Raw genomic sequence first — 115,343 nt, 5'->3', positions numbered from 1 at the left:
CGCAGGCCTTCGACGCCAGCCAGCTGGAGAAGCTCGAGGACGGCATCCTCACCGGCAACGACGACCGGCTCTTCTTCCGCAACACCCTGGACATGGTCACGGGCAAGAAGAAGCAGGGCGGCAATGTCGTCACCACGCTGAACGCCGCCGCGCAGAAGGCGGCCTTCGAGGGCCTCGGCGACAAGAAGGGCGCCGTCGCCGCGCTCGACCCGAAGACCGGCGCGATCCTGGCGCTGGCCTCCACGCCTTCGTACGACCCGTCGGCCTTCGCCGGCAACTCCGACGACGACGCCAAGGCCTGGAACAAGCTCCAGAAGAAGAACAACGCCGACGACCCGATGCTCAACCGGGCGCTGCGTGAGACGTACCCGCCGGGCTCCACCTTCAAGGTCGTCACCGCGGCCGCCGCCCTGGAGAACGGGCTGTACCCCGACGCGGACACCAAGACGGACTCGCCGGACCCGTGGACCATGCCGGACACCACGACCAAGCTGCCCAACGAGGGCAACCTGCCGTGCAAGGACGCCACGCTGCGGGTCGCGCTCCGGGTCTCCTGCAACACCGTCTTCGGCAAGATCGGCGCGGACCTCGGCAAGGACAAGATGCTGGAGGAGGCCAAGAAGTTCGGCTTCAACTCCGAGCAGTTCACGCCGGTGCGCTCCAACGCCTCCAACTTCCCCACGGAGATGGACAAGCCGCAGACCGCGCTGAGCTCGATCGGCCAGTTCGAGACCGCCGCGACCCCGCTGCAGATGGCCATGGTGGCGTCCGCCGTCGCCAATGACGGCACGCTCATGAAGCCGTACATGGTGAGCGAGCTGAGCACGCACAACCTGGACGTCATCTCGCAGACGGAGCCCGAGAAGCTGAGCGAGCCGCTGTCCGAGGACAACGCCCAGGTCCTCCAGTCGATGATGGAGACCGTGGTCAAGTCCGGCACCGGCACGAGGGCCCAGATCCCGAATGTCACGGTCGGTGGCAAGACGGGTACGGCGCAGCACGGCATCGGAAACAGTGAGAAGCCCTACGCGTGGTTCATCTCATACGCGAAGCTGAGCGACAACAGCTCGCCGGTCGCCGTGGCCGTGGTGATCGAGGACGGCAGCGCCAACCGTGACGACATCTCCGGTGGCGGTCTCGCCGCCCCCATCGCAAGGGACGTGATGAAGGCAGTCATCGACAGCAAGAAGTGACCCCGCTCACGTCCCCTTCACATCGGTGCACGTTGCGATACCGGTCCTGTATCGGGTGACGGGCTTGGCCAGGTCACAGACTTCGAGCCGGGTACGGTATGCCCGGACGGCACACCGCCGGACCGCACACCTGTGCGGTCGGGACCGACGGAGAGGGCTGGTAGGTAGCTATGGAAGAGCCGCGTCGCCTCGGCGGCCGGTACGAGCTGGGCCAGGTGCTCGGCCGTGGTGGCATGGCGGAGGTCTACCTCGCGCATGACACCCGGCTCGGCCGCACCGTGGCGGTGAAGACGCTGCGGGCGGATCTCGCGCGCGACCCGTCGTTCCAGGCCCGGTTCCGCCGGGAGGCCCAGTCGGCCGCCTCGCTCAACCATCCCGCGATCGTCGCCGTGTACGACACGGGTGAGGACTACATCGACGGCACCTCCATCCCATACATCGTGATGGAGTACGTCGACGGGTCCACGCTGCGCGAGCTGCTGCACTCCGGGCGCAAGCTGCTGCCCGAGCGGGCCATGGAGATGACCATCGGCATCCTCCAGGCCCTGGAGTACTCGCACCGCAACGGCATCGTCCACCGCGACATCAAGCCGGCGAACGTCATGCTGACGCGCAACGGCCAGGTCAAGGTGATGGACTTCGGCATCGCCCGTGCCATGGGCGACGCCGGCATGACGATGACGCAGACCGCCGCGGTCATCGGCACCGCCCAGTACCTCTCGCCGGAGCAGGCCAAGGGCGAGCAGGTCGACGCCCGTTCCGACCTGTACTCCACCGGCTGCCTGCTGTACGAGCTGCTGACCGTCCGGCCGCCCTTCGTCGGCGACTCCCCGGTCGCGGTCGCGTACCAGCACGTGCGGGAGGAGGCGCAGCCGCCGAGCGTCTTCGACCCCGAGATCACGCCCGAGATGGACGCGATCGTGCTGAAGGCACTCGTCAAGGACCCCGACTACCGCTACCAGTCCGCCGACGAGATGCGTGCCGACATCGAGGCCTGCCTCGACGGCCAGCCCGTCGGGGCCACCGCGGCCATGGGCTCGGTCGGCTACGGCGGCTACCCCGACGACCAGCCGACGACGGCGCTGCGCTCCACGGACGCCCAGGCCACGTCCATGCTGCCCCCGACGAACCCGGACGACGGCGGCTACGGCTACGACGACCGCCCGGACCGCCGCCGCCAGAAGAAGAACAACACCTCGACGATCCTTCTGGTCGTCGCGGGTGTCCTGGTCCTCATCGGCGCGATCCTGATCGGCAAGTGGGCGTTCGGCGGCGGCGGGACGGGCAACGACTCGTTCAAGGCCCCGAACTTCGTGAGCCAGACCCTGACCGACGCCCAGCGGATGGCCAAGAACCGGGACCTGACGCTCTCGCCCACCAGAAAGCCGTGCGAGAAGGAGCCCAAGGGCAATGTCTGCTCGCAGGATCCGGACCCGGGCACGACGGTGAAGAAGGGCGACACCATCAATGTGGTGGTGTCGACCGGAGCGCCCAAGGTCGCGGTCCCGAGCGTCGTCGGCGACAAGCTGAGCGAGGCCAAGGACACCCTTGAGGGCGATCAGTACCAGTTCGAGGTGAAGACGAAGTTCCAGGAGTCCGACGAGGAGCCGAACACCGTCCTGGAGCAGGACCCGAAGCTCGGCGAAGAGGTGCAGAAGGGATCGACGATCACCCTCACCGTCGCCAAGGAGAAGAAGCAGTCCGTCGTCCCGGACGTCACCGGCAAGAGCTGTGACGAGGCCACGGCGCAGATGACGGCCAACAACCTGGTCGGCGAGTGCACCGACGTCGAGACGGACGACCCGAACCAGGTCGGCAAGGTCATCCAGACCACGCCGGCGGCCAACTCCCAGGTCGACCCGGGCTCCAAGGTGTCGATCCAGATCGGCAAGGCCAAGGAGCAGCAGCAGGCCACGGTGCCCCCGCTGGCGGGCCAGCGGCTCAAGGACGCCAGGAAGGCGCTCCAGGACGCCGGGCTGAGCATCGGGAACATCAACGGCGCCTCGGACGACAACGCCCTCGTGGTGGCCTCCGACCCGCAGGCCGGCACACAGCTCGCTCAGGGCACCGCGGTCAACCTGACGACGGTGGGCCAGAACGGTGGCAACAACCAGGGCGGCGACAACGGCGGAATCTTCGGCGGCGTCACCGGCGAATGACCGGGACCGGGTTCCACGCCAGGAACTGACGTCCCACGATCGGTGAGAAGGGCTCCGGTACTCGAATCGAGTACCGGAGCCCTTCTCTATTTCCGCACCACCTGGAGCGATTTCCGCGCCACGTGTCGCGCGTCACTCGGAGAAGCGAAAGGCAAATGTTGATCAACTTCTCATGAATTGGTAATGTCCGGGGCGGGCGGGAAAGTGTCCGCCCGGACCGATTCGGGGGTAGAAAAATCAAGAAGCGTATTTTGGCGGTACTCGGTGCCGCCTGTTCTCTCACGTTCCTCGCGACGGGTACGGCCTCGGCCGGCACCAACAGCGGCTGGGTCTACACCACTGACTGGGACCCGGGTGGCCAGGGAGCGTTCGGCCACGACGGCGACTGTCTGACGGTGTACGACAACCAGAAGGACGGCTACAACGTCGAGATCCACCTTTTCCGTATGAGCACGTACGAGACCATCGCTGAGCTCCACACCACCCAGGGTGGCGGTTCTCACGCGTACAAGTGCTTCTCGGACAAGGTGCCCGAGAACATCAAGGTCGGCGTGCGCGTCTCCCTCATCAAGAGCGGCGACAAGTTCAGCGGGTTCAAGAACAACCTCACCAGCTGAACGGCACGGTTCAGTCGTTGAATGGCTGAACAAAATGAATTGCCTGCGGTAAAAGAACGGGCCCGGAGTCGCGTAGGGGAAATGCGACTCCGGGCCCGGTTCTTGTCGTGTGTCCCTCGGGCAGAGGGACGCGCATTCACGTCAGCGCAGTTCCTTCGGCGGCGTCCGGTCGCTGTCGACCTTCTCCACGCGCTCCAGCTCGCCCCAGACCACGTAGCGGTAGCGGGACGTGTAGACGGGGGTGCAGGTCGTCAGGGTGATGTACTGGCCGGGCTTCTTCTTGCCGGACTGCTCGGGCACCGACTGGAGGACCTTGACGTTGAACTTCGAGGTCTCCGGGAGGATGGCGTACGCCTTGTAGACGTACCACTTGTCCTTGGTCTCGAAGACGATCGCGTCGCCCTTCCTGACCTTGTCGATGTTGTGGAACTTGGCACCGTGGCCGTCCCGGTGGGCGGCGAGGGTGAAGTTGCCGTCCTTGCCCGTCATCGGCAGCGACGACTTGACCGGGTCCGTGTAGTAGCCGGCGACACCGTCGTTGAGGACCTTGGTCGAGGTGCCCTTCTCGACGAGCACCTCGCCGTTCTTCATGGACGGGACGTGCAGGAAGCCGATGCCGGCCTTGGTGTCCAGCGCACCCGGACCGCCCTTGTCCTGCGCCCAGCCGTCACGCACCTTGTCGCCCTGCTTGTGCGCCTCGCGGTCGGCGACGACGTTCGTCCACCACAGGGAGTAGACGACGAACAGTCCGAGCACCAGACCCGCGGTGATGAGGAGTTCGCCGAAGACGCTGACCGCCATCGCGATGCGGCCGCCGCGGCGCCTCGGCCCGCCCGTGTGGTCGTGGGCCGCCGAACCGCTCTGCGATCCGGCACGCTCGTCGTGGTCGGTCCTCGCTGCCACTGTGCATCTGCCCCGTCTGGTCTGTCTCAGGTTGTCTCGGGTGCTCGCGCACCCACGTGCCCGCATCGTCGAGCGCTCGTGCGCTCTCAGCCGACGAGCGCGTCCGGTTTGCCCTTGCTGCGCGGGCGGTCCTCGACCATCTTGCCCCAGACGATCATCCGGTACTTGCTGGTGAACTCCGGCGTGCAGGTGGTCAGTGTGATGTAGCGGCCCGGCTTGGTGAAAGTCGAACCCCTGGGGATCGGGTCGAGCACGCTCGTGTTGCTCGGCGGTGTCACCGGAAGGATCGACGTCATCTCGTAGACGTAGTAGTCGTCCTGCGTCTCGACCACGATCTCGTCCCCGGGCTTGAGCCGGTTGATGTAGCGGAACGGCTCGCCGTGCGTGTTGCGGTGTCCCGCCAGCCCGAAGTTCCCGCTCTTCGCGTCCGGCATCGCGGTCTTGGTGTCGCCCTCGCCGTAGTGGCCCACCATCCCGCGGTCGAGCACCTTCGTCTTGCTGATGCCCTCCGCGATCGGCGCGACCACGTCCAGCTCGGGGATGTGCAGGATGGCGAAGCCCTGGCCCGGCGAGAAGGTCCCCGGGTTCCGCTTGCCCTTCGCCCAGTCCTCCTGGAGGTGGTGCGCGGCGCTGCCCGCCTGCTGGTGCGCCCGCACGTTGGACCACCACAGCTGGTAGGTCACGAACAGCAGCATCAGCACACCGGTGGTGATGAACACCTCGCCGATCACCCGGCTCGCGACGACACCCGCGCTGGGCTTGCGTGCCCGTGCCGCGCGCCGGGCCTCCAACCGGCTCAGAGGGGCCTCAGTGCCCTTCTCCGCCGCTTCCAGGCCCTCCGAGGCCTCCTGGGCGCCTCCGTGCCGCCCATGGCGCCTGGCGGCCTTGCGCCGCGCCGCGCGGCCCCCTGGGACGGGTGTGGCGCTCCCGCCTATTCGAGGCTTCTCCGGCGCGTCCGGGATGCGCAGCGCCACCGTCTCGTCGTCCAACGGCAGCGCGGGGGTGACCGGTTGGCCGTACGGGGCCGTGCCGGGGTCCTCGTACGGGACGGCGGCCGGCTGTTCGTACGGGACGGCCGCGGGCTCCTCGTACAACGGGGCGTACGTCTCCTCGTACGACTGCTGCTGTGCCTGTGCCTGTGCCTGTGCCGCGTGCCGCGGCTGAGGCTGTGTCTGTGCCGGCGGCTGGGGCTGGGGCTGGTCCTGTCCCGGGTACCAGTCGCGCGCGTAGCCCTCGGGTTCGTACCAGTCTTCCTGGCGTCCCGCGGTCACGGGCTGCTCCGTGCGCGGCTGTCCCGGCAGGGGGTCCGTCAGCGGGTCCGCGAGCCGGTCGACGGCCGCCTCGAAGCCCCTCGCGCCCTCGAACGCGTCAGCGCCCCCGTACGCGGCCTCGCCGCCGTAGGGGGAGCTGTCGCGCTCGGGGCGCAGTGCGGTCACGCCGTGGCCCTGCCCACCACCGGGGCGAGCCCCGCCGACCTCGCCACGGCCACCTTGTCGCCGCACTCCTCCAGCCAGTTGGCGAGCATCCGGTGGCCGTGCTCGGTCAGCACCGACTCGGGGTGGAACTGCACGCCCTCGACGGGAAGTTCGCGGTGTCTGAGGCCCATGACGATGCCGTCGTGGGTGCGGGCGGTGACCTCCAGCTCGGCCGGGACGGTCTCCGGCTCGGCGGCCAGCGAGTGGTAACGCGTAGCCGTGAAGGGGGACGGCAGGCCCGCGAAGACCCCCTTGCCGTGGTGCTCGACGAGCGAGGTCTTGCCGTGCAGCAGCTCGGGCGCGCGGTCCACCACACCGCCGTACGCCACCTGCATCGACTGCATGCCGAGGCAGACGCCGAAGACGGGCACTCCGGTCGCGGCGCAGTGCCGGACCATCTCGATGCAGACGCCGGCCTGTTCGGGCGCGCCCGGTCCGGGTGACAGGAGCACGCCGTCGAAGCCGTCCTGGGCGTGTGCGGTCGACACCTCGTCGTTGCGGAGCACCTCGCACTCGGCGCCCAACTGGTACAGGTACTGGACCAGGTTGAAGACGAAGCTGTCGTAGTTGTCGACGACGAGAATCCGCGTGCTCACTGGTTGTCCACCGTCACATCGTTGAAGGGGAGCAGCGGCTCCGCCCACGGGAAGACGTACTGGAAGAGCACGTAGACCATCGCGAGGACGAGTACGAGCGAGATCAGTGCCCTCACCCATACGTTCCCCGGCAGATGCCGCCAGATCCAGCCGTACATGCCGTCCCTTCCGTCGCACCACGGCACCGGAGTCGCCACTCGCACCACCGGACTCCTGCCGTACTGCACCAGACTAACGGCGTAGAGCCTGCGGTTTCCCAGCCTCCACAGGCTGCGTGGAGTCGAGGTGCGCCCAGACGATCAGCCGGTGGCTGTGTCCCCACTCCGGGTCGCACGTGGTCAGCGTGAGATAGCGGCCCGGCCGCGTATACCCCGACTTACGTGGGACAGGGTCGATCACCTCAATGTCCGAGGGCAGAGTTTTGTAGGGGCCTTTGTCGATCCGATACGTGAACCACGTCGTCCCGTCGGTCAGCACCACCGCGTCACCGCGGCGCAGCTCGGGAAAGTCCTTGAAGGGGTCCCCGTAGGTGCGCCGGTGGCCGGCCACCGCGAAGTTGCCCGTCTGCCCGAGCTGGGCCGTGCCCCGGTAGTGGCCGAGCCCCTTCTTCAGGACGTCCGTGGCGGTGCCTTCGAGGAGGGGCTTGTTCCACGTGAAACCAAGCCGCGGGATGTACATCACCGCGAACGGCTTGCCGTACGCGTACGGGCCGGGCGGCTTCGGACTCGCGTTCGCCCGACCGCCCGACGGGGCCTGGGTCCCCTGCGCCACGGCCCCCTTCGACCACTGCTTCTGGAGCACGTCGATCTGGTGGTCCATGGCGTTGTCGGCCTTCACCCCGGTCCAGAACAGCACGTAGACCACGAAGAGCACGATCAGCGTGCCGACGGTGATGCACAGCTCACTGACCGTCCGGACGACCACCCGCACCGACACAAAGGCCCCCCAGCGGCAGCTGCTCCACAGGCTCGGCGTACTACTCCACAGGCTTCGCGTAGTGGAGATCCACTGTGCCCGAGTAGCCGGGAAGAGTCACCGTCCCGTCCTCGACCACTTTCCAGCCGAGCCCGTAGACGTTGACGTAGACCATGTAGTTCTGGATCGCCGGGGAGGCGGCGAGCGCGTTCTTGAGCTTCTCGGGATCGCCGACCGCGGTGATCTTGTACGGGGGCGAGTAGACCCGGCCCTGGAGGATCAGGGTGTTGCCGACGCAGCGCACGGCGCTCGTGGAGATCAGCCGCTGGTCCATGACCTTGATGCCCTCGGCGCCGCCCTGCCACAGTGCGTTCACGACGGCCTGGAGGTCCTGCTGGTGGATGACCAGGTAGTCGGGCTGCGGCTCGGGATAGCCCGGCAGCTTGGCCGTGGCGTTCGGCGGGGCGTCGTTGAGGGTGACCGTGACGGCCTTCCCCTTGAGCTTCTGGGTGCCGGCGTTCTCCTCCAGGGCGGCAAGCTTGGCGTCCTCCGCCTTGCTGCTGCCGTCCTCTCGTCCGGCGAGCCCGTCCACCTCGTCGCGCAGCGCACCGTTGGAGTCGTCGAGCGACGCGTTCTTGTGGCTGCGCTCCTGAATCAGGTCGGAGAGCTTCAGCAGGGAGGTGTCCGAGCGGATATTGGTGCCCTTGGCCGTGTTGAAGCTGGTGAAGAAGATCAGGCCGGCGAGCGCGAAGACGGCCGCCGTGAGCACGCGTACGGGCCGGAAACGGCGCGTACCGGCAGGACTGGTACCCGTCCCTGGGGAGTCGGCAGAATTGCTCAACGTACCCTTATCTCCTTAGGCGCCGCGGAAGCACTACGCTAACGGACGCCCGGGGGAGCGCTCAGTGTCCCCTTGTACGCTGCCCCGGAGCCCGCCCCAGTTCCCTGCGCGGCCACGCAGCGCATCGACAGGAGAGACCCTCGTGCCGAAGTCACGTATCCGCAAGAAGGCCGACTACACGCCGCCCCCGGCGAAGCAGGCGACCAACCTCAAGCTGACCAGCCGCGCCTGGGTCGCGCCCGTCATGCTGGCCATGTTCCTCATCGGCCTCGCCTGGATCGTCGTCTTCTATGTGACGGACGGCTCGCTGCCGGTGGACGCCCTGGACAACTGGAACATCGTGGTCGGCTTCGGCTTCATCGCGGCGGGGTTCGGCGTCTCCACGCAGTGGAAGTAGCTCTGCCCACGGCTATCCACTGAGTTATCCACAGCCGTTTTCCACAGGTGGAAAAAGAACGACGATCTGTGGATAACTCATCCGGGGTTGACGCCGGTGTGACTGACCTACCGCGATCCGCAAATCTGTTCGCCCCCTGCCTGACCTGCGAAAACTCTGGTCAGTGACAGGGGGCACAGTTGTTCCCGCACAGCGTGCACAAGATCCGCCACGATCTGTGGACAACATCGACTGCCGGTCGATCAGGACGCGCGCTCAGTGGGTCGGAAGGACCCTCAGGTGAGCTGAGCGGTCCTGACCAGCGTCAGGACCACGACCACGGCGAAAACGACGGCGCAGACGCCGTACTGGATGGCGTTCCGGTGCTCGCGCGGCGCGTGCACCATCGCGTACCCGACGACGACGCCTCCGATCAGACCCCCGACGTGCGCCTCCCAGGCGATGTTGAACGCCGGGCTGAAGGTGAAGACCATGTTGATCGCCAGCAGGGCGATGACCGGCCGCATGTCGTAGTTGAGCCGGCGCATCAGCACCGCCGTCGCTCCGAACAGGCCGAAGATCGCGCCGGAGGCACCGAGCGAGGGCGAGTTGGTGGCGGCGACGAGGTAGGTCAGCGCACTGCCCGCGAGGCCCGAGAGCAGATAGAGCGTGAGGTAGCGGGCGCGGCCGAGGAACGCTTCGAGCGGACCGCCGATCCACCACAGGCTGAGCATGTTGAACAGGATGTGGACGATGCTCCCGTGCAGGAACATCGACGTCAGCATCCGGTACCACTGGCCTTCGGCGACGCCCTGGATACGGCCGTCGAGCTGAGCCTGCCCGAAGAGGTACAAGCGGTCGGTGAAGCTGTCGCCCAGCACCTGCTGCGCCAGGAAGACGACCAGGTTCACCCCGATGAGGATCTTGGTGACGAGCCGGGGGTCGGAGGTGACTCTGCCGCCGGCGAGGGTGCGGGGCTGGTTGGCCGCCGGGGAGTGGCCGGTGCCGGAACCGGTGCGCACGCACTCGGGGCACTGGAAGCCGACCGAGGCGCTGACCATGCACTCGGGGCAGATGGCGCGCTCGCAGCGGGTGCAGCGGATACCCGTCTCACGGTCCGGGTGCCGGTAGCAGGTCGGCAGGCTCTGCGCGTTCTGCGGTCCCTGGTCCCGCGGGTCCTGCGGGCTGCCTGGCGCCTGGTCCATGGGTTCCCCTCAATCTCCGTACGGCGGGCTCACGCGCGGCGAACAGGGTCTGCGTGCGCAACGCACCGCCCCGTCCATCCTTACGGATGAACGGGGCGTTTGGTTCCCTGCGGGATCCTTCGGACCCGGCGGTGCGAACCCGTTCGGCTCAGCCTTCGCGGGTCTCGACGACGACCGACTCGATGACGACGTCGTTGACGGGGCGGTCGGTGCGCGGGTTGGTCTGGGTGCTCGCGATGGCGTCCACGACCTTCTGGCTCGCCGCGTCGGCGACCTCGCCGAAGATGGTGTGCTTGCGGGTCAGCCAGGCCGTCGGGGAGACGGTGATGAAGAACTGCGAGCCGTTCGTGCCCGGCCCGGCGTTGGCCATGGCCAGCAGGTACGGCTTGTCGAAGGCCAGGTCGGGGTGGAACTCGTCCTCGAACTGGTAGCCGGGACCGCCGGTGCCGTTGCCCAGGGGGTCACCGCCCTGGATCATGAATCCGCTGATCACCCGGTGGAAGACCGTGCCGTCGTAGAGCTTGTCCGTGGACTTCGCACCCGTCGCCGGGTTGACCCACTCACGCTCGCCCTTCGCGAGTTCCACGAAGTTCCGGACCGTCTTGGGGGCGTGGTTCGGCAGGAGCCGGACTTCGATGTCGCCTTGGTTGGTCTTCAGGGTGGCGTACAGCTGCTCAGCCACGATCTGCCTTCCGTTGCCGTCTCTTGACTCCCCGATCCTTGCACGGACAGCCCTGCCCGTCTCCCGTCACCACTCTTTCAAGGGGTTTCACGCTCCCGTTGCCGGTCACCCGTTCCTCACCTCCGAGCGAAGGTCCGCGTGTGGCACGAACAGAAAAACGGTCGAGTCCCCCCGGGACAGGCGCACGGCGCGTCGATCCGTGGCATTGTCGACGACAAGCTCCTGTTGCCCCATATTCATCCGCTATCTCACGTGATCGACACCCGACCGGATCTTGCTCCGAGTCACCCGGAGTCAGTACCCGTGACCCGGATGCCCGTCTTCACATGCCCCGGACGTCGCGGGCGGGCATGATCCCGATAAGGGTGGAAAGGTGAACTGTGTGTCATTGGGGGCACCTCAGACCCCCGACGTACGCCACCGAGGAGGAGGAAACCCGTGACCCGCATCGACAGCGTGCGCGCCGCGACCGGCTCGGCGAAAGACAGCGTGCTGCACGCCGCGGAAGTGGTGGCGCCCTACGCCGACACGGCCAAGGACAAGGCTTCGTACTATGCGCACGAGGCGCGCGTACGGCTCGCACCGAAGGTTTCGCAGGCCGCCGAACAGGCCCGTGTGCAGTACGACGCCCATCTCGCGCCGCGCCTGGAACAGGCCCGCACCCATGTGCCACCGAAGGTGGACCAGGCAGCGCATGAGGCCGCCGTCCGCACCCGTATCGCGGCCCGGCAGGCCGCCGACTATTCCAGGCCGCGGATCGAACAGGCGATCGCCGCGTCCCAGCCCGTCCGGGAAGAGGCCGCGGCACGGAGCATCGCGGCCATCGCCGCGCTGCGGGGCCAGGTCTCACCGAAGGAGATCGAGAAGCTGGTCCGCAAGCACGAGCGGCGGGCGAGGGTCGGCCGTCTCGCCAAGGGACTGGTGATCGCGGGAGTCCTCGCGGCCGGCGCGTTCGCCGCCTGGAAGTGGTGGGACAAGCAGGCCAACCCCGACTGGCTGGTCGAGCCGCCCGCCGCGACCGAAGTACCCGAGGGCGGACGCCTGACGGCGGTCGACGGCAGCGGCCGGTCCGATCTGGACCCCGAGGTTCAGGCCAAGGAGGCCGAGGAGCAGGCGGCGGATCGCGACGACCGCCGCTGACCGACCGCTCTCTCAACATCGCCGTGGGGCAGGAGACTTGTCAGTTCTCCTGCCCCACGGCGATGTTTCACGTGGAACGCAGGTACATCGGCCGCCACGGGGGGGCTCTCCTCAACCCCATTGCCGTCCGCTCCCCGTTTACTGAGTCGGCTCATGATGACGTTTGCAACGACCGGCATGTGCAATATCCGTGCAGATGTTGTTAACAGAATGCGTTGATACGACTACACGCATACCTTTACGCCAGCTCACGCATGGCACTCGCGCCGCCATGCCCCGGCGCCCGAACCGGAGCACCCACGCTCGCGGCAGACGTAGAGGCCGCGCAGCCCCCGCATTTGCGCAAAGAAGTAGCAACGACTGCAAAGTCCTGTTTGTGACGCACGTCACCACGACTGCCGTGCAGGGCGCGCCATCGGTCTCTCAGGCATCCGACGAAGGCCTCACCGCCGGCTCGCACCCGGACCAAAATGGGACATAGAAAAACCGGCCAGCCGCCTAAAAAGGCGTCTGGCCGGTCCGAGACGTGGAGCCTAGGGGAGTCGAACCCCTGACATCTGCCATGCAAAGACAGCGCTCTACCAACTGAGCTAAGGCCCCGGAAGAGGAACGTCCGACCACAGGAACCACCTGTCGACGGGCGCCGCAGACCAGAGTACCGGGTCACCCCCGGGATCTCGCAAAAAGATTGGGGGTCCCCGTGGACGACCACTCTCCGTAAGATGCTCGACGTGGTTCGCTACAGCGAACCGCGGTATTTGGGGAAGCGATGGGGAGACGCAATGGACGCCGCACAGCAGGAAGCAACCGCAAGAGCCCGGGAGCTGCAGCGGAACTGGTACGGGGAGCCGTTGGGGGCGCTCTTCCGTAGGCTCATCGAGGATCTTGGGCTGAACCAGGCGCGCCTGGCCGGGGTGCTGGGCCTGTCGGCGCCCATGCTGTCGCAGCTGATGAGCGGTCAGCGAGCCAAGATCGGCAATCCGGCGGTCGTCCAGCGCGTGCAGCTTCTGCAGGACCTGGCGGGGCAGGTCGCGGACGGCAGCGTCAGCGCCGCCGAGGCGACCGAGCGCATGGACGAGATCAAGAAGTCCCAGGGGGGATCGGTGCTCAGCAACACCACGCAGTCGACGAGCAGTTCGGGCGCCCCGACGGTGAAGCGCGTGGTGCGCGAGATCCAGTCGCTGCTGCGCTCGGTGGCCGCGGCCGGGGACATCATCGACGCGGCGGACACCCTCGCCCCGACCCACCCGGAACTGGCAGAGTTCCTCCGGGTGTACGGCGCCGGCCGTACCTCCGACGCGGTCGCGCACTACCAGTCGCACCAGAGCTGAGCCGACCGCCCGGCCGCCGAACACCCTGCCGCCGAACGCACGGCAGCTGGAGACCCTCATATCCTCCAGCTGCCCGACTCGGGTGGCCGGGCATCTCGGGAGAGGTCTCCTGACCGACCGCCGAAGGGGAGCGACACACGACCATGGGTGAGGTCTTCGCCGGCCGGTACGAACTGGTCGACCCGATCGGCCGCGGGGGAGTCGGTGCGGTCTGGCGCGCCTGGGACCACCGCCGCCGCCGGTACGTGGCCGCCAAGGTGTTGCAGCAGAGCGACGCGCACGCGTTGCTCCGCTTCGTGCGGGAGCAGGCGCTGCGGATCGACCATCCGCATGTGCTGGCTCCCGCCAGCTGGGCCGCCGACGACGACAAGGTCCTGTTCACCATGGACCTCGTCGCGGGTGGCTCCCTGGTCCACCTGGTCAATGACTACGGTCCCCTGCCGGCCCCCTTCGTCTGTGTCCTGCTCGACCAGCTGCTCGCGGGCCTCGCCGCCGTGCACGCGGAAGGCGTCATCCACCGGGACATCAAGCCCGCCAACGTGCTGCTCGAGGCGACCGGCATGGCCCGTCCGCGACTGCGGCTGTCGGACTTCGGCATCGCGATGCGCCTCGGCGAGCCACGGCTGACGGAGACCAACTACGTGGTGGGCACCCCGGGTTACTTCGCGCCCGAGCAGATGCTGGGCGCCGAACCGGACTTCCCCGCCGACCTGTTCGCCGTGGGTCTGGTCGCCCTGTATCTGCTGGAGGGCGCCAAGCCCGACGCCAAGGCGCTGATCGAGTACTTCGCCGCGCACGGCACGCCGTCCGCCCCACGGGGCATACCCGAGCCGCTGTGGCAGGTCGTGGCCACGCTGGTGCAACCCGACCCGCACGCGCGGTTCCGCACCGCGACGGGAGCGCGCAAGGCGCTCGCCTCGGCCGCCGAGCTGCTGCCCGAGCCCGGTCCCGACGACGAGTTGATCGAGGTGTTCGACCAACTCGGGCCGATTCCCGAAGGGTTCGGACCGAAGGGACCGCTCAAGACCGCGCCGGCCGCATCCCGGTCCCGCGCCCCCGGCCCACTGCTCGAGGACATCACGTCCGAGGACACCGCGTCCGACAGCACCGCTCACGGAGACAGCGGGTATGGGGACAGCTCGTACGAGGGCGGCGTTTCCGAGAGCGGGCGGACGGGATCTCGTACCGGGTACGCGAGTCCCGAGCCGCGCGCCGATCGCATACGGCCTGCCGTCCGTGCCGGTGACGCGGAAGACGAGTCCGCCCCCAGCGCCGTACAGGCGGACTCCCCACCGCGCGGCGCGCAGCCGAACTCCCTTCTCGGCGACACGAATCCGGTGTCCGCCCTTCGCAACGAACAGCGACTGTCCGCGTCCGGCACGGCCGAGCCGGGCCCCGCGCCCCACACCGCGGAGCAGAAGCCCGTGTCCGGCACGGTGGGCCCGGAGCTCGCGCCCGGCATCGCACGTCCGGAGTCCCAGGCCGGCACTTTGGCCCCGGAGTCCGCGCCCCGCACCGCAGGCCCGGGCCCGGAGTCCGTATCCCCATCCCACGGTGACCCGTCTCGGTCCGCGTCCGGCGCCGTCCCTCCGCTGCCGGCCTCGATGTCGGACACCGGCAGTTTCCATCTGCCTCCGCCGCAGCCGGACGTCGCCGAAGGAGAAGCGCGGCGGCAGCACGAGCGGGCCGCCCAGCAGGTCCCACAGCAGCCGCCCCGCCCGCAGGATCAGGCCCTGCCCCAGCCACAGGCCCAGGCACAGGCCGAACAGGCATGGCACAAGGCCCGGCCGCTCGCTCCTCCCGCCCCGGTCGTGCCGCCCGTGCCCGCTCCTCTGCATCCTCCGGCCTTCGAACCGACGCCGACCCCCACGCCCAGCGCCGCGCCCACTCCAACGCCCACGCACGTGCCCTCCCCCCAGCGGCCCGCGGCTCCTGCCGCCACGATGCACCAGCCCGCGTACGCCTCTACTGCTTCATACACCGCTCGGTCCCCGCAGGTTCCACCTCAGGCGCGACGGGTTCCGGTGCATCGTGCGAGGCGGGCCAGGCCACGTCCCGGACCGCCCGCGAAAGTGGCCGTCCCGATGTTCCTCATCGCGCTGGCCTGCTTCGCCGTGGGCTTCTGGGCGCTCACGCAGATCTGAACCAGGCCGATCCGAATCAGGCCGGTCCGAACCAGGACGGTCCGAACCAGGACGGCCCGAACCAGGACGGCCCGAACCAGGACGGCCCGAACCAGGACGATCCGAACCAGGACGATCTGAACCAGGAGGGCGCTACCAACTCCTCGGCGCCCCGCGCTCCCACGGCGCCGGGACCGCGGCCGAGGCCGTGTCCGCGTCCTCGGGTGCCGGAACAGGTCGCCGCCGGGCGAGCACCGTCCACACCCCGAGGATCAGCATCAACAGACTCCCCGTGCCGATCCCGCCCGCGGCGACCACCCTCATCGTGGCGCTGTCGCTGCCGGCGCCCGTGCCGTCGGCCCGGTCACGGCCGCCGCCCTCGGGACTCGCACCGCCCACCGCACCCTCGGCGTCGGCCCCGTCGTCGGCCTGGTCGTCGGCGTCGTCCGCCGGGACGTCGAACGCGTCGCGGGGTTCGGGTCGCCCCGCATACGACGGCCCGGCCCGCACGGCACCGTCCCTGCGCACGCTCAGCGTCAGCCCCAGCGGCCCGTCGCCGAACCGGTCGGCGACCTGAGCGGCGAGATGGACGACGAGGTAGTACGAGCCCGCGAACCGCATGCCGCTCACCCGGTCGCTGAGGGCGTACCGGTTCTCGTAGGCGACGGCGGGCAGCGGTTCGAGCACGGCGGACCGCTGCCCGCCGTCGTATCCGGAGCCGACGTCGTCGACGAAGCCGCGCACGGGGTTGTAGAGGGACATGACGAGAGCGGTGCCCACCGAGCCCTCGCCCCGGCCCGAACTGCCCAGCGCGGCGGTGACGTGCAGCTGTTGTCCCCAGTCGAGCGGCACCTTGTAGAAGAGCGTCTGCCCGGGGCTGATCCCGTCCTGCCAGATGCCCTGGCGCAGCGACGTCGCGGTGCTGAACCCGGCGCCACCTCGGCGGCGCTTCGGATCGCCGGTGAGGGGTTCCGGTGTGGCGGAGTTCCAGGTCTCCGGGGCGGTCGTCGAGCCGGTCTTCCGCAGGCCCGGCTCCGACACACAGTCGAGTTCCAGGTCCCAGACGCCGGACGAGGACCCGGCCGTGCCGCTGCGTTCGACGACCACGTAGTACGTCCCCGCCGTCTGGCACGCGTACGGATGGCCGCTCGTCTCCCGGGTCGCCCAGGCGGCGATCGGGTGGGAGCTCTGCGTGGCGCCGAAGTGCGCGGTCCCGGAGAAGGAGCAGTTGCGGCTGTTGCCGTCCTGCACGGACACCTTGATGCCGTCGGAGTAGGAGACGCTCGTACCCGGCCTGGGGACGGCGGTGGCGGAGACGTAGGCATTGGACACGTCGTCGAGCACCAGGCGGTAGTAGAGCTTGCCGTCCTTGCCGATGGAGCTCCGGTAGGCCTTGCCCGGCTCCAGCCGTACGGCGCCCGTGGTGCCGGTGGCGCCGTCGACGCTCGTGGCGTCCTCGGCGAAGGCGTACGGCGTCGGTTCCGCGTCGGCCACGGCATCCCCGGCGGTACGCGCGCCACCCCCATCCGCACTGACCGTGCGCGCGCCACCCCCGTCTGCGCCGACCGTGCGCATCGTGCCCGCATGGGCCGCGATCGGGCGCGTGCCACCCCGGTCGCCCCCGACCTGCTGCGCGCCGTCCGCGTCGGCCGCGCCTGCCTGCCAGGTCGGCACGAGCACCGCGACCAGCGCGGCTCCGGCAGCCGGCAGCGCCCGGCCGAGCCACCACACCGTGCGCCGCCCCATCACGCGCCACCCCTCGTCAAGGCCCCGGAATCGTGGGCCCATCCTGCCCCGCCCGCCACCGCACCACCCGCGCTATCCGCACAAGCGGCCGAAACGGCGCGTACCCCCGAGATGCGCACGGTCCTCGTCGCGGTGCGCCGAACGCACGCAGGCCGTCGGTCGTCACTGCGGGTGCCGTGGAGAACCGGCGGCACCGCAAACGCCCGCGGAGAACACAAAACCCCGACCGCGAGGGCGGCCGGGGTCTGCTCTGAGACTGTTGTCGATACTCACGAACCCGTGGGCACGGAGTCAGTCGCCTCCGTCCACAGATCCTGCTCGGCGCGATCCGCCTGGATCTGGCGGTACACGAGGAGCCCGCCGATGGCGGCCAGTGCGACCAGGAGAAGCTTCTTCACCGCGCGACCTCGTCTTTCGTTGACGTAGGGGACCTCTGGCGCCCGACTATACACACCGACCGATATCGATCGGTGACCTGCGTCGGCCCCCCAACTCGCGGCCGGAACAGCGCAGTAGAAGTCACCCGATCCGCTGCGACCAGAGGGTGAGCACACCTCCACGGAAGGTGACTTTGTCCCCTCTAAGCCCTTCTCCTCCACTTTGCAGCTCTCATGCACCCATCCGAGTGGGTGTTGATCAGAAGATCGACGCGCCGCGAGCGTGGGTCCACCACTTCGAGGGCCCCATACACATCATGAGGAAAGTACGCAAATCGCCCAACCCGAAAGTGAGGGAACATGGCCAGGAACCAGGTCATGAAACTGTGGACCGCCATCGTCACCGCCTTCCTCGCCCTGTGCACGACACTCGGCCTCGTCACCACGACCGCCGCCGCGGCGGTACCCCAGCCCGAGCCCGAGCGCAACACCAGCGTCCCGGCCGAGACACTCCCGGAGCTGCCGCTCTGGGGCTGGTCCCCGACCTGGTCCGCCGACAGAGGACTTCCGCCGACGATGAAGCAGCGCATCCGCGCCGAGGCACACGGCTCTTCCCCCGCATGCCGTCACCGCCCCTCCACGGACACGACTGCCTTCATGAACGCGCTGACCGACTCCACGGCCGCCACCGACCACGTCGACACGGCCGGCTCCACCTCCATGGTCGGCTGTCACACCGGTACACAGTGACGGGCATCGACCGCTCTGCGTGTCAGCGGGTGTCGGGAGCCTCGACCGCACCGAGAAGTGCGAGTTCGCCGGGCAGTTCCACTCGTGTGCCGCAGAAGCAGAGAAGTGCCGCGTCGGCAGTGGACGGCGCACCGAGGTCGATCGTGAGGATCTCCTGCACTTCCCGCAGCAGTTCGCCGGTCTCGATGCCTCTCGCCACGAGGATGCTGACCTCGTCAGGGTCCCAGACGGCGATTTTCGGCAGATCGTCCGCCACGCAGATCAGGATGCACACAACTACCTCCCCAGGGAATGACCCCAGGCATAAAGTGATCCCGCTCCGGGAGGCCAGCGGCCCCCCGTTCGTACTCACGCGTCCAAGCCATGAGAGACCCGTCGAAGTGTTCCGCCCGGATGTCCGCACCGCGGAGAACACGGTCGCACCACGATCGGAACGCCTCACCGGCAAGGCCGTGCCCCGGACAACCGCCAGGACTTCCCACGGATGCGTCCGGGCCCACCGGCCGGCGCAGGCCCTTCGGACGACGAAAGACCCGCAAGCGACGTACGACCCGCGGACGGCATACGGCCCGCGGACGGCATACGCCTTCAGGCGACGGACGGCCTGCGCACGACGAGCCGCCCTCAGACCTGAACGACCCGCAGACCGCGAACGGCCTTCAGACCTGAACGACCATCAGACGTGAACGACCTTCAGACGTGAGCCACTTTCAGACGTGAGCCACTTTCAGATGACGCGACTCAGCTGGAGCATCGCCTCGGCGTTCTTGACCAGGGCACGCTGCCTGGACTCGGGAAGTTGCCGGTAGAGCTTCAGCAGCTGGGCCTCCCGCTCGTCCCCGCTGGGGCCGGGAACCGGTCGGCCGACCGTCGCGAAGAATTCCCGCGGCGTGGTCTTCACGCCCCAACGACGGAACACTTCCACCATCGCGCGGAGCTTCTCGGGATCGATACGGGACGTTCCACGGGTCCGATTCATCCACGCGTTGAGCGTGGGATACGAGATGCCGGCCTGTTCGGCCAGATCCTTCTGCGTCCTGTCCGGCACCTGAGCAAGGAGACGTTCCAGCAGTGCGGCAAGGTCCTCACCCCCGTGGGCGACACCCTCGCCGGAGCCGGGTTCGCCGGGTTGATGAGGCTGCTTGGTCACGTTCCCGAGCATCGACCAACAACATCCACATGCGCAAGTAGATCGCAGATTGACATCCGGCTTTCTCGGAGCCCGGAGCACTCCACCCCGTTCACGCACGACCGCACGCCCCCACACCCCCGTCGCCGGTTCGCACGGGCCTCACACTCTTGACAGAATCTACATCTACACGCACACTGTAGATCACATCGATCACATGGGCCTCCGTCGCCCCAGCCGGCACTACGCGGCGACAGACGGATCAGACTCCTCGCACCACTCCTCACTCGCGCCACGTGAATCTACATCTACACGAAGATTGAGTACTTCGCGTTACGGCCCGCGAGGCCTTGCGCCGAATCCACGAACCTCTGTGACAAAGGAGCGCACAAGCCGTGTCCCCGCAGATCACATGTGAGACCGCGCCGCCGGGAGCGGCGGAGCCCGAATGCGTCGCACGGGCCCGTGCCGGCGACCGGGCGGCCTTCGCCGCGCTGTACGAGGAACACCGGAGATCCGTGTACCGCTACCTGCTCCTGCGGACACGGAACCGGCACCTCGCCGAGGACCTCACCCAGGAGGTCTTCGCACGGGCCCTGCGCCGCATCGGCACCTTCACCTGGCAGGGCGTCACGTTCGCCGCCTGGCTCCTCACCATCGCCAGGAACCTGCACCTCGACGAGGTGCGGACGAGCCGTACCCGGCTGGAGACCCTGGTCCCCGAACCCGCGGACGTCGACGGGTCCGACCGGAGCGCCGAGTCCACCGCCCTGCGCGTACTGGAGGCGGTCGAGGCGTGCGACGCCGTACGGAACGCGCTGAACACCCTCAGCCCTCATCAGCGGCAGTGTCTGGAGCTGCGCTTCCTCGGCGGCATGTCGCCCGCGGAGACGGCACGCACGATGGGCCGCAGCGTCGGCGCGGTCAGAGGGCTCACCTTCCGCGCGTTACGGAAGGTGCGGACGTCGACGGAGGCGAACGCGGCGTGAACCGGAACCTCCCCCATGCCGCGCGGGTGATCCGTGCGGCCCTGACGGCCGGTGGCGTGGATCCGGTCGCCGCGGCGGCCCACGCCCTCGACGGCGAGCGCCTGCTGGTCGATCCTGAACGCTCCTACGGCATCGTCCTGCACCGCACCCCGGCCGGCGGCTGGTCCTGCGGGCTCCGCGGCCCGACGGACCTGGAACGCCAGGCACAAGCCCGGGACGCGTCCCGCGCGCACGCCCGCCGCCTCGCGACCGCCATCGAGCGGCACATCGGCCGGCACCAGGACTTCCACAGCGTCCGGGCGGACGGCGATCGGGTGCGTGTCGTGCTGCACGTCGTCGACCGGGACCAATGGATGCGGTGGCGGGCGCACTTCGGCATCCCCCACACCACCGAGCGACTCCTGCCGCACGCGGTGACGGGCGAGTGCCGGTACGAAGGGGTACGGGTCTCGGTGCTGGCGTACGAGCCGCGCCGGACGCCGCACGACGCACAAGGCACGCCACCGGCCAGGCCGTTCGAGTTCGAGGGCCGGAGGTACGACCTGGCGGTGCCTCAGCGCGACGCGCACGGCAACGTCTGGTACTTCCAGGGCTGGAGCACCGACGACGGCATGCCGCTGCTGTCGGTGGACGGGCGTCCTGAGCGGTGCTCGCTCGCCAATGTGGCCACGTACATGGGCCCGTTGTCACCCTCCCGGGAGCCGGTGCGGAGCCCCGTCCCCGACGCGGCCGGCGGGCGCACCCGCACGGGACCGGCCGTGCGTGGCCCCGTCGCCGTGCCCATGACGCGGCGCGGGCGCGCGCGATGAGTGCGACGAGTGCGATGAGTGCCCACGGCGACAGCGCGCGGACCCCGGCCGCACGGCGTCTCCCGGTCCGTGAAAGGGCCGCCGTCCCCGGCGCAGGGGCACAGCGGAAGAAGTCGGCCGCACCGCGCCCGGACGAGGGCCATGGCGTTCCGGACTGGGAGCTGCGCGCCGCGTGCCGCGACGAGGACCCCGAACTGTGGTTCTCCGGCCGGACGCGTGAGACGGCCACGGCCATATGCAACGCGTGCCAGGTGCTTCCGGAGTGCCGAACCGCCGTGCTGCGCCGCGAGGCCGGCCTGTCCCGGTGCGACCGGGCGGGCATCGTCGCGGGCCTCACCGGCTCCCAGCGCTACGAACTGGAGAAGCGCCGTGCCCGGCAGCCCGCGCCTGCCGCCACGCGTCCCGTCGAGGCGGGCCGCTCGCGCGGGGAGCCCGCGCCCTGCGGAACACGCGCGGCGTACCAGCGGCACGTGCGCAGGGGCGAGCCGGCCGACGAGGCGTGCCGGGCCGCCAATGCCCGCGACGCCCGCCTCTACCGGCGTACCGGGTCGACGGTGCGATCCACCGACGGTCCGGCGCGCGACGGCCACGGCGGCCCGGCGGCGTCCCCGGCCGTGCCGGGCACCGCCCCGGCCGCCGTGCGGGCCTCTTTCCCCATGCCTCCCCCTGTTCCTTCCCCCGCGCCCGCCTCCGCCTGATCCGGACGGGCGGGGCCGGGGGCGTCTCGGACACCGCGGGAACCACCCGCCCGGGCCCGGCCGGCCCCCTCCGGGCGCCTCCCCGTCGGGCACCACCTGGTCCCGGCGTCCGTCCCGGGCCGCACTCTGGAGCACCTCATGTCCCCTTCCCTCACGCCCCCGCCCCCTTCGTGGGATCCCGAGTACGCACCGGAGGCGACCTGGGCCGCATCGGCAAGGCCCGGCCCACGGAGGTCCCATCGCGCCCCCGGTCGCGTCCGCGGTCTCCTCGACACCGTCCTGCGGCGCGGCCACCCCGACCCGCATCCCGACGCGGCCGGTACCCCCGTACGGCACCCGGCGGACGTCCTGGACGCGGCCGGCGCACAGGCCTCCCCCCACGAGGTGACCCGCTGGCAGCGGCACGCCGACGCGTACGAGCGGCTGAGCGACGGTCTGGACCGGGAGCGGGCGCATCTCCTCGCCTGGCTCGCGGCGTTGCACCCGGCGACCGCCGTCGTCACCCCCGTGACGGACGACGGCGACGGCGACGGCGACGGCTGGGAGGTCCTGCACCTGGCGGCCGGGGGCGAGGTGATGTCCTGGCCGATCTCCCCCAGGAACGCGCACCTGTTCCGTCACGCACCGCGGCGTACGCCCCGGCCGGGCGAGGCGTACCCCGGCGCGGGCGACCGCGAGACGGAGGCGAAGTACGCGCACATCCGCCGGCACATCCGCCTGCTGGCTCTGGAGGACGGTGTGGCGGCGCTCGTCTCGGAACTGCGGCACGGCGGCTGACGAACGCCCGGGCGCGGCGTACGGGGCGCGTGACCGAGACGACGAAGGCCCCCGACCGTGATCGGTCGGGGGCCTTCGGACCGGTGGACCCACCCGCAGGGCGTGGCCCCCGTGCCTGTCAGCCGATCCGCACGGTCACGGTCTCGATCGTGCTGGACGGCGAGTAGTTCCCGGCCGCGTCATAGGTACGGGCCCGGTAGTCGTAGCTGCGTCCGTCGGCGGGCAGCGGGTCGCAGACGGTGGCCGTGGCGGTGGCGAGGCGCGGGTCGAACCCCTTGTGCAGGACCACCGACCAGGTGTCCGTCCCCGCTTCGCGGCGCTCGACCTCCAAGCCGACGAAGTCGCGGATCGGGGCCGGCGTGCTGTCGCCGGCGGTCGCCTGGATGCCGCTCGCGCAGGTCCCCAGGGTCAGATCGGGGGCGTAGGCGGGGGCTATGCCGTCGGGGATGTCCAGCCAGAGCTCGTTGGTGGCGGTGGCGTCGAGCCAGAGCGGGTTGTAGGTGGTGGTGCCGCCGTCGTTGGTGACGAGGACGCGGTAGTGGCGGGTCTCGCCGTCGGCGGTGACGGGGCCGGTGGTCCAGGTGCTGCCCTTGGTGGTGCCGAGCGGGACCCACACGTAGGAGCCGTCCACCTTGTCGTTGCTCAGGACGGTGTAGTGGTCGAAGTGCGCCTCGGTGTTGAGGGGCCACTTCAGGGTGACGTTGCCGGTCGCCTTGTCGTAGGTGCCGGTCAGGGAGGCGACGACGGGCAGGGGGCGGACGATGGTGTCCGTGCTGCCCGACGAGGTGTTGCCCGCCTTGTCCCGGGCGCGGACCTCGTAGTAGTAGGGCGTGCGGTCGTCGGGGTTGACCAGCTGGTCGGTGTGGCTGCGGGCGGTGGTCGTGGTGACCTTCGTCCAGGTGCCGGAACCGACGGGCCGCCGGTAGAGGGAGTAATCCGCCAGGTCCATCTCCTTGTTGGCGGACCAGGAGACGGTCGTCCTGCGGGTGGTGGTGTTGTAGGCGGTCTTCACGCCGGTGGGGGCGAGCGGCTTCGTCCTGTCGTACGTGGCCGAGGTCCGCGGGGTGTACGTGTACTTGACCTTCGCGGCGCCGGTCCAGTTCACGTAGTCGACGCGGAGGGTGTGCTTGCCGGAGGGGACGGTGAGATTGACGCTCTTGGAGCGGGCGGTGTCACCGGTGCCCTTCCACAGGTCGATCTTGCGGACGCCGTCCAGGTGGACGCGGACGCCGTCGGTGGCGGAGGCGGTGAACGTGAAGGGGCCGCCGGAGCCGAAGTCGCGGGTCACCGACCAGCGGACGCCGAAGCCGTTCGACGGCACTCCGGAGACCGGGCTGCCGGACCAGCTCTGGCTGATCGCGCTGTCGCAGTCGGTCTTCACCGGAGCCCCGGAGAACGAGGTGTTCTTGTAGAACGTCCGCTTGTAGACGTCGGTCGAGCAGGTGACGTCGGCGGCCGCCGCCTGCGGGGCGGCAGTCAGCAGGCTGCCGAGGACGACGGCGCACAGGGCACCACCGGTCCGGGCGACGACGAGACTCTTCTTGTGCACGGAGGCCTTCCACGCTGTGCGGGACGAAGTACAGCGTGGAGACTCGTGAGCCCGGAGGAAGGTTGCACGGCGCACGCCCCGGCGTGAAGGGGGCTCGAAGGACGATCGCCCGGCCCCTGGAACGCGTCGGCCGGCACCGGACCGGAACCCGGCCCGCCTGGCCTCCCTGCGCGCCGTGAGCCCCCGGAGGATCCGACCGCCGGTCGACGGCGGCCGTGGATGCAGAAGACCCCCGGTCCGTGTGGACCGGGGGTCTTCGTGCTGGTGGGGCTAACAGGATTTGAACCTGTGGCCTCATCCTTATCAGGGATGCGCTCTAACCAACTGAGCTATAGCCCCGCCGCGCTGTGCGGTGTGTGTCCCGCGCGCTGACCTCTGAAGATTAGCGCACGACGCGGCCAGTCCCAAAATCGATAGTCGGGAGACGTTTGAACGGAGGTTCACTCGTCCTCGGCGAGCGTGAGCTCGACACCGCCGACGAAGCCCGCGGACAGGTTGTAGATGAACGCTCCGAGCGTGGCCAGCGCGGTCGCCAGGACCACGTCGATGACCGCGATGACGGACGTGAACATCAGGACGTGCGGGAGCGACAGGTACGACTGGAGGTCGAAGCCGTTGGACTCGTTCGACCCGGTCGCCTCGGAGATGGTGCCGCCGACGGTCGAGAAGACGCCCATCGCGTCCATGACCATCCACAGCACCGCCGACGCCACGATCGTGCAGATGCCGAGCGCGATGGAGAGCAGGAAGCTGACCTTCATCACCGACCAGGGGTCGGCCTTGGCCACCCGCAGTCGCGCCTTGCGCGTCCGCGGTGTCGTACGGGCACCGGTACGCGGCCGGCGCACCGCGCTCGAAGACGTCTGAGCCGGGTAGGCCTGCGGCGGGTGATAGGGCTGGCCGGGCTGCTGGGGCTGACGCTCCCCGGGCAGCGGCGAGCCCGGCGCCAGGGGCGCCCCTGCCGGGGCCGGCTGGCCGCCCGCGTACTGCTGGGCCTGCGGGCCTCGGGTGTCGGTCACAGTTCCCCCCTGGGAAACATGAGAGTCATGGGAGTCAGTCGCATCCGTGGCGGGGCCACGGCCGCCGTCCGTTTCCGTACCGGTCGATCCGGCGCCCGTGGCTCCGCTCACGATGACTCACTCCTCGCGCTACTCGGCCGAGGACTGCTCGCCCTCGTCCGTACCGATGGCCTCGGCGCCTTCGGCGGACTCGTCCACGGTGATGTCACCGTCGACCTCCTCCGCCTCACGACCGGCCTCGGCGTTACGAGCGATACCGACCACGGCATCGCGCTTGCCCAGGTTGATCAGCTGGACACCCATGGTGTCACGGCCCGTCTCCCTGACCTCGTTGACTCGCGTACGAATCACACCGCCCGACAGTGTGATGGCGAGGATCTCGTCGGTCTCCTCGACCACCAGTGCACCGACGAGGGAGCCGCGATCCTCGACGATCTTGGCGGCCTTGATACCGAGGCCGCCGCGACCCTGGACGCGGTACTCGTCGACAGCGGTCCGCTTCGCGTACCCACCGTCTGTCGCAGTGAACACGAACGTACCGGGTCGAACAACATTCATCGAGAGAAGCTGATCGCCCTCGCGGAAACTCATGCCCTTGACGCCCGAGGTCGCACGGCCCATGGGGCGCAATGCGTCGTCCGTCGCGGTGAACCTGATCGACTGGGCCTTCTTGCTGATCAGCAGCAGATCGTCCTCGGCCGAGACGAGTTCGGCTCCGATCAGTTCGTCGTCGGAACCGTCCTCCGTCTCACGGAGGTTGATCGCGATGACGCCGCCCGAGCGGGGCGAGTCGTAGTCCTTCAGAGGCGTCTTCTTCACCAGGCCGCCCTTGGTGGCCAGGACCAGATAGGGCGCCGCCTCGTAGTCACGGATCGCGAGGATCTCGGCGATCGCCTCGTCCGGCTGGAAGGCCAGCAGGTTGGCGACGTGCTGACCGCGTGCGTCCCGGCCGGCGTCCGGGAGCTCGTAGGCCTTCGCACGGTAGACGCGGCCCTTGTTGGTGAAGAACAGCAGCCAGTGGTGCGTGGTCGACACGAAGAAGTGGTCGACGATGTCGTCTTCCTTGAGCTTCGTGCCGCGTACGCCCTTGCCGCCGCGCTTCTGCGAGCGGTAGTCGTCCGTCTTGGTGCGCTTGACGTAGCCGCCGCGCGTGATGGTGACGACGATGTCCTCTTCGGCGATGAGGTCCTCGATGGACATGTCGCCGTCGAAGGGCACCAGCTTGGAGCGGCGGTCGTCGCCGAACTTCTCGACGATCGCGGCGAGCTCCTCGCTGATGATCCCGCGCTGGCGCACGGGCGAGGCGAGGATCGCGTTGTACTCGGTGATCTTCACCTGGAGCTCGTCGTGCTCCTGGATGATCTTCTGACGCTCCAGGGCGGCGAGCCGGCGCAGCTGCATCTCGAGGATGGCGTTGGCCTGGATCTCGTCGATCTCCAGGAGGCCCATCAGGCCCTCGCGCGCGATCTCGACCGTGTCGCTGCGCCGGATCAGCGCGATGACCTCGTCGATGGCGTCCAGGGCCTTCAGCAGACCGCGCAGGATGTGCGCGCGCTCCTCGGCCTTGCGCAGCCGGAACTTCGTCCGGCGGACGATGACCTCGATCTGGTGCGCCACCCAGTGGCGGATGAACGCGTCCAGGGAGAGGGTGCGCGGCACGCCGTCGACGAGCGCCAGCATGTTGGCGCCGAAGTTCGTCTGCAGGTCGGTGTGCTTGTACAGGTTGTTCAGGACGACCTTGGCGACCGCGTCCCGCTTCAGGACGATGACCAGCCGCTGGCCCGTGCGCGACGAGGTCTCGTCACGGACGTCCGCGATGCCGCCGATCTTGCCGTCCTTGACGAGGTCGGCGATCTTCTGGGCGAGGTTGTCCGGGTTGACCTGGTAGGGGAGTTCGGTGACCACCAGGCACTGGCGGTTCTGGATCTCCTCGACCTCGACGACCGCGCGCATGGTGATCGAGCCGCGGCCCGTGCGGTACGCCTCCTCGATGCCCTTGCGGCCGACCACGAGGGCGCCGGTCGGGAAGTCGGGGCCCTTGATGCGCTCGATGAGGGCGTCCAGGAGCTCCTCGTGGGAGGCCTCCGGGTTCTCCAGGTACCACTGGGCGCCGGCCGCGACCTCGCGCAGGTTGTGCGGCGGGATGTTGGTGGCCATGCCGACCGCGATACCGGCGGAGCCGTTGATCAGCAGGTTCGGGAAGCGGGACGGCAGGACGGTCGGCTCCTGGGAGCGGCCGTCGTAGTTGTCCGTGAAGTCGACGGTCTCCTCGTCGATGTCGCGGACCATCTCCATGGACAGCGGCGCCATCTTGCACTCGGTGTAGCGCATGGCGGCGGCGGGGTCGTTGCCCGGGGAGCCGAAGTTGCCGTTGGAGTCCACCAGCGGCATGCGCATCGACCACGGCTGCGCGAGGCGGACCAGCGCGTCGTAGATCGAGGAGTCGCCGTGCGGGTGGTAGTTGCCCATGACGTCGCCGACGACGCGGGCGCACTTGTAGAAGCCCTTCTCGGGGCGGTAGCCGCCGTCGTACATGGCGTACAGGACGCGGCGGTGGACGGGCTTGAGGCCGTCCCGCACGTCGGGCAGCGCACGCGACACGATGACGGACATCGCGTAGTCGAGGTACGAGCGCTGCATCTCCGTCTCGAGCCCGACGGGCTCGACACGCAGGACGATCTCGCCGCCCTCTTCAGGCGTACTGGGGGTGTTCTCGTCGGCCATTGCTGGTGAAGATCCTTTCCGGTGCGGTCAGCTGAGACCGACTCAGATGTCGAGGAAGCGGACGTCCTTGGCGTTGCGCTGGATGAACGCGCGGCGCGCCTCGACGTCCTCGCCCATCAGCACCGAGAACAGGTCGTCGGCCTGGGCGGCGTCGTCGAGGGTGACCTGGCCGAGGACGCGGTGCTCCTGGTCCATCGTCGTGATGCGCAGTTCCTCGGCGTTCATCTCACCGAGACCCTTGAAGCGCTGGATCGAGTCCTCCTTGACGCGCTTTCCGCGCTGACGGCCCATCTCGAGCAGCGCGTCGCGCTCGCGGTCGGAGTACGCGTACTCCATGTCGTCCCGGCCCCACTTGATCTTGTAGAGCGGGGGACGGGAGAGGAACACGTGCCCGGCCTCGACCAGCGGCCGCATGAAGCGGAACAGGAAGGTCAGCAGCAGGGTGTTGATGTGCTGGCCGTCGACGTCGGCGTCCGCCATCAGGATGATCTTGTGATAGCGGAGCTTCTCGATGTCGAAGTCCTCGTGGACTCCGGTGCCGAAGGCGGAGATCAGCGCCTGGATCTCCTGGTTCTGCAGGATCTTGTCGATCCGCGCCTTCTCGACGTTGAGGATCTTTCCTCGGATCGGGAGGATCGCCTGGTACTGCGGGTTGCGGCCGGACTTGGCCGAGCCGCCGGCGGAGTCACCCTCGACGATGAAGATCTCGCACTTGGTGGGGTCGTTCGACTGGCAGTCGGAGAGCTTGCCCGGCAGGGACGCCGACTCCAGGAGGCCCTTGCGGCGGGTGAGGTCACGCGCCTTGCGGGCCGCCACGCGCGCGGTGGCCGCCTGGATGGACTTGCGGATGATGTCCGCGGCCTCGTTCGGATTGCGGTCGAGCCAGTCGTTGAGGTGCTCGTAGACGGCCTTCTGCACGAAGGTCTTGGCCTCCGTGTTGCCCAGCTTGGTCTTGGTCTGACCCTCGAACTGCGGCTCGCTCAGCTTGACCGAGATGATCGCGGTCAGACCCTCGCGGATGTCGTCGCCCGTGAGGTTGTCGTCCTTCTCGCGAAGCAGCTTCTTGTCGCGCGCGTACTTGTTGATCAGCGAGGTCAGCGCCGCACGGAAGCCCTCCTCGTGCGTGCCGCCCTCGTGGGTGTGGATGATGTTGGCGAAGGAGTAGACGCCCTCGCTGTAGCCGCTGTTCCACTGCATCGCGACTTCGAGGGAGAGGCTCTTGTCCTTGTCCTCGGCCTCCAGGTCGATCACCGTCGGGTGCACCACGTCTCCCTTGCGGGAGTTGAGGTACTTCACGAAGTCGACGATGCCGCCCTCGTAGTGGTACGTGACGGTCTTGACCTCGGCGGTCTCGTCCGCGCCCGCCTCGTCCGCTCCGGAGGTGGCCTTCGCCGACTCGCGCTCGTCAGTGAGTTTGATCGTCAAACCCTTGTTGAGGAACGCCATCTCCTGGAAACGCCGCGAGAGCGTCTCGAAGGAGTACTCGGTGGTCTCGAAGATGTCCGGGTCGGCCCAGAAGGTGACCGACGTGCCCGTGTCCTCCGTGGCCTCGTGCTTGGCCAGCGGGGCGGTCGGGACGCCCATCTTGTAGTCCTGCGTGTGGCGGTGGCCGTCGGTCCTGACCTCGACGGAGACCTTGCTCGACAGGGCGTTCACGACGGAGACGCCGACGCCGTGCAGACCACCGGAGACCGCGTAGCCGCCGCCCCCGAACTTGCCGCCCGCGTGCAGCACGGTCAGCACGACCTCGAGGGCCGGCTTGCCCTCGGAGGCGACGATGCCCACCGGGATGCCTCGGCCGTTGTCGACGACGCGGACGCCGCCGTCGGCCAGGATCGTCACCTCGATGGTGTCCGCGTAGCCGGCCAGCGCCTCGTCGACGGAGTTGTCGACGACCTCGTACACGAGGTGGTGAAGTCCGCGCTCACCGGTCGAGCCGATGTACATGCCGGGTCGCTTGCGGACCGCGTCCAGACCCTCGAGGACGGTGATGGCGCTGGCGTCGTACGAGGATGAGACCTCGCCAGTGGCGCCGGCGTCGGTGGACGGGATGTTCTCGTTGGGGTTGCCGGAATCGGCCACGAAGCGCCCTTTCTGGCACAGCACAAGCCAAGCTCCCGGCGGGTGGCCGGAGCGGCTGCGGCGTGTTGCGTTGGTAAGCCTTAGTCAGCGTTGCTCGGTGTGTCCCACAAGTGGGGCGGGATTAGCCTCCAGTCTACCGGTAGCGCCGACAGTGATGGGGGTTTGCCGGTACCTGAGTCCGCATGTGCCGCCCTGAACCGGTCTCGGCCGACTCCCCATATACGGCCCCGGGCCCAAAGAGGCTCACAGCGGCACTCAGCGCTTCCGGCTGTCAACCCTTGGCTACTGCGGAGTCAGGTCGGTGTTCGCAACCGCGTGGGGTGGAACCGCGCCGGGCCCCGGAGCGGGGCGGGAGCGGCCTCTGAGAAGGCTCGGTGATGCCTCGCGACAGCCGACGATCTGCGGATCGTCACAGGTCAGAACGCCTTCCGGTGCCCGTCGGACTTCGGCGGTCCCACTGCCGCGGGAGGTGGTCCGCGCCGCGCCCGGGGCAGGGGAATCCTCCGGCCGGATGAGGTCGGGTGCGGCGCGGAGAGGGCGGACGGAGGGCGAGGGCGCGCCCCGGGCGGCCGGGCGGCGCGGGGCGCGTCTGCGGTGAAGGCCTGCGCCGGCTGTGACAGAAGTGTCGACCGAGGCCGAGGTATGGCCGAGACATTCCGTCCGCCTCGGGTGCGGGCGCGCGAGTCGAGCGTGTCGGCCGAACGCGATCAGCCGTAGGTGTCGCCGGGGCCCGTGCTCCCGGGCGCGCGCAGCGGACCGAAGCGGCGGGCGGGGCCGCCGGGGCCCTGCACCTTGATCAGGCGCACCGTGCCGTGCCCGAGGTCCTGGTTCAGCCGTGCGACCAGCTGCGGAGCCAGCAGCCGGAGCTGGGTCGCCCAGGCCGTCGAGTCGCACTGCACCGTCAGCACCCGCTCGGCCGGGTCGTCGTCGTACTTGACCGGCACGCAGTGCTTGGCCAGGTCGTCGCCGACGATCTGCGGCCAGCGGCCCATCACCCCGCCGACCGCGGCCGGGGTCTCCCAGCCGCGCTCGGTCAGCAGCCGGTTGATGGCGGAGCCGAGCGCCATGGGGTCGCGTCCGTCGGCGCGTGCGCCGGAGCGCAGGCCGCCGCCGCGCCGTGCCTGCTTCCGCTGCTGTGCGGCGTCCCCACGCGCGCGTGCCTGCTCCTTCGCCGCGCGCAGGGCCACGCGCGCGAGGTCGACGCCGGAGGGCTCGGGGGTCTTGCCGCGGGCGTCTCCCGCACCCTTTCCGGTGCCGGGTGTCGCGTCCGGTGTGTTCTCCGTCATACGCGTTCCACCGTGCCCTCGGACACGGCGTACCGCGTCCCCGTCAGTACGCCCGGTACGTCGTCGTCCACCGCGGCGGTCACCAGGACCTGCTCGCCGGGCGCGACGAGTTCCGCGAGGCGCTCCCTGCGGCGGCTGTCGAGCTCGGCGAACACGTCGTCCAGGACCAGCACGGGTTCGTTGCCCTCGGCCCTGAGCAGGTCGTACGAGGCCAGGCGCAGCGCCAGCGCGTACGACCAGGACTCGCCGTGCGAGGCGTACCCCTTGGCGGGCAGCTGACCGAGTTTGAGAAGCAGATCGTCACGGTGGGGCCCGACAAGGGTCACGCCTCGCTCGATCTCCTGCTTGCGGACCTCGGCGAGCGCCGTCATCAGCTGCTCGTACAGCTCCTCGCGCGCGTGCGCCTCGCCGGGTGCGGACGGCCGGTACTCCAGGGTGATCGGTCCGCCGCCGGGAGCCAGCTGTTCGTAGGCCTTGTCGGCCAGCGGCTGGAGGGTGGCGACGAGGTCGAGCCGCTGGGCGAGCAGTTCGGCGCCCACGCGCGCGAGGTGCTGGTCCCAGACGTCGAGTGTCGACAGGTCCATGGTGCGTCCGCCGTGCCGGCGGGCCAGTGCGGCGGACTTCAGGAGGGTGTTGCGCTGTTTGAGGACCCGGTCGTAGTCGGAGCGGACGCCGGCCATGCGCGGGGAGCGGGCGGTGATCAGCTCGTCGAGGAACCGGCGCCGCTCCCCGGGGTCGCCCTTCACGAGGGCGAGGTCCTCCGGGGCGAACAGCACGGTCCGTACGATGCCCAGCACGTCACGCGGTCTGACCTGCGAGGATCTGTTGATGCGGGCTCGGTTGGCCTTGCCCGGGTTCAGCTCCAGCTCGACGAGCTGCTGCCGGTCGCCCTGCCGGACGTTGGCCCGGATGATCGCCCGGTCGGCGCCCATGCGGACCAGGGGCGCGTCGGAGGAGACACGGTGGCTGCCGAGGGTCGCCAGATAGCCGACCGCCTCGACCAGGTTCGTCTTGCCCTGCCCGTTGGGCCCCACGAACGCGGTGACGCCCGGGTCGAGCGGGACCTCGACCCGGGCGTACGAGCGGAAGTCGGCCAGCGACAGATGCGTGACGTGCATGGTCGTTCGCCGACCTCCCCCAGCGTGGTGTCTCGGTTCTCCCGAGGCCCGGGTCTCCCCGGCCCTCCGGTTTTCCCCCGGCTGTGGACAACCGGGTCACCCCGGGTGTGGAGAACCCGGGGCTCGGATCAGGCCTTCTCGACGGAGTGGCCGCCGAACTGGTTGCGCAGTGCCGCGATCATCTTCATCTGCGGCGAGTCGTCCTGCCGCGACGCGAAGCGCGCGAACAGCGACGCGGTGATCGCCGGCAGCGGCACCGCGTGGTCGATGGCGGCTTCCACAGTCCAGCGTCCCTCGCCGGAGTCCTGTGCATAACCCTTGAGCTTGTCCAGGTGCTCGTCCTCGTCCAGGGCGTTGACCGCGAGGTCGAGCAGCCAGGAGCGGATGACGGTGCCCTCCTGCCAGGAGCGGAAGACCTCGCGCACGTCCGTGACGGAGTCGACCTTCTCCAGCAGCTCCCAGCCCTCGGCGTAGGCCTGCATCATGGCGTACTCGATGCCGTTGTGGACCATCTTGGCGAAGTGGCCCGCACCGACCTTGCCGGCGTGCACCGCCCCGAAGTCGCCCTCGGGCTTGAGCGCGTCGAAGACCGGCTGCACCTTGGCGACGTTCTCCTTGTCGCCGCCGTACATCAGCGCGTAGCCGTTCTCCAGGCCCCAGACACCGCCGGAGACGCCGCAGTCGACGAAGCCGATGCCCTTGATGCCCAGCTCGACGGCGTGCTTCTGGTCGTCCGTCCAGCGGGAGTTGCCGCCGTCGACGACGACGTCGCCCGGCTCCAGCAGGGCGGCCAGCTCGTCGATGGTGGCCTGGGTCGCGGCACCGGCCGGGACCATGACCCACACCACGCGCGGGCCCTTCAGCTTGCCCACAAGTTCTTCGAGGCTGTGGACATCGGCGAGGTCCGGGTTGCGGTCGTATCCGATGACGGTGTGGCCTGCGCGGCGGATTCGCTCGCGCATGTTGCCGCCCATCTTGCCGAGGCCGACGAGACCGAGCTCCATCAGTGGTTCCTTAGGGTTGCGACGTGGCATGAGGGCACTCTCGTACCCGTGTCAGAGCCTAAGCCTGGCGGTACCACCCACGCCTTTCGGGCAGCGGTGGAGCTCACGCACATCTGTGGGCATACCCGCTCAGACGGTCGCCACATCGTGGACACGCGCGCCGGACCGGGCGGCCCGGCGCGCGAGGAGGCTCAGCCCGACAGTCGCACCGGCATGATCAGGTACTTGTAGGCCTCGTCGGCCTCCGCGTCGACGGCCGGCTTGCCGCTCAACAGCGCGGGCTTCGTCGACGTCGTGAAGGACAGCTGGGCCACCGGCGAGTCGATGGCGCTCAGACCGTCGAGCAGGAACGTCGGGTTGAAGGCGATCGAGATGTCGTCGCCGTCCAGCTGGGCGTCGACCCTTTCCACAGCCTGTGCGTCGTCGCTGGAGCCGGCCTCCAGGATCAGCACGCCCTGCTCGAAGCTGAGGCGCACCGGGGTGTTCCGCTCGGCGACCAGGGCCACACGCTTGACGGCCTCGACGAAGGGGGCGGTCTCGATCACCGCGACCGAGTTGAACTCCGTCGGGAACAGCGTGCGGTACTTCGGGAGGTCGCCCTCGAGCAGACGGGTGGTCGTGCGGCGTCCGGCGCCCTCGAAACCGATCAGGCCCTCGCCCGCGCCCGAGCCGGAGAGCGCCAGGATGACGCTGTCGCCGCTGGTGAGTGCCTTGGCGGTGTCCAGGAGCGTCTTGGCGGGCACCAGGGCGACCGCGGACGCGTCCGGGTTCTCCGGCTTCCACAGGAACTCGCGGACCGCGAAGCGGTAGCGGTCGGTGGAGGCGAGGGTGACGGTGTCGCCCTCGATCTCGATGCGCACACCGGTCAGGACGGGGAGCGTGTCGTCGCGGCCCGCGGCGATGGCGACCTGCGCTGCGGCCGAGGCGAAGACCTCACCGGGGACCGTGCCCGTCGCCGACGGCATCTGGGGCAGTGCCGGGTACTCCTCCACAGGCAGGGTGTGGAGTGTGAATCGCGAGGAGCCGCAGACCACGGTCGCCCGTACACCGTCTGTGGAAATCTCCACCGGTCGGTTGGGGAGGGCGCGGCAGATGTCCGCGAGCAGACGGCCGGAGACGAGGACGGTGCCCTCCTCGTCGACCTCCGCGTCCACGGAGACGCGCGCCGAGACCTCGTAGTCGAAGCTGGAGAGGCTCAGGGCACCCTCCTCGGCCTTCAGGAGGAGGCCGGCGAGCACAGGCGCCGGCGGACGGGCCGGGAGACTGCGTGCCGCCCAGGCCACTGCCTCCGCGAGTACGTCGCGTTCCACCCGGATCTTCACCGTTGCCGCCTCCGTCTGTTGCCGGCGCTCTCGCCCTGCTGGCCTTCGTCGTCCCGGTGTCGCTCCGCCTTGTGAGGGGAAGGACACCGGGGACCAGTCTGACGCACCGCGCTGACAGTCGGTGCCCCTCGGGGTCAAGTCGTGCCGAGCGGCAGTCGAGCCGCCGAGAGCAAGTTGTGCACAGCCCCGTCTTCGAAACGATTCCCAGGCTCTCTCTAGTTGGGAGTAGTAGTAGGGCCTGTGGATACCGTGGATAACCGCGTTTTCGCAGGTCAGGCGGGATTTTTTGTCCACTGGCCCTGTGGGCGGAGGCGGTGGACAACCGGGCGCTTCTGTGGACGACGAAAAGTTCTGCACACTCGATGCACAGCCTCGGGCCACTTCTCCCCAGCGCCGTCCCCAGCTTTACCCACGTTCCCCACAGCCCAACCCGGCACCTCGATGTGACGCCTTTCACTCGACACGGTGAGAAGGCGCGTCACGTTGCCGAACAGTGGACAGACGTGTGGAGAAGCTGGGGATCGCTGGGGACAACCGGCTGAAGCCTGTGGGTCGACGGTGGACAACTCCGTGCACACCCTGTGGATCTTTTCTTCGTCCACAGTCTGTGGAGAGCGTTCGTCCACGAATCCACAAGCGGTTGACCTGGTCTGATGGTCTTTCAACAGCTCCGCCTGTGGACACAGTCTGGACAACTTCCCAGTCCCCAGGGTGTGGACGCCAGAAAGTCACCGAATCTGTGGAGAGCGGCCGTAACCGGGCTCTTAATCGAACAGCTGATGTCGTGCCGGTTGCGACGCGGACGGGCCGGACGACCCTCCGAGGGGGTGCCGGAGCCTCCCGGGGCGGCCTTTCGGAGCGTTTTCCAGCGGGCTCACGCCGGCTCGGAGCGCTCGGAACCGGCGGGGGAAGCCCTCCTGTGGAACCGGCCGGAGCTTCCCGGAGCGGGTGCCGCGACCTCTCGTGACGCCTGTCTGAGGGGTGAGCGGCCGCCGCGGACCCGCCAGAGACGCCCCGAGACGGCAGAGACGCCCAGAGACGCCAGAGACGCCGCCGGCGGGCCGCGACGGCCCGCGGAGAAGCGGAGAACGCGAAAGGCGCCCGCGGAGACATGCCCCGGGGCGCCCTCAGCCGCGTACGGCCGTCGTCCTCTAGGACGCACGGCCACGCGGTCAGCCGTTCTTGATGCGGTTCGTGAGCTCGGTGACCTGGTTGTAGATCGAGCGGCGCTCGGCCATGAGCGCGCGGATCTTGCGGTCGGCGTGCATCACGGTCGTGTGGTCGCGGCCGCCGAACTGCGCGCCGATCTTCGGCAGCGACAGGTCCGTGAGCTCGCGGCACAGGTACATGGCGATCTGCCGGGCCGTCACGAGGACACGGCTGCGGGAGGAACCGCACAGGTCCTCCACCGTGAGACCGAAGTAGTCGGCCGTGGCGGCCATGATCGCGGTGGCCGTGATCTCGGGAGCCGAGTCCTCGCCGCCGGGGATCAGGTCCTTGAGGACGATCTCCGTCAGACCGAGGTCCACGGGCTGCCGGTTGAGCGACGCGAACGCGGTCACCCGGATCAGCGCGCCCTCCAGCTCGCGGATGTTGCGCGAGATCCGCGAGGCGATGAACTCCAGCACCTCCGGCGGGGCGTTGAGCTGCTCCTGCACCGCCTTCTTGCGGAGGATCGCGATGCGCGTCTCCAGTTCGGGCGGCTGGACGTCGGTGATCAGACCCCACTCGAAACGGTTCCGCAGCCGGTCCTCCAGTGTCACCAGCTGCTTGGGCGGCCGGTCGGAGGACAGCACGATCTGCTTGTTCGCGTTGTGGAGCGTATTGAAGGTGTGGAAGAACTCCTCCTGCGTCGACTCCTTGTCCGCGAGGAACTGGATGTCGTCGACGAGCAGGATGTCCATCTCGCGGTACCGCTTGCGGAAGCTGTCGCCCTTGCCGTCGCGGATGGAGTTGATGAACTCGTTGGTGAACTCCTCCGAGCTCACGTAGCGCACCCGCGTGCCGGGGTAGAGGCTGCGGGCGTAGTGCCCGATCGCGTGCAGCAGGTGCGTCTTGCCGAGTCCCGACTCCCCGTAGATGAAGAGGGGGTTGTACGCCTTGGCAGGTGCCTCGGCGACGGCTACGGCGGCCGCGTGCGCGAAGCGGTTCGAGGCGCCGATGACGAACGTGTCGAAGAGGTACTTCGGGTTCAGGCGCGCGGTCGGCTCACCCGGACCCGACGCCGGCGCGGGCTTCGCGGCCAGCGGGCCGGGCGCGCCGGAGGGAGGCAGCGAGGGGCCGCCGCGGTGCCCGGGTCCGGCGCCGCCCGGGGACGGATCCTGGAGGTCCCGGCGGTCGGTCCGCTGGTCGTAGTCGCCCCGCGGCTGGTCGTAGTCCTGGCGCTGCTGCTCGTACGGCGGGCGCTCCATCGACTGCGGCCGGTAGTCCTGGCCGGGTGAGGCGTACGGATCCCGCTCCGGGAAGCCGAGCCGCTGCTGCTGCCAGCCGTAGTCGTCCTGGGAGTGCCGCGGCCAGGCGCCCGGCTCGGGCCGCTGGTAGTCCGGGTAGGCGGGCCGGGCCGTCGGCAGCTGGTCCTGGCGTCCCGACGGCAGCTGGTCACCGGGACCGCCCGGGAGCTGGTCGGCGCGGCCACCCCTGTGGTCGTCGGCGCGGTGGCGGCCGTACCCCTCGTACTCGTCGCGCCGCTGGCCGTCGTAGCCACCGCGGTCGTCGCGGGCCGGGGCGTCGTAATCGCGTCCCTGCGTTTCGTAGGGGCTGCGGTCGTCGCGTGACGGGGAGCCGTAGGCCGCCCGCTCGTCCCCGGCCTGGGAGCTGTAGCCGGCGCGGTCGTCGCTCTGGGATCCGTAGCCGGTGCGCTCGTCGCCGCCCTGGCCGTCGTACGCGTCACGGCCGTGGCCGGGCCCGGAGGGGAGCTCGGGCTCCTCGTAGCGCGACGGGGCGGACGGGGCGGGGGGCTCGCCGACGGAGTCGTCGACGGTGATCGCGATGCGGATCGGACGGCCGCACTCGCGGCTCAGGGTCTCACTGACGATCGGCGCGAGACGCCCTTCCAGTACGCCCTTCGCGAACTCGTTCGGTACCGCGAGCAGGGCGGTGTCGGCGACCAGCGCCAAAGGCTGGCAGCGTTTGATCCAGTGCTCGTCCTTCGCCTCGACACCCTGCCCGCGGCCCTCACCGAGAAGTTGTTCCAGAACTCGTGGCCACACTGCGGCAAGATCGGCAGGTACGTCAGCCACAGGGCACGCTCTCTCATGGGTCCCACGAACGTGTGGTTCTGGGAACGGGTCGGGAAGTCAGTCGGGTGGGGCGGGGGGAACAAAACCGCTGGGGCGGTGGGAAGGGAACGAATCGGAGTTCAGCCACGGTAGTCAGGGCGACCGGTGCGGTTCAAGTTGTTGTCCCCAGCCTGTGGATAGTGTCTCCCGGCACGAGCTGGTTTGACCGGATGGCGTAGCCGCGCGTACCGTAACCAGGTCGAGTTGTCGATGGCTGCTGCCGCCTGCCTCCGATGGGCATAGATCACGTCGAGTGATCGGGAAGCGGTGCACTCGGGCGTAATACGAGCTACTCGTGGGCGCACGGTGACAGCCAGGACGGCACCCCGCCATTACCGATTCTTTCTGGAGCCCCCGAGTGAGCAAGCGCACCTTCCAGCCGAACAACCGTCGTCGCGCCAAGACCCACGGCTTCCGGCTGCGCATGCGCACCCGTGCCGGCCGCGCGATTCTCGCGTCCCGCCGTGGCAAGGGTCGCGCCCGCCTGTCCGCCTGATCGCACAGGTCATGATGTCGTGCTGCCTACCGAGCATCGGCTGAGGCGGCGCGAAGACTTCGCGACCGCGGTACGCCGAGGACGTCGGGCCGGACGCCCGCTTCTCGTCGTCCATCTACGTAGCGGTGCAACGGACCCGCACGCGCCAGGGGAGAGCGCTCCCCCGACGCGTGCGGGTTTCGTCGTGAGCAAAGCCGTGGGTGGAGCCGTCGTACGCAACACGGTGAAGCGCAGGCTTCGCCATCTGATGCGTGACCGAGTCGCCCTGTTGCCCCCCGGTAGCCTGGTAGTCGTACGAGCGCTGCCCGGTGCGGGCGACGCCGACCATGAACAGCTGGCCCGAGACCTGGATGCCGCCCTTCAGCGGCTGCTGGGAGGGGGCGCGCGATGAAGTACCCGCTGCTGGCACTGATCAAGCTGTACCAGTGGACGATCAGTCCGTTGCTGGGGCCGGTGTGCAAGTACTACCCGTCGTGTTCCCACTACGGCTACCAGGCCATCGATCGGCACGGTGCGATCAAGGGAACGGCACTCACCGCCTGGCGCATCCTCCGGTGCAATCCGTGGTCGCTGGGCGGTGTGGACCATGTTCCGCCGCGCAAGCGCCCGCGGTGGCACGAAATGCTGCGTAACGCCTGGCGTGCACGCAAGGGCGGGAACTCCGCCGCCGAACCGGCCACCGAGGGGCCTGGTAGGTCCGACCACCCCTCAAGCCCGGCCGCCGAGACCCCGTCCCATGCTCAAGGAGCCTGATTAGTGGACACGATTGCCAGTCTCTTCAGCTTCATCACGACACCCGTTTCTTGGGTCATCGTCCAGTTCCACTCCGTGTACGGGAAGATCTTCGGTCCCGACACGGGCTGGGCCTGGGGCCTGTCCATCGTGTCCCTGGTGATCCTGATCCGTATCTGCCTGATCCCGCTCTTCGTGAAGCAGATCAAGGCCACTCGGGCGATGCAGACGCTGCAGCCCGAGATGAAGAAGATCCAGGAGCGCTACAAGAACGACAAGCAGCGCCAGTCCGAAGAGATGATGAAGATGTACAAGGAGGCGGGCACCAACCCGCTCTCCTCGTGCCTTCCGATCTTGGCGCAGTCGCCCTTCTTCTTCGCCCTGTACCACGTGCTCAACGGCATCGCGACGGGCAAGACGATCGGCGTCATCGACGATCCGCTGCTCGCCAGCGCCCGTAAGGCGCACATCTTCGGAGCCCCGCTCGCGGCGAAGTTCACCGACAGCGCCGACAAGGTCGCCCAGCTCGGCGCCTCGCTGACCGACGTCCGCGTCGTCACCGCGATCATGATCGTCCTGATGTCGGCGTCGCAGTTCTACACGCAGCGCCAGCTGATGACGAAGAACGTCGACACCACGGTGAAGACGCCGTTCATGCAGCAGCAGAAGATGCTGATGTACGTCTTCCCGGTCATGTTCGCCGTCTTCGGTATCAACTTCCCGGTCGGTGTCCTCGTCTACTGGCTGACCACCAACGTGTGGACCATGGGCCAGCAGATGTACGTGATCCACAACAACCCGACCCCGGGTTCCAAGGCTCAGGCCGCTTACCTGGAGCGTCTGACCAAGCACGTCACGCACCACGGCAAGACCCGCAGCCGGGGCGAGCGCGCCATCGTCAAGGCGATCGTCGCCAAGGGCCGCGATCGCAACGAGTTCGAGCGCAAGTTCATCAACAGCCTCACCAAGGTGGGCCTGGCCGCTGCGGCCGATGGCACCGTGGCGAAGAGTGATGTCGCCGTCGTCACCGAGACGGAGGACGGCACCCCGGTGACCGGCGCCGCTCCCAAGCGCCAGCAGCCGAAGCGGCAGTCCAAGTCGCAGCGTCAGTCCCAGTCGGGCACCGCCAAGGCGGCCGACGAGACCGAGCCGAAGACCTCGCTGAGCAAGTCCGATGAGCCGGAGGACGCCAAGCCCTCCCCCGCCAAGCCGGCCGGTGGCGGCAACAAGCCCGGCGCCGGTACCCGCAGCAAGGCCCAGTCCGGACAGCGCAAGGGTCCTCAGCGGCCCAAGTCCCCGTCCAAGAAGTAAGAAGGAGTCCATCCCGTGACGGAAGGCACCACCTCCGCCGCCACCGAGGGCGACACCCTGACCCGCCTGGAGCAGGAAGGCGAGATCGCGGCGGACTACCTCGAAGGTCTGCTCGACATCGCCGATCTCGACGGTGACATCGACATGGACGTCGAGGCCGACCGCGCCGCTGTCTCGATCATCAGCGACGCGGGGAGCCGTGACCTGCAGAAGCTGGTCGGCCGTGACGGTGAGGTGCTGGAGGCGCTCCAGGAGCTCACTCGCCTGGCAGTGCACCGGGAGACCGGGGACCGCAGCCGCCTGATGCTGGACATCGCGGGCTACCGGGCCAAGAAGCGCGAGGAGCTCTCCGAGCTGGGCGCCAAGGCCGCGGCCGAGGTCAAGAGCTCGGGCGAGCCCGTGAAGCTGAAGCCGATGACGCCCTTCGAGCGCAAGGTGGTGCACGACGCGGTCAAGGCCGCGGGGCTGCGCAGCGAGTCCGAGGGCGAGGAGCCTCAGCGCTTCGTCGTCGTGCTTCCCGCCTGATCGGTACGTACGTTCCATCGGCCCCGTCTGTTGCGCAGACGGGGCCGAATTTTGTCAGCCTGATAGTCCTGGAGACAGCGCCCAGTGCGCTCATGCGGTACGGAAGGACGGTCCCCCCGTGACGGAGGCAGCGGAGCTTCCCCCTGCGCCCGAGCAGGCGCGTGAGGTTTTCGGTGATCGCTTCGCGGACGCGGTGCGGTACGCGGAGCTCTTGGCCGAGGCGGGAGTGAAGCGGGGTCTGATCGGCCCGCGTGAAGTGCCCCGGCTCTGGGAGCGGCACCTGCTGAACTGTGCGGTGCTCTCCGAGGTCGTTCCCGAGGGCGTGACGGTGTGCGACGTGGGCTCGGGTGCCGGACTGCCGGGCATTCCGCTGGCGCTCGTCCGTGAGGACCTCAAGATCACGCTGCTCGAGCCGTTGCTGCGGCGCACCAACTTCCTCACCGAGGTCGTGGAGCTCCTCGGCCTCGATCATGTGACCGTCGTCCGTGGACGGGCCGAGGAGGTCATGGGCAAGCTGCCTCCGGTCCACGTGGTGACCGCCCGTGCCGTGGCGCCTCTGGACCGCCTGGCCACGTGGGGGATCCCTCTGCTGCGCCCCTACGGCGAGATGCTCGCCCTCAAGGGCGACACCGCGGAGGAGGAGCTGAAGAGCGCTGCCACGGCCCTGAGCAAGCTCGGTGCCGTGGAGACATCCGTTCTCCACGTCGGGGACGGGGTGGTCGACCCGCTCTCCACCGTCGTGCGTGTGGAGGTCGGCGAGAGCCCGGGTGGTGTGCGCTTCGCCGCCAAGCGGGCCAAGGCCGCCCGCACCGGTCGGGTTCGGCGTCGACGCTGACCTCCTGAGAAGGCCTCGAACTCCCGGTTCCGCTGTGCGGGGCCGGGAGTTCTTCGTCACTCCACCCGATCAGGTCGGGTGGCTGTCCGTACTCCACACAAGCCTCCAAACCTACGCATCTCGGAGTGTCGCGCGGTGATGGCCTGAGCGGCTATGCATCGTGTTTCACGTGAAACGTCGCTCACTGTTGCACGGAATCATCAGCCGCGGCCGTGCTGCGGCCGAACCCCGCGACCGAAAGCCTCTCGGTTCACTCGGAGAGGGTGCGGAGTTGTCCACAGAGGTGGATTTCTCCACAGAACAACGGGCCTCGCTGGTTCACGACCCCGAAGGCATGGGAGGCTCTGTTCATTGCGAGCCTGAAGTCGAGGAGAGTGAATCCTTGCGGTCCGACGCCAACATCGCGGGACCGATGACCGATCCGGTCCCCGGTCCCCGTACCGAGTCGATGGGGGAGGATGTTTCACGTGAAACACCGCCCCCGATGGACGACACTCCCATCGGTCGTGCTGCCCAACTTGCGGTGGAGGCGCTAGGTCGCGCCGGCGAGGGTCTGCCACGACCCGAGCAGACCCGGGTCATGGTGGTCGCCAACCAGAAGGGTGGGGTGGGCAAGACCACGACCACGGTCAACCTTGCCGCTTCGCTGGCGCTGCACGGTGGTCGTGTCCTGGTGATCGACCTCGACCCTCAGGGCAATGCCTCCACAGCGCTGGGCATCGACCATCACGCCGAAGTCCCGTCCATCTACGACGTGCTGATCGACAGCAAGCCGCTCTCGGAAGTCGTCCAGCCCGTCCCGGACGTCGAAGGTCTCTTCTGTGCTCCCGCCACGATCGATCTCGCCGGTGCGGAGATCGAGCTGGTGTCCCTGGTGGCACGGGAGAGCCGGCTGGAGCGAGCGATCCAGGCGTACGAGCAGCCGTTGGACTACATCCTCATCGACTGCCCGCCGTCGCTCGGCCTGCTCACGGTCAACGCGCTCGTCGCCGGTGCGGAGGTGCTCATCCCCATCCAGTGCGAGTACTACGCGCTGGAGGGGTTGGGGCAGCTCCTGCGCAACGTGGACCTGGTGCGGGGACATCTCAACCCCGCTCTCCATGTCTCGACGATCCTGCTCACCATGTACGACGGCCGGACGCGTCTCGCGTCGCAGGTCGCGGACGAGGTGCGGAACCACTTCGGCGACGAGGTGCTGCGGACAAGCATTCCGCGCTCGGTCCGTATCTCCGAGGCCCCGAGCTACGGGCAGACCGTCCTGACTTACGATCCGGGTTCCAGCGGTGCTCTCTCGTATCTTGAGGCCGCACGGGAAATCGCCCTCCGCGGTGTCGGAGTGGCGTACGACGCGCAACACGCACACGCGGGTGCGCAGAACGATCAGAACACGGTGGAGGGGATCCAGTGAGTGAGCGACGACGGGGGCTGGGGCGGGGCCTCGGCGCACTGATCCCTGCGGCTCCGACAGGGGAGAGGCCGGCGCCTCCGGCGAGTGGGACACCCACCTCGCCGGCGGCCGCGCCTGTCCTCACGGCGGAGCGCGGGGTGGCTGCGGCGAAGGTGGCCACGCTGCCGCCTGTTTCACATGAAACGGAGGAGCCGGCGGAGGTCGCGTCCTTCGAGATGCCTTCGGAGCCCGTCGGCGCGCATTTCGCCGAGCTGCCGCTCGACTTCATCACTCCCAACCCGCGTCAGCCACGTGAGGTCTTCGACGAGGACGCCCTCGCCGAGTTGGTTACCTCCATCAAGGAGGTCGGGCTCCTCCAGCCCGTCGTCGTGCGTCAGCTGGGTCCGGCCCGCTACGAGCTCATCATGGGCGAGCGGCGCTGGAGGGCCTGCCGTGAGGCGGGACTGGAGGCCATTCCGGCGATCGTCCGGGCCACGGACGACGAGAAGCTCCTCCTGGACGCGCTGCTGGAGAACCTCCACCGCGCTCAGCTGAACCCTCTGGAGGAGGCGGCCGCCTACGACCAGCTCCTCAAGGACTTCAACTGCACGCACGACCAGCTGGCGGACCGCATCGGACGGTCCCGTCCGCAGGTCTCCAACACCCTGCGTCTGCTGAAGCTCCCCCCGGCGGTCCAGCGCCGCGTCGCAGCGGGTGTCCTCTCCGCGGGTCACGCACGGGCCCTGCTCTCCGTGGAGGACTCTGAGGAGCAGGACAGGCTCGCCCACCGCATCGTGGCCGAGGGACTCTCGGTGCGGGCGGTCGAGGAGATCGTGACGCTCATGGGTTCCCGCCCGCAGAGCGCGCCGCGCTCCAAGGGACCCCGAGCCGGCGGTCGCGTCTCTCCGGCTCTGAGTGACCTGGCGACGCGCCTCTCGGATCGCTTCGAGACGCGAGTGAAGGTCGACCTGGGGCAGAAGAAGGGAAAGATCACCGTCGAGTTCGCATCGATGGACGATCTTGAGCGCATCCTCGGCAGCCTGGCGCCCGGCGAGGGTCCCGTCCTGCAGAAGAGCCTGCTGGACGACGACTCCGACGACTCGGAGGCCTGAGCCGGCCGAGTAGCCGCGCGGCCGCTCGACGGCACGTTGTGCCGTCGGCCCGACCAGCAGAGCGGACTGTGTCCGGTGTGTACCGGAACACGGTCCGCTCTTTGCTTTCTGGCGGTATCGATGGAATCGCATCGTGGATACGATGCGATCGGGTATGGCGCATCCACCTGGCAGCACCTTCATCGGGGAGGCGGGGGCCATGCAAACCGTGAGCCGTACCGGATTGGTGACTGCGGGCCTGGGTCTAGGAGCGGTCGGCGGCTTCGTCGGCAGCCTGCTCAGGGAGCGCAGCGCCTTGACAGCCGCCCGCGATGCCGCGGGTGAAGGAAGCGAGGAACACCCTTCATGGGGCGTCGGCTGGTACCGCTCACGCTGGACAACCTCCAGGACCTTCCCAAGCGCTGCCGCACGTGTGTCTTCTGGGAACTGGACCCAGTCAGCGGAGAAGCCGCGGTAAAGGCGGGTACACCGGCACTGGAAAAGGAAGCCTGGATCTCCGCGGTCCTGCTGGACTGGGGTTCCTGCGGCCGTGTCGTCTACGTCGACGACGTGCCGGTGGGCTTCGTGCTGTACGCGCCTCCTGCTTATGTCCCCCGCTCGACGGCCTTCCCCACGAGTCCGGTCTCGCCGGACGCGGTGCAGCTGATGACCGCCTTCATCATGCCCGGCTACCAGGGGCAGGGACTCGGCCGTGTGATGGTCCAGACAGTTGCCAAGGACCTGCTGCGCCGGGGCTTCAGAGCGATCGAGGCCTTTGGAGACGCACGGTGGAAGGAGGCGGCGTGTGTGCTCCCCGCCGACCATCTGCTCTCCGTGGGATTCAAGACGGTCCGGCCGCACCCCACGTATCCGCGGCTGAGGCTGGAGCTGCGGTCGACGCTCTCGTGGAAGGAAGACGTGGAGCTGGCTCTGGACCGGCTCCTGGGGGCGGTGCAGAAAGAGCCGGCGCTCCGTCCACTGTGACGGCCGCTCCGGCACCGCTTGGTATGGGTGACGAGACCTCTGCGACGGTAAGGCGAATGGGCCAGCCCTTTCGGGCTGGCCCATTCGTGTTTCACGTGAAACATGCGCCGCTCGCCGCGGCGGACACCGACTACTCGGCGATGAACGCCTCGAGGTCGCGGACGATCGCGGCCTTCGGCTTCGCGCCAACGATGGTCTTGGCGACCTCGCCACCCTGGTAGACGTTCAGGGTCGGGATCGACATGACGCCGTACTTGGCGGCCGTGGCCGGGTTCTCGTCGATGTTGAGCTTGACGACCTCGATCTTGTCGCCGTACTCGGAGGCGATGGCCTCGAGGGACGGCGCGATCTGGCGGCACGGCCCGCACCAGGCGGCCCAGAAGTCCACCAGGACAGGCTTGTCGCTCTTGAGGACGTCCTCGTCGAAGGAAGCGTCGGTCACGTTCTTCAGGGTGCCGGCCACGGCGGGCTCCTTAACTTGTTGGTGCGGTGGGGCGGGTGAGGGTCAGACGGTGGCAGTCGCGGCAGCGGTCTCGCTGTCCGCGAGAGCGGCGAGGAAGCGCTCGGCGTCGAGAGCGGCCGAGCAGCCCGTGCCGGCGGCGGTGATGGCCTGGCGGTAGGTGTGGTCGACGACATCGCCGGCGCCGAAGACACCGGTCAAGTTCGTCCGGGTGGACGGTGCGGCGACCTTCAGGTAGCCCTCGTCGTCCAGGTCGAGCTGGCCCTTGAAGAGCTCGGTGCGAGGGTCGTGGCCGATCGCGATGAACAGACCGGTCACCGGCAGCTCGGAAGTCTCCCCGGTCTTCAGGTTGCGCAGCGTCAGGCCTTCCAGCTTCGGGTCGCCCTTGATCTCGGCCACCTCGCTGTCCCAGACGAACTTGATCTTCGGGTCGGCGAAGGCGCGCTCCTGCATCGCCTTGGAGGCGCGAAGGGAGTCCCTGCGGTGGACGATGGTCACGGACTTGGCGAAGCGGGAGAGGAAGGTCGCCTCTTCCATCGCGGTGTCTCCGCCGCCGATCACAGCAATGTCCTGGTCCTTGAAGAAGAAGCCGTCACAGGTCGCGCACCAGGAGACGCCACGACCGGAGAGTGCGTCCTCGTTGGGCAGGCCGAGCTTGCGGTGCTGGGAGCCCGTCGTGACGATGACGGCCTTGGCGCGGTGCACGGTACCGGCGGTGTCCGTGACGGTCTTGATCTCACCGTTCAGGTCGACGGCGACGACGTCGTCGGGAACCAGCTCGGCGCCGAAACGCTCGGCCTGGGCGCGCATGTTGTCCATGAGCTCCGGGCCCATGATGCCGTCCTGGAAGCCGGGGAAGTTCTCCACCTCGGTGGTGTTCATCAGCGCACCGCCTGCGGTGACGGCGCCCTCGAAGACCAGCGGCTTCAGCGACGCGCGCGCGGTGTAGAGCGCCGCCGTGTAGCCGGCCGGCCCGGAGCCGATGATGATCACGTTACGGACGTCGCTCACGGCTTGATTCCTCGTCTCTGGAGACTGCTGCGTATCCGGTGGGAGCCACTCTCAGTACTCTCACCCCACCCAACGGATCCTAAGGGGCTTCAATTCCCGCTGTGTCCGGGCACACGGAGACGTCGTACCGCACACAGATCCCATGCGGTATCCGGGGACGAGCAGGGTCGAGAGAGACGCCGTCAGGACCGGTCGTACGACTTCGTCAGAAGCAGCTTGCCCGGCGTCGCCGAGCCCTCCTTCTCACAGGCGTCGTCGACGATGTACGCCGTGACCTTCGCGCCGTCGGATGCGTCGGGTTGGACGACGAGATAGACACTCGTCCCCTTGTACGTACCCTTCTCGGCGCCGAGCACTGCTCCGGCGTTTCCGGTCCCCTGTTGCACGCAGGCGGGCACCGGCACCTTCGGTGTGATCAGGGTGTCGACTCCACCGGATTCGGTGCCTGTGCCCTGCGACTCGGCGCCCCAGGGCTTGGCGCTGCCGGACTTGGTTCCCGTGCTCTTGTTCTTGGACAGCAGGTCCGAGACCCGCTGTTCCAGCTGGTCTTCGGAGAAGGTGACCTGCGACGACGTTTCCTGCTGTGCGCGCGTTTGGGGCTCCTTGCCGGAGCCGTCGCCCCCCATGGACTGCACAAGGATTGTGCCCAGCCCGAGAGCGGCGGCGGTGAAGACGGTGCCCAGGACGACCGCCCTGCGCCGCCCGCGGCGTGCTCGGTGGGAACGACCCGGTCCGGTGGCCGCCCGCGGATGTCCGGAAGGGCGGTCGGCGGACGCGGGGGAGCCGGAGTCTCCGGCGGACGAGGGGGCGCCTGTACCGAGCGGCGTGAGAGGAGTGTCGGTGGTGGAGGGTTCGGGCGATGTTTCACGTGAAACATCGGCGTGCTCGTCCTGCGCGTGCGCCGCGTGATCAGGAGCCGTGGCGCTCAGCAACGCTTCCGCCGCGAGGGCGGCGTCGATACGGCCGGCCACGTCGTCGGGCATGCGGCCAGGACCGGGCATTGTGCCCAGCAGTCCTCGGATCTCCTCCAGCGACTCGTACACCTCGGAGCAGAGCGCGCACTCCTCGAGATGCCGTTGCACGTCCTCGGTGCGGGAAGGCGAGAGCAGACCCTCGGTGAGGTCGGAGATCTCCGCGACGTCCGGGTGCCCGGCCGTGTCCGTCGTCGATGTCACGCTCGCCCACCTCCGCCCTTCACAGCAGCTGAATCGCTTGGCCCTGCATCCTGTGGGCCCGCATCGTGCGGTCCCGCTGCCGGTGGGACGGATGTCCCCTGCGTCCGGTTCCTTCGGCCGCCCGACTTCTCGGACTCCTCGCCGCCCCCGGCCGTGCGAAGGTGGGTGAGCAGCGGGAGCAGTCTGGCTCTGCCGCGAGCACAGCGGCTCTTCACCGTGCCGGTGGGGACATCGAGGATGCGGGCGGCTTCGGCGACGGGGTAGCCCTGCATGTCCACCAGGACCAGGGCGGCGCGCTGGTCGGCCGGAAGCGTGCCCAGGGCGCCGATGAGCTCGCGATGAAGGTCATTGCGCTCGGCCGGCGCGGAAGCGGACTCGTGCGGTTCGAGCAGTTGCTCAAGACGTTCGGTGTCGTCGACCGGCGAGGTCTTCCTGGAAGCGGCCTTGCGGGCACGGTCCAGGCAGGCGTTCACCGTGATCCGATGCAGCCACGTCGTGACGGCCGACTGGCCGCGGAAGGTGTGGGCGGCCCGGTAGGCGGAGACGAGAGCGTCCTGGACCGCGTCAGCGGCTTCCTCGCGGTCTCCCAGCGTGCGCAGGGCCACTGCCCACAGCCGGTCGCGATGACGCCGTACAAGCTCACCGAAGGCGTCCGGGTCGCCCGCTACGTGGCGGGCGAGGAGATCCTGATCGCTTGCTTCGTCGTATGCGACTTCATCGGCCATCGGACCCCCTCCCCTCCCGCGACGGACGTCAGCCGGTGAATTTCACGTCCGTGATGGCTTGCTTGTAGCCCGCGGTGCTGTAGTTGGCGGAGTCGTTGCCCGAGTACGGCATCGCGGTCAGCCACACGAGTACATAGCGGCTCTTCTTCTGCTTGCCGACCGTCACCTTGGCAGAGGTGCCGTTCGTGTTCACCGAGCCGAGCTTCGTCATCGAGCTCAGTGGCGTGGACGAATCCGGTGTGTCGGTCGCGTACAGCTCGACCGTCGTGTGAGGGCCGCCGTACCGGAGCGCGAGGTCGGCGGCCGACACGCTCTGGGCGGAGCCGAGGTCGTAGACGATGCCGACGCCGGGCTTGATCAGTATTTTCGGACCCTCTTTGTAGCTGTTGGTCCGCCACCCGGTCGTCGGGCTGTTGTCGTACGTCTTGTCCACGTCGTTCGGGTGCTGGGCGTCGCCCTCGGCCACGTACTCCGTGGCGCCCTGGACGGCGATCGGCTTGGTCGGCTTGGTGTTGTCGTCGCTCTTGTCGTTGCCGTCCGTCGTGTGTGTCTGCTTGGTGTCCTCGGGCTTGCCTCCGCGGTCCATGAGCGCGTCCGCGAGCTGCCAGCTGCCGAGTCCCAGAGCGGCGATGAGCAACGCCGACACGGCCCACTTGAGCGCTGTGCCGGTACGGCTCTGCAGCGGGGGCGGCGGAGCCGGCAGCGGCTGGGTGGCACCGGGGCGGGCCGCGGGACGGCCGTACGTGCCCTGCTGGTACGTCGTGCGCTGGTACTCCGGCGGGGCGGTGAAAGCGGGCTCCGGCGGGCGGATGCGGGGCATCTCGCTGATCGCCTTCACCAGCTCCTCGGGCGTGGTGCATGGCGATTCGTGACGGGAGGCCGTCGCGCCGTCGTTGACGAGCGCGCGCATGGCCAGCTCGGAAAGCCCCCGGTGGACGCCGGCGCGCACCTGGTCCGGGGCGATGAGGCCGACGCCCTTGGGCAGCCCGGACAGGCCGTACGCGTCGTTCTCGTACGGCCAGCGCTGGGTGAGCGCGGCGTAGAGGAGCGCGCCGATCGCCTCCGTGTCCGTGCGCTGTGGAGTGTCGGAGCTGATGCCGCGCAGTGCGGCGTTCACGGCGAGCCCGCGGATGCGCCACTGGCCGGTCGACGTGCGCAGCACGGCGCCCGGCGTCAGACGCAGATGCGCGAGGCCCTCGCGGTGGGCCGCGGCCATGGCCTGGGAGACCTGGCTGACCATCTGGTAGGCGTCGTGCACCTCCAGCGGACCGGCAGCCAGGAGAGCCGTCAGCTCGGTGGCGTCCGGCAGCCACTCATGGACGACGTAGACGAGGTCGTTCTCCTCGACGGCGTCCAGGACCTGGACGAAGCGAGGATCGCCCAGCAGGGCGGACGACCGGGCCGCCGCCAGCACCGAGCGGGCCCGTGGATGATCGGCGGGCAGTAGATGCACGCCGACGGCACGGCGGAGTTTTTCGTCCACCGCACGCCAACTGCTGAAACCGTCCAGTCGGGTGACGCACTCCTCCAGGCGGTAGCGCCTGGCGAGTTTGTGGCCGCTGTGCAACTCGGGCGGTGAGGCCTTTCCGGGATTCTCGATCCCGCCGCTCCCCTGTGCCTCTTCGCTGTCCGTCTCCCGCTCCCGGTCCTGGGCCACCCCGTCGGACGTGGACTGGTCCGCCTTGGCGGTCAGCGGCTCGTCACCGCTGTTGTCTGCCACGTCGACGGCAGCCGTGCTCCGTTCCGCCACCGTCGTTCCCGCCTCCCCATCCGTTGCGCACTGTCCGACGCAGAAACCAATTGTGCCCACAGTCCGGCGCTATGCACGACACACGGCGACGGACGATGGTTGTGCGCGTACCCCCGCCTCAGCGCCCCAGGCGCCCGCGGACCATTCCGACCATTGAATTGAGTTCTTCGATGCGCATCTTGCGCGCGGCGACGTAGAAGACGCCGAGGAGGGCGACCGAACCGACCAGCAGCGCCGCGATCGATCCGATGACCCCGTCCCCGAGGGCCTCGGTGACCGCGAAGCCGATGGCACCGCCCACCACAGCGCCCGGGACGGCGGCCAGGCCGAGACGTGCGTACGTGCGCAGGACCTGGGCTCCGTCGAGGTCGCCGCCGAGGCGCTTGCGCAGCCGATGCCAGGCGACTCCGACGCCTACTGCGTAGGCCAGGCCGTAGGCGCCGGCCATGCCGACGACGGCCCATTCGGCGGGCAGGATCACGTAGCACAGGGCCGAGGCGGCGGCGTTGACCGCGGCCACGATGACCGTGTTGTAGAAGGGGGTGCGGGTGTCCTCGTACGCGTAGAAGCCGCGCAGGACGACGTACTGCACCGAGAACGGGATCAGGCCGAGGCCGAAGGCCATGAGCACGTAGCCCATCGACTGGGCGGCGTCGATGCCGCTGGAGCCGAAGAGGAGGGTGCACATCGGGATGCCCAGGGCGACGAACATGAAGGCCACGGGGACGATGGCGACGGCCGAGGTGCGCAGGCCGTGGGAGATGTCGTCCCGCACCGCGCCGGCGTCGCCGTCGTGGGCTGCGCGCGAGATCCGGGGGAGCATCGCGGCCATGACCGAGACGGTGATGATCGCCTGCGGCATGCCCCAGATCAGCTGTGCGTTCGAGTAGGCCATGATGCCCGCACCGCTCTTGCCCGAGGCCTTGCCCGCGGCGGTGGCGAGCTGGGTGACCACGAGGACGCCCGCCTGGTTGGCGAGGACGAAGAGCACGGTCCACTTGGCGAGCTTGACGGCCTTGCCGAGGCCGTGGCCCTTCCAGTCGAACCGCAGCCGGAAACGGAAGCCGGTCTCGCGCAGGTACGGCACCATCGCCAGGGCCTGCACGACCAGGCCGAGCAGGGTACCGACGCCCAGCAGACGGACTCCGTCCGCGGGGATGTTGTGGACCGACATGCCCGAGTCGCCGGACGTCCCGTAGACCCAGAGGAACAGCCCGAAGGTGGCGATCATGACGATGTTGTTGAGGACCGGGGTCCACATCATCGCGCCGAACTTCCCACGGGCATTGAGGATCTGCCCCATGACCACGTGGATGCCCATGAAGAAGATCGTGGGCAGGCAGTAGCGGGCGAAGGTGACGGCGACGTTGTTCGAGGCCGGGTCGCTGGCGACGGAGTCCGACATCAGCTGGATCAGCAGCGGCGCCGCGAAGACCACGATCGCGACGATCACACCGAGGGCGACCATGACGAGGGTCAGCAGGCGGTTGGCGTAGGCCTCACCGCCGTCCTCGTCCTCCTTCATGGATCGCACCAGCTGCGGCACGAACACGGAGTTCAGGCCGCCGCCGACGGTCAGGATGTAGATCATGGTCGGCAGCGTGTAGGCCACCGTCCACGCGTCACCGAGGGTCGCGGCGCCCAGGGCAGCCGTGATGATCATGGTTCGGACGAACCCGGTGAGCCGGGACACCAGCGTGCCCGCCGCCATCACGGCGCTGGACTTCAGCAGACCCGAGGCCCGCCCGCCGGACGTCCGCGACGCGGGTGCGGCGACGGGAGCCGCCGGTGCCGCGGCGGCAGGAGACGGTTCGGGCGCCGGTGCGGGGACACCGGGCGGGGCGGCGTACTCCCCGGCCGGAGCGGCGTACTGCGGACGGCCGCCGCCCTGCTGCTGGTCCCGGAAGAGATGGGCGAACGCGTCGGGCTCGTGGCGCTCGTCACCGGCCTGGGTGACCAGGTCGTCGACACCGACGTACTGGGTGGTGCGCGCGTCGTCGCCGTAGGGCAGGTGGCGCGTGGGGCCGGCCGGCTCGGGCGGGGGCGTCTGGGCCCACACGCGCGGGTCGGGGGCGTGCTGAGGCGTGGGGGGCTGCGCGTAGAGCGCCTGCGGCGGGTAGTACGTGCCGGGAGGCGGCGGGGGATGCGCGGCACGGTCGTAGAGCGCCTCGGTCACCGGATCCTGGGCGGAGAGGTCCTGTGCCCGGTAGGGATCCTGGTTGTAGGCGTCCTGGAAGTACATGTCGGCCGGGGGGCCCGGCTGCGTCTGGCCCTGCTCCGGCGGGGGGCCCTCGGGGTAGCCCTCGGAGTATCCGTCCGGGTAGCCCGAGCTGCCCGCGCCCTGGTCGCGGTCACCGTTGTACGGCGCGTTCATGGTTACCCCACCTCATCGTCCCCGGGCCGACCGGCCACGACATCGCTCAACGGTCCACTCTCTCACCCGTCCCGGACGGGTCGGCGCTTTCCGGTGCGGTGTCCGGTGTCGGGTCACTCGGGTGCTCCGGGTCGTCTGCCCCGGACTCCGCTTCGGACTCCCTTTCGGGGCCCTTCGCGGAGTCTTCGGTGTCCTCAGTGTCTACGGTGCCGTCCGCATCCTTGTTCACGGCCTCGTCCTCGGGACCGTCCTGCGCCTCCTCGGCCTGCCGGGCGGCGGCGCGCTTGCGCTGTGTGTACATCCGGAAACCGGCGAGGACGAGCAACAGGACGCCACCACCGATGACCAGCATCACCGTCGGGGTGAACTCGGTGACCTTCACCTCGAAGGTGACCTCGGGACCGTACGCCTGACCATCGGCCGTGTACAGCTGCGCGACGACCATGACCGGGCCGTTCGCCTCGGCGGAGGTGGTGAACTTCACCGACTGGCTGTGCTCGCCGGCGACCTTGATCGGCTGCTCGTAGTAGGGGCCGTTCCCGATCTTGAGGCGGTTGGGCTTCTTCGACGTGAGACGCAGCACCAGATTGTCGACGCCCTGCACCAGGTTGTTCTGCACCGTCACGGGGATCGTGGCGCTGCGCCCGGAGAGCTTGGCGTCGGACTTGTCGATCAGCCGGACGAGCCCGGTCAGGTTGTTGAGATACGCCTCGACGCCGACACGGAAGGTGGCTGCCTCGGCGGGCCTGCCTCGCCACGACGTGGACATCCCACGGTCTATGGCCCGGCCGAACGGGGTGGCCACGCGGGACTTGTCGGTGAGGATCACCTGGAAGTTGTCGAGCTTGGTCTGTGTGGCCTGGATCCGCTCGAAGGCCGAGCGCGGCAGCTCCTGCTTCCGCAGCGAGGACGGGTAGGCGGACGCCGAGGGCACCTTCGTGGTGGCGGCCGGGTCCGGCTTGGCCTTGGCCGCGGCGGTCAGGCCCTGGGACTCCGACCAGTTCCCCTCCTGGAGGGCCTTCAGCGCCTGTGCCATCGTCTGGGCCTGGCTCGCGGACGGCATGCGCTGCGGGGCCACCACGATGCTGCGCTGCTCGTCCTCCTGCAGGTTGATCATCAGGCTCTGGGCGAGGAATTCCTGGATGGCGACCGTGGAATTGGCGGCCTTCGTCATGTCGCCCTGGAACTGGGTCGACAGACGGGCGTCCGCGACGACCGCGGTTGTCCCGCCGCCGATGGGGCGGGCGGCGCTCGGCGTGTACGACAGTCCGCCCGTCTCACGCATGCTGTCGCTGCGGGCGATCACCGTGTCGGCACCGGCCGAGGTGGCCACCTTGACGATCGAGGGGTCCACGGCGCCGTCGGCGGGCCAGGCGAACTCGGTGCTCGGCTTCACATGCAGGATCGTGTCCACCGTGCTGGCGGCCACGTCGGTGGCCTCCTTGAGGTGGCTCAGCGAACCGGTGACGTCCTTGCCGTTGTGCGCCAGCGAGGCGAGGTCGGGGTCGGCGAAGGGGAGAGCGACGACCTTCTTGTCCTGGACCGTCTTCTCCAGCTTGTCCAGCCAGGCCCGGGCGACCGCCTGGTTCTTCCCGGCCGTGGTGGTGCCGTCGGGGCCCTGGATCCGATAGCTGTCCCGCATCGCGTCCACGGAGGCCAGCAGGTCCGGGTCGAGGACCCAGGTCACGTCGAGACCGCTGCCCAGGGACAGCATCTGGTCCAGCCGGCCTCCGGGAGAGAGCTCCTTGGCCAGCTCGTCGTTCTTGAAGACGCGAGTCTGCTGCTCGTCCGATCCGGTCTCGGCCGTGAGGTGGACCGTGGAGATCAGCGGCCAGAGGTACGTCGTCCTGGTCTTGGAGTCCGCCGCCTCGGGCTGCCAGGGCAGGAACGTCCGCTCGATGCCGAGCACCTGGTCCCACTGCTGGGCCGCGGTCCGGCCGGTGAGCGAGACGGCGAGCTGGTAGACGCCGTCGTCGCCGAGATCCAGCTCCTTGACGGGCACCGAGATGCTGAAGCGCTGCGAGACGCCCGCCGCGAGTTCTGAGAACTTCGCCACGTATTTGCCGCCGACCTCCGGCGCGTCGAGGCCCGGCTGGAAGCTGGTGCGCCGTGCGGCGGTGTCGATGGCCGAGCGGCTGTTCAGGGAGGGCCCCACGCGCAGGCCCACATGGGCGTCCGTGATCTTCTGCTTGCCCTTGTTGGTGACCGAGCCGGAGACGGTGACCGTGTCGCCGTCCGTGGGGACGCTGGGGGTGAGCGAGTCGAGGGACACGTCCACCGTGCCTGAGCCCGTGGCTCGGGCCGCAGAGGCCTTCTGGACGGCCTCTGCGGGCGCGCTGAGGGGCAGCTGGAGCAGCCCTGCCAGCAGCGGTGCCCCGGCCAGCAGCGCTCCGCTGCGCCGGAGCCACCGGCGGGCAGGTGAGGGACTCGTCCCTTGGAAGTCTGCCGCCTCGGCCACGCGCTCGCCCGTCCCTCGTCGTCGTCAGTGGTCGTCGGAATGTGCGTCCACGCATGGTAACGATGCGCGCTGAGGGGAAGTGCCGCGGAGGGCTCACAAGATCGGCCGAGAGCGCCGACTGTCCTGTATATGCGCGTATTGATGCGCGTACCGAGAGAGGGCGCCCGTGCACGTTTTATGGAGGCGCTCGCGAGGGTCTCGGCCACGTACTCTTTTCTGTTGTGCCGAACGCCAACGAAGACACTTCCAGTGCCCTGAGCCAGGTGCAGCGCCGCGCGGTGAGCGAGCTGCTGCGGGTCTCCCCTGTCGCCGACGACCTCGCCCGCCGTTTTCAGGACGCCGGGTTCTCGCTCGCTTTGGTGGGCGGCTCGGTCCGGGACGCCCTCCTCGGCCGGCTCGGCAACGATCTGGACTTCACGACCGACGCGCGCCCCGAGGATGTGCTCAAGATCGTGCGGCCCTGGGCGGACGCCGTCTGGGAGGTCGGGATCGCCTTCGGCACGGTGGGCGCTCAGAAGGACGCCCGGGTGGACGACGTGGAGCAGTCCTTCCAGATCGAGATCACGACGTACCGGTCCGAGGCGTACGACCGGACCTCGCGCAAGCCCGAGGTCTCCTACGGCGACTCCATCGAGGACGATCTCGTGCGCCGGGACTTCACGGTGAACGCCATGGCCGTGGCGCTGCCGGAGAAGGAGTTCATCGACCCGCACGGCGGGCTCGGTGACCTGTCCGCCCGTGTTCTGCGCACCCCGGGCACCCCGCAGGCGTCCTTCTCGGACGATCCGCTGCGGATGATGAGGGCCGCGCGATTCGCCGCGCAGCTCGACTTCGAGGTGGCGCCCGAGGTCGTCGCGGCGATGACGGACATGGCGGTACGCATCGAGATCGTCTCGGCGGAGCGGGTGCGGGACGAGCTGAACAAGCTGATCCTTTCCGCGCACCCACGCAAGGGGCTGACGCTGCTGGTGGACACGGGCCTCGCCGATCATGTGCTGCCCGAGCTCCCCGCGCTGCGTCTGGAACGTGACGAGCACCACCGGCACAAGGACGTCTACGACCACACCCTGATCGTCCTGGAGCAGGCGATGGCTCTGGAGGAGACAGGCCCCGACCTGACCCTCCGGCTCGCCGCGCTGCTGCACGACATCGGCAAGCCGCGCACACGCCGCTTCGAGAAGGACGGCCGGGTCTCCTTCCACCACCACGAGGTGGTGGGCGCCAAGATGACCAAGAAGCGGATGACCGCACTCAAGTACTCGAACGATCTCGTGAAGGACGTCTCCCGACTCGTCGAACTTCACCTGCGCTTCCACGGGTACGGAACGGGCGAGTGGACGGACTCTGCCGTCCGGCGCTACGTGCGTGACGGCGGACCGCTTCTCGACCGTCTGCACAAGCTGACCCGTTCCGACTGCACCACGCGGAACAAGCGGAAGGCTTCGGCGCTGTCCCGCGCCTATGACGGGCTGGAGGAGCGCATCGCTCTGCTCAAGGAGCAGGAGGAGCTCGACGCGATCCGCCCGGACCTCGACGGCAACCAGATCATGGAGATCCTCGGCATCGGTCCGGGTCCGGCCATCGGTCAGGCGTACAAGTTCCTGCTGGAGCTGCGCCTCGAGAACGGCCCGATGGAGTACGACGCGGCTGTGACGGAGCTCAAGGAGTGGTGGGCTGCTCGGCAGGACGTTGCCGCGCAGAGCTGAGGTGCTCGCAGCCGCGTCATGTTTCACGTGAAACATGACGCGGTGAGCGAGGCCAGGCTTCCCGGCCGGAGTGGCCGGGGCATGCGAAAAGGGCGGTGTTTCACGTGAAACACCGCCCTTTTCGCTACGTCCGGCTCCGTGGGTTACTTGTTGTCACCCAGGCAGAGCGTGAAGGACTCGCCGGTTTCCTTCCACGTCAGCGTGGCCGTCGTGCCCGTGACGCTCTGGCAGGTCAGCTGGGGAAGCGAGGCGCCGTCCGCCTTCTTGAGGACCTTGTGCGTGGCCTTGGAGTCGCTGCAGTCGACCTGGACGACATCCGGGTCGTTGTCCGAGCCCTTGTTGTACAGGCAGTCGCCGACAGCAAGCTTCTTGGCGTCCTCGCCGTCCTTGCTGACCAGCCATCCGCCGACGATGACGGCGAGGCCCGCGACGGCCACGATTATGCGGAGGTACTGCTTGAAGCCGCGCTTCGGGGCCTGCGGCGGCACCGGGGCGTACGGGGCGCCCTGCTGCGGGTAGCCGGGCTGGCCGGGCTGCTGCGGGTAACCCTGCGGCGGCTGCTGGCCGTAGGGAGCCTGCCCCTGGGGCGGGGTCTGAGCGAACGGGTTCTGGCCCTGGGGCGGCGGAGTGGTCACTTGGGGGTCCCCCTAGAACGTAGGCACGTGACGCGAATAAGACGCACGTAAGCTATCGGGCCGCTGTGACAACTCAGTAGTCCGGAGGGGGTCTGTGGCACTGATGTGACACTTACTGCAGTTCAAAGCGGGCCATAGTCGCAGCAATCGCCCCGTAGAGCACCGCCACGGTGACGACGAGAGAAACCGAGCGTCCGTCAGGAGGCAGTATCAGGGCGGCCACTGCGGCGGCGCCGACGAAGGCGACGTTGAACAGGACGTCGTACACGGAGAAGATCCGGCCCCGGAATCCGTCGTCCACCGATGACTGCACGATCGTGTCCGTGGCGATCTTGGCGCCTTGTGTGGTCACGCCCAGGACGAACGCCGCGACCATCATGGGCGCGGGGGCGAAGGGAAGGGCGAGCGCGGGCTCCAGGATCGCGGCGGCTCCAGCGCACACGACGATCCAGCCGCCGGGGCCCAGCCGGCCGGCCGCCCAGGGCGTCACCACGGCCGCGACGAAGAAGCCCGCCCCCGAGATGCCCACGGCGAGCCCCAGCAGGGCCAGCCCGTCGTCGGACTCGGACGCCCAGGCGTACCGGCAGAGCATCAGCACCATGACGGTCAGGGCGCCGTAGCAGAAGCGCATCAGCGTCATCGCCAGGAGCGCCCAGGCGGCCTCCCGCCGGGCCGGCTCGGCCAGGTGTCGTACGCCTGCCGCCAGGCCTCGCGCGGTACCGGTGACGGCCGAGATGAAGCGAGGGTTGGCGGAGGACCGGTCCGGACCGAGCAGCTCCGGGGCGATGCGCAGAGAGGCGAGAGCGGCACACAGATAGAGGGCCGCGCCGACGAGGACGACCGCCGCGTCTGAGTCCGAGGCGACCAGACGCACGGCGAAAGCGAGAGCGCCGCCGATCGTCGCGGCGAGCGTGCCCGCCGTCGGAGAAAGAGAGTTGGCCATCACCAGGCGGTCGCGGTCGACGACGCGGGGCAGCGCGGCCGAGAGACCGGCCAGGATGAAGCGGTTCACCGCGGTGACGCACAGCGCGGAGACGTAGAAGAGCCAGTCGGGGACATGGCTCAGCATCAGAACGGCCGTCACGCACGCCAGCGCGGTCCGCAGCAGATTGCCGTACAGAAAAACCTGACGGCGCCGCCAGCGGTCCAACAGCACGCCCGCGAAGGGTCCGACGAGGGAGTACGGGAGCAGCAGGACCGCCATCGCGGAGGCGATCGAAGCCGCCGAGGTCTGCTTCTCCGGCGAGAAGACCACATATGTGGCGAGGGCGACCTGATAGACGCCGTCGGCGCCCTGGGACAGCAGCCGTATGCCGAGCAGGCGTCTGAAGCCCTGGAAACGCAGAAGTACGCGCAGGTCACGCACGACAGCCATGGGGCACAGCCTCACATACGAGGAGGGTCCCCGGGCGCAATGCCCGAGGACCCTCAACAGCACTCACGAGGATGTGCTTTAGCGCTCGACCTCGCCCTTGATGAACTTCTCGACGTTGGCGAAGGCCTCGTCGTCGAAGTACTGGACCGGCGGGGACTTCATGAAGTAGCTCGACGCGGAGAGGATCGGGCCGCCGATGCCGCGGTCCTTGGCGATCTTCGCGGCACGCAGGGCGTCGATGATGACACCCGCGGAGTTCGGGGAGTCCCAGACCTCGAGCTTGTACTCCAGGTTCAGCGGAACGTCACCGAAGGCACGACCCTCGAGGCGCACGTACGCCCACTTACGGTCGTCCAGCCACGCCACGTAGTCCGACGGACCGATGTGGACGTTCTTCTCGCCCAGGTCGCGGTCGGGGATCTGCGAGGTGACGGCCTGCGTCTTCGAGATCTTCTTCGACTCGAGGCGGTCACGCTCCAGCATGTTCTTGAAGTCCATGTTGCCGCCGACGTTGAGCTGCATGGTGCGCTCGAGACGGACACCGCGGTCCTCGAACAGCTTCGCCATCACGCGGTGCGTGATGGTGGCGCCGACCTGCGACTTGATGTCGTCGCCGACGATCGGGACACCGGCCTCGGTGAACTTGTCGGCCCACTCCTTGGTGCCGGCGATGAAGACCGGGAGGGCGTTGACGAAGGCGACCTTGGCGTCGATCGCGCACTGCGCATAGAACTTCGCCGCGTCCTCGGAACCGACGGGCAGGTAGCAGACGAGAACGTCGACCTGCTTGTCCTTGAGGATCTGGACGACGTCGACCGGGGCCTCGGCGGACTCCTCGATGGTCTGGCGGTAGTACTTGCCGAGACCGTCCAGGGTGTGGCCGCGCTGGACCGTCACGCCCTTGTTCGGGACGTCGCAGATCTTGATGGTGTTGTTCTCGCTGGCGCCGATGGCGTCCGAGAGGTCGAGGCCGACCTTCTTCGCGTCGACGTCGAAGGCCGCGACGAACTCGACGTCACCGACGTGGTAGTCGCCGAACTGGACGTGCATGAGGCCCGGCACCTTGGACGCCGGGTCGGCGTCCTTGTAGTACTCGACGCCCTGTACCAGCGACGCGGCGCAGTTGCCCACGCCGACGATGGCTACGCGAACCGAACCCATTCCGGTTGCTCCCTGTGTGTATCGGTGAAACCCCGAATGGGCCTCACGTGGCGGTGTCGTCGGACGGATCCGGCCGGGTGCTGTCCCGGTGCCGGGGCAGGCCGCCCGTCTCTCCAGATGTGCTGTCCTGCTGAGCGGAGCCTTCGGAGGCGGAACCCTTGATGTCCCGTCCCGCTCGCTCGCTCTCGATGAGCTCGTTCAGCCAGCGCACTTCGCGCTCCACGGACTCCATTCCGTGGCGCTGGAGCTCAAGCGTGTAGTCGTCGAGGCGCTCCCGGGTGCGCGCCAGGGAGGCGCGCATCTTCTCCAGACGCTCCTCCAGCCGGCTGCGGCGGCCCTCCAGTACGCGCATGCGTACGTCGCGTGACGTCTGCCCGAAGAAGGCGAAGCGAGCAGCGAAGTGCTCGTCCTCGTACGCGTCCGGGCCCGTCTGCGAGAGCAGCTCTTCGAAGTGGTCCTTACCTTCTGCCGTCAACCGGTAGACGATCTTGGCGCGACGCCCGGCGAGTGGTGCGGCGAGGGCGTCCTCAGGTGCCGACCCCGACTCCTCGATCAACCAGCCGTTGGCGACCAGCGTCTTGAGGCAGGGGTAGAGCGTCCCGTAGCTGAACGCACGGAACACACCCAGTGACGTATTGAGTCGTTTGCGCAGCTCGTAGCCGTGCATCGGGGATTCGCGGAGCAGGCCGAGTACGGCGAATTCGAGGATCCCGGAACGCCGGCTCATCGTCGCCTCCTCCCCTGTCGTCACCCGTCAGCGCGGCCTTTATGCCGCGCTGATGTATCGACTCGATACATCAGCACGATAGAACGACCATCCGGATGCGACAAGAGGGGTCACGGTGAACGGCGTCACATCACCGATTCATACGAAGCGAGTTGCCTGATTTGAGGTGAACTTCGAACCTAGGTGGGTTTTGGCGGTGCGTAGTCTGTGCGGCATGCACACCACCGGGAACCGAGTGACACCTGAGGGCGTCATCGTCTTTGGTGCAGTACGGGTGAATGCACAAACGACCAAATCCGTACTTCGGGGGGACCGGAAACCAGCCGCCGTTTCCAGGCGCGCAAGGGTGCGCCTGCCCGAGGAGTAATCGTTCGATGAGCGAGCACCGTCGCAAACCGCCGCAGCCGCAGGGCGGCGGACGTGCCGCGGCCCGACGCGGCCAGCCCGGCCCGTCCGAGGGCCGCCGCGCGGCACCGCGAGGCGCCACCGGGTCTCCTTCCGATTCCTATGGTTCGGGGGGTGAAGAGCGCCCGTTCGCCAGCCGTGCCGAGGCTCGGCGGGCCGCACAGCGAAGTAGTAGTGGTGGCGGAGGCCGACGCAGAGCGGCCGACGGTGCCGGGCGAGGCCCCGGAGGCGGTGGCGGCCGACGCGGCGGCCCCGCGGGGCCGAACGGGCCCGGACGCGGCCGTGGCCGCGCTCCCGTGCCCGCCAAGAAGCGCATCATCGACTACCCGCGTGCCGGCAAGTACGGCGCTGCACGATGGGTGCCGTCGTGGAAGCTCGTCACCGGGCTGTTCATCGGCTTCTGCGGCAGCCTGGTCGCGGTGGCCGGTATCGCGTACGCGATGGTGTCCGTGCCCAAGGTCGCCGATACCGCCACGGCGCAGAACAACGTCTACTACTGGGCCGACGGCACGGAGATGGTCGCCACCGGTGGTGAGACGAACCGGCAGATCATCAACTACGACCAGATCCCGGCAGCGATGCGGTACGCGGTCATCTCGCAGGAGAACAAGACCTTCGAGACCGACAGCGGCATCGACCCCAAGGGCATCGCGCGCGCCCTGTTCAACATGGCCAAGGGCGGCCAGACCCAGGGTGGCTCGACCATCACCCAGCAGTACGTCAAGAACGCGATGCTGGACGACCAGTCGCAGACGGTCTCGCGAAAGTTCAAGGAGCTCTTCGTCGCGATCAAGGTGGGCGCCACGGTCGACAAGGACGACATCATGGCCGGCTACCTGAACTCCGCGTACTACGGTCGCGGTGCCTACGGCATCCAGGCGGGCGCGCGGGCGTACTTCAACAAGGACGCCGTCGACCTGGACGAGAGCGAGTGCGCCTTCCTCTCGGCGGTGCTCAAGGGCGCCACGTACTACGACCCGGCGGGCGCGACCGAGGTCGACCCCGCGGCCAGCCCCAAGGAAAACACGAGGCGGCTCAGGGCCCAGTGGGCGGACACCTTGGACAAGGAGGTCGAGTACGGTCACCTGAGCGTCGCGAAGCGCGACCAGTTCAAGGACCTGCCCAAGTGGAAGAACCCGCGGTCCAACACCCGGCTCAGCGGCCAGATCGGCTATCTCGTCGACCTCGCCAAGGGCTACATCGTCAACAACACGGACATCACGGCCAGCCAGCTCCAGCGGGGCGGCTACTCGATCCACACGACCTTCGACAAGAAGAAGGTCAACGCGCTCACCGCGGCCGTGTCGAAGGTCCAGAAGGCCAACATCAAGCCCAAGCAGCGCCCGAAGACGGACACGCACGTCCAGTTCGGCGGGGCCTCCATCGACCCCGACACCGGCGCGATCAAGGCCATCTACGGCGGTGAGGACGCGACCAAGCACTTCACCAACAACGCCGACCAGACCGGTGCCCAGGTGGGTTCGACGTTCAAGCCCTTCGTACTGGCGGCGGCCATGTCCTGGGGTGCTCGTGATCCCGACGGTGACCAGGTCCAGGCGCAGGACGAGCGCACCATCGTCTCTCCGAAGAGTCTCTACAGCGGCAAGAACAAGCTGAAGATCCGCGACTACGACCGTCAGGTCTGGATGGACGACAAGGGCAAGGAGTGGCTCCAGCGGAACGACGGCAACCAGTCGTACAACCCGCCGAGCTACAAGATCGACCTGCGTGAGGCGATGCGGGAGTCGGTGAACTCCGCGTACGTCCAGCTGGGCATGGACGTCGGCCTGGACAAGGTCAAGGAGGCCGTCCTGGACGCCGGCATCCTGAAGTCGAGTCTGGCCAGCTCCAACTATCCGTCGTTCTCGCTGGGTACGTCCTCGCCGAGCGCCATCCGCATGGCGGGCTCGTACGCCACCTTCGCCGCCAGCGGCAAGCAGCGTGACCCGTACTCGGTCGATAAGATCACCAACAAGGACGGCACGGTCTTCCGTCACGCCGACGTCGCGAAGACGAAGCAGGCCTTCACCGAGAAGGTGGCCGACAACGTCACCGACGTCCTGAAGACCGTGGTCGAGAAGGGAACCGGTACCAACGCCCAGCTGACGGGCCGGGAGGTGGCCGGTAAGACCGGTACCACCGACGGCAACAAGTCCGCCTGGTTCGTCGGGTACACGCCCCAGCTGTCGACCGCGATCGGCATGTACCGCCTGGACGACGACGCGTCGAACAAGAACCGCCAGTTCCTCCAGATGTACGGCACGGGTGGCGAGAAGACCATCCACGGTGCTTCGTTCCCGTCGCAGATCTGGCGCGACTACATGGAGCAGGCGCTGAAGGGCGAGAAGGCGATTCCGTTCCCGAAGCCCGAGGAGATCGGCGAGGTCCTCAACGACGTCCCGAGCCCGAGCGTGACCCCCTCGGCCACCGAGAGCACGGTGGAGAGCCCGACTCCGACCCCGACCCCCAGCGAGACCGTGACGTCTCCCTCGCCCTCGACGAGTGAGACCTGCAACAAGTTCGACTGGAACTGCAACAACAACGGCGGGACGGACAACGGCGGCACCGATACCGGTGGCACCGACGGGGGCGTCACGTCCACACCGACGGAGACCACCACGACCGGGAGCACCAGAGGCAACGGCAATGGCAACGGAGGGATCTTCGGGGGACCAGCCGGTTAGCTGCCGTCAGCCAGTCTGTTTCACGTGAAACACACCGTTTCGCGCGGAACGAGGGCCGCCGCACCCCACCAGGTGCGGCGGCCCTCGGCGTATTCCCAGACTCGTACGGCAGGATGTGCGGCATGCCCAGTGCAGAGACGACGCGAGCGAGCGCGCACGAGCCGGAGCTGGTACGGCCGACCAGGGAGGACCAGGTCGCCGCGAACGGCAGCGAGCTGTTCGGCGGCCCCATCGGACGCCGAGCCCTGCTCGGCACGTCCTGGTGGACACCCGTGCGCGTGATTGCGCTCGTGGCGATCGGCATGTTCGCCCTCGGCATGGTGCAGAAGCTGCCCTGCTACGACGGCGCCTGGTTCTTCGGCGCCAGCTCGCAGTACACGCACGCGTGTTATTCGGACATCCCGCACCTCTATCAAGGGCGGGGCTTCGCCGACGGGCTCGTGCCGTACTTCGACAAGATCCCCGGCGACATGCAGTACCTCGAGTACCCGGTGCTGACCGGAGTCTTCATGGAGGTCGCGGCCTGGCTCACGCCGGGCGGCGGGAGCATCCAGCACCAGGAACAGATCTACTGGATGGTCAATGCCGGGATGCTGATGGTGTGCGCGGCGGTCATCGCCGTCTGCACCGCCCGCACCCACCGCCGGCGCCCGTGGGACGGCCTCCTGGTCGCTCTGGCGCCCGCCTTCGCCCTCACGGCCACCATCAACTGGGATCTCCTCGCCGTCGCCCTGCTGGCCGCCGCGATGCTGATGTGGTCACGGGGCCGCGTGCTGGCGTTCGGTGTGCTGATCGGGCTCGCCACGGCCGCGAAGTTCTACCCCTTCCTGGTGCTGGGGCCGCTCTTCCTGCTCTGCTGGCGGGCCGGCAGGTGGCGCGAGTTCGGCACGGCCCTGCTCGGCGCCGTGGGAGCCTGGCTCGCGGTGAACCTTCCGGTCATGTACTTCGCCCCGGAAGGGTGGGCGAAGTTCTACAGCTTCAGCCACGACCGCGGCGTCGACTTCGGCTCGGTCTTCCTGTTCATCTCGCAGTGGCTGAAGATCACGATCACCCCCGACGCCGCGAACAACTGGGCGCTGGTCATGATGGTGCTCGCCTGTGTGGGACTGACCGTCCTCACGCTCACCGCCCCGCGACGCCCCCGCTTCGCCCAGCTCGCCTTCCTGATCGTCGCGGTCTTCATCCTCACCAACAAGGTCTACTCGCCGCAGTACGTGCTGTGGCTGGTTCCGCTCGCCGCGCTGGCCCGGCCGCGCTGGCGGGACTTCCTGATCTGGCAGGCGTGCGAGGTCACGTACTTCCTGGGGATCTGGCTGTACCTCGCGTACACGACCAGTGGTGACGCCCACAAGGGCCTGCCGACGGACGGATACCAAGTCGCCATCCTCGTGCACCTGGTGGGGACCCTGTACCTCTGCGCCGTGGTCGTCCGGGACATCTTCATGCCGGAGCGCGACCCGGTTCGCCGGTCGGGCGACGACGATCCCTCGGGCGGTGTGCTGGACGAGTCCGAGGACGTCTTCGTCCTCGGTGCGGCGGCCCATCCGCCGCGGCATGCGGCGCACTTCGAGGGGCCTCAGGTCGAGTGGGGCAGCCGCCCCGCACCGGCAGTCGAGGGTTCGCCCTGAGCGAACAGGGCGTAGAGGGGCCACGCAAAAGGCCGTACACGGGTCTCCGTGTACGGCCTTTCTGCTGCTGTGGTCCGGTGGAACCCCGGGCTCAGCGCTCGACGATGCGGTCGAACTGCGTGGTGGTGTGCCGCAGATGCGCCACCAGTTCGTCGCCCACCTTCGGTTCCGTGGCGTCCGACGGCACGAAGAGGATCGACACCTGCATGTGCGGCGGCTCGGCGAACCAGCGCTGCTTGCCCGCCCAGACGAACGGAGAAAGGTTCCGGTTGACCGTCGCGAGGCCGGCGCGTGCGACGCCCTTGGCGCGCGGCATGACGCCGTGCAGCGCCTTCGGGGCCTCCAGGCCCACGCCGTGCGACGTACCGCCCGCCACCACGACCAGCCAGCCGTCGGAGGCCGTCTTCTGCTGCCGGTAGCCGAAGCGGTCGCCCTTGGAGACCCGCGTGACGTCCAGGACGGCTCCGCGGTACTCGGTGGCTTCGTGGTCGCCCAGCCACAGCCGCGTGCCGATGCGGGCCCGGAAGCGGGTCTGCGGGAACTGCTGCTGGAGCCGCGCGAGCTCCTCGGCCTTGAGGTGGCTGACGAACATCGTGTGCAGCGGCAGCCGGGCGGCACGCAGGCGGTCCATCCAGCCGATGACTTCCTCGACGGCGTCCGAGCCGTCGGTGCGGTCGAGCGGCAGGTGGATGGCGAAGCCCTCCAGCCGGACGTTCTCTATGGCGGCGTGCAGATGGGGCAGGTCCTGCTCGCTGACGCCGTGGCGCTTCATCGAGGACATCACCTCGATGACGACACGGGCCCCCACAAGGCCGTACACGCCGTCCACGGACGATACGGAGCGGATGACGCGGTCGGGCAGCGGCACGGGCTCCTCGCCCCGCCTGAACGGCGTCAGCACCAGCAGGTCGCCACCGAACCAGTCCTTGATCCGGGCGGCCTCGTAGGTGGTGCCGACCGCGAGGATGTCCGAGCCGAGGCGTGTGGCCTCGTCCGCGAGCCGCTGGTGGCCGAAGCCGTAGCCGTTGCCCTTGCAGACGGGGACCAGCCCCGGAAACTGCTCGGACACGTGCTTGTGGTGTGCCCGCCAGCGCGCGGTGTCGACGTAGAGCGTGAGCGCCATGGCCGGTCCCGGAACCTTTCTCGTGGCTGCGGTGTATCAGAGGTATGAAAGGAAATTGTGGCGGATCCGCCGGACCTGTGGGGCGACGCCGTGCCGGAATTGCGGCTCGGCGGGTGGTCCGGGCCGGTTCAGCGGCGCGACATGTAGATGTCGAGCGCCTTGTGGAGCAGCTTGTTGAGGGGGAAGTCCCACTCGCCGAGGTACTCCGCGGCCTGGCCGCCGGTGCCCACCTTGAACTGGATGAGGCCGAAGAGGTGGTCGGTCTCGTCCAGGGAGTCGGAGATGCCGCGCAGGTCGTAGACGGTCGCGCCGAGGGCGTACGCGTCGCGCAGCATCCGCCACTGCATCGCGTTCGAGGGCCGGACCTCACGGCCGATGTTGTCCGAGGCTCCGTAGGAGTACCAGACGTGTCCGCCGACGACGAGCATCGTCGCGGCCGACAGGTTCACGCCGTTGTGGCGCGCGAAGTACAGCCGCATGCGGTTGGGGTCCTCGGTGTTGAGAGCCGTCCACATGCGCTGGAAGTACGAGAGCGGGCGGGGCCGGAAGTGGTCGCGCACGGCCGTGATCTCGTACAGCCGCTGCCATTCCTCCAGGTCCTGGTAGCCGCCCTGGACGACCTCGACGCCGGCCTTCTCGGCCTTCTTGATGTTGCGGCGCCACAGCTGGTTGAAGTTCTTGTGCACCTCTTCCAGGGAGCGGTTCGCGAGCGGCACCTGGAAGACATAGCGGGGCTGGACATCGCCGAAGCCGGCGCCGCCGTCCTCGCCCTGCTGCCAGCCCATGCGGCGGAGCTTGTCGGCGACCTCGAAGGCGCGCGGCTCGATGAAGTCGGCCTCGATGTCACGCAGGCGCTTGACGTCCGGATTCTGGATGCCGCCCTTGATGGACGCGGCCTCCCAGCGCCGGATGATCACCGGCGGGCCCATCTTCACGGAGAAGGCGCCCTGCTGCTTGAGGTGCGCGAGCATCGGCTGGAGCCAGTCGTCGAGGTTCGGCGCGAACCAGTTGATGACCGGGCCCTCGGGGAGATAGGCGAGATAGCGCTTGATCTTGGGCAGCTGGCGGTAGAGCACCATGCCCGCTCCGACCATCTCGCCGGTCCGGTCGTCGAACCAGCCGAGGTTCTCGGAGCGCCACTCCGCCTTGACGTCTGCCCAGGCCGGGACCTGCATGTGGCTCGCCGCGGGCAGGCTCTGGATGTATGCCAGATGCTGCTCTCGACTGATGGTCCTCAGGGTCAGGCTCATTCGGGGCGCTCCTCGGGCTGGTGTGTCCCCATGGGTACAGGGGCTCCGGCTCTCGCGCCGAAGCCTACTGCGCCCTGCGAGCGCCCCGTCTGGCCGTATGGAACCTGGGCCCCGGGCAGGGTGTGGAGGGGGGTCCCGGGGTCAGGGGAAAACGGGCGTTCGGGTCAGAAGAGGCCGCCGAAGAGGCCTCCGTGCGCCATGCCGAGGAAGAAACCCACGGCCGAGGCACCGAGTCCCAGGATCAGCCCGAACCGCTCACGCGTCGTCTCGGAGATGAACTGCCCGTACGCGCCGGTGAGGATGCCGATCAGGCCTGCCCACGAGCTGATCAGATGCAGGTTGTCGAACATCGCCGTGACGAAGGCCGTGATTCCGAGCACCAGGGTCACCGCGAGCAGGGAGTCCTGGAGTGGATGAGGCTTGCCGTCCGTGGCGAAGAGGGATCCGGTCGAGCCAGTGGTGTTGGGTCGCAATACCTGTGCCATGAGGCACCTCCTGCGGAAGGCCGCGCATCGTAGCGCCTTACACACCCGATGTGTACAGACTGACGGTCCCCCCGGTCGGATTTCAACCGGAAGCCACCGTGCAGGTAGTCTGTACCGTCTGCACCGGTGTCTGCCCAGGTTGTGTCCAGGTCGAAACCCAGGTCACAGCGCTGATGGCGTCTGGTACTCCGTTCGGTTCACCGACGGAGCGACCCGATTGTCAGTGGCGGCCGATACCGTTGCGTACGCATCACAACCCTCCTGCCACGGAACGACCGTGGCCGCTGAGTCCAAAGGAGGTGGGTTCCACATGCGTCACTACGAGGTGATGGTCATCCTCGACCCCGATCTTGAGGAGCGCGCTGTCTCTCCCCTGATCGAGAACTTCCTCTCCGTGGTCCGTGAGGCCAACGGAAAGGTCGAGAAGGTCGACACCTGGGGCCGTCGTCGTCTCGCGTACGAGATCAAGAAGAAGCCCGAGGGCATCTACTCGGTCATCGACCTGCAGGCCGAGCCTGCGGTCGTCAAGGAGCTCGACCGCCAGATGAACCTGAACGAGTCGGTCCTCCGGACCAAGGTCCTCCGCCCCGAGACCCACTGAGCTCTCCCGCTCAGCTGAACTCGGGATTCGAGTAGCAGCACCAAGCAGCCAGCAGCAAACCCGCCGAGAGGTTCCCCATGGCAGGCGAGACCGTCATCACGGTCGTCGGCAATCTTGTCGACGACCCCGAGCTGCGCTTCACCCCTTCCGGTGCGGCGGTCGCGAAGTTCCGTGTCGCGTCCACCCCCCGCACCTTCGACCGTCAGACCAATGAGTGGAAGGACGGCGAGAGCCTGTTCCTGACCTGCTCGGTCTGGCGTCAGGCGGCGGAGAACGTCGCCGAGTCGCTCCAGCGAGGCATGCGCGTCATCGTGCAGGGCCGGCTGAAGCAGCGGTCCTACGAGGACCGTGAGGGCGTCAAGCGCACGGTCTACGAGCTGGACGTCGAGGAAGTCGGCGCCAGCCTGCGGAACGCCACGGCCAAGGTCACCAAGACCACGGGCCGAGGCGGCCAGGGTGGCTACGGCGGTGGCGGTGGCGGCGGTGGCGGCGGCCAGCAGGGCGGCGGCTGGGGCGGTGGCTCCGGCGGCGGCCAGCAGCAGGGCGGCGCTCCCGCCGACGACCCCTGGGCGACCGGCACTCCCGCCGGTGGCAACCAGGGCGGCGGCGGTGGTGGTGGTTGGGGCGGCTCCGGCGGCTCCGGCGGCGGCTACTCGGACGAGCCCCCCTTCTAGGGACGGGTTCGTACCCAAACTTCTTGATCACACAGGAGAAACACCATGGCGAAGCCGCCTGTGCGCAAGCCTAAGAAGAAGGTCTGCGCTTTCTGCAAGGACAAGGTCACGTACGTGGACTACAAGGACACGAACATGCTGCGGAAGTTCATTTCCGACCGCGGCAAGATCCGTGCCCGCCGCGTGACCGGCAACTGCACGCAGCACCAGCGTGACGTCGCCACGGCCGTGAAGAACAGCCGTGAGATGGCGCTGCTGCCCTACACGTCCACCGCGCGATAAGGGAAGGGTGACCGACACATGAAGATCATCCTCACCCACGAGGTCTCCGGCCTCGGTGCCGCGGGCGACGTCGTCGACGTCAAGGACGGTTACGCTCGCAACTACCTGATCCCGCGGAACTTCGCGATCCGCTGGACCAAGGGTGGCGAGAAGGACGTCGAGCAGATCCGTCGTGCTCGCAAGATCCACGAGATCGCGACCATCGAGCAGGCCAACGAGATCAAGGCCCGCCTCGAGGGCGTGAAGGTCCGTCTGGCCGTTCGCTCCGGCGACGCCGGCCGTCTCTTCGGTTCCGTCACCCCGGCCGACGTCGCTTCGGCGATCAAGGCTTCCGGTGGCCCCGAGGTCGACAAGCGTCGCATCGAGCTGGGCGCGCCGATCAAGACCCTGGGCGCCCACGAGACGTCCGTGCGTCTGCACCCCGAGGTTGCCGCCAAGGTCAGCATCGAGGTTGTCTCTGCCTGAGTGCAGCGCTCGGCATAGCTGAGGGAAGGGCCGTACCCGAGGGTGCGGCCCTTCTGCATGCCATGGGACGTGGCGGTGTCGTGTCGCGGCTGCGATCCCGCGCCCGGGAGCCACTCACCCTGTGGCGGATCGTCGTTTCACGTGAAACCCCCGTTTCACGTGAAACGGTCAGCGCCAGGCGTCAGCGCGTGGCTCCCGTGACGATCCAGCGTCCCGAGCGTGAGCGCAGCCCCAGGGTCAGCAGCCGGATCGCCATCATCAGCGTCATCGTTGCCCAGAGAGCGGTGAGCCCGCCGCCCAGCACAGGGACGAGCAGCGCGACGGGAGCGAAGACCGCCAGGGTGAGCACCATGGCCCACGCCAGGTAGGGACCGTCCCCCGCGCCCATCAGGACTCCGTCCAGGACGAAGACGATTCCGCAGATCGGCTGTGAGAGGGCCACCATGACCAGCGCGGGCAGCGCGGCGTCACGCACGACCGAGTCGCCGCTGAACATCGGCAGGAAGAGCGGGCGCGTCACGATGACCAGCAGGCCGAGGACGACACCGGTGGCGAGACCCCACTGCACCATGCGACGGCATGCCTCGCGGGCGCCCTGGGCGTCGTCCGCGCCGAGGAAGCGTCCAATGATGGCCTGCCCCGCGATGGCGATGGCGTCGAGGGCGAAGGCGAGCAGGCTCCACACAGACAGGATGATCTGGTGGGCGGCCATGTCGGCGTCCCCGAGCCGGGCGGCGACCGCGGTGGCGATCACGAGAATGGCTCTCAGGGAAAGAGTGCGGACGAGCAGGGGCGTGCCGGCCTGGGCGCAGGCCCGTATCCCGGCGGCGTCGGGCTGCAGGGAGGCATCGTGCTTGCGGGCTCCGCGGACGACGACGACCAGATAGACCGCCGCCATGCCGCACTGGGCGATGACGGTTCCCCAGGCGGAGCCGGCGATGCCCAAGCCCGCGCCGTAGACGAGGCCGGCATTGAGGGCGGCGTTGGCCACGAATCCGCCGACGGCGACGTACAGCGGCGTCTTGGTGTCCTGGAGTCCGCGCAGGACACCGGTCGCGGCGAGCACGACGAGCATGGCCGGGATACCGAGCGTCGAGATCCGCAGATACGTGGTCGCGTAGGGGGCGGCAGTGGAGGAGGCGCCGAACCAGTCCATGAGGGTCGGCGCCGTCGGCAGGACGACGGCGATGACGGCCGCGCCGATCAGCAGGGCGAGCCAGATGCCGTCCATGCCCTGCCGGATCGCGGCCCGGAGATCTCCCGCGCCGACTCGGCGGGCGACGGCGGCCGTGGTGGCGTAGGCGAGGAAGACGAAGACGCCGACGGCTGTCATGAGGAGGGTCGAGGCGACTCCGAGGCCGGCCAGCTGGGCAGTCCCGAGGTGGCCGACGATGGCGCTGTCGGCGATCACGAAGAGAGGCTCGGCGACGAGTGCGCCGAAGGCCGGAACGGCCAGCGCGACGATCTCTCGGTCGTGCCGGCGTCGGACGGCCTTGGGTGCCGCGGGAGCCTGTGTCATGAGCACCAATCTAATCTTCCACAGGTAAGAGATGCAAGGTGATAAAGACCCTTACCAACTGTCGGGTCGGGCGCGTCGCGTCACGTCATTTGCAGGGATCTTGGTCCGACTGGGGAAGTTTTTCTTCTGCACACCCGGTGGATGGGAGAGTTGCAGGTCAGAGGCGTTTTCCTGAAGTGGCTGAGGGCTTGTTCACAGGGCTGTCCACCGTGTCGTGCACAGGTTTTGCCGAGTTCTCCACAGCATCGGGCCCGTCGTCCACATGGCCTGTGGATAACCAGATTGGCTGACGGTGCCCGCGGGCCTAACGTGGTGCGGCGCCCGCTCTCTCCTCCGTCCTCGGAAAGCTCGCAAAACCGACGCGTCAGAACCGGAGTTGGGCCGTTCAGTTGTCAGTGCCGTGCCGTAGAAATGACGGGCACGGCTAGGTCCGCTCGGCGGACGGGAGGAGGTCGCTCGGTGAGTATTTCCGAGCCCTTGGACGATCCCTGGGCCGACAGCGGGCCGAGTGATCGTCTGCCTTCTTCCCGTCAGCGCCGAGACGTGCGCGGCCGTGACGAGCAGCACGACCGCGACCGGGACACCGGTTCGTGGGAGAGCGGCGGTTCGGCCTTCGAGCGTGTGCCCCCACAGGACCTGGACGCGGAGCAGTCCGTCCTCGGCGGCATGCTGCTGTCAAAGGACGCCATCGCGGACGTCGTGGAGGTCCTCAAAGGACACGACTTCTACCGGCCCGCCCACGAGACCATCTACCAGGCGATCCTCGACCTGTACGCGAAGGGGGAGCCGGCCGACCCGATCACCGTCGCGGCCGAGCTCACCAAGCGGGGCGAGATCACCAAGGTCGGCGGAGCACCGTATCTGCACACCCTGGTGCAGACGGTCCCGACCGCGGCGAACGCCGAGTACTACGCCGAGATCGTGCACGAGCGGGCGGTCCTGCGTCGCCTGGTCGAGGCGGGCACCCGCATCACGCAGATGGGATACGCGGCCGACGGCGACGTCGACGAGATCGTCAACAGCGCCCAGGCCGAGATCTACGCCGTCACCGAGCAGCGCACCACCGAGGACTATCTGCCGCTCGGCGACATCATGGAGGGCGCGCTCGACGAGATCGAGGCGATCGGCTCGCGATCGGGGGAGATGACCGGTGTACCCACCGGATTCACCGACCTCGACTCGCTCACCAACGGCCTGCATCCGGGCCAGATGATCATCATCGCGGCCCGTCCCGCCATGGGTAAGTCCACGCTCGCCCTGGACTTCGCCCGCGCCTGCTCGATCAAGCACAACATGCCCAGCGTGATCTTCTCGCTCGAAATGGGCCGCAACGAGATCGCGATGCGTCTGCTGTCCGCCGAGGCACGTGTGGCCCTGCACCACATGCGGTCCGGCACGATGACCGACGAGGACTGGACCCGGCTCGCCCGCCGGATGCCGGACGTCTCCGCCGCCCCGCTCTACATCGACGACTCCCCGAACCTGTCGATGATGGAGATCCGCGCCAAGTGCCGCCGTCTCAAGCAGCGCAACGACCTGAAGCTGGTGGTCATCGACTACCTCCAGCTGATGCAGTCGGGCGGCAAGCGGTCCGAGAGCCGTCAGCAGGAAGTCTCGGACATGTCGCGAAACCTGAAGCTGCTGGCCAAGGAGCTGGAGCTGCCGGTCATCGCGCTCTCGCAGCTCAACCGTGGCCCCGAGCAGCGAACCGACAAGAAGCCCATGGTCTCCGACCTGCGTGAGTCCGGCTCGATCGAGCAGGACGCCGACATGGTGATCCTGCTGCACCGAGAGGACGCGTACGAGAAGGAGTCTCCGCGCGCGGGCGAGGCGGACATCATCGTCGGCAAGCACCGTAACGGCCCGACGGCCACCATCACGGTCGCCTTCCAGGGTCACTACTCGCGCTTCGTGGACATGGCACAGACCTGATCGGGAGCCGGGGTCGGCGTGGGGCCGCGGAAATGCGCTCGACGTCGGGTCACCTGCCGGGTGGACTTGGGGGCATGACGACACCCCAGGAACTTCTGCTGCCCGCCACCCGTCGAGCGTTGCTGCACCGTATCGCCGTAGCGCAGAGCGAAGGGCGGGCGCCGTCGCTGGTCGCGGCGGTCGTCCGGGGCGGGGAGACCGTGTGGCACGGGGCCAGGACCTCGGTGGACGGACACGGTCCGGACGAGAACGTGCAGTACCGGATCGGCTCCATCACCAAGACCTTCACCGCCGTACTGGTCCTGCGTCTGCGCGACGAGGGTGTGCTGGATCTCGGTGATCCGCTGGAGAAGCATCTGCCGGGCACGGGGGCAGGGGAGGTCACCGTCGCCGAACTGCTCGCGCACACCGGCGGGTTGGCCGCCGAGTCGCCCGCGCCCTGGTGGGAGCGCACACCGGGGACACTCCGCCCCGAGCTCACGGATGTCCTGGGCGAGCAGCCCTTCCGGCATTCCGTCGGACGGCGGCACCACTACTCGAACCCCGGCTTCACGTTGCTGGGCGCACTGGTCGAGGAGCTGCGGGGCGCCCCGTGGGAAGAGGTGCTGCGGCGGGAGGTGCTCGAACCGCTGGGCCTGCACCGCACCAGCGGTCGGCCCGAGATGCCGCACGCGGGCGGCTGGGCGGTGCATCCCTGGGCGGATGTGATGATGCCCGAGCCAGCGGAGGACCTCGGCAGGATGGCCCCGGCGGGACAACTGTGGTCCACCACCGGTGACCTGGCGCGCTTCGCCGTCTTCCTCGCCCGGGGTGACGACCGGGTGCTGAGCGCGGAATCCGTACGGGAGATGCGGACGCCTGCCGCTCCGCCCGAGACGGCGGACTTGGCGGTGGGGTCCGGCTACGGCCTCGGCATGCAGATCGCGCACCGCGACGGCCGGACCCTGGTGGGGCACTCGGGCTCGCTGCCCGGGTTCCTGGCCGGCCTCGCGATCGGTGTGGACGACGACGTCGCGGCGGTCGTGCTCACGAACTGCACCTCGGGCCCAGCCGCGTTCACCGTGGCCGCCGATCTCGTACGGATCGTGGCGGACGCGGAGCCGAGGATTCCCGAACCCTGGCGGCCGGTGTCCGAGGCCGAGAACGCCGTCCTGGAGCTGGTGGGGCAGTGGTACTGGGGGACTCAGGGATTCGGGCTGCGGTGGTCGGCCGACGGCCGGCTCTCGCTGGAGCCGTTGTCCGGTGTCGGCCGCGGCGCGCACTTCCGGCCGAACGCCGACGGAACCTGGACGGGACTCGACGGCTACTACGCGGGGGAGGTCCTGCGGGCCGTACGGCGCCCTGACGGCTCGGTGAGCCATCTGGACCTCGGTTCGTTCGTGTTCACCCGTCAGCCGTACGACGACGGGTCTTCCGTGCCGGGCGGAGTGGACCCGGAGGGCTGGCGGGGGATCCGGTAGCCGACGCGACGAGGAAGGCGGCCCGTTTCACGTGAAACGGGCCGCCTCTGTCCTCTGCGCGTCTCAGAGGGGGAGTTTGAAGCCGACGTGCGAAGCAGTGAAGCCGAGACGCTCGTAGAAGCGATGGGCGTCGGTGCGGGTGACGTCGGAGGTCAGCTGGACCAACTGGCAGTCCTGGCGCCGGGATTCCTCGATCGCCCATTCGATGAGCTGGGTTCCCAGGCCGCTGCCGCGCTCGTCGGCGTGGATGCGCACGCCTTCGATCACGGAGCGCGTCGCCCCCATGCGTGACAGCCCGGGGATCACCGTGAGCTGAAGCGTTCCGACCACGCGGCGCTCGCGCACGGCGACCATCAGATGCTGATGCGGGTCACCGCTCAGGCGCTCCAGGGCGGCGAGATACGGGCTCAGGTCGTCGGGCGACTCACGTTGCGCGCCGAGCGGGTCGTCCGCGAGCATCGCGACGATCTCAGGCACGTCGTCGGCGACCGCGGAACGTATTTCAAGATCTCCCATGAGCGCACCCTACGCAGGCGTCATGGGCTGCACCGGCACGCTCACCGACTCCACGACCCGGACCAGCGGCGCCAGCTCCGGGTTCTTCGCGGCCTCGTCGAGCGCCTCCCGCAAAGCGGTGTCATTGGTGGGCCGGGCCTCGTCGAGGAGCTGGAGTCCCGCCTCGCTGACGTTCGTGTAGATGCCGCGGCGGTCGGTCGGGCACAGGTAGCGCGAGAGCAGCCCACGGTCCTCGAGGCGTGTGACGAGCCGGGTGGTGGCGCTCTGGCTCAGCACGACCGCGTCCGCGACCTGCTTCATCTGGAGATGACCGCCTTCACCGTCGTGCTGCCGGCTCAGGACGTCGAGCAGAGAGTACTCCCGCACGCTCAGGTCGTGCTCGGCCTGCAGCGCTCGCTCGATGTGGGCCTCGATCCTCCCGTGCAGCAGGGAGAGAGCGCACCAGCCCTGAGCGAGGGCGGTGAGCGCGGGGTCCGTGGCTGTCATGGCGTTCTCCTCCGTCCCGGAGCGGCTGAAGCCCAGGATAGACCACAATCGAAATATCCCGCGGTTGCATATAACCCGCGTCTGCAACTATTGTGGACGCACGCAAAGCGCTCCTGCAATCTTTTGGGAAGGTGTACCCCACCATGCCTCTCGCGCTTCTGGCCCTCGCGATCGGGGCCTTCGGAATCGGAACGACCGAGTTCGTGATCATGGGCGTACTGCCCGAGGTCGCGGGTGACTTCGGTGTCTCCATCCCCACAGCCGGTCTGCTGGTGACCGGATACGCCCTCGGCGTGGTGATCGGAGCACCGATCATGACCGCGTTCGGAACACGGGTGTCCCGTAAGCGGATGCTGATGCTGCTCATGGGGCTGTTCGTGATCGGCAACCTGCTCTCCGCCGTCGCGCCCGCCTTCGGACTGATGCTGGTGGGACGAGTGATCGCCTCCCTCGCTCACGGCGCCTTCTTCGGCATCGGGTCCGTGGTGGCCGCCGAGCTGGTCGCGCCGGAGAAGAAGGCCGGCGCGATCGCCATGATGTTCAGCGGCCTCACCATCGCCAATGTCGTCGGTGTCCCGCTGGGCACACTGATCGGGCAGTCGGCGGGCTGGCGCGTCACCTTCGCGGGCGTCGCGGCGCTCGGTGTGATCGGGCTGCTGGGCATCGCCAAGCTGGTCCCCGAGATGCCCAAGCCGGAGGGTGTGCACCTGCGGCACGAGCTGGCGGCCTTCAAGAACGTCCAGGTTCTGCTGGCCATGGCGATGACCGTGCTCGGCTTCGGCGGCGTCTTCGCGGCCATCACGTACATCGCGCCGATGATGACGCATGTCGCGGGCTTCGCCGACGGCTCCGTCACCTGGCTGCTGGTCCTGTTCGGCCTCGGCATGGTCGGCGGGAACCTGATCGGCGGCAGGTTCGCCGACCGCTCGCTGATGCCGATGCTCTACGTCTCGCTGGGCGGTCTCGCGATCGTGCTCGCCCTGTTCACCGTCACCGCGCACAACAAGATCCTCGCGGCCGTCACGATCGCCCTGATCGGAGCACTGGGCTTCGCCACCGTGCCGCCGCTGCAGAAGCGCGTCCTCGACCAGGCGCACGGCGCCCCCACGCTCGCCTCGGCGGTGAACATCGGCGCCTTCAATCTCGGCAACGCCCTCTCGGCCTGGCTCGGCGGCCTCGTCATCGCGGCCGGCCTGGGCTACACCGCCCCCAACTGGGTCGGAGCCGTCCTCGCCGCGAGCGCCCTCGTCCTCGCTGTCGTCTCGGCTGCCCTGGAGCGCCGTACGGAGACCCCGAGCGCCGTCGTAGCCGGCGCCGCTCCCGCCGAGCCGCGGGCCGCTGTCCACCACTGACCCGAGCCGATCAGGGAGCGAGGCCAGGGCCGTCCCCGCTCCCGCCGGCTCAGCACCACCCCGCAACACCCCCGAGAAGGAGAAGACCCCTCATGAGCACCACCGCTGCCGTCGCCCCGTTGACCATCGAGGACGCCGAGGTTCTCGTCACCGCGGCCCGCCGCGCCGCCGAGGCGGCCGGTGTCCGAGTCAGCGTCACCGTCCTCGACGCGGGCGGTCACCTGCTCGCCTTCCGGCGTGACGACCAGGCCGTGCTGATCTCCGGCGAGACCAGCACCCGCAAGGCCTACACAGCGCTCCAGTTGAACTCCGCCACCGCCGACCTCGTCGACGCGGTTCAGCCCGGAGGCCTCTTCCACACCCTGCCGACCGCACTCGACCGTCCCCTGCTGTTCATCGCGGGTGGCGTCCCGGTCCACCGCGACGGACGGCTGATCGGCGCGATCGGGGTCGGCGGCGGCATGCCGGACCAGGACCACGGCTTCGCCTCCGCCGCGGTCGAGACGCTCGTCTGACACGGCCGACCGGCGAAGCCCCGGCCAGGTCCGCTCCGACCGAGTCAGGCCACACCCCGGCGCAAGTCCTGTCCGACGCGGGCCGTTCGGCTCCGGCAGGCATCGGCAGGGAAGTGCCGGCCTCACCATCTGGTGGGGCCGGCACTTCCCTGTGCGCTTACGGAGAGGCACTCGGACGGTCGGTCCGCGGCCATGGCCCGGCATCCGGTCCGGACACCAGGCGTCCCGCCCTGTCCCTGCTACCCGGCGGCCACCGTCAGGGGCGCGAAGCGTCGCGTCCAGTCCCCGGGCAGCTCAGAGATTCCGTAGGTCATGACCGCGTTGAAAGCGACGGACACGAGGCCGCGCTCCTTCACCCACGACAGCAGCTCTTCGTGCCGCACGTCGATATCGGTACGCAGCGGACGGTCTGTGCCGGCGGCGAGCGAGGCGATGAGGGCCTTCGCCGTCTCCGTGTCGCGAGCGATCAGCGGGCCGACCACGTGGTTGTCCATGTTGGGCCAGGCCGCCCCGTATCCGATGATCCGGCCGCCCTCCTCGGCGACGCGCAGCTGATCGGAGAAGGCCGGCAGTCGCGTGATCATGTGGGTGCGATCGGGGCCGAAGACCTCCTCGTCGAGCCGGAGAATCGTGGAGAGATCCTCGGCGGTGGCCGCACGCGTGACGACCTCGGGCGCTCGCCCGTCCGCGGTGAAGACCCCACGGACCATCTCGGCGCGGCCGGTGACCTTGAAGCCCAACTCCTCGTAGAGCGGGCGGCCGTAGGGGGTCGCGTGCAGGGTCAGCGGCGTGGTGCCCATTTCGGTGACGACATGGCGCATGAGCCGACGTCCGACACCCTTGCGGGCATGACGCTCGGCGACGAGCACCATGCCGATCGCGCCCAGTTCAGGTCGCTCCCGCGGGCCGTACTCGGTCACGACGCAAGCGGTGACGAGGCCGCCGTCCGGGTGGTCGATTCCGTAGCCGGTCCCCGCCGCGAGCAGGAGACCCCACTTGTGTTCCTCGCGGGGCCACCCCCGGTTCTCGGACAGGTCGGCACAGGCGGTGAGATCGCGAGGCGTCAGGCGGCGGACGGGCAGATCGGCGAGGGAAAGTGTCGACACGCAGGTCAGGCTGTCCGACCCGCAGCCGTGGCGTCCACCGGTTTGCGGCCGGATGTACGTGCTTTTGGCCACGCCATACACAACCGCATGGCAAGCGGATAGATGTTTCACGTGAAACAACGCGGACAGGGGCATTCCAGTGCTGCCGCTTGCCGAATCGGTGGAACTGGCGGAAATTGCCGACGTCGCATCCAAGGTGGAGATCAGGAAGTGGCCATGTGAAGGGTTCGGGGAGGTCCGGGGCGATCTGCCGGGCCCGCGAATGCCTGTGAATTGGCCCGCCCCGCACGGCAATTGAGCGACATCGATGGATCGCCCCCGGGCCGTTTTGCGGGGAGGACGGAGAGGACTTGTGCCTGGGGCGCCTGCCGGTATGGTCGACTCCGGTTCACCTCCGCCGAGACGTAGGTACGTCCTCAGGAGGCTGAACGCAGGCCAATGCAGCCTAACGGGACGGAGAGATCGAAGACCCGCATTTTCCGTTGTGCGACCGGGCGTTGACGCGGCGTGGCATGCTGCGGTGAGACCGGTGCGGCCAATGTCACATTCTCTCCTTACTTGTCCATACGCGACGGGAATGCAGTTTCAATGTGGCCGCATTGGCCGACGGGGACTGAACCGGGAAAGAGGGCGAGCCGTCTGCGGGGGAAAGCAGGCATCTTCCGACCGCGGAGGTGCGCAGACCGATCGAAAGATGTTCGAGGCGAGGCACACCATGGACGCTCCGACCACGGCGTCGGCCGACAAGGGCACTTCCGGCGGCAACGGCGGGGGCGGTTGGTTCACACCGCGCCAGGACCCGGCGCCCTCCGACGGTGATCAGGGGGCATCCGACGGCCGTCGGCTCGCAGCGATGCGCCCCGTCGGCCGGCCCACCACCCCACAGGGCGAGCCCGCCCAGGAAGCGGACCAACGGACCCCGCCCACGGCACCGGCCGTGCAGGAACGAATATCCCCGTCGGCGCAGGCTCCCCGCGGCGAGGCAGCCCACGCCCCGCAGGCCCCCCGTGACGCGGCACCGCAGATTCCGTACCAAGGGGCGCCGTACGCGCCCCGGCGTCCCGAGCCGGAGCCCGTCGACAGAGCCGCACAACCCGTGTCAGTCGACAGAGCCGCACAACCTGTGTCAGGGGCCCCGCAGCCCGCGTACGGCTCTCCCGGGCCCGCATATGGCGCCCCGGAGCCGGAATCCGTTTTTGCCCCGCGAGCGCCCGTACAGACGCCCTCCCCGACGCCCGGCCCGAAGGCGTCTCCCGACGCCGTGCTGATCCGCCGGACCATGGCGGAGGTCGGCCCGGTGGCCGACAAGGTCACCTCCTACTTCTACGCGCTGCTGTTCGTGCGCCACCCGGAGCTGCGCCAGCTGTTCCCCGCCGCGATGGACACGCAGCGGGACCGGCTTCTCAGGGCCCTGCTGACCGCCGCCGAGCACATCGACAACACCGAAGTCCTCGTGGCGTATCTGCAGAACCTCGGCCGTGGACACCGCAAGTACGGCACCAGACCGGAGCACTACCCGGCCGTCGGCGAGTGCCTCATCGGCTCGCTCAGCAGGTATGCCTCAGGGAGCTGGGACGCCGAGACGGAGGCGGCCTGGGTGCGCGCGTACACGACGATCTCCCAGGTCATGATCGATGCGGCGGCGGCGGACGAACTGCTCGCGCCGGCCTGGTGGTACGCCGAGGTGGTCTCGCACGATCTGCGGACCCCGGACGTCGCGGTCGTCACCGTCCGCCCCGACCAGCCCTATCCGTTCCTCGCCGGCCAGTACACGAGCCTGGAGACGCCGTGGTGGCCGCGGATCTGGCGCCACTACTCCTTCGCCTCGGCCCCCCGCTCCGACGGTCTGCTGTCCTTCCATGTGAAGGCGGTTCCGGCGGGCTGGGTGTCCAACGCCCTGGTGCACCGCGCCCGGCCCGGCGACATCATCCGGCTCGGCCCGCCCGCCGGTTCGATGACCGTCGACCACACCACCGACAGCGGTCTGCTCTGTCTCGGCGGCGGCACCGGCATCGCACCGATCAAGGCCCTGGTCGAGGATGTCGCCGAGCACGGTGAACGGCGCCCGGTCGAGGTGTTCTACGGGGCACGCACCGACCACGACCTGTACGACATCGACACGATGCTGCGGCTTCAGCAGAGCCACCCCTGGCTTGCCGTACGGCCGGTCGTCGACCAGCAGGCCCACCTTCAGCTGCCGGACGTCGTCCGTGAGTACGGGCCGTGGAACGAGTACGACGCGTATCTCTCGGGGCCTCCCGGGATGATCCGCAGCGGTGTGGACGCGCTGAGGGACATCGGCATCCCGTCGGACCGCATCCGCCACGACTCGGTGGAGGAACTCGTGACGGCCGGCGACTGAACACGTCCAGGCCGGGACGGGGTGAATCCGTCTCCCGGCCAGGACGGTTCGACGGCCCTCCGGCCCGCGACGGTCAGCCCAGGTCGGGCGCGTGCATCGCCCGTACGCCCTCGATGTTCCCGTCGAGATAGTGCCGCAGGGACAGGGGGACGAGGTGGACGGAGGCGATGCCGACCCGCGTGAACGGCACGCGGACGATCTCGTACTCGCCGATCGGCTCGTCCACCTCGGGACCGTGTCTCTGGGACAGGTCCATGGACTCCAGGCGGCAGACGAAGAAATGCTGCACCTTGACGCCGGTCGCGCCGCCGTCGTCGCCGATGTGCTCGACGGTGTCGACGAAGCAGGGCACTACATCGGTGACCTTGGCGCCGAGCTCCTCGTGCACCTCGCGGTGGAGGGCGTCGACGACGGTCGTGTCCTCCGGTTCGACCCCGCCGCCCGGTGTGAGCCAGTAGGGATCGACGCCGGGCTTGGTGCGCTTGATCAGGATCAGGTCGTCACCATCGAGCAGGATGGCGCGGGCGGTGCGCTTGACCACGGGTCGGACGGTCATGGGAGAAATGTGGCCCGGCAGGTTCCACGTGAAACATCGCGACGCCCCCGAACTGCCGCGACGAGCTGTCAGGCCCAGTCGGCAGCGGCCCGCAGCAGCCACTCGTGTGCCCGGGCGATGTGCGGCATGGCCAGCGTCCCCGTGCGGACCACCAGAAAGTATGTGCGCAGCGGCGGCACGGCCGGGTCGAGCAGCGCGACGACGTCGCCGCTCTCCAGCGCCTCGGTGCACAGATACCGGGGCAGGACGGCGAGGCCCGCACCCGCGGCGGCGCAGGCCAGGACGGCGCGCAGGTCCGGGACGACGACGGTGCCGGAGGCGGCCGGGCGGGAGTCGAAGACGGAGGCCCAGTAGCGGGCGACGAGGGGCAGCGACTCGTGCACCTCGACGATGGGGAGGTCCTCCAGCGCGTAGGCGCCCTTGCGGCGCAGCTTCCCGGCGCCTACGCGGGCCATCCAGCGCGGAGCGGCGACCAGGACGTGCTCTTCGTCGCAGAGCGGAGTCGCGGTCAGCAGAGCACCGCGTGGACGGGCCGTCGTGATGGCCAAATCATGATGTCCGGCAGCAAGCCCTTCCAGGGTCTCCTCGGCATTGCCGAAGGAGGCGCGCAGCGCCAGGCCCTGGCCGTCGTCGCCGATCAGCTCGGTGAGCGCGGGCAGCGCCCGCTCCGCGGTGAACTCCGGCGGCCCGGCGAGATGAAGGGTGCGCAAGGACGAGTCCTCGTCGACGCCGGTCTCGGTGATCTCCACGAGGGCGTCGAGGTGCGGTGCCGCCTTGTGGGCCAGTTCGTCGCCGATGGTCGTGGGGGTCACCCCACGGGCCTGGCGCAGGAACAATGGCCGTCCCAACTGCCGCTCCAGCGTGCGGATCTGTGAGGTGACCGCAGGCTGGGAGAGCCCGAGCAGCGCGGCGGCGCGGGTGAAGGAACCGGCCCGGTGCACCGTCACGAACGTGCGCAGCAAGGCCAAATCCATGGTGCCCCTCCCCTCCCAGCACCCCCGCGCGAGCCCTAACTATAAATAAGTCGATAGGTCGCTGTCGCTACGGTGATTGGACACTGACACAGAGTCAACTAGCCTTGGTCGCGCGGTTCTTCGCGCGCAGAACCGGGACGGTCCGAGCCACGAGGGGGGAGGCTCGGACCGTCCGTCGTGCGGAGCGGAGCACTGGTTTCGCGGCCGCGCACGACGTCCCGGCGCAGCGGTCGCTCAGAAGGCCTTCACTCCGCGGACTCGTCGAGTGCCTGCAGCAGGTCCGCCACCAAGTCCTCGGGGTCCTCCGCACCGACGGAGAGGCGGACGAAGCCTTCCGGCACCGCGTCTCCGCCCCAGCGCCCGCGCCGTTCCGCCGTGGACCGGACGCCGCCGAAGCTCGTCGCGTCGTCCACCAGACGCAGCGCGTCGAGGAAACGGTCGGCACGCGTGCGCGTGGGCAGCGTGAAGGACACCACGCATCCGAACCGCCGCATCTGCTGAGCGGCGATCTTGTGCGAAGGGTCGTCGGGCAGACCGGGATAGCGCAGCCCGGACACCTCGGGCCGATCCCGCAGGGCCTCGGCGACGATCAGGGCGCTGGAGGTCTGCCGGTCGGCGCGCAGTTGGAGGGTGGCGAGCGAGCGGTGCGCGAGCCAGGCCTCCATGGGGCCGGGGATCGCGCCGACGATCTTCCGCCAGCGCTTCACCGGAACCATCAGTGCGCTGTCACGGGCGGCGACGTATCCCAGCAGGATGTCGCCGTGCCCGGTGAGCATCTTGGTGCCGCTCGCGACCGAGAAGTCCGCGCCGAGCTCCAGCGGGCGCTGTCCGAGCGGAGTGGCCAGGGTGTTGTCGACGGCGACGAGCGTGCCCTGCGCGTGGGCCGCCGTGACCAGCCGCCGGATGTCGCAGACGTCGAGGCCCGGGTTCGACGGCGTCTCGATCCACAGCAGCTTCGCGCCGTCGAGCACCTCCAGCTGGGCGTCGCCGGCGGTCGGGGCGGTGCGCACCTCGATGCCGTACGCGGTCAGCTGCTCGCGCACCAGTGGGAGCACCTGATAGCCGTCGTCGGGCAGGACCACGACGTCGCCGGCGCGCAGCTGGGAGAAGAGGACGGCGGAGATGGCGGCCATGCCCGAGGGGAAGGCGAGGGTCTCGACGCCGTCCTCCCCGGGGGCCTCCAGCTCGCCGATGGCGCGCTCCAGGAGCGTCCAGGTCGGGTTCTCGTCACGGCCGTAGGTGTACGGGCCGGTGGGATCGCCGGGCAGATGGAAGTGCGCGGCGAAGACCGGTCCCGGAAGTGTCGGCTCGTACTTGACGGGCTCGGGCAGCCCGGCCCGCACCGCGCGCGTGCCGTCACCGCTCGGCGCAACGAAATCCCCTGAGGTCATGAGACCTGTCCCTCCACTTGCTCCTGTACAGCGGCGAGCAGACCGACGCTCGCCGCCTCCACCATCTCAAGACACTCCTCGAAGCCGTCCATTCGTCCGTAATACGGATCCGGGACGTCCGGATCGTCGCCCGCGGTGGGGTCGTACGACCGCAGCAGTCCGACCTTGGCGGCGTCCTCGGGGGTGGGCGCGAGACGGCGCAGCGCCTTCAGGTGGCCGGAGTCGAGGGCGACGACGAGGTCGAGGCGGGAGAACCACGAGGCCTGGAACTGCCGGGCGGTGTGGTCGCTCCCGTAGCCGTGCGCCTCCAGGACGGCGACGGTCCGCGGGTCGGCACCGTCGCCCTCGTGCCAGCCGCCCGTGCCCGCGCTGTCGACCTCGACCTGGTGATCGAGCCCGGCCTCTTCCACACGGGCCCGGAAGACGGACTCCGCCATCGGGGAGCGGCAGATGTTGCCGGTGCAGACGAAACAGACGCGATAGGGCATGGCTGCTCAGTCCTTGCCGTCGGGCAGCAAGACGTTGAGCGCCCAGGACACGACGGAAATGATCAGGCCGCCCAGGACGGCGGTCCAGAAGCCCTCGACGTGGAAGCTCAGGTCGAGCTTGTCGGCCAGCCACGAGGTGAGCAGCAGCATCAGTGCATTGACCACGAGCGTGATCAGGCCGAGCGTGAGAATGAAGAGCGGGAAGGTCAGGATCTGGACGATGGGCTTGACCAGGAAGTTCACCAGGCCGAAGACCAGCGCGACGAGCAGCAGCGTGCCGACCTTCTTGCCGGTGCTGTCCCCCGTGAGGGTGATCTTGTCGAGCAGCCACACCGCGACGGCCAGGGCCCCCGCGTTGGCGAGTGTCTTGACTACGAAATTCTTCATGTGTCTGATCGTGGCAGAAGAGATCGACTGGCGAGCAGGCTGTGCGCACAGCTTGTGGAGTACGAGAGCGGACGAAAGCGATGAAGGCATTCCGGCTGGACGAACTGGAGGCGGAACGCGCCGCCAACGAAGGCGCCTACCTGCAGTTCCTGCGCGAGCGGAACATGTCGGTCGGCCTCTACGCGCTCGACGCGGGTGAGCTCGACCCGCAGAAGCCGCACCAGCAGGACGAGGTGTATTTCGTGGTGAGCGGGCGGGCCTCGATCACGGTCGGGCTGGAGACCACGCAGGTGGCGCGCGGCAGCGTCGTCTACGTACCCGCGGGCGTCGCCCACAAGTTCCACCACATCACCGAGGATCTGAGGGTCCTGGTGGTGTTCTCTCCGCCCGAGAGCTGACCGCCGTCTCAGGGTTCCCTAGGGGAACGGTCAGGGGAGGACAAGGGATGCGAGGCCCCTGTACGCGTCTCTCCGGGCCTAGCATCGAAGCAGGACATCGGAGAACCCGGAATCACGGCCCCGGACTTGGGGCGACGGGCGAAGAGAGGTAAGGACGAGGGCGATGCGAGAGATCTTCAGCGGTATGCCGTGGTGGGTGAAGTGGGTCGCGGTGCCGGTCATCGCCCTGGTCGTGTTCGGCGGCCTGATAGCCAGCGTCGTCGGATTCGTCATCGGCCTGCTCTTCAAGCTGCTGATCTTCGTCGCGCTGGTCGGCGGACTGATCTACCTCGTGCGGAAGTTCATGGCGGGCTCGTCGTCCCGCAGCGACTGGTGAGACGCGAGAGGGTGAGCGTGGGGTAACGGGTGCGCCGGGAAAGGGAACTCCAGGTTCCCTCGCCCGAGGGAAGTTTCCCCGCGAGGCCGTCTGCGAGCGGTGACAGACGGTTAAAGTCCGGAGCTCGACGCGGGGCCGACCCCCGCGGGCAGCGCACAGCCCCCTCCCGTGTTCCCCCGCACGGGCGGTTCCCCTCGCGCTTCGGGAGTGCCCCTTGGCCACGGTTGACACCGCACCCGCAGAATCACCTGCTCCCCCCGTCCAGCGGTCGGGCGGACCCACTGCGTCACGCGTTCCGCCGACCCAGCCCCTCACCACCCCCGGCGAGACCCGCGCCGCACACCTCCCGCCGGCTCAGGACCCGCCCGTCGAGTCGAACTCCACCACCCTGATCGGCTCGGTGCAGCGCGCGATGCGGCTCCTGGAGGCGGTGGCGTCGCGCGAGCACGGGGCGCCCGCCAAGCAGCTGGCCCGGGAGGCCGGGCTCGCGCTGCCGACGGCGTACCACCTGCTGCGCACCCTCGCCCACGAGGGCTATCTGCGCCGGGACAAGGGACTCTTCTTCCTCGGAGAGTCGGCCGAGCGGCTGAGCAGCAGTGGAGCGCAGCAGAAACGTCGCAGCACGATGAGTGACGCACTGGCGCACTGGCGCGACGCGATCGGCGTGCCCGTCTACTACGCGAACTACCGGGACGGCGAGATCGACGTCATCTGCGTCGCCGACAGCCCGGCCACCCCGGCCGTCGAGGAGTGGGCCGACTTCCGCGAGACCGGCCACGCCCACGCGATCGGCCAGTGCCTGCTGTCCCAGCTGGACGACAAGGCCCGCCGCGACCACCTCGACCGCTATCCGGTGCAGTCGATCACCCCGTACACGGTGCGTGACAACGACAGCCTGCTGCGGCGCCTGGAGCGGACGGGGCGCATGGAGCCGGTCGTCGAGCGGCAGGAGTACGCGCTGGGCACGGTCTGCGCCGCCATCCCCATCACCGTGGGCAGCACGGCCGCGACGATGGCCATTTCTCTCCCTTCCCATCAGGCCGAGCGGCTGCTACCCGCCGCACGCCAATTGCAGAGCGAGATCGGTCGGCTGCTAGGGACACTCGCGATCTCTATCAGTATCTGAAAACTCACTCCTTGTGATCTGTCGTGCACGTTCTGCAAGATTCCAGCAGTGTCAGGGGGACGATTCCTGGCCAGGGCGACGGCAAACGACGGGGTAGGCGATGCGCGAGTCGGTACAGGCAGAGGTCATGATGAGCTTCCTCGTCTCGGAGGAGCTCTCTTTCCGCATTCCTGTGGAACTGCGATACGAGACCTGTGATCCGTACGCGGTGCGGCTGACCTTCCATCTGCCTGGCGATGCGCCGGTGACCTGGGCGTTCGGACGGGAACTGCTGATCGACGGTGTGGGGCGCCCGTGCGGTGACGGTGATGTGCGCATCGCGCCGGCCGACCCGGAGTCCCTCGGCGAGGTCCTGATCCGCCTTCAGGTGGGCGGCGACCACGCACTGTTCCGGTCCGGTGCCGCGCCGCTCGTCGCCTTCCTCGACCGCACCGACAAGTTGGTGCCGCTCGGGCAGGAGCGTGCCCTGGCCGGCTTCGACACCCATCTCGACGAAGCCCTCGACCGCATCCTGGCGGAGGAGCAGAGCGCGGGCTGACGAACGTCCGCATCCTCAAGTGGAGTAACGCTTCCTCACCGTCGGCGCGGGTGGCCGGTGGTCTCAGCGCTTACGGCGGCGACCGCCACCCCCGCGCACCGGCGTGCGGCCCCTCGCGGGCTCAGGCGCGCTCTGCACGGCCTCGGGGCGGTCGGCGGCTACCACCAGGGCGGCCAGCGCGGTGGTCACCGGCACGGAGGCGACCAGCCCGATCGAGCCGATCAGGGTGCGCACGATCTCCTCGGCGACGAGTTCGCTGTTGGCCACCGTGGCCACACTGCTCTGCGCGATCGAGAAGAGCAGCAGCAGCGGCAGCGCGGCGCCCGCGTAGGCCAGGACGAGGGTGTTCACGACCGACGCGATGTGGTCACGGCCGATGCGGATGCCCGCGCGGTACAGGCCGCGCCAGCCCATCGTCGGATTCGCCTCGTGCAGTTCCCAGACCGCGGACGTCTGTGTGACGGTCACGTCGTCGAGGACACCGAGCGAACCGATGATGACGCCCGCGAGCAGCAGACCGCTCATGTCGATGGACGGATACAGGCCATGGATCAGGCCGGTGTTGTCATCGGTGTTGCCGGTCAGCGCCGCCCATCCGATGAAGGCGGAGCCGAGCACACCGATCAGCACCAGCGAGAGCAGCGTGCCGAGGACGGCCACCGAGGTGCGGGCCGAGAGGCCATGACACATGTAGAGGGCGATCAGCATGATGGCGCTGGAGCCGACGACCGCCACGACCAGCGGGTTCGAGCCCTCCAGGATCGCCGGCAGGATGAAGAACGTCAGGATCAGGAAACTGATGGCCAGTGCGACCAGTGCCATGACGCCGCGCATCCGGCCCACGACCACGACGACGACCGCGAAGATCCCGGCGAGCAGCGTCAGGGGGAACTTCCGGTTGACGTCGGTGACCGAGTACTGGAGGTCCTTCGGCGCGGACGGCTCGTACGCGACGACGACCTTCTGCCCCTCGTGCAACTGCCGTGTCTGGTCGGGCTGAACGATCTCCGTGAACGTGCGGCCCTTGTCCTTGCCGGTGTCGATCTGGATCGTGGCCTTCTTGCACTCTCCCTTGGCCCGCTGCTGGGTGGACGAACCCTGGGCGGTGGAGCCGTCGCCGGTCGGCGCCTGCCCCGCGGCGTTCACCGACTTGCAGTCCACCTCGTCGACCTGGGTGACCGTCGCCTGCTGTGTCTGCCGGTCGAAGCCGACGCCGGTCCGCTCGTGGGACGGAGCGCCACCGGGCCAGAGCACCAGGAGACCCACGACGACCGCCGCCGCGAAGGGGATCAGCACCGCGGCGATGACCTTGCGCAGGTGGCGGGAGACGGGTGCGGCCGGGCCGTGGCTGTGACTGTGCGAGTGGCCGTGGCTTCCGCCGGGGCCGTGTCCGTGCCCGCCGCCGGGACTGTCGCCGTGACCGCCTGGACCGCCGCCGTGCCCGCCGCCGTGACCGTGGCCATGGCCGCCGCCTGGTCCACGGCCACCGCCGGATCCGCGTCCGGAGCCGCCCCCGGGGCCATGCCTGTGGCCGTCGTCGGAGCCTGCACCGCGGGGCGGCTCGGACGGTGGGAACGGGGACTGCTGCGTCGTGGTCACCGACCGATCATCGCAAGAACGGCAGAGGCCCTCTGTTCACCGCGCCAGATATGACGCTAGCGTGGAGGCACCTTTGCACACGCGGGAGCTCGGAGCACCGGGCTGAGAGGGCGCTGACCTCCGCCTCAGCGATGTTTCACATGAAACATCGACAGACGGAAGCCGCTGCGTCGACCGCCGAACCTGTTACCGGGTAATGCCGGCGTAGGGAGTAGGTCTCATGACCGACAAGGACGTACGCACGCCTGCCTCCAGCCAGACGGACGGGGCTTCTTCGCCGTCCTCGAACGGCGAGGCCGGGAAGTCCATCGGCTGGCACAAGGGGTACGTCGGGGGTCCGCGCCCCGATGTACGGGTGCCGGTCCGTCAGGTGCACCTCACCAACGGGCAGTCCGTCACGCTGTACGACACCTCCGGCCCGTACACCGATCCATCCGTCGACACCGATGTGCGCAGGGGCCTGGCACCCCTGCGGGAGAACTGGATCATCGCCCGCGGCGACACCGAGGAATACGCGGGCCGCCCCGTCCGCCCCGAGGACGACGGGATCAAGCACACCTCACCGCGCGGGGGACTGCGCAACCTCGACGCCGTCTTCCCCGGCAGGCCGCGGCAGCCGCGCCGGGGCCGGGACGGGCAGGCGGTCACGCAGCTCGCGTACGCCCGCCGGGGCGAGATCACGCCCGAGATGGAGTTCGTGGCGGTCCGTGAGAACGTCGAGCCCGAGGTCGTACGCGAGGAGATCGCCGCGGGGCGCGCGGTGCTTCCGGCGAACGTCAACCATCCGGAGATCGAGCCGATGATCATCGGCAAGCGGTTCCTGGTGAAGGTCAACGCCAACATCGGTAATTCGGCGGTCACTTCCTCCATCGAGGAGGAGGTCGAGAAGATGACCTGGGCGACCCGCTGGGGCGCGGACACGGTCATGGACCTGTCCACCGGCCGCAACATCCACACCACCCGCGAGTGGGTGCTGCGCAACTCCCCCGTGCCCATCGGCACCGTGCCGCTCTACCAGGCACTGGAGAAGGTCGACGGCCGCGCCGAGGAACTGACCTGGGAGATCTACAAGGACACGGTCATCGAGCAGGCCGAACAGGGCGTGGACTACATGACCGTCCACGCGGGTGTGCGGCTGCCGTACGTGCCGCTCACCGCGAACCGCAAGACCGGCATCGTCTCGCGCGGCGGCTCCATCATGGCCGCGTGGTGCCTCGCGCACCACAAGGAGTCGTTCCTGTACGAGAACTTCGAGGAGCTCTGCGAGATCCTCGCCGCGTACGACGTCACGTACTCGCTGGGCGACGGCCTTCGTCCGGGCTCGATCGCGGACGCCAACGACGAGGCGCAGTTCGCGGAGTTGCGCACGCTCGGGGAACTCAACACGATCGCCAAGCGGTTCCATGTTCAGACCATGATCGAGGGCCCGGGACATGTCCCGATGCACAAGATCAAGGAGAACATCGACCTTCAGCAGGAGATCTGCGATGAGGCTCCGTTCTATACGCTCGGCCCGCTGACCACGGACGTCGCGCCGGCGTACGACCACATCACCTCCGGTATCGGCGCCGCGATGATCGCCTGGTGGGGCACGGCCATGCTCTGCTACGTCACACCCAAGGAGCACCTGGGCCTGCCCAACCGTGACGACGTCAAGACGGGCGTCATCACGTACAAGATCGCCGCTCACGCCGCCGACCTCGCCAAGGGTCACCCGGGTGCACAGGAGTGGGACGACGCGCTGTCCGACGCCCGCTTCGAGTTCCGGTGGGAGGACCAGTTCAACCTGGCGCTCGACCCGGACACGGCACGCGAGTTCCACGACGAGACCCTGCCGGCCGAGCCCGCCAAGACGGCCCACTTCTGCTCCATGTGCGGGCCGAAGTTCTGCTCGATGAAGATCAGCCAGAGCATCACCGAGCGATTCGGTGGCGCGGCGGCCGAGGGGGCTTCTCCGGAGGAGATCGCCGAGGGGATGCTCCAGAAGTCGAAGGAGTTCGCGTCCAGCGGCAATCGGGTCTACCTGCCGATCGCGGACTGATCCGACAAGGACCCCGCCGAGCGGCCCTTCCCTCCCGAAGGAGGGAAGGGCCGTCTCCCGCTCGTGGGCTGACGCGTCTTCAGCCGGGCGAACGCCCCGGGCTGTCCGATGGGCACGGGTGTGCGTATGGGGCGGTCCCGGGGACGGGTTCAGTTGGCAGACTGGGCCCATGACAGCCACATCCATGAGCAAAGGCGCCAATCTTCCCGTGGCCGCCGAGGCCGTGCAGGTCGTGCTCGGCTGGTCCGCCGGGCCTGATGCGCCGGACGCCGATGCCTCGGCGCTCCTGCTCGGGGCGGACGGACGGGTGAGGGACGACGGGGACTTCGTCTTCTACAACCAGCCGCAGCACGCCTCCGGCGCCGTGCATCACCTCGGGAAGCGGCAGGACGCCGGAGGCACGACGGACACCGTCGGGGTGGACCTGCGTGCCCTGGAGCCCGCCGTCGAGCGTGTCGTCCTGGGAGCCTCGGCCGACGGCGGCACCTTCGGTCAGCTGTCGGGGCTGATGCTCAGGCTGCTGGACGCCGGGACGGGCCAGGAGCTCGCGCGTTTCGAGATGGAGGCCACGACGGAGACGGCGTTCATCGGGGGCGAGCTCTATCTGAGGGGCGGCCAGTGGAAGTTCCGCGCGGTCGGACAGGGCTACGACTCCGGACTGGCGGGCCTCGCCACCGACTTCGGGATCAGTGTGGACGAGGAGCCCGCCGCCCCGGAACCCGCCCTCCCCGGTCCCGCACCGGTGGACCACCGGGCGCCGGTGCCTGCCGCTCCGCCCGCGCCGACGGCACCCCCGGCTCCGATGCCCACCGCTCCGTCCGCACCCCCGGCGCCTCGTCCGCCCCTGCCCGCCACGGCGCCCGCGCCCGCTCCGACGGTCGTGGGACCGCCGGTTCCCACGGCGCCGCAGGCCACCCCTCCTCGCCTGGTCAAGGGTGAGGAGCACCTGCCCGTGGACATGCGCAAGCGGCTGTCCCTGCGCAAGGAGCAGGTGGCGGTCAGCCTGCGCAAGCACGGCGCGGAGGGTGTCAGGGCCCGTGTCGTCCTGGTCCTCGACGCCTCCGGCTCGATGTCCTTCCTGTATTCGCGCGGCGTCGTGGCCGATGTGGTGGAGCGGATGGCCGCGGTGGCCGCGCAGCTGGACGACGACGGGGAGATGCAGGCGTGGACCTTCGCCTCCAACCCGGCCCGGCTGCCGGACCTGGTGCTGGGGGAACTGCCCGAATGGCTGGAGCTGCACGTCCGGGTCGGTGAGCTGACCCTGTTCCGGCGCAAGAAGCCGCGCAAGGGTCTGCGGCCGGGACAGGTGGACATGCGCGCGGTCGGCATCCAGAACGAGGAGCAGAAGGTCATCGCCGAGGTGCGGTCGTTCGTCCGTGAGAACCCGGCCGTCGATCCCACGCTGGTGCTGTTCTTCTCCGACGGCGGCATCTACCGCAACAAGGAGATCGAGAACGAGCTGCGTGCTGCGGTGGAGGAGCCGATCTTCTGGCAGTTCGTGGGCCTGGGGCGGTCGAACTACGGCGTGCTGGAACGGTTCGACGCACTCCCCGACCGACGCGTCGACAATGTCGGCTTCTTCGCCGTCGACGACATCAGCACCGTGCCGGACCCGGAGCTGTACGACCGCTTGCTGTCGCAGTTCCCGGCCTGGATGAGCGCGGCACGGCGTCTGGGTATCGTCCGCGGCTGAGGCCATGAGGCCATGAGGCCATGAGGCCATGAGGCCATGAGGCCATGAGGCCATGAGGCCATGAGGCCATGAGGCCATGAGGCGGTGCGGTCATGCGGCCGTGAGACCGGGGCCCTCGCACGGGGCCAGCAGGGCACAGGGACAGGCCGAGTGCGGGCCCGCGCCGCTGGAGCGCGGGCCCGGATTCCCCCGGCCGTCGGCCGACCGGGCTCCTACTCGGGCTGGTGCTCCGGTCCGCCGAAGTCCGGGCTGGTGAAGTCGGGACTGGAGAAACTCGGACGCGGCCCTGCCGACGGCCCGCCTTCGGGGCTGCTGAACCCCGGCCGGTTGTATCCGAGGTGCGGGATGCGGCTCGGCGTCGGGGCCTGGCGGCCCAGCGCGGCGGAGCCGGGATCGGCGAGGGCCTCCCGGAGGAACGGCAGGACGCCGCGCTCCAGCAGGGCGTCGTGCCAGGCTTCCCTGGCCCGGACCACTTGTTCGCGCAGTTCGCCGCGGGCCTCGTCCGGGAGGGAGGACGAGCTGTTGCGCAGTGCCGTCAGCAGCAGTCCGACCGCGGCGACCAGGATCGCGGCCGCCGTGACCGCGCCGAAGACCCATCCCGTGGTCAGGAGGGTCTTGGCGAACGCCGGCTCGGGGTCGAGCATCTTCAGGATGTACCCGACGAGCAGGAAGATCGCCGCTGCCGTACCCGCGAGCACGGGCGCGAGCACCGCGACGACGGCGATGGCGCCGGCTCCGGCGGTCTCGGTGACCTCCCCCACGGTGGCGGCGAGCCCCATCGCGGTCGCGCCCGGCTCCGGTGAGCCGACTTCCTCGCTCACGACCGGGTGGGACGACGCCGGGTTGCGCAGTTCCTCACGGGCCTTCACATAGTTCTGGTACTCGGTCGCCGCGGCCGCCGTGATGAGCGCGGTGGCGTTGAGTGCCATGGTGCGCAGTTGTTCGGGGTTGAGCCGCTGGCCGACAGCGGCGAGTTCCGGGCGGTGTGGTGCGGAGCGCAGCGCCTCATCGAGGATCCGCTCGTATTCCTGGCGGTCCTCGCTCAGCAGGTGCTGCGGAACGCTGTTCATGTGCATCCCCCGATGCTCCGTAGGGCTGGTGGCTCGCACGCTGACGAGCCGTCGGGCAGAAACGGAGGGGAGCCTGCTACGGATAAGCCGATGGTAGAGCGGTGACGGCACGCCGTGACAGGGGGTTTCCAGAAATTGGCCCCTGGCTCGGCGCAGTCCTCCTGGGGGACGCCTGCCCGGTGAACGCTCAGGTATCCAGGGGAAGTTGCTGGACCAGCAGCTTTCCGGCCATGGTCACTCCGCCGTCCATCGCGATGGCCAGCCCGTCGGCGTACAGATGGGGTCCTTCGACCACGGGGCCCGCGCCGTCCTCGCCGTCCTCGGAGCCGACCTCGCCCAGGAGGTACGGGATGGGGCTGTGACCATGGACGATGCGCTTGCCGCCGTAGGCGTTCAGCAGTTCCCGGACGGCCTCGGAGCCGCCGTCGTCGCGGAAGGCGAAGCGCTTGGTGAACTTGCGGAACAGGTCCCAGCACTCGTCGGCGTCGTTGCGGGTGAGGGTTTCGCGGACGGTGTCGTTGACCGCTTCGATGGAGTCGCCGTAGTCGAGGTAGGCGGTCGTGTCCGAGTGGACCAGGAGGTGCCCGTCGACCAGTTCCATGGCGTCGAGCCGGGCCATCCACTGGAGGTGGTGGTCCTGGAGGCGGTCCATGTCGGTCTTCTGCCCGCCGTTGAGCAGCCAGGCGGCCTGGAAGGTGGCGGTGCCCGCGCCGGAGTTGACCGGGGTGTCGGCGAACCGCTTGGCGCCGAGGAGCAGCAGCTCGTGGTTTCCCATGAGGGCCTTGCAGTAGCCGCCGGCCGCGGCGGCCTCGGCGGACAGCCGCATCACGAGGTCGATCACGCCGATGCCGTCGGGTCCGCGGTCGGTGAAGTCGCCGAGGAACCACAGGCGGGCGTTGCCCGCGGACCAATTGCCCGAGGCGTCGACGAGACCGCGCTCCTGGAGCGCCGCGACGAGCTGGTCGAGGAAGCCGTGCACGTCGCCGACCACGTAGAGCGGGCCGGGTCCGTCGGCGGTCGTGGGGGCGGGCACGGCGGCCGGGTCGACGGTGACCTGGACGGTGTCGCCCCGGTTGATGACGGGGAGGTCCCGCTGCGTCGGCGTGTATTCCTCGGTGTAGTCCGTCCGGTGGTCCGTGGACGGGTACTCCGCCGACTCCGGGGCCCGGCGCTCGGCCTGCTGCTGGTTCCGGTACTCGGCCGGGGCCGGGTTCCGGTACTCGCCCGGCTCCCCGGCGGGGCCGGTGGCCTCGCCGGGGGGAGTGCTGGGCGTGTACGGACCGGTCTCGTGGACGTACGCGGGCACCCGGAAGTCGCGCAACGTCGCCGTCCGCACCACCTCGGGTCCCTGACCGGCCCCCTGAGTCATCGACCCCTCCACCACCATCGCGCCGCATCTGCACCGGATCGGACTGCCTGGTCGCAGCGGCCCGCGGTGTCGTCCGCCCATCATAGGAATGCGGATCGCGCCATGTGATGACCCAGGGGTGGTGAATCGGAGCAGGAGCCCTGTTCACCGCGGTTTTCGCCCGAATTGGGCGGTGCTTTCCCAGCCCTTTCGGTGGCGCCCCTTGTTTACGGGACGTCAACCCTCCTCGGGTGATCGTGGCGGACTGACCGTCGTGCGCGGCGAGCGGCGCTCCGAGGACGTCCGGACGATCAGTTCCGTGGGTATCACCTGCTCGACCGGATGGTCCGATTCGACCCCTTCGATGGCGTCGATGAGGAGCTGGACCACGGCCGTGCCGATGCGGCGCGGTTTGAGGGAGAGCGTGGTGATGGGCGGTTCGGTGTTGGCGTAGACGGTGGACTCGCTGCAGCAGACGAGCAGCAGGTCGTCCGGGACGCGCAGGCCGTACCGGCGGGCGGCGGCCAGCAGGTCCGTGCCGTTCGGGTCGAAGAGCCCGTAGACGGCGTCGGGGCGGTCGGGCCGGGCGAGCAGCCGGTCGGCGGCGACGGCTCCGGCACAGGGATCGTGCGCGGGGTAGGCCTCGTACACCGGATCCTGGCCCACCCGCTCGCACCAGTGCAGGTAGGCGGTGGTGGAGAGATGGGTGTACGTGTCCGTCGTGGTGCCGGTGAGGAGGCCGATCCGGCGGGCGCCGGCGTCGGCGAGGTGGTCGAGGATGCCCAGGACCGCGGCCTCGTGGTCGTTGTCCACCCAGGCGGTGACCGGGAGTGAGCCCGCCGGGCGGCCGTCGGAGACGACGGGTAAGCCCTGGCGGACCAGTTCGCTGACGACCGGGTCCTGGTCGGACGGGTCGATGACCACGGTCCCGTCCAGGGCGACGTTCGACCACACGTCGTGGCGCGAGGTCGCGGGGAGGATCACCAGGGCGTAGCCCCGCGCCAGCGCGGCCGACGTCGCGGCTCTGGCCATCTCCGCGAAGTACGCGAACTCGGTGAAGGTGAAAGGTTCATCCCCGTACGTCGTCACGGTCAGGCCGATCAGTCCCGACTTGCCGGTACGGAGGGTTCGGGCCGCGGCCGACGGGCGATAGCCCAGCCGGTCGGCGACCTCGCGGACATGGCGTCGGGTGGCGTCCGGGAGCCGGCCCTTGCCGTTGAGGGCGTCGGACACAGTCGTGATGGAGACCCCTGCGGCCGCAGCCACGTCTCTGATGCCCGCCCGGCCCGGTCGACCGCCTCGGCGGGAGGTCTCCGCCCGGCTCACCTGGTGCTTCCCTGCTGCTGTCATGGCGAGCCGATAGTAGGGCTCATGCGGTGGGGTAGTGCGGACGCATATGCACGCGTTGACAGGCACGTTTCTGCATGGTCGAAATGGATCAACAACCTTGGAAACAAAGGCAGTTGAACGATCCAATGGCAGTACGTGACTTGTCGACACGCATGGGCCTGCCAAGTGGGCCATGTTTCGAAGAGGTCTCAACTCACCTTCACGAGGGATGCGCGCTACGGCGTGAGCCACCGGCGCGTGCGTGCCCGAGTGGCGCGCCCCCCTTTTCGTGCACCTTCGTACGAGGATGACCGTCAGGTCGCGCGGAGGCGGCGGGCGGTCCGGCGCGGGTTGCCGCCCGGTTGTCCACAGCCCATTCGCAGCGGCGCCGAATCCTCATAAGGTGAGAAGCATTGGTAGCCGGTGGTGGTCATGAGCCGCCGGTGGTCGCGAGGAGGACTGCGGTGAGCGAGACGAGCCCCAAGCTGCGTGCCGAGCTGGAGGGTATCCCCACCTACAAGCCCGGCAAGCCCGCCGCGGCCGACGGTCCGGTGGCATACAAGCTGTCCTCGAACGAGAACCCGTATCCGCCGCTGCCCGGGGTGATGGAGAGCCTCCTGACCGCCTCCGGGTCGTTCAACCGCTACCCGGACATGGCGTGCACCGGCCTGATGAACGAGCTGGCGGACCGCTTCGGGGTCCCCGTCTCGCACCTGGCGACGGGCACCGGATCGGTCGGGGTCGCGCAGCAGCTGCTCCAGGCCACCAGCGGCCCCGGCGACGAGGTCATCTACGCCTGGCGGTCCTTCGAGGCGTACCCGATCATCACGCAGATCAGCGGGGCGACCTCGGTGAAGGTGCCGCTCACGCCGGGCGAGGTGCACGACCTGGACGCGATGGCCGACGCGATCACCGACCGCACCCGGCTCATCTTCGTCTGCAACCCGAACAACCCCACCGGCACCTCGGTGCGCCGGGCCGAGCTGGAGCGCTTCCTCGACCGGGTGCCCGGCGACGTGCTGGTCGTCCTGGACGAGGCGTACCGCGAGTTCGTCCGCGACGTCGAGGTGCCGGACGGCGTGGCCGTCTACCGGGACCGGCCCAACGTCTGCGTGCTGCGCACCTTCTCCAAGGCGTACGGACTGGCCGGGCTCCGCGTCGGCTTCGCGATCGCCCATGAGCCGGTGGCGGCGGCCCTGCGCAAGACCGCGGTGCCGTTCGGTGTGAGTCAGCTGGCCCAGGACGCCGCGGTGGCGAGTCTGCGTGCCGAGGACGAGCTGCTCGGCCGGGTCGGCTCCCTGGTCTGCGAGCGCAACCGGGTCGTCGAGACGCTGCGCGGTCAGGGCTGGACGGTTCCCGAGACCCAGGCCAACTTCGTGTGGCTGCGACTGGGGGAGCGCACGCTCGACTTCGCCGCGCACTGCGAGCGCGCCGGGGTCGTGGTGCGTCCCTTCGCCGGCGAGGGCGTGCGCGTCACGATCGGCGAGACCGAGGCGAACGACATCTTCCTCAAGGCGACGGAAGGCTTCCGCGCCTCGCTCTAGTCCGCCGGGCGCCGCCTGCCGGCGAAGCCGTCACAGGTCCGCAGGGGGCGCAGGCCGGCGGAGTCGGCGCCCGCTCCGCTCAGGGCGGTTGTCCGGTGCGGTCGTTGCCGGTCCGCGGTGGGCCGTCGGCCGGCGAGGGCACCGGTGGACGGCCGGGGCCCGGATCGTCGACGTCCCCCTGGTCCGCGGGGTTAGCGGCTCGCGGAATCACCGGCGTCTACGGGTTCCACACGGGTTCCACGCGGACGGGGTCGCCGTCGCGCACCGTGGCCAACGAGAGAGGGTCGCCGTCGAGGCGGCCGAGGACATTGCACGGGCTCGCGAGACGGCACTCGTCGCCTCGCGAGATCGGCGTGGGTCCGTAGGGCAGGGCGAGAGCGTCGCCGTCGGTCCAGAAGGCGACCGTGCCCGGCGGGACCACCTCCCGGGCGCCCGCCTCGCGCGCGACCGCGACGCCGGTGTCGAAGTAGACCTCCTCGCCCCAGGTGCGGGCGGTGGAGGAGAGCGGCAGCGCCTGGGCGAGCGCCCGGGCGGTCGGGGTGTCGTCGAGGGTCGCGGTGAGGTTTCCCGCGGGCCAGGAGATCCGTATCTGCATGCCGCGGATTCAACATTATGTTGAAGTTCAGGGGAAGCCCTCCGGTCCCCGCAAGCCCTCGAACCGGCTAGGGACCCCCCACCCTCACCCCTCGAACGGCCATGCGTCATAATTGCTTGTGAATGTGAACGCGTTCACAAACGTGTCCCGGTTGCTCCCGTGATGTACGTGACAAAGGGGGCAAACTGCCGCTGTACCACGGCGACGTAAGGAGACTGACGACGTGGAATTGGCTCTGGCGCCGGAGACTCTGGCGCGCTGGCAGTTCGGCATCACCACCGTCTACCACTTCCTGTTCGTCCCTCTGACCATCTCGCTCGCTGCCCTCACGGCCGGCCTGCAGACGGCCTGGGTACGTACGGAGAAGGAGAAGTACCTCAGGGCCACCAAGTTCTGGGGGAAGCTTTTCCTGATCAACATCGCGATGGGTGTCGTCACCGGCATCGTGCAGGAGTTCCAGTTCGGCATGAACTGGTCCGACTACTCGCGCTTCGTCGGTGACATCTTCGGTGCCCCGCTCGCTTTCGAGGCTCTGATCGCCTTCTTCTTCGAGTCCACGTTCATCGGGCTGTGGATCTTCGGCTGGGACAAGCTGCCGAAGAAGCTCCACCTGGCCTGCATCTGGATGGTCTCCATCGGCACGATCCTGTCCGCGTACTTCATCCTCGCGGCCAACTCGTGGATGCAGCACCCCGTCGGCTACAAGATCAACGGGGCGAGGGGCCGTGCCGAACTCACCGACTTCTGGCTGGTGCTGACCCAGAACACGGCGCTGACCCAGGCGTTCCACACGCTCACCGCGTCCTTCCTGACCGGTGGCGCCTTCATGGTCGGCATCGCCGCCTTCCATCTGCTCCGCAAGCAGCACATCCCCGTGATGAAGACCTCGCTGCGGCTGGGGCTGGTCACTGTCGTCATCGCCGGACTGCTCACCGCGATCAGCGGTGACACCCTCGGCAAGGTCATGTTCAAGCAGCAGCCGATGAAGATGGCCGCCGCGGAGGCGCTGTGGGACGGTCAGGACGCCGCGCCGTTCTCGATCTTCGCCTACGGCGATGTCAGCAAGGGTCACAACACCGTCGAGCTGTCCATCCCCGGGATACTGTCGTTCCTCGCCGACGACGACTTCACCTCGTACGTTCCCGGCATCAACGACACCAACAAGGCCGAGCAGGAGAAGTACGGTCCGGGCGACTACCGCCCCATCATCCCCGTCACCTTCTGGGCGTTCCGCTGGATGATCGGCTTCGGCATGGCGTCCTTCGCGATCGGCCTGGTCGGACTCTGGCTCACGCGCAAGAAGTTCATGCTGCCTCAGCACCTGAGGGTGGGTGAGGACGAGGTGCCGCATCTGGTGCTGTTCAAGAACAAGGCGCTCGGCCCGAACCTCACCAAGTGGTACTGGCGCATCGCGATCCTGACGCTGGGCTTCCCGCTGATCGCCAACTCCTGGGGCTGGATCTTCACCGAGATGGGTCGACAGCCGTGGGTCGTCTACGGCGTGCTGCAGACCCGGCACGCGGTCTCCCCCGGCGTCTCCCAGGGCGAGGTCCTCACCTCGATGATCGTCTTCACGGCGCTCTACGCGATCCTCGCCGTCGTCGAGGTCAAGCTGCTCCTGAAGTACGTCAAGGCCGGGCCGCCGGAACTCACCGAGGCCGACCTCAACCCGCCCACCAGGATCGGCGGCGACTCCCAGGACGCCGACAAGCCGATGGCCTTCTCCTACTAGGCCCAGGGAGCTGCTGAGTCATGGAACTTCACGACATCTGGTTCGTACTCATCGCGGTCCTGTGGACCGGCTACTTCTTCCTGGAGGGCTTCGACTTCGGAGTCGGCATCCTGACCAAGCTGCTGGCCCGGGACCGCCCCGAGAGGCGGGTGCTGATCAATACGATCGGCCCCGTCTGGGACGGCAACGAGGTGTGGCTGCTCACGGCGGGCGGGGCGACCTTCGCCGCCTTCCCCGAGTGGTACGCCACGCTCTTCTCCGGCTTCTATCTGCCGTTGCTGATCATTCTTGTCTGCCTCATCGTGCGCGGTGTCGCCTTCGAATACCGGGCGAAGCGGCCCGAGGAGCAGTGGCAGCGCAACTGGGAGACGGCGATCTTCTGGACCTCGCTGATCCCGGCGTTCCTGTGGGGCGTGGCCTTCGGCAACATCGTGCGCGGAGTGAAGATCGACGAACACTTCGAGTACGTGGGCAACTTCGGGGATCTGCTGAACCCGTACGCGCTCCTCGGCGGTCTGGTCACCCTGACGCTGTTCACCTTCCACGGCACGGTGTTCGTGGGGCTCAAGACCGTCGGAGACATCCGCGAGCGGGCGAGGAAGCTGGCACTGAAGCTGGGTGTGGTGACCGCCGTGGTGGCGCTGGGCTTCCTGCTCTGGACCCAGGCCGACAGCGGTGACACCTCGTCGCTGGTGGCGTTGATCGTCGCCGTGGCCGCACTCCTCGTCGCGTTGGTGATGGTCAACGCCGGGCGCGAGGGCTGGGCGTTCATCCTGTCGGGTCTCACCATCGTGGCGGCCGTCGCGATGCTCTTCCTGGCACTCTTCCCGGACGTCATGCCGTCCTCGCTCAATCCCGACTGGAGCCTGACGGTCACCAATGCCTCGTCGAGCCCCTACACCCTGAAGATCATGACGTGGTGCGCGGGAATCGCCACACCGATCGTCCTGCTGTACCAGTCGTGGACCTACTGGGTGTTCCGCAAGCGGATCGGTACGCATCACATCGCCCCTGATGCCGCGCACTGAATCCGACCTCAGGGCATGTTTCACGTGAAACGTGCCTGATGAGCCCAAGGGTGTGTTTCACGTGAAACCAATCGATCCGCGTCTGCTCCGGTACGCCCGGGCCACCCGCCTCTTCCTCATGGCGGTCGTGGGGCTGGGTGCCGTCGGAGCGGCGCTGGTCATCGCCCAAGCGATGCTCATCGCCGAGGTCGTGGTCGGAGCCTTTCAGCACGGCCTGTCGGTCGCCGAACTGCGCACCCCCCTGGTGCTGCTGGTGGCGGTCGCGGCCGGCCGTGCGGTGGTGGCCTGGCTCACCGAGCTCGCCGCCCACCGGGCGAGCGCGGCGGTCAAGTCGGAGCTGCGGGGCCGGCTGCTGGACCGGGCCGCGGAGCTCGGTCCTGGGTGGCTGAGCGGCCAACGGACGGGGTCGCTGATCGCCCTCGCCACCCGAGGGGTCGACGCGCTCGACGACTACTTCTCCCGCTATCTGCCGCAGCTGGGGCTCGCGGTGGTGGTTCCGGTGGCCGTGCTGGCGCGCATCGTCACCGAGGACTGGGTCTCGGCGGCGATCATCGTCGGCACGCTGCCGCTGATCCCCCTCTTCATGGTGCTGATCGGCTGGGCCACGCGAACTCAGATGGACCGGCAGTGGACCATGCTGTCCCGCCTGTCCGGTCACTTCCTGGACGTCGTCGCGGGACTGCCCACGCTCAAGGTGTTCGGCCGGGCCAAGGCGCAGGCCGAGTCGATCAGGAAGATCACCGGCGAGTACCGCCAGGCGACCATGCGGACGCTGCGGATCGCCTTCCTGTCGTCGTTCGCCCTGGAACTGCTCGCCACCATCTCGGTCGCCCTGGTCGCCGTGACCATCGGCATGCGGCTCGTCCACGGCGAGATGGACCTGTACGTGGGCCTGGTGATTCTGGTGCTGGCGCCCGAGGCGTATCTGCCGCTGCGGCAGGTGGGCGCTCAGTACCACGCCGCCGCCGAGGGGCTCGCGGCGGCGGAGGAGATCTTCTCCGTCCTGGAGACACCGGCACCGGTCTCCGGGGCGCTGCCTGTTCCGGTCGGGGAGATCAACTTCCAGGACGTGACCGTGCGGTACCCCGGGCGCTCGGCGGACGCGGTCTCGGACGCCTCCTTCACGGTCGAACCCGGTGAGACGGTGGCTCTCGTCGGACCGAGCGGCGTGGGCAAGTCGACACTGCTGAACGTCCTTCTCGGATTCGTGGAGCCCGACGAGGGGCGCGTGCGGATCGGGGGAACCGACCTCGCCGAGGCCGACCTGGCCGAGTGGCGCTCACAGGTCGCCTGGGTGCCGCAGCGTCCTCACCTGTACGCCGGTTCCATCGCCGAGAACGTACGGCTGGCCCGGCCCGACGCGGACGACGCGGCGCTGCGGCAGGCGCTCGCCGACGCGGGCGCGGCGGCCTTCGTTGATGCCCTGCCCGCTGGTGCCGACACCCTCCTGGGCGAGGACGGTGCCGGGTTGTCGGCCGGTCAGCGCCAACGCCTCGCCCTCGCGCGCGCGTTCCTCGCCGACCGGCCCGTGCTGCTCCTCGACGAGCCGACGGCCGCGCTGGACGGGGCGACGGAGGCAGAGGTCGTGGAAGCCGTGCGGCGGCTCGCCGTGGGGCGCACGGTCCTGCTCGTGGTGCACCGGCCGGCGCTGCTCGGGGTGGCGGACCGGGTGGTGCGTCTGGAGCCCGGGACGGCCGGCTCCACGGACGGCGGACCGCGCGTCCCGGCGTCCCGCTCGAAAGAGGCCGGCGCGCTCGTCGAGGTGCCCGGCACGGAGGAACCAGGCCGTGCGAGCCCGCTTCACAAGGTGGAACCGGCGGCCGAGGGGGCCTCGTCCGGAACGGGCCCGTCGAAGCGGGGCGGTGTGCTCGCACGGGTGCGCGCGATGGCCGCTCCCCGGCGCGGGCCGCTCGTGCTGGCCCTGCTCCTCGGAAGCCTCGCGCTCGGAAGCGCCGTCGGCCTGATGGCGACGTCCGGCTGGCTCATCTCGCGGGCGTCCCAGCAACCGCCTGTGCTGTATCTGATGGTGGCCGTGACGGCGACGCGGGCGTTCGGCATCGGACGGGCCGTCTTCCGTTACGCGGAGCGGCTCGTGTCCCACGACGCCGTGCTGCGGATGCTGGCCGACACACGGGTCGCCGTCTACCGGCGCCTCGAGTGTCTGGCGCCCGCCGGGCTGCGGACGACCCGGCGCGGCGATCTGCTGTCGCGGCTCGTCGCCGATGTGGACGCGTTGCAGGACTACTGGCTGCGCTGGCTGCTGCCCGCCGGAGCCGCCCTCGTCGTCTCCGCCGCCTCCGTCGGCTTCACGGCCTGGCTGCTGCCGGAGGCCGGTGCCGCCCTCGCTCTCGGGCTGCTCGCGGCAGGGGTCGGTGTCCCCCTGGTGACGGGAGCCGTCGCCCGGAGGGCCGAGCTGCGGCTCGCGCCCGCTCGGGGCGTCCTGGCGACGAAGGTGGCCGATCTGCTCACGGGAACCGCGGAGTTGACCGTCGCGGGCGCGCTTCCGGCCCGTACCGCCGAGGCGCGCAGGGCCGACGCCGTACTCACCCGCCTCGCCTCCCGGGGCGCCACCGCGACCGCGCTCGGCGACGGGCTGACGGCGCTCGCGTGCGGGCTGACCGTCGCGGCCACGGCCCTCGCGGGTGCGCAGGCGGTCGCTGCCGGGCGCCTGAGCGGTGTGGCGATGGCCGTCGTCGTCCTCACCCCGCTGGCCGCGTTCGAGGCCGTCCTCGGGCTGCCGCTCGCCGTCCAGTACCGGCAGCGGGTGCGCAAGAGCGCGGAGCGCGTGTACGAGGTGCTGGACGCCCCCGAGCCCGTACGCGAACCGGAGCGGCCGCAGCCCGCGCCCGCCTCGCCGTTCCCGCTGCGGGTGCGGGGGCTGCGGGCGCGCCACGAGGGACAGGACCGGGACGCGCTCGTCGACGTCGACCTGACTCTCGAACAGGGCCGTCGCATCGCCGTCGTGGGCCCCTCCGGGTCCGGCAAGACTACGCTCGCGCAGGTACTGCTGCGCTTCCTGGACGCAAGCGCGGGGACCTGCACCCTGGGCGGCACGGACGCCGCCGCGCTGGACGGGGACGCCGTACGCCGGCTGGTCGGGCTCTGCGCCCAGGACGCCCACCTCTTCGACAGCACCGTCCGCGAGAACCTGCTGCTGGCCAGGAAGGACGCCGACGAGGCAGAACTGCGTGACGCGCTCGCCCGGGCCCGGCTCCTGGAGTGGGCGGACGGCCTGCCCGACGGACTCGACACCCTGATCGGCGAGCACGGGGCCCGGCTGTCCGGCGGCCAGCGCCAGCGGCTCGCGCTGGCGAGGGCGCTCCTCGCCGACTTCCCCGTGCTCGTCCTCGACGAGCCCGCGGAGCATCTCGACCTGCCGACGGCGGACGCACTCACCGCGGACCTGCTGGCCGCGACCGAAGGACGTACGACGCTGCTGATCACGCATCGGCTGGCCGGCCTCGACGCGGTGGACGAGGTGATCGTGCTCGCGGAGGGACGCGTGGTCCAGCGCGGTCCGTACGCTCGGCTGGCCGCCGCCGAAGGACCGCTGCGGGACATGGTGGAACGGGAGACGGCGGGAGATCTGCTGCTCGGAGCCGGTCCCCTGACCGCCGCCGCGCACCCGTGAAGCCGACTTTCCCTCACAAAGGGGACTAATTAGGCTCAAGGCATGTCGGCAGCTTCCGCCCCGCGCTCATCCGACGGCAGCCCGGCCGCGGCGGCCGGGCCGACCCGCGGCCTGCGTGGGCTGTCCACGGAGCTGACCGCGCGGGTGCCGCAACTGCTGGAGGCTCTGCGATCGGTCGGCTCGGGCCTTGAGCTGCACGCCACCCTCAACCGGATCTGCGCGACGGCTGCCGAGCTGACGAACGCCCGCTACGCGGGTCTGGGAGTCGCGGCGGAGGACGAGGAGGGGCTCGCGGACTTCGTCTACTACGGCGTGGACGAGGACACCGCCCAGCGGATCGGGCGCCTCCCCGACGGGCAGAGCGGGCTCCTCGGGGCACTCATCCACGACCCGGATCCGGTACGGCTCACGAACCTGGCGGACGACGCGCGCGCCTGCGGCCTCCCCGAACACCACCCGCCGATGCGGAGCTTCCTGGGTGTCCCGATCAGGGTGCAGGGCGCGATCTTCGGCAATCTGTACCTGGCCGAGAAGCGGGACGGCCGTCCGTTCACCGACTACGACCTCCACCTGGTCCGCGTCCTGGCGGCGGAGGCGGGCATCGCCATCGGCAACGCCAGGCTGTACGAGGCCGCCCAGCAGCGCGAGCGGTGGATCGACGGCTCGGTGGCCGTCACCACGGCGCTCCTGGCGGGCGACGACGCCGAGGACGCACTCCAGGTGGTCGCCGAACAGGCCCGCCGGCTGGCCCGCTCGGCCGCGGGGATCGTGATGCTGCCGGCCGCGGAGGGTGGTCTGGAGATCGTCGCGGTCTCCTCGGCCCACCCGTCGAAGGCGCTCGGCGTGGTCGTCCCGCCGGAGAGCCAGGTCGTCGCCGAACTCCTCGACGGAAAGCCGGTGTTCGTCGAGGACGCCGCCACCGAGCCGCGCCTGATCACGGACCTGGCCCGCGGCTACGGACCGATCATGATGCTGCCGTTGCAGAGCGACGGCCGGCTGCTGGGAGCCCTCGTCCTGCCCCGTGCCGAGGACGGCCGCCCCTTCACCGGGACCGAACGGGTCCTGGCGGCGCAGTTCGCCTCGCAGGCCGCGCTCGCGCTGATGGTGGCCGAGACCCAGCGCGACCGGGAGCGGCTCGCGGTGTTCGAGGACCGCGACCGGATCGCCCGGGATCTGCACGATCTCGTCATCCAGCGGCTGTTCAGCACCGGGATGATGCTGGAGAGCGCACAGCGGAGGTCGGCCCTGCCCGAGGTGCGGGAGGGCGTCGGACGGGCGGTCGACGAACTCGACGTCACCATCCAGGAGATCCGCACGGCCGTCTTCGCGCTCCAGCCGGGTTCCGAGGAGCCGCCGTCCGGGCTGCGCACCCGGATCCTGCGCGAGATCAACATGGCCGCCGTGCCGCTGGGCTTCAAGCCCGGCCACCGCTTCGTCGGCCCCGTCGACACCGCGGTCGGCGAGCTCACCTGCAAGAACCTGATCGCCGCGCTGCGCGAGGCCCTGTCCAACGCCTTCCGCCACTCCGGGGCTTCCCGCATCGACGTCACGGTCGACGCGACCGCGCGGCTGCCGGAAGGACGGCAGGGCGTCCGCCTCACCGTCGCCGACGACGGCGTCGGCATCCCGGAGGGCGGCCGGCGCAGCGGGCTGCGGAACCTCGCGCGGCGGGCCGAGTCACTGGGCGGCGACAGCTCGTACGGACCGGGCATCGGCGAGGGCGGAGCCGGTACGACGGTGACGTGGCAGGCCCCGTACTGAAACATCCCTCACGCGCACCCTGTTCGGCCCAGTCCTGTCGGCCATTCGTGCCGTACGGTCCCCCGGCTGTACGACGTGGACGAGACCGGGACCACCGACGCGGTCCACGATCGCTGTCATGCTTTTCCTCCGCCGTCGCCCCCTGCTCCTGCCGGTGCTGCTGTGCGCACTCGCGGTTCTCGCGTCCCGGCCCACGACGGCCGAGAGCGAGGACGACGGCTCCGAGGCCGGTGCGAGAGTGGCGCGATTGTACGAGGAGGCCGCCACGGCGTCGCGCGCGTACGAGGCGGGACGCAAGGCGGCCGACGCGCAGCGGGGCAGGGCGGAGCGGGCCGAGCGGCTTCTCGCACGCGAGCGGCAGGAGATCACGGTGCTGCGCGAGGACCTGGGGCGGATCGCGCGCGCCCAGTACCGGGAGGGCGACGGGCTTCCGTACTCCGCGCAGATGCTGCTCGCGGCCGGCGACGACGAGCTGATGCGTGGTCAGGGCGCCGCTTGGCGCGCGGATCTGGCGTTGGGAAACGCGGTCGGCAGGAGCCGTCGCGCCGAGGCCCGGCTCGCCGCCGACGAGGCGAAGGCACGGTCCGCCCGGAAGGCGCTGGACGAGCGGAACGGCGAACTGGCCGCGATGAAACGGACCATCGAGGCAAAGCTCGACGAGGCGCGGTCGACGCTGCAGAGCCGGGCGGACGCCTCGGTGGCGGCGGGCTCCTGCCGCGGTGCCGTCCACCTCGACGGGGCGCGGACCCACAGCGAGCGCAAGTGGGTCGCGCCGGTGCCTTCGTACCGTCTCTCCGCGCGTTTCGGGAGCGGCGGCGAGCGCTGGGCGAACCGCCATACCGGGCAGGACTTCGCGGTGCCCATCGGTACGCCGGTGAGGTCGGTCGGGGCGGGCCGGGTGGTGAAGGTCTCCTGCGGGGGTTCCTTCGGCATCGAGATCGTGATCCGGCATTCCGGCGGTTGCCGCACGCAGTACGCGCACCTGGCCGCCGTGGCCGTCGACCCGGGTGACCGGGTGTCGACCGGGCAGTTGATCGGGCAGTCCGGCACGAGCGGCAACTCGACGGGACCGCACCTGCACTTCGAGGTGCGGGTCAGCGACGAGCTGGGATCGGCGATCGACCCCGTGCCGTGGCTGGCCCGGCACGGGGTCCCGCTCTAGGGGGTCTCGAGCCGCTCGGCGAGGATCCGCTCGATCACGACGGCCACTCCGTCGTCGTTGTTGGCGACGGTGCGGCCGGAGGCGGCCGCGAGGACGTCGGGGTGGGCGTTGCCCATCGCGTACGAACGGCCTGCCCAGGTGAGCATCTCCACGTCGTTCGGCATGTCGCCGAAGGCGACGACCTCCTCGGGGGAGATGCCCCGCTCGGCGCAGCACAGCGCGAGAGTGCTGGCCTTGGAGACGCCGGGGCCGCTGATCTCCAGGAGGGCGCTGGGGCTCGACCGGGTCACGTTGGCCCGCTCGCCGATGGCCGTGCGGGCGACCGCGAGGAAGGCGTCCGGGTCCATGTCGGGGTGGTAGGCGAGCACCTTGAGCACCGGCTGATCGGCGTCCAGGGCGTCCGCGGCGAGGAGCTTCTCGGCGGGCGCGACGATCTCCGGCGGTTCCATGTGCAGCGAGGGGTAGGCCGGTTCGAGGTGCAGGCCGTACGTCCGCTCGACGGCGTACACGGTGCCGGGCGCCGCGGAACGCAGGAGGCGGATCACGTCGAGCGCGATGCCGGGCGCCAGTTCGCGGATCTTGACGAAGCGGTGGGCGCCGGGGCCGCCGTGCAGGTCGACCACGGCGGCGCCGTTCCCGCAGATCGCGAGGCCGTGCCCGTGGACATGGTCGCTGACGACGTCCATCCAGCGGGCCGGGCGGCCCGTGACGAAGAAGACCTCGATTCCGGCCTGTTCGGCGGCGGCGAGGGCGGCGATCGTACGCTCGGACACCGACTTGTCGTCGCGCAACAGGGTGCCGTCGAGATCCGTGGCGATCAGCCGGGGCGGAACGGTGGAGGCCGGGGTCTCGGGCCGTCGAGTCGCTGAGGTCACCCGCTCATTCTCCCGCATATGCCCGCACGGCCGTGCGGCGGTCCGCACAGTTGAGTGGTTACCGTCCTCACCAGCGCCGTTACACCCCGTCGCCCTCACGGCAGCTGGGCGAGGGCGTCCATGGCGATCTGCTCGAAGACCTTCACGTCGGCGGCGAAGACCGAGTCGGGGATCGGCCAGTGGATCACGATCTCGGTGAAGCCCAGCTCCGCGTGCCTGCCCGCGAAGTCGACGAACGCGTCGAGGGACTCCAGGGGACGGCCCTTGTCCGGGGTGAACCCGGTGAGCAGGATCTTGTCGAGCTCGGACACGTCCCGGCCGATCTCGGCGCAGGCGTCGGCCAGCTTGTCGGCCTGCCGGCGAATGGCCTGAACCGACTGTTCGGGGGTGCCCGTCTCGTAGAGCTTCGGGTCGCCGGTCGTCACCCAGGCCTGCCCGTACCGGGCGGCGAGCTTCAGGCCGCGCGGGCCCGTGGCGGCCACGGCGAAGGGCAGCCGGGGGCGCTGCACGCAGCCCGGGATGTTGACCGCCTCGTGCGCGGAGTAGAAGTCACCGCCGTACGAGACGGACTCCTCGGTGAGCAGGCGGTCCAGCAGCGGGACGAACTCGCCGAAGCGGTCGGCGCGCTCACGCGGGGTCCACGGGTCCTGGCCGAGCGCCGTCGCGTCGAAGCCGGTGCCGCCCGCGCCGATGCCCAGGGTGATCCGGCCGTTCGAGATGTCGTCGAGGGAGACGAGTTCCTTGGCGAGGGTCACCGGGTGCCGGAAGTTCGGAGAGGTCACGAGTGTGCCGAGGCGGATGCGGCCGGTGACGGCGGCCGCGGCGGTGAGCGTCGGCACGGCGCCGAACCACGGGCCGTCGCGGAAGCTCCGCCACGACAGGTGGTCGTACGTGAAAGCGGTGTGGAAGCCGAGCTGCTCCGCGCGCTGCCAGGCGGAACGCCCGCCCTCGTGCCAGCGGACGTACGGGAGGATCACGGTGCTGAGGCGCAGACTCATGCTTCGAGCGTAAGCGGAACCGGAAGGTGGTCGTCGCCACCGCGTGATCGTCCACGGGCCGCACGGACCGCGGGCACGGCTGTCCCGGGCGGTCGGCGGGTCACCGGGGGCACGGCTGCCCCGCGGCGGCCGGCGGCGTCAGCGCGGGCCCGGGAAGCGCAGGTAGCGCGGGGGCACGGCCTGGGTCAGCCAGACGCCGTTCGCGCTGACGTGGAAGACATGGCCGTCGCGGTGCATGGCGGCGGCGTCCACGGAGAGGACGATCGGCCGGCCGCGGCGGGCACCGACACGGGTCGCGGTCTCCCGGTCGGGCGAGAGGTGCACGTCGTGCCGGCTCATGGGTTTGAGGCCCTCGGCACGGATCGCGTCCAGGCTGGACGCCACGGTCCCGTGGTAGAGGTATGCCGGAGGGGTCGCCGGGGGCAGTCCCAGGTCGACCTCCACGGAGTGGCCCTGGCTGGCGCGGATCCGGGTGCCCTCGACGGCGAAGCGCCGCTTGTCGTTCGTGGCGACGACGTGGTCCAGTTCCTCGCGCGTGATGCGGAAGCCGTGGGCGGCCGCCGCGGCGATCAGCGTGTCGATCTCGACCCAGCCGCCCTCGCCGAGCGCCAGCCCGATCCGCTCGGGCTGGTGCCGCAGGTGCTTCGAGAGGTACTTCGACACCTTTACGGTGCGTCTTTCATCCATACGTACATCCATCTTGTCGTTCGATCTCTTTGTTCTATGTTCCGTCCGGTCCTCGTTCGCGGGGGGTGCGCGGCCTCGTCGGTCGAGCTGTACGCCACCCGTTCTTCGTGCCGTCGGGTTCACCAGCGTGCCTGGCGAGACGCTGATCACGCATTTGATTTTGGTCCGGAGGTTTGATCCACAACCAAGTCCGGTTATCCACAGGGGATTTGAAGATTCTGTGGACAACATGACGAGGATTTAGGGGGATTGGTCAACCATGCCGTGCTTGGCGTGATTTGCCGCCAGGTGGTCCAAGGCACGTGCCTGGACCTCGCGTTCAGCCGCGGCAGCGACGAAGGCTGCCACCTGCGACGGACCAACCAGGTTCGCCACGGCCCGCATTGTCTGCGCGGGTATCTCCACCGAATGCACCTCGTCGGCTCTGTCCCGGGGCTGCCCAGCACCCAGCTGCTCACGCAGGTGCCGGTGCGCGAACAGGCGCATGGCCCTGGCGAGTTCGGCGTCGACCGTCTGCTGCGCCAGAGGCCGCAGCCGTCGTACGAGAGAGGCCGCCTCGGCGGCCTCCGCGTCCGTCGGCGGGCGCTCCCCCAGATAGCGCACGAAGACATGCTCGGTCGTGAACTCCAGGAAACGGTCCGCGATATGTTCGACCTGAACCCTCAACTCCCGCAGATGGCCCGAGATCGCGGACAGCGGAACACCCGCCGCGTGCAACTCCACTGCCACGCCCAGCTCTTGAGGGCTCGGGACGAGGAACGTGTCCTCGTCGCCGGGAATGCGCTCCAGCACTCCCAGCTCCACGGCCTCGGCCACCGCCGCGTCGTCCGGGCTTCCGCCGAACCGCTCGTCCAGCTCGGCGCGCGAGATCCGCGCGGCCTCCTCGTCGGTCCACGGCCCGTCGACCTCGGCGACCAGACCGAGGACCCCGCCGAGGCCCCGGCCGGTGTCCCAGGCCTCCAGCAGTTCCTTGATGGACGCCAGCGTGTAGCCGCGGTCGAGGAGGTCGGCGATCTGCCGCAGCCGGGCCAGATGCGTGTCCGCGTACACGTTGGCGCGGCCCCGCCGCTCGGGGCGGGGGAGCAGGCCGCGGTCCTGATAGGCGCGGATCGTCCGGACCGTGGCACCGCTGAGGTGTGCCAGATCCTCGATCCGGTACGCGGCACCGGCCGCTTCGTCGCTCACGCTCCCTGCCCTTCCGCGTCGCCCGGCGAAGCCGCCCGGCGGTCGCTACGCGGTCGCCGCACGCCCGATCGCCGCGGCTGCCGTCCGCGCCGCCCGCGAAAGTGCCAGGTACTCGACGGCCCGGCGCAGTGACCCCTCCTGGGACGGATGGTACGACCGCCGCAGACAGCGCGGTACGGCCGCGCCGGGCTCCCTCCACGTGGGCAACAGCCCCTCGCGCACGGCTCTGCCGAAGGAGACCCGGCGCGGCGCGATCGCACCGCGCCCGGGTACTCCCGCGGGCTCCGCCGTGCTCACAGCGGTGGCTCCAGACGGGCGATCGCGCGCAGCGCCTTCGGGGTGAACCGGGACATGAGGTGGGCGCCGCGCGCCTCCGGGGTGACGGGGACGACAGCCTGGTTGCGGACGACGGCGCGCAGGATCGCGTCGGCGACCTTCTCCGGCGGATAGTTGCGCAGGCCGTACAGCCGGGCGGACTTCTTCTGGCGCCGCTTCTCCTCCTCCGCGTCGACGCCGGCGAAACGGGCGGTCGAGGTGATGTTCGTGTTGACGAAGCCGGGGCAGACCGCCGAGACGCCGATCCCCTGCCCGGCCAGCTCCGCGCGCAGGCACTCGCTGAGCATCAGTACGGCCGCCTTGGAGGTGCTGTAGGCGGGCAGGGCCTTCGAGGGCTGGTACGCCGCGGCCGAGGCGGTGTTGACGATGTGGCCGCCCTGGCCGCGCTCGGCCATCTGCTTCCCGAAGAGCCGGCAGCCGTGGATCACACCCCACAGATTGACGTCGAGGACCTTCTTCCAGTCCTCCGACGTCGTGTCGAGGAAGGAGCCGGAGAGCCCGATCCCGGCGTTGTTCACCAGGACGTCCACCACGCCGTACTCCGTGGCGACCTTCTCGGCGAGTTTCTCCATGGCCTGCTCGTCGGAGACGTCGACCGTCTCCGCCCAGGCCTCGGGGGAGCCGATCAGCCGGGACATCTCCACCGTGCGGGCGGCGCTCTCCGCGTCCCGGTCGACGGCCACCACGCGCGCGCCGGCTTCGGCGAACGCGAAGGCGGTGGCCCGTCCGATGCCGCTGCCCGCGCCGGTGACCAGGACGAGCTGGCCCCCGAACCGGCGCGCGTACTTGCCGGTGGCCGCCGTGTCCTGCGCGGGCAGCCCGGCCTCCCGGCCTTCGTTGGCCGTCACGAACTCGGTGATCCAGGCGGCCAGCTGGTCAGGCCGCGTGCGCGGAACCCAGTGCTTGGCGGGGAGCGTGCGGCGCAACAGCCGGGGTGCCCACTCCTCCAGGTCGTCGTAGAGCCGCTCGGAGAGGAACGCGTCGCCCAGGGGCGTGATCAGCTGCACGGGCGCGTGCGCGTACGCGTCGGCGCGCGGCCTGCTCAGCCGGGGCCGTACGTTGTCGCGGTACAGCCATGCGCCGTGCGCCGCGTCCGAGGGCAGCGACGAGGTCGGGTAGTCGCCCGCGGGCACCTTCTCGAACCGCTCGAGCATCTTCGGCCAGCGCTTGCCGAGGGGGCCGCGCCAGGCCAGCTCGGGCAGCGCGGGAGTGTGCAGCATGTACACGTACCAGGACTTGGCGCCCTGGCCGAGGAGCTGGCCGACCCGGCGGGGGGTGGGCCGGCGCACGCGCTGCTTGATCCAGTGCCCGAAGTGGTCGAGGGACGGACCGGACATCGAGGTGAAGGACGCGATCCGGCCCTCGGTGCGTGCGACCGTCACGAACTCCCAGGACTGCACCGAGCCCCAGTCGTGCCCCACCAGGTGCACCGGACGGTCCGGGCTCACCGCGTCCACGACCGCGAGGAAGTCGTCCGTCAGCTTCTCCAGGGTGAACCCGCCGCGCAGCGGCTGCGGCGCCGACGACCTGCCGTGCCCGCGCACGTCGTACAGCACGACGTGGAAGCGGTCGGCCAGGCGTGCGGCGACCTCGGACCACACCTCCTTGGAGTCCGGATATCCGTGCACGAGCACCACTGTGGGCTGCCGGTCGTCGCCCAGTTCGGCGACGCACAGCTCGATCCCGCCCGTCCGCACCCAGCGCTCGCGCGCACCTTCGAGACTCACTTGTCCTCCGCCCAGCGCCGCACGTGCGGCAGATCGTCGTCCAGCCAGAAGGCGCTCGCCTCGGGGTCCTTGGAGTCGGTGACGACCAGGATCTCCTCGAACTTCGCGCCCGTGCCCCGGAATCCGAGGTGGGGTTCGACCGCCCACAGCCCGGGCTGCGGCGGATGGTCGGAGAAGCGGTACGGCGACCACAGCGGCGACCAGCCGTCCCGGTGCCCGCGCAGGGCGTCGCCCGCCAGGCCCTTCAGGGCCTGGGTGCCGAACCCGAACAGACGGGGGGACCAGGGACGCTCCCTCACCCGGTCCACCTTGTGCGCGATCACACCGAAGGGGTACGCGCGGTGCCGGTTGGCGTACCCCTGGCGGACCATGAGCCGGTCCACGTCCTCGTAGATCTCGCGCAGCGTGCGGCGCTCGCGCACCTCGCGCAGGATGAGCTCGCGGTGCGCCTCCAGGTCCGCGAGCAGCTTGTCCTGGAGGGGGTTCGGGCCCAGGGAGCCCGAGTAGCCGATGTCGGCGGTGAAGCCCTTGTGGACCGGTGCCATGTCGAGGATGAAGGGCATCCCCGGCTCCAGCCGCCGGTTGGTCGGGAAGAACTGGAGCGGGACGCGGAAGCCGACGAACGCCGTGCGGTCGCCGAACCAGGCGAAGGGCAGATGGAACCAGTCCCGCACCCCGCGCTCGCGCAGCCAGTCGCGCTGCATACGTGCCGCCTCGCGCTCCGTCACACCGGGCTTCAGCTGCGCCGCGACCGCCTCCGCGCACTCGTACGCGAGGCGCTGCACCTCTTTG

100 protein-coding genes, 2 tRNA genes and 1 pseudogene (2 of these 103 cut by a window edge) are annotated in these 115,343 nt (G+C 69.2%); 45 read left to right on the top strand and 58 right to left on the bottom strand.

Going from position 1 to position 115,343, the window contains the following annotated elements; genetic code table 11:
• From ACSYGO_RS24385 to ACSYGO_RS24375, 3 genes are all read left to right on the top strand, one after another.
• Positions 1-1,193, top strand: partial view of a peptidoglycan D,D-transpeptidase FtsI family protein gene (locus ACSYGO_RS24385; RefSeq protein ID WP_426677048.1) — the 3' portion only. It extends 277 nt beyond the left edge of the window; the window shows 1,193 of its 1,470 coding nt (coding positions 278-1,470); its start codon lies off the left edge, out of view; the stop codon is at positions 1,191-1,193.
• A 170-nt stretch (positions 1,194-1,363) separates the two neighbouring features.
• On the top strand, positions 1,364-3,352 hold the full coding sequence (gene pknB, locus ACSYGO_RS24380) for a Stk1 family PASTA domain-containing Ser/Thr kinase (RefSeq protein WP_460387634.1): 1,989 nt from the start codon (positions 1,364-1,366) through the stop codon (positions 3,350-3,352).
• Positions 3,353-3,603: 251 nt separating this feature from the next.
• Positions 3,604-3,969, top strand: a complete 366-nt coding sequence (locus ACSYGO_RS24375) for a hypothetical protein (protein ID WP_095935468.1) — start codon at positions 3,604-3,606, stop codon at positions 3,967-3,969.
• 141 nt (positions 3,970-4,110) lie between these two features.
• Here the strand turns inward: ACSYGO_RS24375 and ACSYGO_RS24370 are convergent, their stop codons facing one another.
• The 6 genes from ACSYGO_RS24370 to ACSYGO_RS24345 all read right to left on the bottom strand — a co-directional run bounded on the left by ACSYGO_RS24370 (position 4,111) and on the right by ACSYGO_RS24345 (position 8,699).
• Positions 4,111-4,872, bottom strand: coding sequence for a class E sortase (locus ACSYGO_RS24370; protein WP_426677050.1), 762 nt, complete (start codon positions 4,870-4,872; stop codon positions 4,111-4,113).
• An 86-nt stretch (positions 4,873-4,958) separates the two neighbouring features.
• Positions 4,959-6,308: a class E sortase gene (locus tag ACSYGO_RS24365; RefSeq protein WP_460387632.1), complete on the bottom strand. Its 1,350-nt coding sequence runs from the start codon at positions 6,306-6,308 to the stop codon at positions 4,959-4,961.
• Positions 6,305-6,943, bottom strand: coding sequence for an aminodeoxychorismate/anthranilate synthase component II (locus ACSYGO_RS24360; RefSeq protein ID WP_426677052.1), 639 nt, complete (start codon positions 6,941-6,943; stop codon positions 6,305-6,307). The genes ACSYGO_RS24365 and ACSYGO_RS24360 overlap by 4 nt, the downstream gene beginning before the upstream one ends.
• Entirely contained in the window at positions 6,940-7,146 is a 207-nt protein-coding gene (locus ACSYGO_RS24355; RefSeq protein ID WP_199791341.1) for a hypothetical protein, read from the bottom strand. Before ACSYGO_RS24355 ends, ACSYGO_RS24360 begins: the two co-directional genes overlap by 4 nt.
• Positions 7,147-7,174: 28 nt before the next feature.
• Entirely contained in the window at positions 7,175-7,873 is a 699-nt protein-coding gene (locus ACSYGO_RS24350) for a class E sortase (RefSeq protein ID WP_426677222.1), read from the bottom strand.
• A gap of 46 nt (positions 7,874-7,919) precedes the next feature.
• Positions 7,920-8,699, bottom strand: a complete 780-nt coding sequence (locus ACSYGO_RS24345; RefSeq protein WP_359489038.1) for a DUF881 domain-containing protein — start codon at positions 8,697-8,699, stop codon at positions 7,920-7,922.
• Between the two features lie 142 nt (positions 8,700-8,841).
• Here ACSYGO_RS24345 and crgA point away from each other — a divergent pair, with 142 nt between their 5' ends.
• Positions 8,842-9,096, top strand: coding sequence for a cell division protein CrgA (gene crgA, locus ACSYGO_RS24340; RefSeq protein ID WP_028799370.1), 255 nt, complete (start codon positions 8,842-8,844; stop codon positions 9,094-9,096).
• A 275-nt stretch (positions 9,097-9,371) separates the two neighbouring features.
• On the opposite strand, the gene ACSYGO_RS24335 is transcribed toward crgA, so the two are convergent.
• Together ACSYGO_RS24335 and ACSYGO_RS24330 are read right to left on the bottom strand one after the other, a co-directional pair.
• Complete coding sequence (locus tag ACSYGO_RS24335; protein ID WP_426677053.1) at positions 9,372-10,280, bottom strand: rhomboid family intramembrane serine protease; 909 nt, start codon at positions 10,278-10,280, stop codon at positions 9,372-9,374.
• 148 nt (positions 10,281-10,428) lie between these two features.
• Complete coding sequence (locus ACSYGO_RS24330; protein WP_426677054.1) at positions 10,429-10,962, bottom strand: peptidylprolyl isomerase; 534 nt, start codon at positions 10,960-10,962, stop codon at positions 10,429-10,431.
• A 438-nt stretch (positions 10,963-11,400) separates the two neighbouring features.
• Here ACSYGO_RS24330 and ACSYGO_RS24325 point away from each other — a divergent pair, with 438 nt between their 5' ends.
• Positions 11,401-12,102: a DUF5324 family protein gene (locus ACSYGO_RS24325; protein ID WP_426677055.1), complete on the top strand. Its 702-nt coding sequence runs from the start codon at positions 11,401-11,403 to the stop codon at positions 12,100-12,102.
• Positions 12,103-12,629: 527 nt separating this feature from the next.
• On the opposite strand, the gene ACSYGO_RS24320 is transcribed toward ACSYGO_RS24325, so the two are convergent.
• Positions 12,630-12,702, bottom strand: a tRNA-Ala gene (locus ACSYGO_RS24320).
• A gap of 182 nt (positions 12,703-12,884) precedes the next feature.
• On the opposite strand from ACSYGO_RS24320, the gene ACSYGO_RS24315 reads away from it, so the two are divergent.
• A complete protein-coding gene (locus ACSYGO_RS24315) occupies positions 12,885-13,433 on the top strand; it encodes a helix-turn-helix domain-containing protein (RefSeq protein ID WP_028799374.1) in 549 nt (182 codons plus the stop codon).
• Positions 13,434-13,576: 143 nt separating this feature from the next.
• The gene (locus ACSYGO_RS24310; RefSeq protein ID WP_460387628.1) at positions 13,577-15,577 is read left to right on the top strand and encodes a serine/threonine-protein kinase; all 2,001 of its coding nucleotides are present in this window, start codon (positions 13,577-13,579) and stop codon (positions 15,575-15,577) included.
• A 132-nt stretch (positions 15,578-15,709) separates the two neighbouring features.
• Here ACSYGO_RS24310 and ACSYGO_RS24305 read toward each other — a convergent pair whose 3' ends face one another.
• Both ACSYGO_RS24305 and ACSYGO_RS24300 read right to left on the bottom strand, forming a co-directional pair.
• A complete protein-coding gene (locus ACSYGO_RS24305; RefSeq protein WP_460387626.1) occupies positions 15,710-17,302 on the bottom strand; it encodes a hypothetical protein in 1,593 nt (530 codons plus the stop codon).
• A gap of 269 nt (positions 17,303-17,571) precedes the next feature.
• Positions 17,572-17,700, bottom strand: coding sequence for a DLW-39 family protein (locus tag ACSYGO_RS24300; RefSeq protein ID WP_003999697.1), 129 nt, complete (start codon positions 17,698-17,700; stop codon positions 17,572-17,574).
• Positions 17,701-18,039: 339 nt separating this feature from the next.
• On the opposite strand from ACSYGO_RS24300, the gene ACSYGO_RS24295 reads away from it, so the two are divergent.
• Positions 18,040-18,429, top strand: coding sequence for a DUF6344 domain-containing protein (locus tag ACSYGO_RS24295; protein WP_426677058.1), 390 nt, complete (start codon positions 18,040-18,042; stop codon positions 18,427-18,429).
• Between the two features lie 22 nt (positions 18,430-18,451).
• Here the strand turns inward: ACSYGO_RS24295 and ACSYGO_RS24290 are convergent, their stop codons facing one another.
• Both ACSYGO_RS24290 and ACSYGO_RS24285 read right to left on the bottom strand, forming a co-directional pair.
• On the bottom strand, positions 18,452-18,685 hold the full coding sequence (locus ACSYGO_RS24290) for a hypothetical protein (RefSeq protein ID WP_432186250.1): 234 nt from the start codon (positions 18,683-18,685) through the stop codon (positions 18,452-18,454).
• A gap of 471 nt (positions 18,686-19,156) precedes the next feature.
• A complete protein-coding gene (locus ACSYGO_RS24285) occupies positions 19,157-19,579 on the bottom strand; it encodes a helix-turn-helix domain-containing protein (protein WP_028799379.1) in 423 nt (140 codons plus the stop codon).
• A gap of 374 nt (positions 19,580-19,953) precedes the next feature.
• On the opposite strand from ACSYGO_RS24285, the gene ACSYGO_RS24280 reads away from it, so the two are divergent.
• The 4 genes from ACSYGO_RS24280 (at position 19,954) to ACSYGO_RS24265 (ending at position 22,831) form a co-directional block, all read left to right on the top strand.
• A complete protein-coding gene (locus ACSYGO_RS24280) occupies positions 19,954-20,547 on the top strand; it encodes an RNA polymerase sigma factor (protein ID WP_435222624.1) in 594 nt (197 codons plus the stop codon).
• Positions 20,544-21,356, top strand: a complete 813-nt coding sequence (locus ACSYGO_RS24275) for a BN159_2729 family protein (protein ID WP_460387623.1) — start codon at positions 20,544-20,546, stop codon at positions 21,354-21,356. The genes ACSYGO_RS24280 and ACSYGO_RS24275 overlap by 4 nt, the downstream gene beginning before the upstream one ends.
• On the top strand, positions 21,353-22,054 hold the full coding sequence (locus ACSYGO_RS24270; RefSeq protein WP_460387621.1) for a WhiB family transcriptional regulator: 702 nt from the start codon (positions 21,353-21,355) through the stop codon (positions 22,052-22,054). Before ACSYGO_RS24275 ends, ACSYGO_RS24270 begins: the two co-directional genes overlap by 4 nt.
• A gap of 138 nt (positions 22,055-22,192) precedes the next feature.
• Positions 22,193-22,831, top strand: a complete 639-nt coding sequence (locus ACSYGO_RS24265) for a hypothetical protein (RefSeq protein WP_460387619.1) — start codon at positions 22,193-22,195, stop codon at positions 22,829-22,831.
• Positions 22,832-22,949: 118 nt separating this feature from the next.
• Here the strand turns inward: ACSYGO_RS24265 and ACSYGO_RS24260 are convergent, their stop codons facing one another.
• From ACSYGO_RS24260 to dnaA, 10 genes are all read right to left on the bottom strand, one after another.
• Positions 22,950-24,380, bottom strand: a complete 1,431-nt coding sequence (locus ACSYGO_RS24260; protein WP_460387617.1) for a PA14 domain-containing protein — start codon at positions 24,378-24,380, stop codon at positions 22,950-22,952.
• A gap of 262 nt (positions 24,381-24,642) precedes the next feature.
• Positions 24,643-24,719, bottom strand: a tRNA-Ile gene (locus tag ACSYGO_RS24255).
• Positions 24,720-24,820: 101 nt separating this feature from the next.
• Complete coding sequence (locus ACSYGO_RS24250; RefSeq protein WP_426677065.1) at positions 24,821-25,510, bottom strand: DUF3566 domain-containing protein; 690 nt, start codon at positions 25,508-25,510, stop codon at positions 24,821-24,823.
• A gap of 18 nt (positions 25,511-25,528) precedes the next feature.
• Complete coding sequence (gyrA, locus tag ACSYGO_RS24245) at positions 25,529-28,123, bottom strand: DNA gyrase subunit A (protein ID WP_426677066.1); 2,595 nt, start codon at positions 28,121-28,123, stop codon at positions 25,529-25,531.
• 42 nt (positions 28,124-28,165) lie between these two features.
• Entirely contained in the window at positions 28,166-30,229 is a 2,064-nt protein-coding gene (gene gyrB / locus ACSYGO_RS24240) for a DNA topoisomerase (ATP-hydrolyzing) subunit B (protein WP_460387615.1), read from the bottom strand.
• A gap of 683 nt (positions 30,230-30,912) precedes the next feature.
• Positions 30,913-31,491 (bottom strand): DciA family protein, encoded by a 579-nt coding sequence (locus tag ACSYGO_RS24235; protein WP_095935451.1) that lies wholly within the window; start codon positions 31,489-31,491, stop codon positions 30,913-30,915.
• Positions 31,488-32,609, bottom strand: coding sequence for a DNA replication/repair protein RecF (gene recF, locus ACSYGO_RS24230; RefSeq protein WP_426677068.1), 1,122 nt, complete (start codon positions 32,607-32,609; stop codon positions 31,488-31,490). The genes ACSYGO_RS24235 and recF overlap by 4 nt, the downstream gene beginning before the upstream one ends.
• Before the next feature lie 128 nt (positions 32,610-32,737).
• A complete protein-coding gene (gene gnd / locus ACSYGO_RS24225) occupies positions 32,738-33,613 on the bottom strand; it encodes a phosphogluconate dehydrogenase (NAD(+)-dependent, decarboxylating) (RefSeq protein WP_460387613.1) in 876 nt (291 codons plus the stop codon).
• Positions 33,614-33,804: 191 nt separating this feature from the next.
• Positions 33,805-34,935, bottom strand: a complete 1,131-nt coding sequence (gene dnaN, locus ACSYGO_RS24220; RefSeq protein ID WP_095935448.1) for a DNA polymerase III subunit beta — start codon at positions 34,933-34,935, stop codon at positions 33,805-33,807.
• A 1,172-nt stretch (positions 34,936-36,107) separates the two neighbouring features.
• Positions 36,108-38,174, bottom strand: coding sequence for a chromosomal replication initiator protein DnaA (gene dnaA / locus ACSYGO_RS24215; RefSeq protein ID WP_460387611.1), 2,067 nt, complete (start codon positions 38,172-38,174; stop codon positions 36,108-36,110).
• Positions 38,175-38,571: 397 nt separating this feature from the next.
• Here dnaA and rpmH point away from each other — a divergent pair, with 397 nt between their 5' ends.
• The 9 genes from rpmH to ACSYGO_RS24170 all read left to right on the top strand — a co-directional run bounded on the left by rpmH (position 38,572) and on the right by ACSYGO_RS24170 (position 45,574).
• Positions 38,572-38,709, top strand: a complete 138-nt coding sequence (gene rpmH / locus ACSYGO_RS24210) for a 50S ribosomal protein L34 (protein ID WP_003949374.1) — start codon at positions 38,572-38,574, stop codon at positions 38,707-38,709.
• Positions 38,710-38,728: 19 nt separating this feature from the next.
• Positions 38,729-39,100 (top strand): ribonuclease P protein component, encoded by a 372-nt coding sequence (gene rnpA, locus ACSYGO_RS24205; protein WP_359489000.1) that lies wholly within the window; start codon positions 38,729-38,731, stop codon positions 39,098-39,100.
• Entirely contained in the window at positions 39,097-39,462 is a 366-nt protein-coding gene (yidD, locus tag ACSYGO_RS24200) for a membrane protein insertion efficiency factor YidD (RefSeq protein WP_345640202.1), read from the top strand. Before rnpA ends, yidD begins: the two co-directional genes overlap by 4 nt.
• Before the next feature lie 3 nt (positions 39,463-39,465).
• The gene (gene yidC, locus ACSYGO_RS24195; RefSeq protein ID WP_426677072.1) at positions 39,466-40,752 is read left to right on the top strand and encodes a membrane protein insertase YidC; all 1,287 of its coding nucleotides are present in this window, start codon (positions 39,466-39,468) and stop codon (positions 40,750-40,752) included.
• A 15-nt stretch (positions 40,753-40,767) separates the two neighbouring features.
• Positions 40,768-41,277 carry a Jag family protein gene (locus ACSYGO_RS24190; RefSeq protein WP_095935442.1) on the top strand — a complete coding sequence of 170 codons (510 nt, stop codon included), beginning with the start codon at positions 40,768-40,770 and terminating at the stop codon, positions 41,275-41,277.
• Between the two features lie 118 nt (positions 41,278-41,395).
• Positions 41,396-42,112: a 16S rRNA (guanine(527)-N(7))-methyltransferase RsmG gene (rsmG, locus tag ACSYGO_RS24185; protein ID WP_426677073.1), complete on the top strand. Its 717-nt coding sequence runs from the start codon at positions 41,396-41,398 to the stop codon at positions 42,110-42,112.
• A gap of 334 nt (positions 42,113-42,446) precedes the next feature.
• Positions 42,447-43,520 (top strand): ParA family protein, encoded by a 1,074-nt coding sequence (locus ACSYGO_RS24180; protein WP_078629360.1) that lies wholly within the window; start codon positions 42,447-42,449, stop codon positions 43,518-43,520.
• On the top strand, positions 43,517-44,611 hold the full coding sequence (locus tag ACSYGO_RS24175; RefSeq protein WP_460387608.1) for a ParB/RepB/Spo0J family partition protein: 1,095 nt from the start codon (positions 43,517-43,519) through the stop codon (positions 44,609-44,611). The genes ACSYGO_RS24180 and ACSYGO_RS24175 overlap by 4 nt, the downstream gene beginning before the upstream one ends.
• Positions 44,612-44,956: 345 nt before the next feature.
• The gene (locus tag ACSYGO_RS24170; RefSeq protein WP_435222608.1) at positions 44,957-45,574 is read left to right on the top strand and encodes a GNAT family N-acetyltransferase; all 618 of its coding nucleotides are present in this window, start codon (positions 44,957-44,959) and stop codon (positions 45,572-45,574) included.
• A gap of 130 nt (positions 45,575-45,704) precedes the next feature.
• Here ACSYGO_RS24170 and trxA read toward each other — a convergent pair whose 3' ends face one another.
• From trxA to ACSYGO_RS24135, 7 genes are all read right to left on the bottom strand, one after another.
• Positions 45,705-46,037, bottom strand: a complete 333-nt coding sequence (trxA, locus tag ACSYGO_RS24165; protein ID WP_028804102.1) for a thioredoxin — start codon at positions 46,035-46,037, stop codon at positions 45,705-45,707.
• 42 nt (positions 46,038-46,079) lie between these two features.
• Positions 46,080-47,045: a thioredoxin-disulfide reductase gene (gene trxB / locus ACSYGO_RS24160; protein ID WP_426677075.1), complete on the bottom strand. Its 966-nt coding sequence runs from the start codon at positions 47,043-47,045 to the stop codon at positions 46,080-46,082.
• Between the two features lie 182 nt (positions 47,046-47,227).
• Positions 47,228-48,220, bottom strand: a complete 993-nt coding sequence (locus ACSYGO_RS24155; RefSeq protein ID WP_460387606.1) for a hypothetical protein — start codon at positions 48,218-48,220, stop codon at positions 47,228-47,230.
• Complete coding sequence (gene sigM / locus ACSYGO_RS24150; RefSeq protein WP_095935436.1) at positions 48,217-48,945, bottom strand: RNA polymerase sigma factor SigM; 729 nt, start codon at positions 48,943-48,945, stop codon at positions 48,217-48,219. The genes ACSYGO_RS24155 and sigM overlap by 4 nt, the downstream gene beginning before the upstream one ends.
• 28 nt (positions 48,946-48,973) lie before the next feature.
• A complete protein-coding gene (locus tag ACSYGO_RS24145) occupies positions 48,974-50,695 on the bottom strand; it encodes a protein kinase family protein (RefSeq protein WP_432172854.1) in 1,722 nt (573 codons plus the stop codon).
• A 118-nt stretch (positions 50,696-50,813) separates the two neighbouring features.
• On the bottom strand, positions 50,814-53,069 hold the full coding sequence (gene murJ / locus ACSYGO_RS24140; protein ID WP_432172853.1) for a murein biosynthesis integral membrane protein MurJ: 2,256 nt from the start codon (positions 53,067-53,069) through the stop codon (positions 50,814-50,816).
• 46 nt (positions 53,070-53,115) lie between these two features.
• On the bottom strand, positions 53,116-55,527 hold the full coding sequence (locus ACSYGO_RS24135; RefSeq protein ID WP_460387603.1) for a DUF6049 family protein: 2,412 nt from the start codon (positions 55,525-55,527) through the stop codon (positions 53,116-53,118).
• Positions 55,528-55,748: 221 nt separating this feature from the next.
• On the opposite strand from ACSYGO_RS24135, the gene ACSYGO_RS24130 reads away from it, so the two are divergent.
• Positions 55,749-57,233: a CCA tRNA nucleotidyltransferase gene (locus ACSYGO_RS24130; protein WP_426677080.1), complete on the top strand. Its 1,485-nt coding sequence runs from the start codon at positions 55,749-55,751 to the stop codon at positions 57,231-57,233.
• A 143-nt stretch (positions 57,234-57,376) separates the two neighbouring features.
• Here ACSYGO_RS24130 and ACSYGO_RS24125 read toward each other — a convergent pair whose 3' ends face one another.
• From ACSYGO_RS24125 to ACSYGO_RS24110, 4 genes are all read right to left on the bottom strand, one after another.
• Positions 57,377-57,868, bottom strand: a complete 492-nt coding sequence (locus tag ACSYGO_RS24125; protein WP_095935431.1) for an LppU/SCO3897 family protein — start codon at positions 57,866-57,868, stop codon at positions 57,377-57,379.
• A 112-nt stretch (positions 57,869-57,980) separates the two neighbouring features.
• Positions 57,981-59,243, bottom strand: coding sequence for an MFS transporter (locus tag ACSYGO_RS24120; protein WP_426677081.1), 1,263 nt, complete (start codon positions 59,241-59,243; stop codon positions 57,981-57,983).
• Between the two features lie 78 nt (positions 59,244-59,321).
• A complete protein-coding gene (locus ACSYGO_RS24115; protein ID WP_345640224.1) occupies positions 59,322-60,404 on the bottom strand; it encodes an inositol-3-phosphate synthase in 1,083 nt (360 codons plus the stop codon).
• Positions 60,405-60,447: 43 nt separating this feature from the next.
• On the bottom strand, positions 60,448-61,131 hold the full coding sequence (locus ACSYGO_RS24110) for a PadR family transcriptional regulator (RefSeq protein WP_095935428.1): 684 nt from the start codon (positions 61,129-61,131) through the stop codon (positions 60,448-60,450).
• A gap of 374 nt (positions 61,132-61,505) precedes the next feature.
• Between ACSYGO_RS24110 and ACSYGO_RS24105 the strand changes: the two genes are divergently transcribed.
• Positions 61,506-64,220, top strand: a complete 2,715-nt coding sequence (locus tag ACSYGO_RS24105; RefSeq protein ID WP_460387600.1) for a transglycosylase domain-containing protein — start codon at positions 61,506-61,508, stop codon at positions 64,218-64,220.
• A 122-nt stretch (positions 64,221-64,342) separates the two neighbouring features.
• Positions 64,343-65,848, top strand: a complete 1,506-nt coding sequence (locus ACSYGO_RS24100) for a glycosyltransferase family 87 protein (RefSeq protein ID WP_426677083.1) — start codon at positions 64,343-64,345, stop codon at positions 65,846-65,848.
• Between the two features lie 91 nt (positions 65,849-65,939).
• Here the strand turns inward: ACSYGO_RS24100 and ACSYGO_RS24095 are convergent, their stop codons facing one another.
• The 3 genes from ACSYGO_RS24095 to ACSYGO_RS24085 all read right to left on the bottom strand — a co-directional run bounded on the left by ACSYGO_RS24095 (position 65,940) and on the right by ACSYGO_RS24085 (position 68,706).
• Positions 65,940-66,971 carry an alanine racemase gene (locus ACSYGO_RS24095; RefSeq protein WP_432172849.1) on the bottom strand — a complete coding sequence of 344 codons (1,032 nt, stop codon included), beginning with the start codon at positions 66,969-66,971 and terminating at the stop codon, positions 65,940-65,942.
• Positions 66,972-67,099: 128 nt separating this feature from the next.
• Positions 67,100-68,221, bottom strand: a complete 1,122-nt coding sequence (gene femX, locus ACSYGO_RS24090) for a peptidoglycan bridge formation glycyltransferase FemX (protein WP_426677085.1) — start codon at positions 68,219-68,221, stop codon at positions 67,100-67,102.
• A gap of 164 nt (positions 68,222-68,385) precedes the next feature.
• Positions 68,386-68,706 carry a hypothetical protein gene (locus tag ACSYGO_RS24085; protein ID WP_426677086.1) on the bottom strand — a complete coding sequence of 107 codons (321 nt, stop codon included), beginning with the start codon at positions 68,704-68,706 and terminating at the stop codon, positions 68,386-68,388.
• A 310-nt stretch (positions 68,707-69,016) separates the two neighbouring features.
• Between ACSYGO_RS24085 and rpsF the strand changes: the two genes are divergently transcribed.
• The 4 genes from rpsF (at position 69,017) to rplI (ending at position 70,728) form a co-directional block, all read left to right on the top strand.
• Positions 69,017-69,307: a 30S ribosomal protein S6 gene (gene rpsF / locus ACSYGO_RS24080; protein WP_028804085.1), complete on the top strand. Its 291-nt coding sequence runs from the start codon at positions 69,017-69,019 to the stop codon at positions 69,305-69,307.
• Between the two features lie 77 nt (positions 69,308-69,384).
• Entirely contained in the window at positions 69,385-69,981 is a 597-nt protein-coding gene (locus tag ACSYGO_RS24075) for a single-stranded DNA-binding protein (RefSeq protein WP_460387597.1), read from the top strand.
• Between the two features lie 45 nt (positions 69,982-70,026).
• On the top strand, positions 70,027-70,263 hold the full coding sequence (gene rpsR / locus ACSYGO_RS24070; protein WP_003949403.1) for a 30S ribosomal protein S18: 237 nt from the start codon (positions 70,027-70,029) through the stop codon (positions 70,261-70,263).
• Between the two features lie 18 nt (positions 70,264-70,281).
• Positions 70,282-70,728, top strand: coding sequence for a 50S ribosomal protein L9 (gene rplI, locus ACSYGO_RS24065; protein WP_426677088.1), 447 nt, complete (start codon positions 70,282-70,284; stop codon positions 70,726-70,728).
• Between the two features lie 181 nt (positions 70,729-70,909).
• Here rplI and ACSYGO_RS24060 read toward each other — a convergent pair whose 3' ends face one another.
• Positions 70,910-72,247, bottom strand: coding sequence for an MATE family efflux transporter (locus tag ACSYGO_RS24060; protein ID WP_426677089.1), 1,338 nt, complete (start codon positions 72,245-72,247; stop codon positions 70,910-70,912).
• 459 nt (positions 72,248-72,706) lie between these two features.
• Between ACSYGO_RS24060 and dnaB the strand changes: the two genes are divergently transcribed.
• Positions 72,707-74,179, top strand: a complete 1,473-nt coding sequence (gene dnaB / locus ACSYGO_RS24055) for a replicative DNA helicase (protein WP_028804081.1) — start codon at positions 72,707-72,709, stop codon at positions 74,177-74,179.
• Between the two features lie 74 nt (positions 74,180-74,253).
• Positions 74,254-75,639: a serine hydrolase domain-containing protein gene (locus ACSYGO_RS24050; protein ID WP_460387594.1), complete on the top strand. Its 1,386-nt coding sequence runs from the start codon at positions 74,254-74,256 to the stop codon at positions 75,637-75,639.
• A 63-nt stretch (positions 75,640-75,702) separates the two neighbouring features.
• Here the strand turns inward: ACSYGO_RS24050 and ACSYGO_RS24045 are convergent, their stop codons facing one another.
• Together ACSYGO_RS24045 and ACSYGO_RS24040 are read right to left on the bottom strand one after the other, a co-directional pair.
• On the bottom strand, positions 75,703-76,155 hold the full coding sequence (locus tag ACSYGO_RS24045; RefSeq protein ID WP_426677091.1) for a GNAT family N-acetyltransferase: 453 nt from the start codon (positions 76,153-76,155) through the stop codon (positions 75,703-75,705).
• A gap of 9 nt (positions 76,156-76,164) precedes the next feature.
• Positions 76,165-76,641: a MarR family winged helix-turn-helix transcriptional regulator gene (locus ACSYGO_RS24040; RefSeq protein ID WP_426677092.1), complete on the bottom strand. Its 477-nt coding sequence runs from the start codon at positions 76,639-76,641 to the stop codon at positions 76,165-76,167.
• 143 nt (positions 76,642-76,784) lie between these two features.
• Between ACSYGO_RS24040 and ACSYGO_RS24035 the strand changes: the two genes are divergently transcribed.
• The gene (locus ACSYGO_RS24035) at positions 76,785-77,993 is read left to right on the top strand and encodes an MFS transporter (protein ID WP_432172844.1); all 1,209 of its coding nucleotides are present in this window, start codon (positions 76,785-76,787) and stop codon (positions 77,991-77,993) included.
• A gap of 92 nt (positions 77,994-78,085) precedes the next feature.
• Positions 78,086-78,508, top strand: coding sequence for a GlcG/HbpS family heme-binding protein (locus ACSYGO_RS24030; protein WP_432172843.1), 423 nt, complete (start codon positions 78,086-78,088; stop codon positions 78,506-78,508).
• A gap of 239 nt (positions 78,509-78,747) precedes the next feature.
• On the opposite strand, the gene ACSYGO_RS24025 is transcribed toward ACSYGO_RS24030, so the two are convergent.
• Positions 78,748-79,614: a GNAT family N-acetyltransferase gene (locus ACSYGO_RS24025; RefSeq protein WP_460387591.1), complete on the bottom strand. Its 867-nt coding sequence runs from the start codon at positions 79,612-79,614 to the stop codon at positions 78,748-78,750.
• Positions 79,615-80,308: 694 nt separating this feature from the next.
• Between ACSYGO_RS24025 and ACSYGO_RS24020 the strand changes: the two genes are divergently transcribed.
• Positions 80,309-81,976, top strand: coding sequence for a globin domain-containing protein (locus tag ACSYGO_RS24020; RefSeq protein WP_460387590.1), 1,668 nt, complete (start codon positions 80,309-80,311; stop codon positions 81,974-81,976).
• A gap of 73 nt (positions 81,977-82,049) precedes the next feature.
• Here ACSYGO_RS24020 and ACSYGO_RS24015 read toward each other — a convergent pair whose 3' ends face one another.
• The 5 genes from ACSYGO_RS24015 to ACSYGO_RS23995 form a co-directional block, all read right to left on the bottom strand.
• On the bottom strand, positions 82,050-82,532 hold the full coding sequence (locus tag ACSYGO_RS24015) for an NUDIX hydrolase (RefSeq protein WP_345640252.1): 483 nt from the start codon (positions 82,530-82,532) through the stop codon (positions 82,050-82,052).
• Positions 82,533-82,600: 68 nt separating this feature from the next.
• The gene (locus tag ACSYGO_RS24010) at positions 82,601-83,506 is read right to left on the bottom strand and encodes a LysR family transcriptional regulator (RefSeq protein ID WP_426677097.1); all 906 of its coding nucleotides are present in this window, start codon (positions 83,504-83,506) and stop codon (positions 82,601-82,603) included.
• Between the two features lie 245 nt (positions 83,507-83,751).
• Positions 83,752-84,897, bottom strand: coding sequence for a cystathionine gamma-lyase (locus ACSYGO_RS24005; protein WP_460387587.1), 1,146 nt, complete (start codon positions 84,895-84,897; stop codon positions 83,752-83,754).
• The gene (locus ACSYGO_RS24000) at positions 84,894-85,385 is read right to left on the bottom strand and encodes a low molecular weight protein-tyrosine-phosphatase (protein ID WP_460387585.1); all 492 of its coding nucleotides are present in this window, start codon (positions 85,383-85,385) and stop codon (positions 84,894-84,896) included. The genes ACSYGO_RS24005 and ACSYGO_RS24000 overlap by 4 nt, the downstream gene beginning before the upstream one ends.
• Before the next feature lie 6 nt (positions 85,386-85,391).
• Positions 85,392-85,772: a phage holin family protein gene (locus ACSYGO_RS23995; protein WP_460387583.1), complete on the bottom strand. Its 381-nt coding sequence runs from the start codon at positions 85,770-85,772 to the stop codon at positions 85,392-85,394.
• Between the two features lie 80 nt (positions 85,773-85,852).
• Between ACSYGO_RS23995 and ACSYGO_RS23990 the strand changes: the two genes are divergently transcribed.
• From ACSYGO_RS23990 to ACSYGO_RS23975, 4 genes are all read left to right on the top strand, one after another.
• Positions 85,853-86,170, top strand: a complete 318-nt coding sequence (locus ACSYGO_RS23990; RefSeq protein WP_028804066.1) for a cupin domain-containing protein — start codon at positions 85,853-85,855, stop codon at positions 86,168-86,170.
• A gap of 163 nt (positions 86,171-86,333) precedes the next feature.
• Positions 86,334-86,546, top strand: a complete 213-nt coding sequence (locus ACSYGO_RS23985; RefSeq protein ID WP_426677100.1) for a DUF5326 family protein — start codon at positions 86,334-86,336, stop codon at positions 86,544-86,546.
• A gap of 214 nt (positions 86,547-86,760) precedes the next feature.
• Positions 86,761-87,672, top strand: coding sequence for an IclR family transcriptional regulator (locus ACSYGO_RS23980; RefSeq protein WP_432175529.1), 912 nt, complete (start codon positions 86,761-86,763; stop codon positions 87,670-87,672).
• Positions 87,673-87,772: 100 nt separating this feature from the next.
• Positions 87,773-88,210, top strand: a complete 438-nt coding sequence (locus tag ACSYGO_RS23975) for an SsgA family sporulation/cell division regulator (protein ID WP_095935408.1) — start codon at positions 87,773-87,775, stop codon at positions 88,208-88,210.
• 63 nt (positions 88,211-88,273) lie between these two features.
• Here ACSYGO_RS23975 and ACSYGO_RS23970 read toward each other — a convergent pair whose 3' ends face one another.
• Complete coding sequence (locus ACSYGO_RS23970; protein ID WP_460387580.1) at positions 88,274-89,809, bottom strand: YibE/F family protein; 1,536 nt, start codon at positions 89,807-89,809, stop codon at positions 88,274-88,276.
• A gap of 220 nt (positions 89,810-90,029) precedes the next feature.
• Between ACSYGO_RS23970 and thiC the strand changes: the two genes are divergently transcribed.
• Together thiC and ACSYGO_RS23960 are read left to right on the top strand one after the other, a co-directional pair.
• A complete protein-coding gene (gene thiC / locus ACSYGO_RS23965; RefSeq protein ID WP_095935406.1) occupies positions 90,030-91,850 on the top strand; it encodes a phosphomethylpyrimidine synthase ThiC in 1,821 nt (606 codons plus the stop codon).
• Positions 91,851-92,019: 169 nt separating this feature from the next.
• Positions 92,020-93,543: a VWA domain-containing protein gene (locus tag ACSYGO_RS23960; protein ID WP_460387578.1), complete on the top strand. Its 1,524-nt coding sequence runs from the start codon at positions 92,020-92,022 to the stop codon at positions 93,541-93,543.
• 212 nt (positions 93,544-93,755) lie between these two features.
• Here ACSYGO_RS23960 and ACSYGO_RS23955 read toward each other — a convergent pair whose 3' ends face one another.
• From ACSYGO_RS23955 to ACSYGO_RS23945, 3 genes are all read right to left on the bottom strand, one after another.
• Complete coding sequence (locus ACSYGO_RS23955) at positions 93,756-94,619, bottom strand: hypothetical protein (RefSeq protein WP_426677104.1); 864 nt, start codon at positions 94,617-94,619, stop codon at positions 93,756-93,758.
• A gap of 181 nt (positions 94,620-94,800) precedes the next feature.
• Positions 94,801-95,982 (bottom strand): metallophosphoesterase, encoded by a 1,182-nt coding sequence (locus ACSYGO_RS23950; RefSeq protein WP_460387576.1) that lies wholly within the window; start codon positions 95,980-95,982, stop codon positions 94,801-94,803.
• A gap of 216 nt (positions 95,983-96,198) precedes the next feature.
• Positions 96,199-97,311, bottom strand: coding sequence for a LacI family DNA-binding transcriptional regulator (locus ACSYGO_RS23945; RefSeq protein WP_078629357.1), 1,113 nt, complete (start codon positions 97,309-97,311; stop codon positions 96,199-96,201).
• A 443-nt stretch (positions 97,312-97,754) separates the two neighbouring features.
• Here ACSYGO_RS23945 and hisC point away from each other — a divergent pair, with 443 nt between their 5' ends.
• Positions 97,755-98,834 (top strand): histidinol-phosphate transaminase, encoded by a 1,080-nt coding sequence (gene hisC, locus ACSYGO_RS23940; RefSeq protein WP_095935402.1) that lies wholly within the window; start codon positions 97,755-97,757, stop codon positions 98,832-98,834.
• Positions 98,835-99,051: 217 nt separating this feature from the next.
• Here hisC and ACSYGO_RS23935 read toward each other — a convergent pair whose 3' ends face one another.
• Positions 99,052-99,429 carry a cyclophilin-like fold protein gene (locus tag ACSYGO_RS23935; protein ID WP_426677106.1) on the bottom strand — a complete coding sequence of 126 codons (378 nt, stop codon included), beginning with the start codon at positions 99,427-99,429 and terminating at the stop codon, positions 99,052-99,054.
• A 223-nt stretch (positions 99,430-99,652) separates the two neighbouring features.
• Between ACSYGO_RS23935 and ACSYGO_RS23930 the strand changes: the two genes are divergently transcribed.
• The 5 genes from ACSYGO_RS23930 to ACSYGO_RS23910 all read left to right on the top strand — a co-directional run bounded on the left by ACSYGO_RS23930 (position 99,653) and on the right by ACSYGO_RS23910 (position 108,743).
• Positions 99,653-101,161: a cytochrome ubiquinol oxidase subunit I gene (locus ACSYGO_RS23930; protein ID WP_460387574.1), complete on the top strand. Its 1,509-nt coding sequence runs from the start codon at positions 99,653-99,655 to the stop codon at positions 101,159-101,161.
• A 20-nt stretch (positions 101,162-101,181) separates the two neighbouring features.
• Positions 101,182-102,189, top strand: coding sequence for a cytochrome d ubiquinol oxidase subunit II (gene cydB / locus ACSYGO_RS23925; protein WP_460387572.1), 1,008 nt, complete (start codon positions 101,182-101,184; stop codon positions 102,187-102,189).
• A gap of 61 nt (positions 102,190-102,250) precedes the next feature.
• Entirely contained in the window at positions 102,251-105,820 is a 3,570-nt protein-coding gene (gene cydD / locus ACSYGO_RS23920; protein ID WP_460387570.1) for a thiol reductant ABC exporter subunit CydD, read from the top strand.
• 42 nt (positions 105,821-105,862) lie between these two features.
• Positions 105,863-107,581 carry a sensor histidine kinase gene (locus tag ACSYGO_RS23915; RefSeq protein ID WP_460387568.1) on the top strand — a complete coding sequence of 573 codons (1,719 nt, stop codon included), beginning with the start codon at positions 105,863-105,865 and terminating at the stop codon, positions 107,579-107,581.
• Positions 107,582-107,699: 118 nt separating this feature from the next.
• Entirely contained in the window at positions 107,700-108,743 is a 1,044-nt protein-coding gene (locus ACSYGO_RS23910) for a M23 family metallopeptidase (protein ID WP_435225292.1), read from the top strand.
• Here the strand turns inward: ACSYGO_RS23910 and ACSYGO_RS23905 are convergent.
• The 7 genes and pseudogenes from ACSYGO_RS23905 to ACSYGO_RS23875 form a co-directional block, all read right to left on the bottom strand.
• The gene (locus ACSYGO_RS23905) at positions 108,740-109,636 is read right to left on the bottom strand and encodes a Cof-type HAD-IIB family hydrolase (RefSeq protein ID WP_426677112.1); all 897 of its coding nucleotides are present in this window, start codon (positions 109,634-109,636) and stop codon (positions 108,740-108,742) included. The two genes, ACSYGO_RS23910 and ACSYGO_RS23905, sit on opposite strands and share 4 nt — an antisense overlap.
• A 77-nt stretch (positions 109,637-109,713) precedes the next feature.
• The gene (locus ACSYGO_RS23900; protein ID WP_460387566.1) at positions 109,714-110,616 is read right to left on the bottom strand and encodes an LLM class flavin-dependent oxidoreductase; all 903 of its coding nucleotides are present in this window, start codon (positions 110,614-110,616) and stop codon (positions 109,714-109,716) included.
• 138 nt (positions 110,617-110,754) lie between these two features.
• On the bottom strand, positions 110,755-111,303 hold the full coding sequence (locus ACSYGO_RS23895; RefSeq protein WP_426677114.1) for an RNA 2'-phosphotransferase: 549 nt from the start codon (positions 111,301-111,303) through the stop codon (positions 110,755-110,757).
• Between the two features lie 240 nt (positions 111,304-111,543).
• Positions 111,544-112,488, bottom strand: coding sequence for a MerR family transcriptional regulator (locus ACSYGO_RS23890; protein WP_460387565.1), 945 nt, complete (start codon positions 112,486-112,488; stop codon positions 111,544-111,546).
• Positions 112,489-112,533: 45 nt separating this feature from the next.
• Positions 112,534-112,716 (bottom strand): annotated as a pseudogene (locus tag ACSYGO_RS23885) (metal-dependent hydrolase); the annotation flags it as partial.
• 65 nt (positions 112,717-112,781) lie between these two features.
• Positions 112,782-114,551, bottom strand: a complete 1,770-nt coding sequence (locus ACSYGO_RS23880) for an SDR family oxidoreductase (RefSeq protein ID WP_460387563.1) — start codon at positions 114,549-114,551, stop codon at positions 112,782-112,784.
• On the bottom strand, positions 114,548-115,343 hold the 3' portion of the coding sequence (locus ACSYGO_RS23875) for a M24 family metallopeptidase (protein ID WP_460387562.1). The gene runs 65 nt beyond the window's last position; only the last 796 of its 861 coding nucleotides appear in the window; the start codon falls outside the window, past its right edge — the gene reads right to left on this strand; the stop codon is at positions 114,548-114,550. The genes ACSYGO_RS23880 and ACSYGO_RS23875 overlap by 4 nt, the downstream gene beginning before the upstream one ends.

The sequence above is a fragment of the Streptomyces krungchingensis genome, from assembly GCF_054729265.1.
Note: the sequence above shows the minus strand (reverse complement) of the source record. Positions and strands in the feature narration are given on the sequence as shown.

Excerpts from the sequence above, each read along its gene's own strand:
- pknB (WP_460387634.1), top strand. The coding sequence starts at position 1,364 with ATGGAAGAGCCGCGTCGCCTCGGCGGCCGGTACGAGCTGGGCCAGGTG.
- ACSYGO_RS24335 (WP_426677053.1), bottom strand. The coding sequence starts at position 10,280 with ATGGACCAGGCGCCAGGCAGCCCGCAGGACCCGCGGGACCAGGGACCG.
- ACSYGO_RS24315 (WP_028799374.1), top strand. The coding sequence starts at position 12,885 with ATGGACGCCGCACAGCAGGAAGCAACCGCAAGAGCCCGGGAGCTGCAG.
- ACSYGO_RS24310 (WP_460387628.1), top strand. The coding sequence starts at position 13,577 with ATGGGTGAGGTCTTCGCCGGCCGGTACGAACTGGTCGACCCGATCGGC.
- ACSYGO_RS24305 (WP_460387626.1), bottom strand. The coding sequence starts at position 17,302 with ATGGGGCGGCGCACGGTGTGGTGGCTCGGCCGGGCGCTGCCGGCTGCC.
- ACSYGO_RS24295 (WP_426677058.1), top strand. The coding sequence starts at position 18,040 with ATGGCCAGGAACCAGGTCATGAAACTGTGGACCGCCATCGTCACCGCC.
- ACSYGO_RS24270 (WP_460387621.1), top strand. The coding sequence starts at position 21,353 with ATGAGTGCGACGAGTGCGATGAGTGCCCACGGCGACAGCGCGCGGACC.
- ACSYGO_RS24265 (WP_460387619.1), top strand. The coding sequence starts at position 22,193 with ATGTCCCCTTCCCTCACGCCCCCGCCCCCTTCGTGGGATCCCGAGTAC.
- gyrA (WP_426677066.1), bottom strand. The coding sequence starts at position 28,123 with ATGGCCGACGAGAACACCCCCAGTACGCCTGAAGAGGGCGGCGAGATC.
- ACSYGO_RS24235 (WP_095935451.1), bottom strand. The coding sequence starts at position 31,491 with ATGACGGAGAACACACCGGACGCGACACCCGGCACCGGAAAGGGTGCG.
- recF (WP_426677068.1), bottom strand. The coding sequence starts at position 32,609 with ATGCACGTCACGCATCTGTCGCTGGCCGACTTCCGCTCGTACGCCCGG.
- gnd (WP_460387613.1), bottom strand. The coding sequence starts at position 33,613 with ATGGAGCTCGGTCTCGTCGGCCTCGGCAAGATGGGCGGCAACATGCGC.
- yidD (WP_345640202.1), top strand. The coding sequence starts at position 39,097 with ATGAAGTACCCGCTGCTGGCACTGATCAAGCTGTACCAGTGGACGATC.
- ACSYGO_RS24180 (WP_078629360.1), top strand. The coding sequence starts at position 42,447 with ATGGGAGGCTCTGTTCATTGCGAGCCTGAAGTCGAGGAGAGTGAATCC.
- ACSYGO_RS24170 (WP_435222608.1), top strand. The coding sequence starts at position 44,957 with ATGGGGCGTCGGCTGGTACCGCTCACGCTGGACAACCTCCAGGACCTT.
- sigM (WP_095935436.1), bottom strand. The coding sequence starts at position 48,945 with ATGGCCGATGAAGTCGCATACGACGAAGCAAGCGATCAGGATCTCCTC.
- murJ (WP_432172853.1), bottom strand. The coding sequence starts at position 53,069 with ATGAACGCGCCGTACAACGGTGACCGCGACCAGGGCGCGGGCAGCTCG.
- ACSYGO_RS24120 (WP_426677081.1), bottom strand. The coding sequence starts at position 59,243 with ATGGCTGTCGTGCGTGACCTGCGCGTACTTCTGCGTTTCCAGGGCTTC.
- ACSYGO_RS24115 (WP_345640224.1), bottom strand. The coding sequence starts at position 60,404 with ATGGGTTCGGTTCGCGTAGCCATCGTCGGCGTGGGCAACTGCGCCGCG.
- ACSYGO_RS24110 (WP_095935428.1), bottom strand. The coding sequence starts at position 61,131 with ATGAGCCGGCGTTCCGGGATCCTCGAATTCGCCGTACTCGGCCTGCTC.
- ACSYGO_RS24105 (WP_460387600.1), top strand. The coding sequence starts at position 61,506 with ATGAGCGAGCACCGTCGCAAACCGCCGCAGCCGCAGGGCGGCGGACGT.
- ACSYGO_RS24100 (WP_426677083.1), top strand. The coding sequence starts at position 64,343 with ATGCCCAGTGCAGAGACGACGCGAGCGAGCGCGCACGAGCCGGAGCTG.
- ACSYGO_RS24095 (WP_432172849.1), bottom strand. The coding sequence starts at position 66,971 with ATGGCGCTCACGCTCTACGTCGACACCGCGCGCTGGCGGGCACACCAC.
- femX (WP_426677085.1), bottom strand. The coding sequence starts at position 68,221 with ATGAGCCTGACCCTGAGGACCATCAGTCGAGAGCAGCATCTGGCATAC.
- ACSYGO_RS24085 (WP_426677086.1), bottom strand. The coding sequence starts at position 68,706 with ATGGCACAGGTATTGCGACCCAACACCACTGGCTCGACCGGATCCCTC.
- rpsF (WP_028804085.1), top strand. The coding sequence starts at position 69,017 with ATGCGTCACTACGAGGTGATGGTCATCCTCGACCCCGATCTTGAGGAG.
- ACSYGO_RS24075 (WP_460387597.1), top strand. The coding sequence starts at position 69,385 with ATGGCAGGCGAGACCGTCATCACGGTCGTCGGCAATCTTGTCGACGAC.
- rpsR (WP_003949403.1), top strand. The coding sequence starts at position 70,027 with ATGGCGAAGCCGCCTGTGCGCAAGCCTAAGAAGAAGGTCTGCGCTTTC.
- rplI (WP_426677088.1), top strand. The coding sequence starts at position 70,282 with ATGAAGATCATCCTCACCCACGAGGTCTCCGGCCTCGGTGCCGCGGGC.
- ACSYGO_RS24060 (WP_426677089.1), bottom strand. The coding sequence starts at position 72,247 with ATGACACAGGCTCCCGCGGCACCCAAGGCCGTCCGACGCCGGCACGAC.
- ACSYGO_RS24050 (WP_460387594.1), top strand. The coding sequence starts at position 74,254 with ATGACGACACCCCAGGAACTTCTGCTGCCCGCCACCCGTCGAGCGTTG.
- ACSYGO_RS24045 (WP_426677091.1), bottom strand. The coding sequence starts at position 76,155 with ATGGGAGATCTTGAAATACGTTCCGCGGTCGCCGACGACGTGCCTGAG.
- ACSYGO_RS24040 (WP_426677092.1), bottom strand. The coding sequence starts at position 76,641 with ATGACAGCCACGGACCCCGCGCTCACCGCCCTCGCTCAGGGCTGGTGC.
- ACSYGO_RS24035 (WP_432172844.1), top strand. The coding sequence starts at position 76,785 with ATGCCTCTCGCGCTTCTGGCCCTCGCGATCGGGGCCTTCGGAATCGGA.
- ACSYGO_RS24030 (WP_432172843.1), top strand. The coding sequence starts at position 78,086 with ATGAGCACCACCGCTGCCGTCGCCCCGTTGACCATCGAGGACGCCGAG.
- ACSYGO_RS24020 (WP_460387590.1), top strand. The coding sequence starts at position 80,309 with ATGTTCGAGGCGAGGCACACCATGGACGCTCCGACCACGGCGTCGGCC.
- ACSYGO_RS24015 (WP_345640252.1), bottom strand. The coding sequence starts at position 82,532 with ATGACCGTCCGACCCGTGGTCAAGCGCACCGCCCGCGCCATCCTGCTC.
- ACSYGO_RS24010 (WP_426677097.1), bottom strand. The coding sequence starts at position 83,506 with ATGGATTTGGCCTTGCTGCGCACGTTCGTGACGGTGCACCGGGCCGGT.
- ACSYGO_RS24005 (WP_460387587.1), bottom strand. The coding sequence starts at position 84,897 with ATGACCTCAGGGGATTTCGTTGCGCCGAGCGGTGACGGCACGCGCGCG.
- ACSYGO_RS24000 (WP_460387585.1), bottom strand. The coding sequence starts at position 85,385 with ATGCCCTATCGCGTCTGTTTCGTCTGCACCGGCAACATCTGCCGCTCC.
- ACSYGO_RS23995 (WP_460387583.1), bottom strand. The coding sequence starts at position 85,772 with ATGAAGAATTTCGTAGTCAAGACACTCGCCAACGCGGGGGCCCTGGCC.
- ACSYGO_RS23990 (WP_028804066.1), top strand. The coding sequence starts at position 85,853 with ATGAAGGCATTCCGGCTGGACGAACTGGAGGCGGAACGCGCCGCCAAC.
- ACSYGO_RS23985 (WP_426677100.1), top strand. The coding sequence starts at position 86,334 with ATGCGAGAGATCTTCAGCGGTATGCCGTGGTGGGTGAAGTGGGTCGCG.
- ACSYGO_RS23975 (WP_095935408.1), top strand. The coding sequence starts at position 87,773 with ATGCGCGAGTCGGTACAGGCAGAGGTCATGATGAGCTTCCTCGTCTCG.
- thiC (WP_095935406.1), top strand. The coding sequence starts at position 90,030 with ATGACCGACAAGGACGTACGCACGCCTGCCTCCAGCCAGACGGACGGG.
- ACSYGO_RS23960 (WP_460387578.1), top strand. The coding sequence starts at position 92,020 with ATGACAGCCACATCCATGAGCAAAGGCGCCAATCTTCCCGTGGCCGCC.
- ACSYGO_RS23955 (WP_426677104.1), bottom strand. The coding sequence starts at position 94,619 with ATGCACATGAACAGCGTTCCGCAGCACCTGCTGAGCGAGGACCGCCAG.
- ACSYGO_RS23950 (WP_460387576.1), bottom strand. The coding sequence starts at position 95,982 with ATGACTCAGGGGGCCGGTCAGGGACCCGAGGTGGTGCGGACGGCGACG.
- ACSYGO_RS23945 (WP_078629357.1), bottom strand. The coding sequence starts at position 97,311 with ATGACAGCAGCAGGGAAGCACCAGGTGAGCCGGGCGGAGACCTCCCGC.
- ACSYGO_RS23935 (WP_426677106.1), bottom strand. The coding sequence starts at position 99,429 with ATGCAGATACGGATCTCCTGGCCCGCGGGAAACCTCACCGCGACCCTC.
- cydB (WP_460387572.1), top strand. The coding sequence starts at position 101,182 with ATGGAACTTCACGACATCTGGTTCGTACTCATCGCGGTCCTGTGGACC.
- ACSYGO_RS23915 (WP_460387568.1), top strand. The coding sequence starts at position 105,863 with ATGTCGGCAGCTTCCGCCCCGCGCTCATCCGACGGCAGCCCGGCCGCG.
- ACSYGO_RS23910 (WP_435225292.1), top strand. The coding sequence starts at position 107,700 with ATGCTTTTCCTCCGCCGTCGCCCCCTGCTCCTGCCGGTGCTGCTGTGC.
- ACSYGO_RS23905 (WP_426677112.1), bottom strand. The coding sequence starts at position 109,636 with ATGCGGGAGAATGAGCGGGTGACCTCAGCGACTCGACGGCCCGAGACC.
- ACSYGO_RS23900 (WP_460387566.1), bottom strand. The coding sequence starts at position 110,616 with ATGAGTCTGCGCCTCAGCACCGTGATCCTCCCGTACGTCCGCTGGCAC.
- ACSYGO_RS23895 (WP_426677114.1), bottom strand. The coding sequence starts at position 111,303 with ATGGATGAAAGACGCACCGTAAAGGTGTCGAAGTACCTCTCGAAGCAC.